Source organism: Rhodanobacter sp. DHB23 (assembly GCF_014842975.1).
Classification (GTDB): domain Bacteria; phylum Pseudomonadota; class Gammaproteobacteria; order Xanthomonadales; family Rhodanobacteraceae; genus Rhodanobacter_A.
Map to the genome: position 1 here is coordinate 1 of NZ_JACYXK010000018.1, position 108,180 is coordinate 108,180.

Annotated in this window: 102 protein-coding genes, 1 tRNA gene and 1 riboswitch; of the genes, 52 read left to right on the plus strand and 51 right to left on the minus strand. The window is 68.2% G+C overall.

What is annotated here, in order from left to right:
• Positions 1–240: 240 nt before the first annotated feature.
• The 7 genes from IHE47_RS01990 to gcvP form a co-directional block, all read right to left on the minus strand.
• Positions 241–1,125 carry an alpha/beta hydrolase gene (locus IHE47_RS01990; RefSeq protein ID WP_225561560.1) on the minus strand — a complete coding sequence of 295 codons (885 nt, stop codon included), beginning with the start codon at positions 1,123–1,125 and terminating at the stop codon, positions 241–243.
• Positions 1,126–1,223: 98 nt separating this feature from the next.
• A complete protein-coding gene (locus IHE47_RS01995; protein WP_192103707.1) occupies positions 1,224–1,721 on the minus strand; it encodes an SRPBCC family protein in 498 nt (165 codons plus the stop codon).
• Entirely contained in the window at positions 1,699–2,061 is a 363-nt protein-coding gene (locus IHE47_RS02000) for a metalloregulator ArsR/SmtB family transcription factor (RefSeq protein ID WP_192103709.1), read from the minus strand. Before IHE47_RS02000 ends, IHE47_RS01995 begins: the two co-directional genes overlap by 23 nt.
• Positions 2,062–2,263: 202 nt before the next feature.
• Positions 2,264–3,427 (minus strand): PatB family C-S lyase, encoded by a 1,164-nt coding sequence (locus IHE47_RS02005; protein ID WP_192103711.1) that lies wholly within the window; start codon positions 3,425–3,427, stop codon positions 2,264–2,266.
• A 283-nt stretch (positions 3,428–3,710) separates the two neighbouring features.
• Positions 3,711–5,858, minus strand: coding sequence for a 5-histidylcysteine sulfoxide synthase (ovoA, locus tag IHE47_RS02010; protein WP_225561561.1), 2,148 nt, complete (start codon positions 5,856–5,858; stop codon positions 3,711–3,713).
• Positions 5,859–6,202: 344 nt separating this feature from the next.
• Entirely contained in the window at positions 6,203–7,138 is a 936-nt protein-coding gene (locus tag IHE47_RS02015; RefSeq protein WP_343227422.1) for a virulence RhuM family protein, read from the minus strand.
• 294 nt (positions 7,139–7,432) lie between these two features.
• Positions 7,433–10,387 carry an aminomethyl-transferring glycine dehydrogenase gene (gene gcvP / locus IHE47_RS02020; protein ID WP_192103713.1) on the minus strand — a complete coding sequence of 985 codons (2,955 nt, stop codon included), beginning with the start codon at positions 10,385–10,387 and terminating at the stop codon, positions 7,433–7,435.
• 35 nt (positions 10,388–10,422) lie between these two features.
• Positions 10,423–10,516, minus strand: a riboswitch (glycine riboswitch).
• A gap of 165 nt (positions 10,517–10,681) precedes the next feature.
• On the opposite strand from gcvP, the gene IHE47_RS02025 reads away from it, so the two are divergent.
• Complete coding sequence (locus IHE47_RS02025; RefSeq protein WP_192103715.1) at positions 10,682–11,092, plus strand: VOC family protein; 411 nt, start codon at positions 10,682–10,684, stop codon at positions 11,090–11,092.
• Here IHE47_RS02025 and IHE47_RS02030 read toward each other — a convergent pair.
• Together IHE47_RS02030 and IHE47_RS02035 are read right to left on the minus strand one after the other, a co-directional pair.
• Entirely contained in the window at positions 11,089–11,706 is a 618-nt protein-coding gene (locus IHE47_RS02030) for an HAD-IA family hydrolase (RefSeq protein WP_225561562.1), read from the minus strand. The two genes, IHE47_RS02025 and IHE47_RS02030, sit on opposite strands and share 4 nt — an antisense overlap.
• A gap of 76 nt (positions 11,707–11,782) precedes the next feature.
• Positions 11,783–11,867 (minus strand) — tRNA-Leu (locus IHE47_RS02035).
• A 216-nt stretch (positions 11,868–12,083) separates the two neighbouring features.
• On the opposite strand from IHE47_RS02035, the gene rnr reads away from it, so the two are divergent.
• The 4 genes from rnr to IHE47_RS02055 are packed head-to-tail and all read left to right on the plus strand — an operon-like array spanning position 12,084 to position 16,103.
• The gene (rnr, locus tag IHE47_RS02040; protein ID WP_192103890.1) at positions 12,084–14,576 is read left to right on the plus strand and encodes a ribonuclease R; all 2,493 of its coding nucleotides are present in this window, start codon (positions 12,084–12,086) and stop codon (positions 14,574–14,576) included.
• On the plus strand, positions 14,573–15,319 hold the full coding sequence (rlmB, locus tag IHE47_RS02045; protein WP_192103718.1) for a 23S rRNA (guanosine(2251)-2'-O)-methyltransferase RlmB: 747 nt from the start codon (positions 14,573–14,575) through the stop codon (positions 15,317–15,319). Before rnr ends, rlmB begins: the two co-directional genes overlap by 4 nt.
• Positions 15,316–15,585 carry a hypothetical protein gene (locus IHE47_RS02050; protein ID WP_192103720.1) on the plus strand — a complete coding sequence of 90 codons (270 nt, stop codon included), beginning with the start codon at positions 15,316–15,318 and terminating at the stop codon, positions 15,583–15,585. The genes rlmB and IHE47_RS02050 overlap by 4 nt, the downstream gene beginning before the upstream one ends.
• Positions 15,585–16,103: a hypothetical protein gene (locus tag IHE47_RS02055; RefSeq protein ID WP_192103722.1), complete on the plus strand. Its 519-nt coding sequence runs from the start codon at positions 15,585–15,587 to the stop codon at positions 16,101–16,103. The genes IHE47_RS02050 and IHE47_RS02055 overlap by 1 nt, the downstream gene beginning before the upstream one ends.
• 109 nt (positions 16,104–16,212) lie before the next feature.
• Here the strand turns inward: IHE47_RS02055 and phoU are convergent, their stop codons facing one another.
• The 6 genes from phoU to rnt form a co-directional block, all read right to left on the minus strand.
• Positions 16,213–16,944, minus strand: a complete 732-nt coding sequence (gene phoU, locus IHE47_RS02060) for a phosphate signaling complex protein PhoU (RefSeq protein WP_192103724.1) — start codon at positions 16,942–16,944, stop codon at positions 16,213–16,215.
• 178 nt (positions 16,945–17,122) lie between these two features.
• Complete coding sequence (gene pstB, locus IHE47_RS02065; RefSeq protein WP_192103727.1) at positions 17,123–17,938, minus strand: phosphate ABC transporter ATP-binding protein PstB; 816 nt, start codon at positions 17,936–17,938, stop codon at positions 17,123–17,125.
• Entirely contained in the window at positions 17,931–18,803 is an 873-nt protein-coding gene (gene pstA / locus IHE47_RS02070) for a phosphate ABC transporter permease PstA (RefSeq protein WP_192103728.1), read from the minus strand. The genes pstB and pstA overlap by 8 nt, the downstream gene beginning before the upstream one ends.
• Positions 18,803–19,774: a phosphate ABC transporter permease subunit PstC gene (gene pstC / locus IHE47_RS02075; protein WP_192103730.1), complete on the minus strand. Its 972-nt coding sequence runs from the start codon at positions 19,772–19,774 to the stop codon at positions 18,803–18,805. Before pstC ends, pstA begins: the two co-directional genes overlap by 1 nt.
• A gap of 186 nt (positions 19,775–19,960) precedes the next feature.
• On the minus strand, positions 19,961–20,971 hold the full coding sequence (pstS, locus tag IHE47_RS02080) for a phosphate ABC transporter substrate-binding protein PstS (protein WP_192103892.1): 1,011 nt from the start codon (positions 20,969–20,971) through the stop codon (positions 19,961–19,963).
• Between the two features lie 387 nt (positions 20,972–21,358).
• Positions 21,359–22,024: a ribonuclease T gene (rnt, locus tag IHE47_RS02085; RefSeq protein ID WP_192103732.1), complete on the minus strand. Its 666-nt coding sequence runs from the start codon at positions 22,022–22,024 to the stop codon at positions 21,359–21,361.
• A gap of 187 nt (positions 22,025–22,211) precedes the next feature.
• Between rnt and IHE47_RS02090 the strand changes: the two genes are divergently transcribed.
• Positions 22,212–23,543, plus strand: coding sequence for a hypothetical protein (locus IHE47_RS02090; protein ID WP_192103734.1), 1,332 nt, complete (start codon positions 22,212–22,214; stop codon positions 23,541–23,543).
• A 472-nt stretch (positions 23,544–24,015) separates the two neighbouring features.
• Here the strand turns inward: IHE47_RS02090 and IHE47_RS02095 are convergent, their stop codons facing one another.
• The 6 genes from IHE47_RS02095 to IHE47_RS02120 form a co-directional block, all read right to left on the minus strand.
• Entirely contained in the window at positions 24,016–25,473 is a 1,458-nt protein-coding gene (locus IHE47_RS02095; protein WP_225561563.1) for an efflux transporter outer membrane subunit, read from the minus strand.
• Positions 25,460–26,638 (minus strand): efflux RND transporter periplasmic adaptor subunit, encoded by a 1,179-nt coding sequence (locus IHE47_RS02100; RefSeq protein ID WP_192103736.1) that lies wholly within the window; start codon positions 26,636–26,638, stop codon positions 25,460–25,462. Before IHE47_RS02100 ends, IHE47_RS02095 begins: the two co-directional genes overlap by 14 nt.
• Positions 26,628–29,867, minus strand: coding sequence for an efflux RND transporter permease subunit (locus IHE47_RS02105; protein WP_192103737.1), 3,240 nt, complete (start codon positions 29,865–29,867; stop codon positions 26,628–26,630). The genes IHE47_RS02100 and IHE47_RS02105 overlap by 11 nt, the downstream gene beginning before the upstream one ends.
• 278 nt (positions 29,868–30,145) lie before the next feature.
• Entirely contained in the window at positions 30,146–30,640 is a 495-nt protein-coding gene (locus IHE47_RS02110) for a GNAT family N-acetyltransferase (protein ID WP_192103739.1), read from the minus strand.
• Positions 30,637–30,903, minus strand: a complete 267-nt coding sequence (locus IHE47_RS02115) for a DUF1778 domain-containing protein (protein WP_192103741.1) — start codon at positions 30,901–30,903, stop codon at positions 30,637–30,639. The genes IHE47_RS02110 and IHE47_RS02115 overlap by 4 nt, the downstream gene beginning before the upstream one ends.
• A 98-nt stretch (positions 30,904–31,001) precedes the next feature.
• Positions 31,002–32,540, minus strand: a complete 1,539-nt coding sequence (locus IHE47_RS02120; protein WP_192103743.1) for an MDR family MFS transporter — start codon at positions 32,538–32,540, stop codon at positions 31,002–31,004.
• Positions 32,541–32,618: 78 nt separating this feature from the next.
• Between IHE47_RS02120 and IHE47_RS02125 the strand changes: the two genes are divergently transcribed.
• Positions 32,619–33,338 (plus strand): TetR/AcrR family transcriptional regulator, encoded by a 720-nt coding sequence (locus IHE47_RS02125; RefSeq protein WP_192103745.1) that lies wholly within the window; start codon positions 32,619–32,621, stop codon positions 33,336–33,338.
• A gap of 161 nt (positions 33,339–33,499) precedes the next feature.
• Here the strand turns inward: IHE47_RS02125 and IHE47_RS02130 are convergent, their stop codons facing one another.
• The 5 genes from IHE47_RS02130 to metG form a co-directional block, all read right to left on the minus strand.
• The gene (locus IHE47_RS02130) at positions 33,500–34,882 is read right to left on the minus strand and encodes an ATP-binding protein (protein WP_192103748.1); all 1,383 of its coding nucleotides are present in this window, start codon (positions 34,880–34,882) and stop codon (positions 33,500–33,502) included.
• Positions 34,883–34,892: 10 nt separating this feature from the next.
• On the minus strand, positions 34,893–35,558 hold the full coding sequence (locus IHE47_RS02135) for a response regulator (protein ID WP_192103750.1): 666 nt from the start codon (positions 35,556–35,558) through the stop codon (positions 34,893–34,895).
• A gap of 85 nt (positions 35,559–35,643) precedes the next feature.
• Positions 35,644–36,282 (minus strand): endonuclease III, encoded by a 639-nt coding sequence (gene nth, locus IHE47_RS02140; RefSeq protein ID WP_192103752.1) that lies wholly within the window; start codon positions 36,280–36,282, stop codon positions 35,644–35,646.
• On the minus strand, positions 36,279–36,884 hold the full coding sequence (locus IHE47_RS02145) for an RnfABCDGE type electron transport complex subunit B (protein ID WP_192103754.1): 606 nt from the start codon (positions 36,882–36,884) through the stop codon (positions 36,279–36,281). The genes nth and IHE47_RS02145 overlap by 4 nt, the downstream gene beginning before the upstream one ends.
• Positions 36,885–36,942: 58 nt before the next feature.
• Positions 36,943–39,036 (minus strand): methionine--tRNA ligase, encoded by a 2,094-nt coding sequence (metG, locus tag IHE47_RS02150; protein ID WP_192103761.1) that lies wholly within the window; start codon positions 39,034–39,036, stop codon positions 36,943–36,945.
• Between the two features lie 629 nt (positions 39,037–39,665).
• On the opposite strand from metG, the gene IHE47_RS02155 reads away from it, so the two are divergent.
• On the plus strand, positions 39,666–40,397 hold the full coding sequence (locus IHE47_RS02155) for a hypothetical protein (RefSeq protein WP_192103763.1): 732 nt from the start codon (positions 39,666–39,668) through the stop codon (positions 40,395–40,397).
• A 137-nt stretch (positions 40,398–40,534) separates the two neighbouring features.
• Here the strand turns inward: IHE47_RS02155 and IHE47_RS02160 are convergent, their stop codons facing one another.
• Complete coding sequence (locus IHE47_RS02160) at positions 40,535–41,005, minus strand: DUF2147 domain-containing protein (protein ID WP_192103765.1); 471 nt, start codon at positions 41,003–41,005, stop codon at positions 40,535–40,537.
• 150 nt (positions 41,006–41,155) lie between these two features.
• On the opposite strand from IHE47_RS02160, the gene apbC reads away from it, so the two are divergent.
• The 4 genes from apbC to IHE47_RS02180 all read left to right on the plus strand — a co-directional run bounded on the left by apbC (position 41,156) and on the right by IHE47_RS02180 (position 44,149).
• Positions 41,156–42,250, plus strand: coding sequence for an iron-sulfur cluster carrier protein ApbC (gene apbC / locus IHE47_RS02165; RefSeq protein ID WP_192103896.1), 1,095 nt, complete (start codon positions 41,156–41,158; stop codon positions 42,248–42,250).
• Positions 42,247–42,804 (plus strand): NADPH-dependent FMN reductase, encoded by a 558-nt coding sequence (locus IHE47_RS02170; protein WP_192103766.1) that lies wholly within the window; start codon positions 42,247–42,249, stop codon positions 42,802–42,804. The genes apbC and IHE47_RS02170 overlap by 4 nt, the downstream gene beginning before the upstream one ends.
• Positions 42,805–42,983: 179 nt before the next feature.
• Positions 42,984–43,553, plus strand: coding sequence for a dCTP deaminase (gene dcd / locus IHE47_RS02175; protein ID WP_192103769.1), 570 nt, complete (start codon positions 42,984–42,986; stop codon positions 43,551–43,553).
• Between the two features lie 86 nt (positions 43,554–43,639).
• Positions 43,640–44,149: a hypothetical protein gene (locus IHE47_RS02180; RefSeq protein ID WP_192103771.1), complete on the plus strand. Its 510-nt coding sequence runs from the start codon at positions 43,640–43,642 to the stop codon at positions 44,147–44,149.
• A gap of 187 nt (positions 44,150–44,336) precedes the next feature.
• Here the strand turns inward: IHE47_RS02180 and IHE47_RS02185 are convergent, their stop codons facing one another.
• Together IHE47_RS02185 and IHE47_RS02190 are read right to left on the minus strand one after the other, a co-directional pair.
• Positions 44,337–44,762: an HIT family protein gene (locus tag IHE47_RS02185; RefSeq protein ID WP_192103773.1), complete on the minus strand. Its 426-nt coding sequence runs from the start codon at positions 44,760–44,762 to the stop codon at positions 44,337–44,339.
• Positions 44,759–45,430, minus strand: coding sequence for a dienelactone hydrolase family protein (locus tag IHE47_RS02190; protein WP_192103775.1), 672 nt, complete (start codon positions 45,428–45,430; stop codon positions 44,759–44,761). Before IHE47_RS02190 ends, IHE47_RS02185 begins: the two co-directional genes overlap by 4 nt.
• A 253-nt stretch (positions 45,431–45,683) precedes the next feature.
• On the opposite strand from IHE47_RS02190, the gene rimO reads away from it, so the two are divergent.
• From rimO to IHE47_RS02205, 3 genes are all read left to right on the plus strand, one after another.
• Positions 45,684–47,021 (plus strand): 30S ribosomal protein S12 methylthiotransferase RimO, encoded by a 1,338-nt coding sequence (rimO, locus tag IHE47_RS02195; protein ID WP_192103777.1) that lies wholly within the window; start codon positions 45,684–45,686, stop codon positions 47,019–47,021.
• A gap of 150 nt (positions 47,022–47,171) precedes the next feature.
• Complete coding sequence (locus IHE47_RS02200; protein WP_192103779.1) at positions 47,172–47,996, plus strand: DUF3025 domain-containing protein; 825 nt, start codon at positions 47,172–47,174, stop codon at positions 47,994–47,996.
• Positions 47,997–48,159: 163 nt separating this feature from the next.
• Positions 48,160–49,188 carry an ADP-ribosylglycohydrolase family protein gene (locus IHE47_RS02205; RefSeq protein WP_225561565.1) on the plus strand — a complete coding sequence of 343 codons (1,029 nt, stop codon included), beginning with the start codon at positions 48,160–48,162 and terminating at the stop codon, positions 49,186–49,188.
• Positions 49,189–49,194: 6 nt separating this feature from the next.
• On the opposite strand, the gene greB is transcribed toward IHE47_RS02205, so the two are convergent.
• Genes greB through IHE47_RS02220 form a run of 3 tightly spaced genes read right to left on the minus strand, consistent with a single transcriptional unit; the run spans position 49,195 to position 51,547 of the window.
• A complete protein-coding gene (gene greB / locus IHE47_RS02210; RefSeq protein ID WP_192103782.1) occupies positions 49,195–49,698 on the minus strand; it encodes a transcription elongation factor GreB in 504 nt (167 codons plus the stop codon).
• Positions 49,695–50,303, minus strand: a complete 609-nt coding sequence (locus IHE47_RS02215) for a DUF998 domain-containing protein (RefSeq protein WP_343227423.1) — start codon at positions 50,301–50,303, stop codon at positions 49,695–49,697. The genes greB and IHE47_RS02215 overlap by 4 nt, the downstream gene beginning before the upstream one ends.
• Complete coding sequence (locus tag IHE47_RS02220) at positions 50,300–51,547, minus strand: hypothetical protein (RefSeq protein WP_192103784.1); 1,248 nt, start codon at positions 51,545–51,547, stop codon at positions 50,300–50,302. Before IHE47_RS02220 ends, IHE47_RS02215 begins: the two co-directional genes overlap by 4 nt.
• A gap of 201 nt (positions 51,548–51,748) precedes the next feature.
• On the opposite strand from IHE47_RS02220, the gene IHE47_RS02225 reads away from it, so the two are divergent.
• Entirely contained in the window at positions 51,749–53,221 is a 1,473-nt protein-coding gene (locus IHE47_RS02225; RefSeq protein ID WP_192103786.1) for a lytic transglycosylase domain-containing protein, read from the plus strand.
• 16 nt (positions 53,222–53,237) lie between these two features.
• On the opposite strand, the gene IHE47_RS02230 is transcribed toward IHE47_RS02225, so the two are convergent.
• A complete protein-coding gene (locus IHE47_RS02230) occupies positions 53,238–53,681 on the minus strand; it encodes a hypothetical protein (RefSeq protein ID WP_192103788.1) in 444 nt (147 codons plus the stop codon).
• A 103-nt stretch (positions 53,682–53,784) separates the two neighbouring features.
• Positions 53,785–54,630 carry an archaetidylserine decarboxylase gene (gene asd / locus IHE47_RS02235; RefSeq protein ID WP_192103790.1) on the minus strand — a complete coding sequence of 282 codons (846 nt, stop codon included), beginning with the start codon at positions 54,628–54,630 and terminating at the stop codon, positions 53,785–53,787.
• Positions 54,631–54,731: 101 nt separating this feature from the next.
• On the opposite strand from asd, the gene prmB reads away from it, so the two are divergent.
• The 10 genes from prmB to IHE47_RS02285 all read left to right on the plus strand — a co-directional run bounded on the left by prmB (position 54,732) and on the right by IHE47_RS02285 (position 64,836).
• On the plus strand, positions 54,732–55,652 hold the full coding sequence (prmB, locus tag IHE47_RS02240; protein WP_192103792.1) for a 50S ribosomal protein L3 N(5)-glutamine methyltransferase: 921 nt from the start codon (positions 54,732–54,734) through the stop codon (positions 55,650–55,652).
• Positions 55,627–56,211, plus strand: coding sequence for a GNAT family protein (locus tag IHE47_RS02245; RefSeq protein ID WP_225561566.1), 585 nt, complete (start codon positions 55,627–55,629; stop codon positions 56,209–56,211). The genes prmB and IHE47_RS02245 overlap by 26 nt, the downstream gene beginning before the upstream one ends.
• Before the next feature lie 34 nt (positions 56,212–56,245).
• Positions 56,246–57,334: a chorismate synthase gene (aroC, locus tag IHE47_RS02250; RefSeq protein ID WP_192103798.1), complete on the plus strand. Its 1,089-nt coding sequence runs from the start codon at positions 56,246–56,248 to the stop codon at positions 57,332–57,334.
• 23 nt (positions 57,335–57,357) lie between these two features.
• A complete protein-coding gene (locus IHE47_RS02255; RefSeq protein ID WP_192103800.1) occupies positions 57,358–58,395 on the plus strand; it encodes a D-glycerate dehydrogenase in 1,038 nt (345 codons plus the stop codon).
• Positions 58,392–59,420: an aspartate-semialdehyde dehydrogenase gene (locus IHE47_RS02260; protein ID WP_192103806.1), complete on the plus strand. Its 1,029-nt coding sequence runs from the start codon at positions 58,392–58,394 to the stop codon at positions 59,418–59,420. The genes IHE47_RS02255 and IHE47_RS02260 overlap by 4 nt, the downstream gene beginning before the upstream one ends.
• Complete coding sequence (locus IHE47_RS02265) at positions 59,417–59,701, plus strand: hypothetical protein (RefSeq protein WP_192103808.1); 285 nt, start codon at positions 59,417–59,419, stop codon at positions 59,699–59,701. Before IHE47_RS02260 ends, IHE47_RS02265 begins: the two co-directional genes overlap by 4 nt.
• Before the next feature lie 184 nt (positions 59,702–59,885).
• On the plus strand, positions 59,886–62,093 hold the full coding sequence (locus IHE47_RS02270) for a FimV/HubP family polar landmark protein (RefSeq protein WP_192103810.1): 2,208 nt from the start codon (positions 59,886–59,888) through the stop codon (positions 62,091–62,093).
• Positions 62,094–62,388: 295 nt separating this feature from the next.
• Positions 62,389–63,156: a tRNA pseudouridine(38-40) synthase TruA gene (gene truA, locus IHE47_RS02275; RefSeq protein WP_192103812.1), complete on the plus strand. Its 768-nt coding sequence runs from the start codon at positions 62,389–62,391 to the stop codon at positions 63,154–63,156.
• Positions 63,153–63,809 carry a phosphoribosylanthranilate isomerase gene (locus IHE47_RS02280; protein ID WP_192103814.1) on the plus strand — a complete coding sequence of 219 codons (657 nt, stop codon included), beginning with the start codon at positions 63,153–63,155 and terminating at the stop codon, positions 63,807–63,809. Before truA ends, IHE47_RS02280 begins: the two co-directional genes overlap by 4 nt.
• The gene (locus IHE47_RS02285) at positions 63,802–64,836 is read left to right on the plus strand and encodes a cupin-like domain-containing protein (protein WP_192103815.1); all 1,035 of its coding nucleotides are present in this window, start codon (positions 63,802–63,804) and stop codon (positions 64,834–64,836) included. The genes IHE47_RS02280 and IHE47_RS02285 overlap by 8 nt, the downstream gene beginning before the upstream one ends.
• 193 nt (positions 64,837–65,029) lie before the next feature.
• On the opposite strand, the gene IHE47_RS02290 is transcribed toward IHE47_RS02285, so the two are convergent.
• Entirely contained in the window at positions 65,030–65,923 is an 894-nt protein-coding gene (locus IHE47_RS02290) for a LysR family transcriptional regulator (RefSeq protein WP_192103816.1), read from the minus strand.
• A 104-nt stretch (positions 65,924–66,027) separates the two neighbouring features.
• Here IHE47_RS02290 and trpB point away from each other — a divergent pair, with 104 nt between their 5' ends.
• The 4 genes from trpB (at position 66,028) to IHE47_RS02310 (ending at position 69,556) form a co-directional block, all read left to right on the plus strand.
• Positions 66,028–67,239 carry a tryptophan synthase subunit beta gene (gene trpB / locus IHE47_RS02295; protein WP_192103817.1) on the plus strand — a complete coding sequence of 404 codons (1,212 nt, stop codon included), beginning with the start codon at positions 66,028–66,030 and terminating at the stop codon, positions 67,237–67,239.
• 112 nt (positions 67,240–67,351) lie between these two features.
• Positions 67,352–68,188, plus strand: a complete 837-nt coding sequence (trpA, locus tag IHE47_RS02300) for a tryptophan synthase subunit alpha (protein WP_192103819.1) — start codon at positions 67,352–67,354, stop codon at positions 68,186–68,188.
• A 131-nt stretch (positions 68,189–68,319) separates the two neighbouring features.
• Positions 68,320–69,189, plus strand: a complete 870-nt coding sequence (gene accD / locus IHE47_RS02305; protein ID WP_192103821.1) for an acetyl-CoA carboxylase, carboxyltransferase subunit beta — start codon at positions 68,320–68,322, stop codon at positions 69,187–69,189.
• Positions 69,190–69,193: 4 nt separating this feature from the next.
• Positions 69,194–69,556, plus strand: a complete 363-nt coding sequence (locus tag IHE47_RS02310) for a hypothetical protein (protein WP_192103823.1) — start codon at positions 69,194–69,196, stop codon at positions 69,554–69,556.
• Positions 69,557–69,824: 268 nt separating this feature from the next.
• On the opposite strand, the gene IHE47_RS02315 is transcribed toward IHE47_RS02310, so the two are convergent.
• The 3 genes from IHE47_RS02315 to IHE47_RS02325 form a co-directional block, all read right to left on the minus strand.
• On the minus strand, positions 69,825–70,382 hold the full coding sequence (locus IHE47_RS02315) for a phosphatase PAP2 family protein (protein WP_192103826.1): 558 nt from the start codon (positions 70,380–70,382) through the stop codon (positions 69,825–69,827).
• Positions 70,351–71,511 (minus strand): glycosyltransferase family 1 protein, encoded by a 1,161-nt coding sequence (locus IHE47_RS02320; RefSeq protein WP_192103827.1) that lies wholly within the window; start codon positions 71,509–71,511, stop codon positions 70,351–70,353. The genes IHE47_RS02315 and IHE47_RS02320 overlap by 32 nt, the downstream gene beginning before the upstream one ends.
• A 93-nt stretch (positions 71,512–71,604) precedes the next feature.
• A complete protein-coding gene (locus tag IHE47_RS02325) occupies positions 71,605–72,366 on the minus strand; it encodes a transporter (protein ID WP_192103829.1) in 762 nt (253 codons plus the stop codon).
• 28 nt (positions 72,367–72,394) lie between these two features.
• On the opposite strand from IHE47_RS02325, the gene gltX reads away from it, so the two are divergent.
• The 16 genes from gltX (at position 72,395) to hisIE (ending at position 85,059) form a co-directional block, all read left to right on the plus strand.
• Positions 72,395–73,795, plus strand: coding sequence for a glutamate--tRNA ligase (gene gltX, locus IHE47_RS02330; protein WP_192103831.1), 1,401 nt, complete (start codon positions 72,395–72,397; stop codon positions 73,793–73,795).
• A gap of 16 nt (positions 73,796–73,811) precedes the next feature.
• Positions 73,812–74,090: a hypothetical protein gene (locus IHE47_RS02335; RefSeq protein WP_192103832.1), complete on the plus strand. Its 279-nt coding sequence runs from the start codon at positions 73,812–73,814 to the stop codon at positions 74,088–74,090.
• 57 nt (positions 74,091–74,147) lie between these two features.
• Entirely contained in the window at positions 74,148–74,633 is a 486-nt protein-coding gene (locus tag IHE47_RS02340; RefSeq protein ID WP_192103833.1) for a transcriptional repressor, read from the plus strand.
• A 64-nt stretch (positions 74,634–74,697) separates the two neighbouring features.
• Positions 74,698–75,210 carry a MerC domain-containing protein gene (locus IHE47_RS02345; protein WP_192103834.1) on the plus strand — a complete coding sequence of 171 codons (513 nt, stop codon included), beginning with the start codon at positions 74,698–74,700 and terminating at the stop codon, positions 75,208–75,210.
• A gap of 20 nt (positions 75,211–75,230) precedes the next feature.
• Positions 75,231–75,929, plus strand: a complete 699-nt coding sequence (locus IHE47_RS02350) for an SDR family NAD(P)-dependent oxidoreductase (protein WP_192103835.1) — start codon at positions 75,231–75,233, stop codon at positions 75,927–75,929.
• Positions 75,930–75,991: 62 nt separating this feature from the next.
• Positions 75,992–76,954, plus strand: a complete 963-nt coding sequence (locus IHE47_RS02355) for a cation diffusion facilitator family transporter (protein ID WP_192103836.1) — start codon at positions 75,992–75,994, stop codon at positions 76,952–76,954.
• A gap of 79 nt (positions 76,955–77,033) precedes the next feature.
• Positions 77,034–77,195, plus strand: a complete 162-nt coding sequence (locus IHE47_RS02360; protein ID WP_192103837.1) for a 30S ribosomal protein THX — start codon at positions 77,034–77,036, stop codon at positions 77,193–77,195.
• 188 nt (positions 77,196–77,383) lie between these two features.
• On the plus strand, positions 77,384–77,719 hold the full coding sequence (locus IHE47_RS02365; RefSeq protein ID WP_192103839.1) for a YerC/YecD family TrpR-related protein: 336 nt from the start codon (positions 77,384–77,386) through the stop codon (positions 77,717–77,719).
• Positions 77,716–78,609: an ATP phosphoribosyltransferase gene (gene hisG, locus IHE47_RS02370; protein ID WP_192103841.1), complete on the plus strand. Its 894-nt coding sequence runs from the start codon at positions 77,716–77,718 to the stop codon at positions 78,607–78,609. The genes IHE47_RS02365 and hisG overlap by 4 nt, the downstream gene beginning before the upstream one ends.
• A gap of 13 nt (positions 78,610–78,622) precedes the next feature.
• Entirely contained in the window at positions 78,623–79,930 is a 1,308-nt protein-coding gene (gene hisD, locus IHE47_RS02375) for a histidinol dehydrogenase (protein ID WP_192103843.1), read from the plus strand.
• Entirely contained in the window at positions 79,927–81,057 is a 1,131-nt protein-coding gene (hisC, locus tag IHE47_RS02380) for a histidinol-phosphate transaminase (RefSeq protein WP_192103845.1), read from the plus strand. The genes hisD and hisC overlap by 4 nt, the downstream gene beginning before the upstream one ends.
• Positions 81,054–82,121 carry a bifunctional histidinol-phosphatase/imidazoleglycerol-phosphate dehydratase HisB gene (gene hisB, locus IHE47_RS02385; protein ID WP_192103847.1) on the plus strand — a complete coding sequence of 356 codons (1,068 nt, stop codon included), beginning with the start codon at positions 81,054–81,056 and terminating at the stop codon, positions 82,119–82,121. The genes hisC and hisB overlap by 4 nt, the downstream gene beginning before the upstream one ends.
• Positions 82,122–82,230: 109 nt before the next feature.
• Entirely contained in the window at positions 82,231–82,821 is a 591-nt protein-coding gene (hisH, locus tag IHE47_RS02390) for an imidazole glycerol phosphate synthase subunit HisH (RefSeq protein ID WP_192103849.1), read from the plus strand.
• Positions 82,818–83,546 carry a 1-(5-phosphoribosyl)-5-[(5-phosphoribosylamino)methylideneamino]imidazole-4-carboxamide isomerase gene (hisA, locus tag IHE47_RS02395; RefSeq protein WP_192103851.1) on the plus strand — a complete coding sequence of 243 codons (729 nt, stop codon included), beginning with the start codon at positions 82,818–82,820 and terminating at the stop codon, positions 83,544–83,546. The genes hisH and hisA overlap by 4 nt, the downstream gene beginning before the upstream one ends.
• A complete protein-coding gene (gene hisF, locus IHE47_RS02400; protein WP_192103853.1) occupies positions 83,540–84,313 on the plus strand; it encodes an imidazole glycerol phosphate synthase subunit HisF in 774 nt (257 codons plus the stop codon). Before hisA ends, hisF begins: the two co-directional genes overlap by 7 nt.
• A 122-nt stretch (positions 84,314–84,435) precedes the next feature.
• Entirely contained in the window at positions 84,436–85,059 is a 624-nt protein-coding gene (gene hisIE, locus IHE47_RS02405) for a bifunctional phosphoribosyl-AMP cyclohydrolase/phosphoribosyl-ATP diphosphatase HisIE (protein ID WP_192103855.1), read from the plus strand.
• A gap of 9 nt (positions 85,060–85,068) precedes the next feature.
• Here the strand turns inward: hisIE and IHE47_RS02410 are convergent, their stop codons facing one another.
• The 4 genes from IHE47_RS02410 to IHE47_RS02425 all read right to left on the minus strand — a co-directional run bounded on the left by IHE47_RS02410 (position 85,069) and on the right by IHE47_RS02425 (position 88,205).
• Positions 85,069–86,091, minus strand: a complete 1,023-nt coding sequence (locus IHE47_RS02410; protein WP_192103857.1) for a C13 family peptidase — start codon at positions 86,089–86,091, stop codon at positions 85,069–85,071.
• A gap of 18 nt (positions 86,092–86,109) precedes the next feature.
• Complete coding sequence (gene mtnC / locus IHE47_RS02415; protein ID WP_192103903.1) at positions 86,110–86,796, minus strand: acireductone synthase; 687 nt, start codon at positions 86,794–86,796, stop codon at positions 86,110–86,112.
• Positions 86,797–87,000: 204 nt separating this feature from the next.
• A complete protein-coding gene (locus IHE47_RS02420; RefSeq protein ID WP_192103859.1) occupies positions 87,001–87,561 on the minus strand; it encodes an acireductone dioxygenase in 561 nt (186 codons plus the stop codon).
• Positions 87,558–88,205, minus strand: coding sequence for a methylthioribulose 1-phosphate dehydratase (locus IHE47_RS02425; RefSeq protein WP_192103861.1), 648 nt, complete (start codon positions 88,203–88,205; stop codon positions 87,558–87,560). The genes IHE47_RS02420 and IHE47_RS02425 overlap by 4 nt, the downstream gene beginning before the upstream one ends.
• Before the next feature lie 178 nt (positions 88,206–88,383).
• Between IHE47_RS02425 and IHE47_RS02430 the strand changes: the two genes are divergently transcribed.
• Positions 88,384–88,716 carry a high-potential iron-sulfur protein gene (locus IHE47_RS02430; protein WP_192103862.1) on the plus strand — a complete coding sequence of 111 codons (333 nt, stop codon included), beginning with the start codon at positions 88,384–88,386 and terminating at the stop codon, positions 88,714–88,716.
• A 452-nt stretch (positions 88,717–89,168) separates the two neighbouring features.
• Here the strand turns inward: IHE47_RS02430 and IHE47_RS02435 are convergent, their stop codons facing one another.
• Both IHE47_RS02435 and IHE47_RS02440 read right to left on the minus strand, forming a co-directional pair.
• Positions 89,169–90,617, minus strand: coding sequence for an amino acid permease (locus IHE47_RS02435; RefSeq protein ID WP_192103864.1), 1,449 nt, complete (start codon positions 90,615–90,617; stop codon positions 89,169–89,171).
• A 69-nt stretch (positions 90,618–90,686) separates the two neighbouring features.
• Complete coding sequence (locus tag IHE47_RS02440) at positions 90,687–92,171, minus strand: amino acid permease (protein ID WP_192103865.1); 1,485 nt, start codon at positions 92,169–92,171, stop codon at positions 90,687–90,689.
• A gap of 162 nt (positions 92,172–92,333) precedes the next feature.
• On the opposite strand from IHE47_RS02440, the gene IHE47_RS02445 reads away from it, so the two are divergent.
• Positions 92,334–92,885, plus strand: a complete 552-nt coding sequence (locus IHE47_RS02445; RefSeq protein WP_192103867.1) for an NUDIX hydrolase — start codon at positions 92,334–92,336, stop codon at positions 92,883–92,885.
• Between the two features lie 71 nt (positions 92,886–92,956).
• On the opposite strand, the gene IHE47_RS02450 is transcribed toward IHE47_RS02445, so the two are convergent.
• The 6 genes from IHE47_RS02450 to IHE47_RS02475 form a co-directional block, all read right to left on the minus strand.
• On the minus strand, positions 92,957–93,478 hold the full coding sequence (locus IHE47_RS02450) for a 3-hydroxyanthranilate 3,4-dioxygenase (protein WP_192103869.1): 522 nt from the start codon (positions 93,476–93,478) through the stop codon (positions 92,957–92,959).
• Positions 93,479–93,553: 75 nt separating this feature from the next.
• The gene (locus IHE47_RS02455; protein WP_192103871.1) at positions 93,554–94,222 is read right to left on the minus strand and encodes a methyltransferase domain-containing protein; all 669 of its coding nucleotides are present in this window, start codon (positions 94,220–94,222) and stop codon (positions 93,554–93,556) included.
• 5 nt (positions 94,223–94,227) lie between these two features.
• Positions 94,228–96,117 (minus strand): DNA topoisomerase IV subunit B, encoded by a 1,890-nt coding sequence (parE, locus tag IHE47_RS02460; protein WP_192103873.1) that lies wholly within the window; start codon positions 96,115–96,117, stop codon positions 94,228–94,230.
• A gap of 73 nt (positions 96,118–96,190) precedes the next feature.
• On the minus strand, positions 96,191–97,408 hold the full coding sequence (locus IHE47_RS02465; RefSeq protein WP_225561567.1) for a CHASE2 domain-containing protein: 1,218 nt from the start codon (positions 97,406–97,408) through the stop codon (positions 96,191–96,193).
• A gap of 24 nt (positions 97,409–97,432) precedes the next feature.
• On the minus strand, positions 97,433–99,085 hold the full coding sequence (locus IHE47_RS02470) for a FecR domain-containing protein (protein WP_192103875.1): 1,653 nt from the start codon (positions 99,083–99,085) through the stop codon (positions 97,433–97,435).
• 152 nt (positions 99,086–99,237) lie between these two features.
• Entirely contained in the window at positions 99,238–101,655 is a 2,418-nt protein-coding gene (locus IHE47_RS02475; RefSeq protein ID WP_192103877.1) for an ATP-binding protein, read from the minus strand.
• A gap of 252 nt (positions 101,656–101,907) precedes the next feature.
• On the opposite strand from IHE47_RS02475, the gene IHE47_RS02480 reads away from it, so the two are divergent.
• Together IHE47_RS02480 and IHE47_RS02485 are read left to right on the plus strand one after the other, a co-directional pair.
• Positions 101,908–102,546 (plus strand): response regulator transcription factor, encoded by a 639-nt coding sequence (locus tag IHE47_RS02480; RefSeq protein ID WP_192103879.1) that lies wholly within the window; start codon positions 101,908–101,910, stop codon positions 102,544–102,546.
• A 411-nt stretch (positions 102,547–102,957) separates the two neighbouring features.
• Positions 102,958–103,512, plus strand: a complete 555-nt coding sequence (locus IHE47_RS02485) for an OmpA family protein (RefSeq protein ID WP_192103880.1) — start codon at positions 102,958–102,960, stop codon at positions 103,510–103,512.
• Positions 103,513–103,572: 60 nt separating this feature from the next.
• Here the strand turns inward: IHE47_RS02485 and IHE47_RS02490 are convergent, their stop codons facing one another.
• Entirely contained in the window at positions 103,573–105,372 is a 1,800-nt protein-coding gene (locus tag IHE47_RS02490) for an aminopeptidase P family protein (RefSeq protein ID WP_192103881.1), read from the minus strand.
• A 129-nt stretch (positions 105,373–105,501) separates the two neighbouring features.
• Here IHE47_RS02490 and IHE47_RS02495 point away from each other — a divergent pair, with 129 nt between their 5' ends.
• Together IHE47_RS02495 and kdsA are read left to right on the plus strand one after the other, a co-directional pair.
• Positions 105,502–107,172 (plus strand): CTP synthase, encoded by a 1,671-nt coding sequence (locus IHE47_RS02495; RefSeq protein ID WP_192103882.1) that lies wholly within the window; start codon positions 105,502–105,504, stop codon positions 107,170–107,172.
• Positions 107,169–108,002, plus strand: a complete 834-nt coding sequence (gene kdsA, locus IHE47_RS02500; RefSeq protein WP_192103884.1) for a 3-deoxy-8-phosphooctulonate synthase — start codon at positions 107,169–107,171, stop codon at positions 108,000–108,002. The genes IHE47_RS02495 and kdsA overlap by 4 nt, the downstream gene beginning before the upstream one ends.
• The last annotated feature ends 178 nt before the right edge of the window (positions 108,003–108,180 follow it).

Below are 108,180 nucleotides of genomic sequence, written 5' to 3' on the forward strand. Positions count from 1 at the left end.
TCGGCGAGTGGTGGAATCCCTCGCCGACCTGAGGAAACGTGCGTCCGGGGGGCGCCATTACCGGGGGTTTTCGATCAACAAAATCGATCGATCGGCTTGGCGATAGGGGTTTCTCAACAGCCTGCTAGAGCCAATGAATCCATTGTCTAGGTTGCTTGAACTGACGCGTAGGGCCGGGACACTTTTCGCCGCTAAGCCGGAGTTAGGAGTAAGGGGACGAAGGCAATTAAGGTATGGCCCCTAACTTACTGCCTTCAATGCAGCTCCAAGGAAGCGCCCGACGATCTCCGGCAGCATCGGATCGACTGGGATCGTGTAGTGGGTGGTGTTCGGCAGGATGGCGAGCTGGTTTGCGGGCCGCAGGGAGCCATCGATGCCGGCGTCGCGCTGGCCGCCTCCCAACGCCTTCCAGAACTCGACCATGTGTTCGGGCCGGATGGCATCGGCGTCGGCATAGACCAGCAGCGTGCGTGCCTGGAGCCTGGCGACCTCGGCGCTCCAGTCGAAGGGGCGTTTGGTCATGTCGCCGACCTTCCGGAAGAGCTTGGTCCAATCGACATCGGGATAGGCCTGCCCCAACGGTGATGCCTTGACGCCAGGGCCTAGCGTGGCCGCGTTGGCCTCCAGCTGTTTGAAGGCCGCCACTCCCTCCGGATAAAAGCCGTCCTGCCTCATGGCTTCGGACACGATCACGAGCCGATCGACCACGTCCGGATGGCGGATGGCGGTCTGCAGCGCGACGCTGGCGCCCAGCGAGTAGCCCATGACGTCAGCCTTGCCGAGTTTCAGATGGTCGATCAGGGCGGCAATGTCGTCACCCATCGTTTCGCAGCGCAGTGGCCTGTTGGTGTCTGGCGTGCGCCCATGTGCCTGGAGGTGCGGGGCGATCACCTGCCGGCCCTTGGCCAGTTCGGCCAGGTTGCTGCCGAAGCTGTCCGGGTCGATGCCGCCGTGGAGGAGAATGAGCGGCTTGCCGGCGCCGTGCACGCTGTAAAAGAGATGCTGGCCATCGACATCGGCAAAATGCCCGTTCGACATGGCGGGAGTCTTCCTGGCTTGAACGGGAGGGGCCGCAGCCAGCACGGCGGTCGCCATGGCGGTCTTCAGGAAATCGCGTCTGAGCATGTCGTCCTCACCTCACGTGGCGCCGGACTGGCCGGCGCGGCGATGATCGTGTGTTCCATCGGCATCGCTTCCATGCGTCGGTGCCCGCGACGTGGTCACTACCTGCCGGCGAGCAACTCGTCCAGCTGCGCGAACTGTTCGGGCAGGCCTTCCGCCGAGCCGGCGAGGGCTTCGTCGAGGGCCTCCGTGGTCGGGTAGAGTTCGTGGAAGGTGACCAGCGTCTTGCCGGCGTCTTCCTCGAACGTCACCGTGGTCACGGCGCCCTGGTCGCTTTCCTCGTTCGTCCAGACGATGCGCTTGTTCGGCGCGACTTCCCGGTACGTGCCGAAGAACGTCATCGGCTGATCGAAGGCCGGATGGCTGAAAACGAGGCGATACGTGCCACCGGTGCGGACATCCATGTCGCACGAGACCAGCGACATGCCCGCCGACTTCGGAATCCACCAGAGCTTGAACAGTTCGGGGTTGCTCCATGCTTCGAACACGATGTGCGCCGGGGCGTCGAACGTTCGCGTCACGACGAGTTCGTGGTCGGACTTGCGCTCCACGACGGTGCGGTGGGTGGCGGCGGAACTAGCTTCTTTTGCTTCGGGCATTTGCCTTCTCCTTGCGGTTCAAGTTTTCGACAATCTCGTCCAGTGCATCGAAACGCGCACTCCACAGTTGGCGGTGCTGCTCGATCCAGGCGGTCTCTTCTTCCAGCCGGCGCTGCCCGAGCCTGCAGGTTCGTACGCGCCCGATCTTCTCCGTGGTCACGAGCCCCGCCTGCTCCAGGATGCTGACGTGCTTCTTCATGCCCGTGAGGGTCATCTGGAACTTTTGGGCAAGGTCGGTGACCGAGGCGTCCGCACGCCCGAGCTGCTCCAGCACGCCACGTCGGGTGACATCGGAGAGCGCGGCAAACGTGGCGTCGAGGCGGGCTTGATAGTGAACCATGTGGTTCACTGTATGTCGCGCACAAGGGATTTGCAAGTGGATGACCACGGGCCAAATCGCACGTGGCTGCTCCGCCGCTCAGAGTCCCGGACTGCGCATGCCGGGCGAGGGCAAAGTTCCGACGGCGGCTTTGCGGCAACCAGCCCAAGACGCCGGGTAATTCCTCAGGGTCGGGAGCAGCTTTTGGCTTTGGCGGGAAGAATCAGGCCAGCGCCGCTTCGATGGCATCCAGCGCAGCCTCGACATTGCGTCGCGGCGTGCCGATGTTCATGCGCATGAAGCCGCTGCCGCCGGGGCCGAAGTCGATGCCGGGATTCAGGCCGAGCTTGCAACGACGGATGAAGAAATCGCGCAGCGCCGTGTCGTCCATGCCCAGCGCGCGGCAGTCCAGCCACAGCAGGTAGCCGGCTTCGGCCGGCGCCAGGCGGATCGAGGGGATGCGCGTGCGCGTGTGGTCGGCGACGAAGTCGCGTGTGCCGCCCAGGTAGAGCTTGAGCGCGTCCAGCCATGCATCGCCTTCGCGCCAGGCGGCTTCCGCCGCGGCGACGTCGAAGGGATTGGCGTCGGCCAGGTGCGCGGCGACGACCGTCCTGCGCAATGCGACGCGCAGGTCGTCGCGGCTGGCCACCAGCATGGACAGCCCCAGCCCTTGCAGGTTGAACGTCTTGCCGGGTGAGAGCAGGGCAATGACGCGGTCGTCCGCCTGCGTCAGGCTGCCCAGCGGGCAATAGCCGGCGCCGGGCAATGCGAGGTCGCCGTGCACTTCGTCGGCAATCACGGTGAGGCCGTGGCGGCGCGCGATGCGCAGCACTTCGCCGAGTTCGTCCGGCATCCACGCGCGCCCGACCGGGTTGTGCGGGTTGCACAGCAGCAGGGCGCGCGCGCCATCGCGGGCCTGCTGTTCGAGTTGCGCGAGGTCCATCGTGTAGCGGTCGCCGGTTTCGCGCAGCGGGTTGTGCAGCAGGCGTCGGCCGCTGTCTTCCACGGCGCGGAACAGGCCGGGGTAGACCGGCGGCTGCACGATCACCGCATCGCCAGCGGCAGTGCATGCCTGCACGGCGGCGGACAGGGCGGCCAGCACGCCGGAAGCAGGCACAAGCCAGTCGCGTTCGACGTGCCAGCGATAGCGGCGCATGCACCAGCCGATCAGCGCCTGCTGCAGGCTTTCGGGGTACTGCGTGTAGCCGTAGATTGGGTGTAGCGCGCGTTCCCGCAATGTCTCGACCACGCACGGCGGTGCGGCGAAATCCATGTCGGCCACCCATAGCGGGTTGACCTCGTCGCTGCCGAATTTCTGCCGGCGGCCGTCGAACTTCAGCGCGTGGCTGCCAAGGCGGTCGATGGGCTGGTCGAAGTCGAAGCTCATGAGCAGCCCCGCGAACGATGTCGGACAACCACGAAGCGGGATTCGAGTGTGCGCGAGCTTTGGCTGGTGAGTCCCTCTCCCTTCGGGAGAGGGTGCCCGAAGGGCGGGAGAGGGTTCGGGCGGAGCGATAGGTTGGTGGCTTGCGCAAGACGCCTGCAACGCGCTTCGACCGGACCCTCTACCCCAGCCCCTCTTCCTCGCTCCTCAGAGCAGGGGCATCCTGCCCCTTCCCCGCGTCCGGAGGGAGAGGGGAGAAGTGCCGGGATGAAGCGATCCAACCGACTCACGCGCGCCGCCGCCACAGCGTCACCTCGGACAAGGTGTGCTGGAACTTGCGCCGCGTCTCGCGTATCACGAACGGCACTTCGCGCGGTTCGCCCAGCCGTTCGAAGTGCACGCCGAGGATGGCGTCGAGCCCATCCAGCGTGGTGAAGCTTTCGCCGTCCTTCTTGAAGCCGCCGACCCAGTCCGCGCGCGGCGTGTGTTCGGCCAGCCAGGTGTAGGGCGAGGCGATCATCAGGATGCCGCCCGGGTTCAGCCGTTCGTGGATGGCTTCGAGGAATTGCGCCGGGTTGTACAGACGGTCGATCAGGTTGGCGGCGAGCACGAAGTCGTAGCCGCCGAATTGCGGCTTGAGGTTGCAGGCGTCGCCCTGGAAGAACTCCACCCTGGCCGCGGTGTCCGCCAGGCCCAGCTCGGCGAGGTTGCGCGACTTGTATTCGACCAGCTCGCCTTCGTCCTGCAGCAGGTAGCGCAGGCTGTCGCCGCGCGCCAGCGCCACGCCCTGGCCGATGAAGCGCGCGGAGAAATCCACGCCGGTGACGTGGCCGAAGTGGCGCGCCAGCTCGAAGCTGGCGCGGCCCGAGGCGCAGCCGAGATCAAGCGCCTTGCGCTTCGGCGAGCCGTCGAGCGCGCCCAGCGCCAGCTCGACCAGTGCCTTGGAGAAATTCGGCACGCCGAAGTAGCTGTCGCCGTAGTGGAACTCGGCGTATTCGCTGAGCAGCTTGTCGGTTTCGTAGTGCGAGGCAGGGGCGGGTTTCATGTGCTTGGACACCACGTAGCGGAAGCCTGCGTGCTGGAAGAAATGGCGGCGGAAGGCGTAGCGCGAAGCGGCCTCGGCCTCGTTGCCGGTGGCGATCCACGAGCCGCCCTTCATCAGGTTGTGGCGGCCATCGAAGGTGGGCGTGGTGAAGTCGTCGTAGATCGGATGCACCGCGAAACCTTCGAACGGATAGATCGGCGTTTCCGTCCACTGCCACGCGTTGCCGGCCACGTCGAAGAACTCACCCTGCGCGAAGCGGTCCACCGCGCAGGACGAGGCCCAGTGCGCGAGGTTGAGGTTCGCGCCCGGCGTTTCGCCGTGCGGCGCGCCGCGACGGCTTTCGGCGTACAGGCGATACCACTCGTCCTCGGTGGGCAGGCGCACCGGCTGGCTGCTGTGCGCGGATTTCCAGCGGCAGAACGCCCTGGCCTCGTGGTAGTTCGTCTCCACCGGCCAGTCCCACGGCATGGCCACTTCCTCGGTCATCAGGCGCAGCTTCCAGCCGTCCGCCGAGCGGCGCCAGAACGTGGGATGGCTGGCCTTGGCGAATTCGCGCCAGCCGTTGCCTTCCTCGTCCCACCAGCCGGCCTGGGCGTAGCCGCCGTCCTCCACGAAGGCGCGGAATTCACCGTTGCTCACGAGGAAGCGGCTGGCCTCGAAGGCGGCCACCTCGGCCTCGTGTTTGCCGTATTCGTTGTCCCAGCCGTAGGCCGCGCTGTCGATGGAGCGGCCCAGCGCGACGCTGCCTGCCGGCACCTTCACCAGCGTGTTCTCCGGCGCTGCGCCGCTCTCCGTGCATGGCCGCCAGGCGGGATGCGGCTTCACATAGGCGAGCTTGTGTTGGCGGATCAGCACCGACGAGGTTTCCAGGTGGATGCGCTCGTGTTCGATGCCCATCACGATGGCCCACCACGGGTTGTTCCAGCCGATCGGCAAGGTCAGCGGCGCTTCGTCGATCAGGCGCAGCACCAGCGCGCGCACCTTGTCGCGATACGCCTTCGCCTCGGCCACGCCGGGCCAGTCGTAATGGGTGTCGTCGAGGTCGTCCCAGCTCATCTCGTCCACGCCCACCGCGAACACGGATTCGAGGTGCGGATCGATGCGCTGCTCGATCATCCGTGCCAGCAGCAGCTTGTTGACGAAGAACGTCGCGGTGTGGCCGTAGTAGAAGATCAGCGGATGGCGCAGCGTGATCGGCGGCTCGTACCAGGCCGCGTCGGCGGCGAGCGTCTCGAACAGCGACTCGTAGCGGTCGAAGGTGCTGGTGAAGTAGTCGCGCAGCGTCTGGCGCATGCGCGCGGGATCGGCTTCGTGCAGGTTCGGCGTGCGCGGCAGCGGCGTGGTGGCGGCGGTGCGCTGGCTGGGTTCGGCAAGCGTGAAAGCGTTCAAGGCGATGACCTCTCGATCCCGGGGAATGGATGGGTGTCAGGCGCAGCGGGTTCCGTATTCTGGCACGTCGCCCGTCGTGAGCCTCACCGGGATTGCGCAACCCCTTGGGGTGACAACGTTCCATGATGCAATACATCCGGAGGCTCAGCCCGGATGGTCAACGGGTCGAAGCGCAAGCCAGTGTCGTTGCAACCATCCAGATCGGGCGATCCGGGCTGGGGAGCCAGTCCACGTCAATTTTTCCCGGACCGGCTCTCACTCTTGTCAGGACTGGCGATCCGCCTGATCGCCCGGTCGAAATCGCTCTCGAACAGGCGGTCCTGCACGATGCGGTATTTCTCGAACTAGCTTGCTGCGTGCGCCTTGGTCATTTCGGCGCTGATCCTGCCGGAGTCCTGCAGGATGTCGCGTTCGGTGAATTCGAGGAAGGCATCCAGTCGCCTGGCCCAGTCTTCCATCGTCATGGGAATCTTGTGCTGGGCGCGTTCCTCGGCCAGGTCGAGGTAGGCGTTGACGATGCGGCCAAGCGCCTCCAGTTCCTTGCGGCTCAGGTATTTCTTGGCGATGCCCACATCGGTCTTGAGGATCCTGCCCTCCGGGGCCTGCTCCCAACTGGTCAGCCCCATGTGCGGCTTGTCCGCATCCGCCCGTTGCACGATCAGTTCGGCGGCGGTGGAGCCGTGGATGGCGAAGTGCAGCTTGTTCTGCACCTTGGCGAAGAACGCCTGGGTGGTGGGCGCGTCGCGGTTGTAGTCCAGCGCCGTGGCGTAGATGTCGGTGATCTTCTGGTAGAACTTGCGTTCCGACAGGCGGATCTCGCGGATTTCCGCGAGCAGGCGCTCGAAGTAGTCTTCGCCCAGGAATCCGCCGTTTTCCAGCCGCTTCCTGTCCAGCACGAAGCCCTTGATGGCGAACTCGCGCAGCACGCCGGTGGCCCACTGACGAAACTGCGTGGCCCGCACCGAATTGACCCGGTAGCCCACCGAGATGATGGCGTCGAGGTTGTAGTGCAGGGTGGCGTAGGTCTTGCCGTCGGCAGCAGTTATCCGGAATTTCCGGATAACTGAGTCCTCCACCAATTCACCACTGGCGAAGATGTTCTTCAGGTGCTCGCTGACCGTACGCACGTCCACGGCAAACAGCTCGGCCATCAGCTTCTGCGAAAGCCAGATGGTTTCATCCTCGTAGCGCGCCTCGATGCTTTGCTCGCCCGCCTGACCGGTGAAGATCAGGAACTCGGCGGTGCTGTTGCGGATGAGTCTGGTGGGCTTGGATTTCACCGTTGCGCCTCCGGCAACATCTGTTCGAGCCGATCGATGGGGAGTTTGCTGCCCGGAATGGTCATGTCCGAGGACTCATCCAGCCAGCCTGGAAAGTTGTGGTTCGTTGCGCATGAACACGCACCATTGCGCCACCGCCGAAAGTTGCTCGGTGCCCCGCGCATGGCGGGGCTTTGATCTTGAGCCCTTCGCCCACTTGCGGGAGAGGGGGTGGGGAGAGGGTGTGTGCATCCTGCGAAAAGCTGCCCTCTCCCCCGGCCCCTCTCCCGCAAGCGGGAGAGGGGAGCAGGGCGATCACGCTTCGACGTCTTCCTTGTATGCATCCACCGGGATGCAGGCGCACATGATGTTCTTGTCGCCGTAGACGTTGTCCACGCGGGCCACCGGCGACCAGTACTTCTGCAACCTCAGCGAAGGCAGCGGGAAGGCGGCCAGTTCGCGCGGGTAGGCGTGCGTCCACTCGCTGGCGCTCACCGCGAACGCGGTGTGCGGGGCGTTGCGCAGCGGGTTGTCGTCACGGTCGAGGCGGCCGTCTTCCACCGCGCGGATCTCGTCGCGGATCTGGATCATGGCGTCGATGAAGCGGTCCAGTTCGTGCTGCGACTCGCTCTCGGTGGGCTCCACCATCAGCGTGCCGGCCACCGGGAAGGACAGCGTGGGCGCGTGGAAGCCGAAGTCGATCAGGCGCTTCGCCACGTCCTCCGCGCTGATGCCGGTGGCGTCCTTGATCGGGCGCAGGTCGAGGATGCACTCGTGCGCCACCAGCCCGTTGCGGCCGGTGTACAGCGTGGGGTAGTGCGCGGCGAGGCGCTTGGCGATGTAGTTGGCGTTGAGCAGTGCCACCTGGGTGGCCTTGCGCAAGCCTGCCGTGCCCATCAGCGTGATGTACATCCACGAGATCGGCAGGATCGACGCGCTGCCGTAGCTCGCGGCAGAAACCATCCCCACGGAGCGGCTGTTGTGAGGAGTGCGGCCATGGATGGCCGCTTCTTGACCTTCGCCGACATGGATGTCGGCATAGGTACAGGGCAGGAACGGCGCGAGGTGCGAACGCACCGCGCACGGGCCCACGCCCGGGCCGCCGCCGCCGTGCGGGATGCAGAAGGTCTTGTGCAGGTTGAGGTGGCTGACGTCCGAGCCCCACTTGCCGGGCTTGGCCACGCCGACCAGCGCGTTCATGTTGGCACCGTCGGTGTACACCTGTCCGCCGTGCTGGTGGACGATGTCGCAGATCGCCACCACGTCCTCCTCGAACACGCCGTGGGTGGACGGGTAGGTGAGCATGATCGCGGCGAGGTTGGCCGAATGCTTCTCGGCCTGCGCGCGGATGTCCGCCAGGTCCACGTTGCCGTTGGCGTCGCACTTGGTGACCACCACCTTCATGCCGCACATCTGCGCGGAAGCGGGATTGGTGCCGTGGGCGGACTCGGGGATCAGGCAGATGTCGCGGTGGCCTTCGCCGCGCGACTGGTGATAGGCGCGGATCGCCAGCAGGCCGGCGTATTCGCCTTGCGCGCCGGAGTTCGGCTGCAGGCTCACCGCGTCGTAGCCGGTGATTTCGACCAGCTGCGCTTCCAGCCCGGCGATCAGTTCCTGGTAGCCCTGCGTCTGCGCGGCGGGCGCGAACGGATGGATGTTGCCGAACTCCGGCCACGTCACCGGTATCATCTCGGCGGTGGCGTTGAGCTTCATGGTGCACGAGCCCAGCGGGATCATCGTGCGGTCCATCGCCAGGTCCTTGTCGGCCAGCGCGCGCAGGTAGCGCAGCAGTTCGTGCTCGCTGTGGTGGGTGTTGAACACCGGATGCGTGAGGAAGGCCGAGGTGCGCCGCAGCGCCGGCGGGATCAGCGACGGCGCGCTGGTATCCAGTTCGTCGATGCTGGGCAGCTTGGCGTCGTCGCCGCCGAAGATGCGCCACAGCAGTTCGATGTCGGCGCGCGTGGTGGTCTCGTCCAGCGAGATGCACAGGTACTCGCCCCAGGCCTTGCGCAGGTTGGCGCCCATCGTCAGTGCGCGCGCCGCGATGGCGTCGGTGCGCTCGCCGGTCTTCAGGCTGATCGTGTCGAACGCGGTGTCGTGGTGGGCGGCGGTGAAGCCCAGCTGCTGCAGGCCGGCCCTGAGGATGGCGGCGAGGCGCGCCACGCGCGTGGCGATGCGGGTGAGGCCTTCCGGGCCATGGTAGACGGCGTACATCGAGGCCATCACGGCCAGCAGCACCTGCGCGGTGCAGATGTTGCTGGTGGCCTTCTCACGGCGGATGTGCTGCTCGCGCGTCTGCAGGGTGAGGCGGTAGGCCTTGTTGCCTTCGGCGTCGATGGACACGCCGATCAGGCGGCCCGGCATCGAACGCTTGTAGGCGTCGCGGCAGGCCATGAAGGCGGCGTGCGGGCCGCCGAAGCCGAACGGCACGCCGAAGCGCTGCGAGTTGCCGATCACGATGTCCGCGCCCATCTCGCCCGGCGTCTTCAGCAGGGTCAGCGCCAGCAGGTCGGTGGCGAAGATCGCCAGCGCGCCCTTGGCGTGGATCTTCGCGACGTCGCCGCTCCAGTCCATCAGCCAGCCGCTGCTGGCCGGGTACTGGATCAGCGCGGCGAAGTAGTCGTCCGCGGCGATCGCGGCGTCCCATTCCTCGGCGGAGTTGGCCTGCTTGATCGTTAGCCCCAGCGGCTCGGCGCGCGTGTGCATCACCTCGAGCGTCTGCGGGTGCGCATCGCCGGACACCACGATCACGTTGCCCTTGGCCTTGGCCGAGCGCTTGGCCAGCGTCATCGCCTCGGCCGCCGCGGTGGCTTCGTCCAGCAGCGAGGCGTTGGCGATCTCCATGCCGGTGAGGTCGGCGCACATGGTCTGGAAGTTGATCAGCGCCTCCATGCGGCCCTGCGAGATCTCCGCCTGGTACGGCGTGTAGGCCGTGTACCAGGCCGGGTTCTCGAGGATGTTGCGCAGGATGACGTTGGGCGTGTGCGTGCCGTAGTAGCCCTGGCCGATGAAGCTGCGGAACACCTGGTTCTTGTCGGCGATGGCGCGGATCTTCGCCAGCGCCTCCACTTCGCTCATCGCGGTCGGCAGTGCCAGCGGCGCGGCGGACTTGATCTTCGCGGGCACGATGGCGTCGGTCATGGCCTCCAGCGAATCATGGCCGACGATGCGCAGCATGTGCGCGATCTCGGCATCGTTGGGGCCGATATGGCGCGCGATGAAGGCGTCGTGGTTTTCCAGCTCGCGCAGGGAGGGGGAGTTCTGGCTCATGAGGGGCGTCCGAAGTCTGCGTGCATGCCGCACGCGGGCGCCCCTCTGTCCTTTTGCCTGAGAGTTTGGAGGCGTGAGCCTCGTGCCCCTTCGGCGGCGGATCGAACCGCTCTCTCCAGAGTGCTGTTGCGCAGGATGGTATGGGGCCTGAGCGATTACGGGCGTTGCGCCTTCGGCAGCGGTGCGTTCCGGGGAACGGCCGCTTCTCCCACCTTGCGTTTTCAGCCGCCGATTATACAGGGGCGGGGTCGGCTGGGCGCTATGCTCCGCTCTCCGCCCGGCCCAGGTGTTTCCATGATCCGCATCGGCGAAATCGACCACGTCGTGCTGCGCGCCATCGACCTCGAGGCGATGCGGCGTTTCTATTGCGATGTGCTGGGTTGCCGCGAGGAACGCCGCCAGGACGGGATCGGGCTGGTGCAGCTGCGCGCAGGTACTTCGCTGATCGACCTGGTGGGCATGGACGGCAGGCTCGGCCGCGCGGGCGGCGCGGCGCCGGGCAGCGAGGGCCACAACATGGATCACCTCTGCCTGCGCGTGGAGGACTACGACGAGGCGGCGATCCTCGCCCACCTCGGGGCGCATGGCGTGCGCATCGGCGAGCTGGGTTCGCGCTACGGTGCGCACGGCGAAGGGCCGTCGATCTACTGCTACGACCCGCAGGGCAACATGGTCGAGCTGAAAGGGCCGGCGTCGGGCATCTAGCCGGCCGTGGTGCCCAGTGCCGCGGCCAAGGTGCCGCAGTCGGTGAAGTGCCAGTCGGCCAGGTCGGGCCACGGGTTCCGCGGCAGGCTCACCAGCACGGCCTGCGCGCCGGCGGCGCGGGCGCAGGCCAGGTCGTAGGCGTAGTCGCCGACCATGGCCAGGCGGGCCGGCTCGACCGCCCAATGCCCGGCCAGGCGGTGCAGGCCGGCGGGATCGGGTTTCGGCGGCGCGTCTTCGCGACCGAGCACGTCGGCCGGGTCGAAGCAGTCGGCCAGGCCGATCGCCTCCAGCGAAAGCAGGGCCAGCTCGCGCAGGTTGCGGGTGAGGATGCCAAGCCGGCAGCCGCGCGCGGCGAGCAAGCGCACCAGGTTCACTGCGCCGTCGGCGGGGCGCGAAGCCTGCGCAAGCGCGTGCTCGTGCCCGAGCAGCCAGGCGCGCTTGGCATCGGCCTCGTGCGCGGGCAGGGCGGCGATGTGGGCGAGGATGTCCTCGTCGGCGCGGATGCCCAGGGCCCGGCGGATCGCGGCGAAGTCGTGCACGGCGACGGTCAGCGTGCCATCGAGGTCGAACACCCAGTGGCGCCGGGCGGCGAGGACATGCGGCGAAGGCGTCATCGGCGGCTCACCCGTTGCGGCGCGTGCGTATCGCAGAAACGACGAAGCCCGCATCGCTGCGGGCTTCGTCTACAATTGGTGCCCAGGAGAGGACTCGAACCTCCACGGTTTTACCCGCTAGTACCTGAAACTAGTGCGTCTACCAATTCCGCCACCTGGGCAGGTGTCGCGCATGCCTTTCGGGCTGCGTGAGCCGCGTAGATTAGGGATCAGTCCGCGTCCTGTCAACACTTTGTTGACGCGTTCCATCTTTCGGCTGCGCCGTCTCCAAGGCGCAGCCATCCATACAAGGTAATTTCGTGACCAAGAAGAACAACAAGAACATGCAAGACCAGCGCGCGAGCGCGAAACCAGCAGCCGGCAAGCGCAAGGGCGCCATGCGCGATCCGCAGGCCGAACGCGAGGCGCAGCGCTACGAGCGCCCCATCCCCAGCCGCGAGGCCATCCTCGCCCTGTTGGAAGACCGCGGTGAACTGCTCACCGAAGCGCGCATCGCCGAAGCGCTGGCGCTGCACGAATCCGACGACCTGTTTGCGCTGCACAAGCGCCTCGGCGCGATGGTGCGCGACGGCCAGTTGTTGCTGGGCCGCCGCGGCGGCTACGCGCCGGCGAAGAAACTCGACCTGATCCCCGGCGTGGTGCTGGCGAATGCCGAAGGTTACGGTTTCCTGCGCCCCGACGAAGGCGGCGAGGACCTCTATCTTTCCCCGCAGCAGATGCGCAGCGTGCTGCACGGCGATCGCGTGCTGGCCAGTGTGGTGGGCGTGGACCGGCGCGGCCGTCGCCAGGGCGCGATCGCCGAGGTGCTGCAACGCCGTTCGCCGCGGCTGGTGGGCCGTGTGGTAGTCGAGAACGGCGTGACCCTGGTGGCGCCGGACGACCGCCGCCTGCATCAGGACGTGATGATCCCGCCCGGCGAGACGCAGGGCGCGCGCGCCGGGCAGATCGTGGTGGCCGAGATCACCGATCCGCCCACGCCGCACCGCGGCCCGCTGGGTGCGATCCGCGCCGTGCTGGGCGAACGCCTGCAGCCCTCGTTGCTGATCGAGATGGCGATCGCCAGCCACGACCTGCCGCACGACTGGCCGCCCGAAGTGCTGCGCGATGCGGCCGAGGTGGAACCCGAGGTCACCGCCGCCGAGCGCGAAGGCCGCGTCGACCTGCGCAAGCTGCCGCTGGTGACCATCGACGGCGCCGACGCGCGCGATTTCGACGACGCCGTGTACGCCGAGCCGAAGCGCGGCGGCGGCTGGCGGCTGGTGGTGGCGATCGCCGACGTGTCGCACTACGTGCCGGTGGGCAGCGCGCTGGACAAGGAGGCCTACGAGCGCAGCACGTCCACCTATTTCCCCGGCTTCGTGGTGCCGATGTTGCCGGAGACGCTGTCCAACGGCATCTGCTCGCTCAACCCGAAGGTGGAACGGCTGTGCATGGTCTGCGACATGGTGGTCGACGCCGACGGCGCGGTGGTGAAGTCGAAGTTCTACCCGGCGGTGATGCGCTCGCACGCGCGGCTCACCTACGACCAGGTGTGGCAGGCAGTGGGCTTGCGCGAAGCCGGCGCCCTCGACGCAGTGCGTGATGTGTTGCCACAGCTGGAGCACCTGCATGCGCTGTACAAGGCGATGGCCGCGCAACGCAAGCAGCGCGGCGCGATCGACTTCGAGACGCCAGAGGTGAAGTTCCGCCTCGACCAGCGTGGCGAGGTGGAGTCGGCAGGCGCCACGCAGCGCAACGACGCGCACAAGCTGATCGAGGAATGCATGATTGCCGCCAACGTGCAGGCGGCGCTGTTCCTGGAAAAGAAGAAGATCCCCGCACTATTCCGTGCGCACGAGCCGCCGCCGGCGGAGAAGTACGAGGACCTGCAGCAGTTCCTGCGCGAGTTCAAGCTGCGCATGCCGCCGGTGGAGGAGGTGACGCCTGCCGATTTCGCCGACGTGCTGCGGCTGGTGCAGGAGCGGCCCGAACGCGAGCTGATCCAGAGCGTGCTGCTGCGCGCGCAGAGCATGGCCGCGTACCAGCCGGACAACCGCGGCCACTTCGGCCTGGCACTGTCGGCCTACGCGCACTTCACCTCGCCGATCCGCCGCTATCCGGACCTGCTGGTGCATCGCGCGATCCGCTACGCGCTCACCGGCGGCAAGCCGGCCGGCTACGAGTACACGCCGGCGCAGATGGCCACGATGGCGGTGCACTGCTCCCAGCGCGAGCGCCGTGCCGAGGAGGCCGAGCGCGACGTCGACGAGCGCTACAAGTGCGCGTGGATGGCCAAGCATGTGGGCGAGGAATTCGCGGGCGTGGTCACCGGCGTCACCTCGTTCGGCCTGTTCGTGGAGCTGGACGAGTCCAAGGTATCCGGCCTGGTGCACATCAGCCAGCTCAGCAACGACTACTACCATTTCGACCCGCAGCGCCACCTGCTGAAGGGCGAACGTACCGGCGCGCAGTTCCGCCTCGGCGACCACGTGCGCGTGCAGGTGCTGCGCGCCAGCCTGGAGGATCGCAAGATCGACTTCCGCCTGGCCGCTCCGCGCGCTTCCGTCACACCGCCCACGCGCGTGACGCGGGCCTATGACTACGCCGCGACGGGCGAGCGCTATTCGCTGCCGGGCAACAAGGCGCCGGGCATGGTTGGCAAGGCGGCGCAGGCGATCGGTCGCATGTTCGGCCGGCGCGCGCAACCGGCATCCCCCGACGCGCCGCCATCGCGCGATAATCCGCCGCCCGCCGCCACGCGTTCGCGCAAGCCGGCAGGGCAGGCCGCCGTGGCGAAGGCCGCCGGCAAGTCGCCCAAGGGCGCGCAGAAAGCGCCGCGCGCCGCCGGGAAACCGGCCGCGCGACCACCGAAACCGAAAGGCAGGAAATGAACGAACACTGGATCGTCGGCATCAACCCGGTCGATGGCGCACTGAACAACGATGCGGCGCGCGTATGCGAACTGCTGGTCGAAAGCGGCCAGCGCAACCCGCGCGTGCATGAACTGGCCGAGCGCGCGAAAGCACTGAAGATCCCGGTGCACCATCGCCCGCGCGAGCAGCTCGACAAGCTCGCCGGCGAAGCGCGCCACCAGGGCGTGGCCGCGTTGTACGAAGCGCCTGCGATGGCGACAGAAGGCGACCTGCCGGAGTTGCTGGAGCAGGCGGGCAGCGCGGCGCTGGTACTGGTGCTGGATGGCGTCACCGACCCGCACAACCTCGGCGCCTGCCTGCGCAGCGCGGCGGCGGCCAATGCCACCGCGGTGATCGTGCCCAAGGATCGCGCCGTCGGCCTCACCCCGGTGGTGCGTCGCGCCTCGGCGGGCGGTGCGGACCGCGTGCCGCTGATCGCGGTGACCAACCTCGCGCGCACGCTGCGCGTACTGAAGGACGCCGGCGTGTGGATCACCGGCCTGGCCGGCGACACCGACCAGTCGATCTACGGCATCGACCTCAAGGGGCCGGTGGCGCTGGTGATGGGCAGCGAGGGCGAGGGCCTGCGCCGGCTCACCCGCGAGACCTGCGATTTCACGGCGAAGATCCCGATGCCGGGCGCGATGGAAAGCCTCAACGTTTCCGTGGCCACCGGCGTCGTGCTGTTCGAGGCCCTGCGGCAGCGGAGCGCACCGCGATGACCTTCCACTGGTACGACTGGGCCGGCTACGCCGGCGTGCTGCTGGTGCTGCTGGCGTACTTCCTGCTGCAGGCCCGCAAGCTGCACGGCAACAGGCTGGCCTACCAGCTGATGAACATCCTCGGCGCGTTCGGCGTGCTGTTGTCGCTGACGTTCGGCAGCTTCAACTGGTCGGCGTTCCTGCTCGAGGTGGCGTGGATCGCCATCGGCGTCTACGGCATCGCGCGCGGGGTGCAGTTGCGGCGAACAGGACAGGGAAACGATTGATGAAATCGTGGCGCTCCGCGATTGCGGTTCTGATCGCATCCGCCTTCGCGATACTTGTTCCGACGGTGCTGGTGGTTGGCTGGGATTTTCTGTCGGAGCCGCCTTCGGGTGATCCATATGCCTGGTTGCGCTTGCGCAACTTCACGATCCTGGTGGTGTATTTCACCTCCGCTCACGTCGTGCTACTGGGCGTTCCTTCCTTTCTTGTCATACGAACGTCCCGCCGCGTCATTACATGGATCAAATCAGCCGTGGCTGGATTCCTGATTGGCGCGATTCCCATCGGGCTATTCACCTTGCCGCTCCTGCGTTCTGCAAGGGAGCCATCAGGCCATCTGAAGGATGGAAGGATGGTGTACGAAACCACGGCCGACCTATGGCTGCATTGGATAGGCGCGACGGGGTTTATGGGTGCGTTTGGCGCACTCGGTGGCTTGTCATTCTGGTTGGCATGGCGTGGTTTCGCACGCTTGCCCAGCAGTTCGACTTTTCCGGATTCCCCGGACGAAACACCGTAAGGAGCGCACCCTGTGCGCGAATGCCTTTGGCTTCGATCAAGCACCAAGGCAGTCGCGCACAGGGTGCGCTCCTACAAACAATGCGGGCGGCGCGAAGCGTTGCCGGGCCTCAGTCCCCGCGATCGCCCAGCTTGGGCATCTCCGGGTTCGCCGTGAGGTCGCGCTTGTTGCGCTGGGCGGTGAGCGGTTCGCCGGTGACCTGGTACCACACGTTCTCGGCGATGTTGGTGGCGTGGTCGCCGATGCGCTCGATGTTCTTGGCCATGAACAGCAGGTGCGTGCACGGCGTGATGTTGCGCGGGTCTTCCATCATGTAGGTGAGCAGCTGGCGGAAGTAGCCGGTGTAGGCGTCGTCCAGTTCCACGTCGTCCTTCCACACCTGGTAGGCGCGCTCGGCGTCGCGGTCGCGGTAGGCCTGCAGCACTTCGCGCACTTCGGCGGCGGCGAGTTCGGCGAGGTGGGCGAGGCCGCTGGTGGGGTTGATCGGCGCGGCCATCGACAGCGGGATGGAGCGTTTGGCCACGTTCGCGGCGTAGTCGCCGATGCGCTCGATGTCGGCGGCGATGCGCAGCGCGGCGAACACGTTGCGCAGGTCGCCGGCCATCGGCGCGCGCAGCGCGAGCAGGCGCACCACGTCGTGGCTGATTTCCTGCTCCAGCTGGTCGATGGCGTCGTCGTTGCCGACCACGTGCTGGGCGGCGCGCTCGTCGCGGCGCTCCACCACGTCGATGGCGGCTTCCAGCTGGCTCACCGCCAGCTCGCCCATGCGCACCAGCTCGCCGGTGAGGCGTGCCAATTCGTCGTCGTAGCTCTTGATGATGTGTTCTTTGCCAGTGCTCATGGTTGCCTCGTGTCTTGTTCCCCTCTCCCGCTTGCGGGAGAGGGTGCCCGAAGGGCGGGAGAGGGAGCGGGCGGAGCGGAAAGCATGCCCTCTCCCCAACCCCTCTTCCTCGCTCCTCAGAGCAGGGCCATCCATGGCCCTTCTCCGCGTCCGCGAGCGGGAGAGGGGCTTCAGTGGATCAGCCGAACCGCCCGGTGATGTAGTCCTCGGTCTGCTTCTTCGAGGGCTTGGTGAAGATCTTCTCGGTGACGTCGAACTCGATCAGGTCGCCCATGTACATGAAGGCGGTGCGGTCGGAGACGCGCGCGGCCTGCTGCATGTTGTGGGTGACGATCACGATGGTGTAGTCGCGCTTGAGTTCCTCCACCAGCTGCTCGATGCGGCCGGTGGCGATGGGGTCGAGTGCCGAAGTGGGTTCGTCCAGCAGCAGTACCTCGGGCTTCAGCGCGATACCGCGCGCGATGCACAGGCGTTGCTGCTGGCCGCCGGAGAGGCCGAGCGCGCTCTTGTTGAGCTTGTCCTTCACCTCGTCCCACAGCGCGGCGCGGCGCAACGCCTGCTCCACGCGTTCGGCCATCTCGGCCTTGCCGAGCTTCTCGTGGTGGCGGATGCCGTAGGCCACGTTCTCGAAGATGGTCATCGGGAACGGCACCGGCTTCTGGAACACCATGCCGACCTTGCTGCGCAGGCGGTTCATCGAGTACTTCGGGTCGAGGATGTTCTCGCCGTCCAGCATCACCTCGCCCTTGGCTTCCAGCTTCGGGTAGATCGCGTAGATGCGGTTGAAGATGCGCAGCAGGGTGGACTTGCCGCAGCCGGAGGGGCCGATGATCGCGGTGACCTGCTTCTCCGGGATGTCCATCGCGATGCCCTTCAGCGCATGGGCACCGTTGTAGTAGAAGTGCAGGTCGCGCACCGCGATCTTGGTACGCGTGGCGGAAGCCGCGGCGGTGTTCGCCGTGGCGTTCGCGGCACTCGCGGCGAGGTCAGTCATAACGCACCTTGTGGCGGGAGAACAGCATTCGGGTCAGCAGGCTGAGCGCAAGCACGAACAGCGTGATCAGCAGCGCGCCGGCCCAGGCGATGGCGTGCAGGTCGGGGCTGGGGTCGTTGGTGTACTGGTAGATCGCCACCGGCAGGCTTTCCATCTTGTCCAGCGGATGCACGGTCATGAAGTTGTTGCCGAAGGCGGTGAACAGCAGCGGCGCGGTTTCGCCCGCCAGGCGCGCCAGCGCCAGCAGCACGCCGGTGACGATGCCGGAAGTGGCTGCGCGCATCAGCACCTGGATGGTCATCTTCCACTGCGGGATGCCCAGCGACAGCGTGGCCTCGCGCAACGTGCCCGGCACCAGTTGCAGCATCTCGTCGGTGGTGCGCACGATCACCGGCAGGCCGATCAGCGCCAGCGCCACCGAGCCGGCAAAGCCGGAGAACGACACCGAGCCGTTGGTAAGGCTGGACATCGGCAGCACCACGATCACGTAGACGAACAGGCCGAGCACGATCGACGGCGCCGACAGCAGGATGTCGTTGAGGAAGCGGATGGTGGCGCCGAGCCGGGTGCGGTTGGCGTATTCGGCGAGGAAGGTGCCGGCGAGCACGCCGATCGGTGCGCAGATCAGCAGCGCCATCACGTCCATGATCAGGCTGCCCACGATGGCGTTGGACAGGCCGCCCTGGTCGGCGTAGGCGGTGATCCGGGTGAACAGGTGCGGGGTGATCGCGCCGAGGCCGCTCTTCAGCGTGGTCCACAGGATCCACGCGAGGAACACCAGGCCGAGCAGGGTGGCGCAGGCGCTGGCCACCAGCGCCACCACGTTGACGATGCGACGACGCAGGTAGACGGAGGAGGCGGTCATCAGTTGCCCTCCTTGCGCGACAGGCGGCGCAGCATCAGGCGCGCGATCAGCAGCACGATGAAGGTCACCACGAACAGCAGGAAGCCCAGCGCGATCAGCGCCGAGCGGTGCGTGCCCACCGCCTCATTGAACTCGTTGGCGATGGAGGAGGAGATCGAGGTGCCCGGCATCAGCAGCGAGCCGCTGAGGTCGTAGGCGTTGCCGAGCACGAAGGTCACCGCCATCGTCTCGCCCAGCGCGCGGCCGAGGCCGAGGAAGATGCCGCCGATCACCGCCGAGCGCGTATACGGCAGCACGATGTCCCACACCACTTCCCAGGTGGTCGAACCCAGCGCGTAGGAGGATTCCTTGAGCCGCGTGGGCACGGTCTGGAACACCTCGCGCATCACCGAGCAGATGAAGGGCAGGATCATCACCGCCAGCACGATGCCCGCGGTGAGCAGGCCCAGGCCCATCGGCGGGCCCTGGAACAGGTTGCCGACCAGCGGCAGCTTGCCCAGCGTGTCGCTGAGCGCCGGTTCGATGCTGGCCATGAACGGCACGAACACGAACAGGCCCCACATGCCGTAGATGATCGACGGGATGCTGGCCAGCAGTTCGATGGCGGTGGCGACCGGGCCGCGCAACCAGTTGGGCGCGATCTCGGTGAGGAACAGGGCGATGCCGAAACTCACCGGCACCGCCAGCACCAGCGCGATCAGCGAGGTGACCAGGGTGCCGAAGATCGGCGCCAGCGCGCCGTAGTCGTCGGTGACCGGGTTCCAGCTGTCGCTGGTGAGGAAATGGAAGCCATCCTTGAACAACACCTCGCGCCCGCCCCACAGCGTGGACAGCGCGGCGCCGAGCAGGGTCGCCAGCACCAGCAGGGCGCAGCACTTCAGCAGCGTGCGGAACCAGGCGTCGTGGCGCGCGTCGCGGCGGCTGCGCTGCTCGGCGTCGGTGGCGAGGTTGGTGATGGGAGTCGATGGCATGAAGTATTCGCGGCGAGGCGGCTGCTCTTTCCCTTCTCCCTTCGGGAGAAGGTGGCCCGAAGGGCCGGATGAGGGTTCGGTCGAAGTACGGGGTGGAATGCTTGCGGTCGGATCCAGTGACACGCTTCGCCCGAGCCCTCTCCCCAACCCCTCTCCCGCAGGCGGGAGAGGGGCTTCAAGCGTGCGTTACTTGATCTCGGTCGTCCAGTAGCTCTCGATCTGGCTGACCAGGTTGGCGGGCAGCGGCACGTAGTCCAGCGAGCGGGCGGCGTCCTGGCCGTTCGCGTAGGACCACTTGAAGAAGTCGAGGATGACCTTGCCGTTGGCGGCGTTCTTCGGCTGCTTGTACACGATCACCCACGAGGTGGCGGTGATCGGCCACGCCTCGGCGCCCGGCGCGTTGGTCATCAGCAGGTTGAAGTCCTTCGCGCTGGCCCAGTCGGCGGTGGCGGCGGCGGCCTGGAAGCTGGCCGTGTTCGGCTTCACCACCTTGCCGGCGGCGTTCTTCATCACCGCGTAGCCGATGTTGTTCTTCAGCGCGTAGGCGTATTCCACGTAGCCGATCGAGTTGGGGATCTGGCGGATGTAGGCCGAGACACCCTCGTTGCCCTTGCCGCCGATGCCGGTCGGCCAGTTCACCGCGGTGCCTTCGCCGACCTTGGTCTTCCAGGTGGCGTCGACCTTGGACAGGTAGTCACTGAAGTTGAAGGTGGTGCCCGAACCGTCCGAGCGGTGCACCACGGTGATCTTCGCGTCGGGCAGCTTCACGCCCGGGTTCAGCGCGGCGATCGCCGGGTCGTTCCACTTGCTGACGGTGCCGAGGAAGATCCCCGCCAGCGTCTTGCCGTCCAGCACCAGCTTGCCGGGGGCGACGCCGGTGACGTTGAACGCCGGCACGATGCCGCCGATCACGTCGGGGAACTGGGCCAGGCCGAACTGGCCCAGCGTGGTCTCGTCCAGCGGCATGTCGCTGGCGCCGAAGTCCACCGTGCCGGCCTTGATCTGGGCGATGCCGCCGCCCGAGCCGATCGACTGGTAGTTGACGCGGTTGCCGGTCTTCTCGGCGTAGGCGGCCGACCACTTCGAGATCACCGGGTACACGAAGCTGGAGCCGGCGCCGGTGATGTCGGTGGCTTGCGCGGACAGGCTGCCCAGCGCACAGGCGGCGGCGAAGGCGATGGCGCCGAGGCGGAACATGGAACGGGAGGAGGTGAACACGTTGAGGCTCCTTGGTGCACGGGGCGGATGCCCGGTTGCCCGCCATTGCAGCGTCGGCGTGTTGCAATGAAATGAGATGAATGTTGCAGCCGGATGACAATCCGGCCCGGAAGGCGTCCGGACCTGTCCAAAGCTTCCCCTTGGCCCGCGCCGGGAGCCGTCTGCGCGCAGGCCAGGGAAGGGCGAGGGCACGCGGGGCGAGTCCATGGATGGACCCGGTTTCGAGGAGCTGGGAAGGGCGCCTTGCCATGGCCGGCATGCGGCAGCCCGTGGCTCGACCTACTGCCGGGCAGGCCTTGTACCTCGCACGGCCACCTGACGGCCACGGCAAGCAACGCGAGTTGCGGGGGGACTTTGGGCAGGCGCTCAGGCCAGGTCCATGCCGGCCTGCTCGCGCTCCAGCGTTTCCAGCCGGCGCCAGCGGTTGACGATGTCGCAGAACAGCGTGGCGGTGGTCTCGGCGTCGTAGATCGCCGAATGCGCCTCGCGCGTGTCGAAGCTGCGGCCCGAGGCCGAGACCGCCTTGCCCAGCACGGTCTGGCCGTAGGCGAGGCCGCCCAGCGTGGCGGTGTCGAAGCAGCTGAAGGGATGGAACGGATTGCGCTTGTTGCCGGTGCGGCGCACCGCGGCGTTGACGAAGCCCAGGTCGAACGCGGCGTTGTGGCCGACCAGGATCGCGCGCTGGCAGTCGGCGTCGCGCACCGCGGCACGCACCGCCTTGAATACGTGTTCCAGCGCCAGTTGCTCGTCCAGCGCGCCGCGCAGCGGGTTGCCCGGGTCGATGCCGGTGACTTCCAGCGCGCGCGGGTCGAGGTTGGCGCCGGGGAAGGGGTGCACGTGGGCATGCACGGCGGGCATCGGATGCACGAAGCCCTGCGCGTCCATGCCTACGGCAACCGCGGCGATTTCCAGCAGGGCGTCGCGTTCGGCGTCGAAACCGCCGGTTTCCACGTCCACGACCACCGGGAGGAAGCCGCGGAAACGCTCGGCCATGCGGTCCGCGCTGGATGAGGATCGGAGTGGCGTGGGCATCCGCACATCATAACCAATGCGTCCCTTCCGTTGCTCCGGGCACGCGCCCTGTCATTGTTCCGTCACATAAATGACGAAGAGCTGCAACAGGGCTCGCCCAAGCTGGCGGCCGATCGCAAAAGACGATCCGGCGTGCACCATGCAGGTTGTGCCGCCGGCCAACCACAAACACAGGCGGAGCTCACCCATGCGCAATACCCTCATCGTCCTCGCCGTCGCCGGCGTGCTCGGCACCCTGAGCACTGGCGCGCACGCCCAGGATGCCCTCAGCGACATCTTCTCGCAGGGCACGGTCAACGGCGAACTGCGCGTCTACGACTTCAACCGCAGCTACGACTACGAGACGGCGGCGAAGCCGAGCGCGCATGCCTTCGGCGGCTCGATCCTGCTCAACGCGCAGACCGGTTCGCTGGACGGCTTCAGCGCCGGCGTGTCGCTGATCAGCGCGAACTCGCTGGGTTCGCTGTCGAACAACCCGAAGCGGGTCGACACCACCCTGATGGGCGCGAGCGACTCGCTGACCGCGCTGGGCCAGGCCTACCTGCAGTACAAGAACGACTGGGTCACGCTGCGCGCCGGCGACCAGTACCTCAACACGCCGTGGATGGGCAACAGCGACGGCCGCCTGCTGCCGAACTCCTATGAGGCGCTGACCGTCGACCTGACGCCGGTGAAGGGCTGGGACATCATCGGCATCCGCGAACTGAGCTACAAGAGCCGCACCTCCAGCGACTACTTCGACGACAACAACTACTACCCGAACAACTACCAAGGCGACACCCTGTACGGCGGCAACCAGGGCCTGCCGCTCACCGCGAAGCAGACCAGCGGCACGTGGGTGCTGGGCACCACCTATGCCAGCGGCGGCCTGAAGGTGCAGGGCTGGTACTACGACTTCCTCGACTTCACCAACATGGCCTATGCCGACGGCAGCTACGTCTTTAAGACCGGCACCGGCTTCGACCCGGTGATCGGCCTGCAGGGCCTGACCGAGAACGGCGGTGGCTCGGACAACGTGCTGGTGGCGAACCAGCTCAAGATCAACGGCGTCGCCGGCCATAACGTGCGCAGCGACGTGTGGGGCGCCGACCTCGGCGTGATCATCCCGAACGGCCGCTTCGACGTGTACTACAACAAGGTCGACCAGCAGAACGGCTCGGTGGGCGACGGCAGCATCATCTCGCCGTTCACCGCCAGCTACGCCACCGACCCGCTGTACACCTCCTCGATGATCCGCGGCCTGGTGGAAGCCGGCCCGGGTTCCGCGTGGAAGGCCAAGATGACCTACGGCTTCTTCGACAACAAGCTGCAGCTGGTGGGCTCGTACGCGCGCTACACCACCGACCTGAACGGTGACTTCCACGACACCTACTTCGACGTCATCTACAACTTCGACGGCTACCTCAAGGGCCTGCAGATCCGCGACCGCTGGGAAAAGTCCGTGGGCGGCCTGAACAACCTCAACCCGGGCAACAAGCCGTTCACCTACAACCGCGTGATGCTGACGTACAAGTTCTGACGGTTATCGCAAGGGAGTTCGACCCATGGACGGAAAACGGCGGGCATGATGCCCGCCGTTTGCTTTTTTGCTGTCGGGAGTTTCAATGCGGTTTCGAGCCGCTGCCGCGGCCCGAGTTACTTTTCTCTGCGTGGCCAGAGAAAAGTAACCACACGCGCGTCAGGAACGCGCGTGAACGGCAAAGCCGGCTCGAAGAGCGGAAGGCAGGATGCCTGGAGTAAAAGAGAGGCCACCCCGATGCAGCGCTCTCCGGGCATCCTGCCCTCCGAGTCCGTGAGGCGCGGCCGGGCTTTTCGGCCGGGCTCCTGCCCGGTCGAAAAGGCGTTGCCTTCCATGGCAACGCCCGCTGCGCGGCCTGATCGTCCACGCCTCACCGCCGCATAGGGGCCCCGAAGGGCAGCGCACTCCCAGCGCACAGAAGCAACAGGCAAAGCAAAGCGCCTTGCTCCCGACAGCGTAAGAAGGCGAAGCATCACTTCACGGGTGGCTTCTTCAGCATGGCCGTATCCCAGCCGCCACCGAGCGCGCGCACCAGCGCGACGCTGGCCTGCAAGCGCCGCGTGCGCACCTGTTGCGCGGCGCGTTCGGCGGTGAGGTAGGCGGTCTGCGCGGTGACCACGTCGAGGTAGTTGATGATGCCCTCGGTGTAGCGGTTGGTGGCGATCTGCTGGGCGGCCTGGGCCGAGCTGGCGGCGGCGTCCTCGTCGCGCGCCTCGTGGGTGAGGCGGGTGAACAGCGCGAGGTTGTCCTCCACCTGCTCGAAGGCATCCAGCACGGTCAGGCGGTATTGCGCGGAAGCCTCATCGAACTCGGCATGGGCCTGGCGTGCGCGTGCGCGGCGCAGGCCGCCGTCGAACAGCGGCAGGGAGACGAACGGGCCCAGCGCCCAGGTGCGGTTGCCGAAGGAGAGCAGGTTGCCTTCGCCGGTGTCCTGCCAGCCGTACATGCCCGAGATGCCGACGTCGGGGAAGAACGCCGCGCGCGCCACGCCGATGCCGGCGTTGGCGGCGAAGGTGCGCCGCTCGGCGGCGGCGATGTCGGGGCGGCGCTGCAACAGGGTGGAGGGCACCGAGGCGGGAATGGTCGGCGCGCGTATCTTCTGCTGCGAGGCGGGCAGCGCGAAGCTGGATGCGGGCACGCCGACCAGGGTGGCGATGGCGTGCTCGGTCAGCGCGCGCTGGGCGGCCACCTCGTCGATCTGGGCATGCGCGTCGGACAACTGGTTCTGCGCGCGCGCCACCGACAGGCCGGAGGCGATGCCGCCTTCCATGCGGTTCCGGGTGAGGGTCAGGCCCTGCTGGTAGGCCTGCAGCGAGCTGTCGAGGATCTGTTCCTGGTAGTCGTAGCCGCGCAGCTGGATGTATTCGTTGGCGAGCTGCGCCTCCAGGCTGAGCCTGGCCGAGGCCAGGTCCGCCTGCGCAGCCTGCGCCTGCGCGTGGCCGGCGGCGACTTCGTTGCGGATGCGGCCCCACAGGTCGAATTCGTAGCCGGCGCCGAATTGCGCGCTGTCGTCGTCGTATTCGTTCGGCTGGTTGGAGCCGCGCAGCGGGCGGTTGTCCGACTGGCGGTCGTCGCTTGCGCTGCCGCCGACACCGAGGTGCGGGAACAACCCCGCGCGCGCCTCGTCCTCGAACGCACTGGCGCGTTCGTAACGGGCCAGCGCGATGGCGAGCGACGGGCTGTTCGCATCGAGCGACTGTTCGAGCTTGTCCAGTTCCGGGTCGTGGAACATCGTCCACCAGTCGCCGCGCGGGCCGATGTCCGCGGGCGCGGCGTGCGTCCACAGGCCGGTGCCTTCCTTGTAGGCGGCGGGCACCGGTACCGCCGGCGCCTTGTAGACGGGGGCCAGCGAACAGCCGGCCAGCAGGCCGGCGAACGCCAGCGCCAGCGCCGCCGGTCGCATGCGGCGCAGGGCTTCATTCGTCGCCATGCGACGACTCCTTGCCGGATGCCACGCGCACGGTGTCGCCGGCGGCCAGCGAATCGGGCGGGTTGTCGATGATGCGGTCGCCGGGCTGCAGGCCGCGGTCGATTTCCAGCACGCCGCCCAGGTCCATCGCGATGTGCACATCGCGCAGCACCACCTTGTCGCCGGGTCCGAGCACGGCGATCTGCGGGCCCTGCGCACGGAAGATCAGCACGGTGGAAGGCACGCTGGTGATGGCCTGGCTGGCGGTCAGCGGCAGCTGCACGTCGGCGTAGTCGCCGGGCAGCAGGGTGCCGTTGTCGTTGGCCACCTCGAACTGCGCCAGCAGCGAACCGGAGGCCTGGCTCACCGCATCGGACGAGCCGATCAGGGTGCCCTGGTAGATCTTGCCCGGGTGGTCCGGCACGGTCAGCGAGACGGTCATGCCGGGACGGATGGAGGACGCGTAGCGCTGCGGCACCGCCACGTACAGGCGCATCCGGCGCGTGTCGGCGACGGTGAACAGCGGCAGCGCGGACTGGTTGTCGGCGGTGACCAGGTCGCCGATGTCGGTGTTGCGCGCGGTGACCGTGCCGGCGAACGGCGCGGTGACGTTGCGGAACGCCTCCTGCGCGGCGAGGCGGTCCACGTCTGCCTTGGCGGACAGCACGTTGGCCTCGGCCACCGCCGCCTCGCTGGCCTTCTCGTCGGTCTCCTGCTTGGACACCGAGTTGGAGGCGAGCAGGTGCTGCCAGCGCTGGCTGGTCACCCTGGCGAGTTGCGCGTTGGCCTGCGCACGCGCCAGCACGGCCTTGGCCTGCTCGTACTGCTGGTCGAGCTCGGGCGTGTCGATCACCGCCAGCGTTTCGCCGGCCTCGACGTGGCTGCCGATGTCCTTGCTCCAGCTTTTCACGTAGCCGGAGACCTGCGCGTGGATGGGCGAGTCGATCCACGCGTCGATGTGGCCGGGCAGGGTCATCGTGTGCTTGCCGACTGCGCCGAGCGGGGCGGCCAGCGCCACGGTGGGGATCGCCTCGGCATCGGTCTGCGCGACCAGCTGGTGGTAGCCGTGCGCGCGCACCAGCAGGCCGATCGCGGCGGCAATGGCGGCGACCACCAGCAGGCCGGTCACCGCCGGGCGCAGGCGCAGCGTGCGCGGGTTCGCCGGCGGGGCGTGTTCATGCGACATGGGAAGCTTCTCCGAACTGCGGAACGGCGGAGGGCGCGTGCTGATCACGCCCGTGGACGATGCTGAAGATCACCGGGACGAACACCAGCGTGGAACAGGTGGCGAACATCAGGCCGCCGATCGCGGCGATGCCCAGCGGCGAGTTCTGTTCGTGGCCCAGCGACATCGGCAGGAAGCCGATGACCATCGCCAGCGCGGTCATGCAGACCGGGCGGAAGCGGGTGAAGCCCGCTTCCAGCGCGGCCTTCAACGCGTCGCCGTGTTCGGCCAGGCGCTCGCGGCAGAAGCTCACCACCAGGATGGAGTTGGCGGTGGCCACGCCCATGCACAGGATGGCGCCGGTCAGCGCGGGCACCGACAGCGTGGTGTGGGTAACGAACAGGATCCACACGATGCCGGCCAGCGCGGAGGGCAGGGCGGTGATGATGACGAACGGGTCGAGCCAGGACTGGAAGTTCACCACGATCAGCAGGTAGATCATCACGATCGCGCCGAGCAGGCCGAACAGCAGGCCGCCGAACGCCGTGTCCATCGTCTGCACCTGGCCGCGCAGCGTGACCAGCGTGCCCTTGGGGCGGCTGCCGGCGAACTGGTCGAGCACCTTCTGCACGTCGCCGGCGACGCCGCCGAGGTCGCGGCCCTGCACCGAGGCGTAGATGTCGAAGGTGGGCAGGATGTTGTAGTGCGACACCACCGCCGCGCTGGGGCCGCGGGTGAGCATGGCGATGTTGCTCAGCACCTGGCTGCCCTTGCCGGCGGTGGCGGTCACCGGCAGGCGCAGCAGGTCGGCCATCGAGTCCATCTTGTACTGCGGCGTGGAGGCGACCACCGCGTAGGACACGCCGTTGTGCGGGTCGAGCCAGAACACCGGCGCCACCTGGCTGGAGCCGGCCAGCGAGGCGACCATGCTGTTGGTGACGTCGCGTTCGGTGATGCCCAGCGTGTCGGCGCGGGTACGGTTCACGTCGACGTTGATCTGCGGGTAGCTGGTGCTCTGCTGCACGCGCACGTCGGCGATGCCCGGGATGTCGCGCAGCTTGCGCATGATGCGGGTCGCATAGGCCTCGTTCGCGGCGCTGTCGCGGCCGGTGACGGTGATGTCCAGCGGGGCCGGCGCGCCGAAGTTGAGGATCTGGCTGGTCATGTCCGCCGGCAGGAAGGAGAACGTGGTGCCGGGGAACTCCTGCGGCAGCAGCCTGCGCAGTTTCGCCACGTAGTCGTCGGTGGGCGCGTGGTTCCCGCCGAGCACGATCTGGATGTCGCCGTCCTGTGGGCCGATCGAGCCGGTGTTGCTGTAGATCAGGTTGGTGTTGGACAGCGGCAGGCCGATGTTGTCGATCATCGTCTTCAGCTGGTCCGGCGGGATGACCTTGCGGATCGCGGCCTCGATGTGGTCGAACTCGGCGGCGGTCTCCTCGATGCGCGTGCCCATCGGCGCGCGCACGTGCAGCGCGATGGCGCCCGCGTCCACCGCGGGGAAGAAGTCGCGGCCGAGGAACGGCACCAGCGCGAACGAGGCCAGCACGAAGGCCAGGAAGCCGCCCACGAACACCCAGCGCAGTTTCAGCGCCGTCGCCAGCAGCGCGTAGTAGAGGTCGCGCACGCGGGTGAAGCCGTGCTCGAACTTCTGCTGGAACGTCACCAGCCTGCGCACCAGCGCGCCGTGGCCGCGCTGGCGGTGCTGGTCGCCCTCGTGGTGGTTGATGTACGGGTCTTCGGGGTGGTCGCCGATGCCGTGTTCGGTGTGGTACGACTTCAGCAGGTACATCGCCAGCGTCGGCACCAGGGTGCGCGACAGCACGAACGACGACGCCATCGCGAAGATCACCGCCAGCGCCATCGGCCGGAACAGGAAGCCGGCGATGCCGTCGAGCATGAACATCGGCACGAACACGATGCAGATGCACAGCAGCGAGACGAAGGCGGGCGTGACGATCTGCTTCGCGCCGTCCATGATCGCGGTGCGCACGTCCTTGCCCTGTTCCAGGTGCCAGTTGATGTTCTCGATGGTCACCGTGGCGTCGTCCACCAGGATGCCCACCGCCAGCGCAAGGCCGCCCAGCGTCATCACGTTGAGCGTCTGCCCGGTGGCCGACAGCAGGGCGATCGCCGACAGCACCGCCAGCGGGATCGACACCGCGATGATCACCGTGGAGCGCCAGCTGCCGAGGAACACCAGGATCATCACCGAGGTCAGCAGCGCCGCGATGATGCCCTCGCGCGCCACCGAGGCGACCGCGTCCTTCACGAACACCGACTGGTCGGCTAGCTGGGAGATCTTCAGCGACTTCGGCATCGTCTCCCTGATCAGCGGCATCAGCTTCTTGACGCCGGCCACCACCGCCAGCGTGGAGGCGCTGCCGGTCTTCAGGATCGGCATCAGCACCGCGCGGCCGCCGTCCACGCGCACGATGTTGTTCTGCGGCGGCGAGCCGTCGCGCACGTGCGCCACGTCGCCGATGGTGATGGTGGCGCCGTTGACCGTGCGGATCGGCAGCCGGTTGAGCGCGTCGATCGCGGTCGGGCTGTTGTTGAGCTGCACGTGGTATTCGTAGGTGCCGATCTTGGCGGTGCCGACCGGGATGATCTGGTTCTGCGCCGCCAGCGCGTTCGCCACGTCCTGCGCCGACAGGCCCTTGGCGGCCAGCGCCTGCGGGTCGAGGTCGATGGTCACCTGGCGCTGCTTGCCGCCGTAGGGCGTGGGGATCGCCACGCCGTTCACCGACACCAGGGTCGGGCGCACCTCGTTCTGCGCGATGTCGCGGATCTTCGCCTCGGACAGCCCCTTGCCGGAGAACGCCATCTGCAGCACCGGCACGGTGGAGGCGTTGTAGTTGATGATGGTGGGCGGCGTGATGCCCGGCGGCATCTGCTTCACCACCGTCTGCGAGATCGAGGTGACCTGGGCGGTGGCGGTGCGGATGTCCGTGCCCGGCTGGAAGAAGATCTTCACGATGCCGGCGCCGGGCAGCGACTGCGACTCGATGTGCTCGATGTTGTTGACCGCGGTGGTGAGCTGGCGCTCGTAGTAGTAGATCACGCGGCCGGACATCTGGTCGGGCGGCAGGCCGTTGTACGACCACACCACGCCGATCACCGGGATGCCGATGTTGGGGAAGATGTCCGTGGGCGTGCGCATGGCCGCCAGCGGGCCGATGATCAGGATCACGATGGCCAGCACGATGAACGTGAGCGGGCGCGCGAGTGCGGTGCGGACTAGGCCTAGCATGTCGTGTTCCGTGGGAGGCGGACGGCGGCCCGGGTGTTCCGGGCCATGCGACATGCTGGCAGGGCATCCTTATGCGAACCTTTTGGCTACCTTCGTGGCGGCGAAGCGTTCATCCTGGGTGGGCATGTGTTCGTGTTTTTGCTCGTCATTCCGGTGCAGGCCGGAGGCGCTTCGCAACAGCGAAGCTGGTCATCCAGCGACCATGTGATTTCAACCGTAGCTGAGCCGGATCCGCTTTTTCCCGTGCGGTAGGGCGCGCATCAGCCTGCTCTGGAGCATCAACCACCCGGGGCATCCAGGCGCAGCATCAGGGTCAAAGGATCGACTGGCGAGACGCGGACCCCGTAGTGCTCGTAGAACGACCTGGCGCGCTCATGCAATGCGTGCACGAGCAGTGCGCGCACGTCTGCGTTGCGCGCCATGACGGCAGTGCGTTCGACGGCATCGCGCAGCAGTGCGCCGCCGAGTTTGTTGCCTTGGGTGCCGTGGTCGATGGCCAGTCGCGCCAGGACCATCACGGGTATCGGATCCGGCATGTTCCGGCGCACATTGCCCGTGGCGAGCTGGTGCGCCACGGCACCAGTCGCCAGGGCGGAGTAGCCGTAAACGCGACCATTGCCATCCGCAACGACAAAGGTTCGGCTTGCTCCGCTGGCCTGGTTGACCAGTGCCCGGCGCTTCAACCATTCGTCGAGTACGGCTTCCCCGCAACTGAAATCGTCGAGGCGGTGCGCTGTCGTGAGCGGTTGCGGCGGCGCGAGGCCGAGCTTCATGCCTTGTCCCAGGGGGCCTTCAGGGCGAACAGGCGTTCAAGGCCGGGATTGGGTGCCAGCGGTGCATCCAGCAGTTCGACGAACTGCTTGAACCTGTCGTTGTCGAGGGCGAAGTGGACCTGGTCGAGCAACACCAGTTGCGCCCGCTCGCAGGCGGCTTCGAGCATGAAGTCGGAGCGATTCTTGCCCGGCACGCTGGCGGCATGGTCGATCAGGTCACGCTGCTCGGGCAGCGCGCGCAGGTTGATGGCGGCGGCGCGCATGGCGGATTCCTCAGGGTGTGTATCCAATGGATATACATTGGTGGGATTGTGTGTGGCTGTTGTCAATACGTCTGGGCGGCACACTTACCGGCCTGAACTCACCCCGCATGCTTCTTCCGCAGCGGCACGTCCTTGAGCAGCCAGGTCAGCGCGAACGCCAGCACGATCACGCAGGCCGCCGTCGCGTAGACGCCGTGCAACGCACCGCCAAACGCCTGCAGATAGGTGCCGCGCACGGCGTCCGGCAGCTGGTGCACGCCTTGCGGACCCATCGAGTGCGGCAGCACCGTGCCGGGCGGCAGCGTGTCGGCCAGTCGCGCATGCAGTGCATTGGTGAACATCGCGCCGAACGCGGCCACGCCGATCGAGCCGCCGATCGAGCGGAACAGCGTGGCGCCGGAGGTCGCCACGCCGATGTGCCTGAAGTGCACGGTGTTCTGCACCGCCAGCACCAGTACCTGCATCACCATGCCCAGGCCCGTGCCGAGCAGGAAGATGTATGCGTACAGGTACGCCACCGGCGTGTCGTTCTTCAGCGTGCTCAGCAGCGCCATGGCGATCGAGGCGGCCAGCGTGCCCATGATCGGGAAGATGCGGTAGCGGCCGATGCGGCTGATGGCGCGGCCGCTGACGATCGAGCTGGCGGTGAGGCCGCACATCATCGGCAGCAGCTGCATGCCGGCTTGCGACGGCGTGGAGTCCTTCACCACCTGCAGGTACAGCGGCAGGAAGGTCATGGCGCCGAACATCGACATGCCGATCACGAAGCCGACCAGGCAGCACAACAGGAAGGTGCGTTCCTTGAACAGGTGCAGCGGCATGATCGGTTCGGCGGCGTGCATTTCCTCGTAGATGAAACCCGCCAGCGCGATCAGGCCGAATGCCAGCGTGACCCACAGCTGCGACGACGACCACGGCAGCGTCACGCCGCCCTGCGTGGTGAACAGCACGATGCAGGTGAGCGTGATCGCCATGAACAGCGCGCCCATGTAGTCGATCTGGTGCTTGATGTGCGCGGTGTGCGGCTTGAACACCGCGCTGATGACCGACAGCGCGAGGATGCCCAGCGGCAGGTTGATGTAGAAGATCCAGCGCCAGCTGAGATGTTCCACCAGGAAGCCGCCGATCAGCGGGCCGATCACCGTCGCCAATCCGAAGATGCCGCCGAACATGCCCTGGTAACGGCCGCGCTCGGCCGGCGGGATCACGTCGCCGATCACCGCCATCGTCACCACCAGCAGGCCGCCGCCACCCAGGCCCTGCAGGGCGCGCATCAGGATCAGTTGCACCATGTCCTGCGCCAGTCCGCACAGCACGGAGCCGAGCAGGAACAGCGCGATGGCGGCCTGCAGCACGATCTTCCGCCCGTACAGGTCGCCGAGCTTGCCGTACAGCGGCACCACGATGGTCGAGGTCAGCAGGTAGGCGGTGACCACCCACGACAGGTTCTCCAGCCCGCCCAGTTCGCCGACGATGGTGGGCAGGGCGGTGGAGACGATGGTCTGGTCCAGCGCGGCCAGCAGCATCACCAGCAGCAGCGCGGAGAACAGCAGGCGTATCGGCGGGTGTTCGCGGGTGTCCACCGGCGCGTGCCCGGCGACCGGGGCTTCGGAGAGTGCGGGTGCGTCGGCGCTCATGGCGTCCCGTTGAAATTAATTAACGATACAGTTAATATATATTGAACCACCGAGTTCAGTCAACGAGTCCACACCACGATGGCAGCGCCACGTACCGGCAAGCCGGCCGCCGGCAAATCCAGGAAAGTTGCGGGCCATGCGCCGCGTCGGCCCGGGCGGCCGTCCGGCGCCGTGAGCGGGCAGGAACGACGCACGCACCTGCTGGACACCGCGCTGAAGCTGTTCGCCCGGCACGGCATCGTGGAAACCCCGCTGGCGGCCATTGCGCGCGCAGCCGGCGTCACGCCGGCGATGCTGCATTACTACTTCCAGACCCGCGACCAGCTGCTTGACGTGCTGATCGAGGAACGCATCCAGCCGCGTCGCATCGCCATCGGCAAGGCCTTCGACATCAAGGCGGGCGACCCGGTCACCGTGATCACGCGGCTGGCCGAGGAGTTCATGGAAAATGCGACGGCGCACCCGTGGTTTCCACCCTTGTGGATGCGCGAAGTGTTCAGCGACAACGGCGTGCTGCGGCAGCGTATCCAGCAGCGCTACGGCTCGCTGCACCAGCAGGCGGTGGTGGACTGCATCGCGCACTGGCAGGCCGAAGGCCGCCTCAACCCCGACATCGAGCCCGCGCTCGTGATCATGACGATCCAGGGCCTGACCATCATGCCGCTGATCGCCAGCAAGGCCTGGCAGGGCGATCCGGTGCGCGCCAGATTGCAGCCGGCCGACATCGCGCGGCACGCGGTGGCCATCCTTGCGCACGGCATCAGCCCGACGGGCCGGCTTCGAAAGCAGGCTATCTGAAACCCCTCTCCCTTCGGGAGAGGGGTTGGGGGGCGAGGATTCGGGCGTAGCGTGTTGTTGAAGTTGGTTGCTAGATTTGTCCACGCGCTTCGCCCGAACCCTCATCCGACCCTTCGGGCCACCTTCTCCCAGCGGGAGAAGGGAAAGGCGGGCCGCGTGGCTCAGCGCGTATCTTCCAGCCTGAACTCCACTCGCACGCGCAGGCCATGCCCGAACGGCGAGTCGAGCAGGTCGATGCGGGCGTCGTGCAACTGGGCGGCGCGGCGCACGATGTTGAGGCCGACGCCATAGCCACCCGCGGCGTCGTGGGTTTCGCGGCGGAAGCGTTCGAATACCGCCTCGCGGTGTTCGGCCGGGATGCCGGGGCCGTCGTCGCTGATGTCGACGATGGCGGTGTCCGCGGTGCGGCCCAGCGCCACTTCCACCTGGCCGCCCTGTGGCACGTAGCGCATGGCGTTTTCGACCAGGTTGCGCAGCATTGCGGTCAGCGCCACCTCGTGCCCTGGTACGCGCAGTGGCGTGTCGTCGTGCAGCAGGCTGAGGGTGATGTCCTTGTCGGCGATCAGTGGCGCCAGCTCCTCGATCACCCCGGTGACGATGGCGGCCAGGTCCTGCGGCGAGCGTTCGGTGGCGGCGGCGCCGGCTTCCAGCTGTGCCATCGACAGGATCTGTTCGATGCGCCGCGCCAGGCGGGAGGCGCCCTGCCGCGCATGGGACAGCGCGGCGCGCGCGTCGTCGGGGCGGGTGGCGATGGCGGCGCTGTCCAGTTGCAGCATGGTGGCGGCCAGTGGCGTGCGCAGTTCGTGCGCCACGTCGGCGGTCATGCGGCGCTCGCGTTCGATGGCATCCTCCAGCCGTTCGAGCTGGTGGTTGAGCGTGGTGATCAGCGGGCGGATTTCCTCGGGCGCCAGTTCGATCGCCACCGGCTGGCGGCTGCCGGGCGTGCGCCCGGCCAGTTGCCCGGTGAGTTCGTCGAGCGGGCGCAGGCCGCGGCGTACCGCCCACAGCGCCAGCAGGGCGAGCAGCGGCAGGCCGATCAGCAGCGGCAGGCCGTGTTCCAGCATCAGGCCGCGGTCGATGTCCAGGCGGTTGTCGTAGCGTTCGCCGATGCGGATCAGCAGGCCGGCGCGGTTCCGCAGGATGAAGGTGCGCCAGAGGTAGCCGTCCAGCGTGATCCTGCCGAAGCCGGCCTGCTCGGGGCGCGGTGCCGGCAGGCTGGCGAAGTTGGCGGTGCTGACCACCGGCTTGCCCTGGCGGTCGTAGACCTGGAAGCCCACGTCGGGTTCGTAGTTGTGGCGGTGCACGGCGACGATCAGGGCATGGCCGATGTCGGCGTCGGCGGCGATGGCGGCGTGGTTGTCGGCGTCGCTGTTCTCGATCAGCACGCCCAGCGTGCGCCCGGCCTCCGCGAGGCGGCCGTCGAGCAGCTCGTTCATCTCGCGCCGCTCGCGCTGGTAGCTGATGATGCCCAGCGGGATGAGCACCGCCACCATCACCGCGATGATCAGCCAGGTGAGGCGATGGCGCAGGCTGACCGGTTTCATGCGGCGGCGCTCACCTGGGCTCGCGCGGCAGCATGTAGCCGATGCCGCGCACGGTGCGGATGGTGTCCGCGCTGAGTTTGCGCCGGAGCCAATGCACCTGCACCTCCAGCGCGTTGCCTTCCACCGGGTTGTCGATGCCGTACACCGAGTTCTCCAGCGTTTCGCGGTGCACGATGCGGCCGGCGCGCTCCATCAGCGCGCGCAGCAGGGCGAACTCGCGCCGCGTCAGCGTGACCGCGGTGCCGCGGAACGTCACTTCGCCGGAGGCGAGGTTCATGCGCAGGTCGCCGGCCTCGATGAGGTTGTCGGCGAGGCCGCGGGTGCGACGGACCAGCGAGCGGATGCGCGCCGACAGCTCCTCCAGGTGGAACGGCTTGACCAGGTAGTCGTCGGCACCGAGGTCGAGGCCGCGCACGCGGGCTTCGAGGCCGTCGCGCGCGGTCATCACCAGGATCGGCGTGCGGATGCCCTTGCGGCGCGCCTCGGCCAGCACGTCGAAGCCGTCACGGTCCGGCAGGCCGAGGTCGAGCAGCACCAGGTCGGCGCTCCGGTCATCCAGCCCCAGCATGGCCTCGCGGCCGTTGCGCAGCCAGGTCACCGCGCAGGATTGCTGCACGAGGGCGTGGCGGATGGCCTCGCCCAGCTCGGCATCGTCCTCGACCAGCATGATGTGCATGGGCTTGCCTGTGGTGGTTGCGGGGCCATTGTCGACGCATCTTGCCGATGGAGGCTTACACCAACCTTAAGGAACCCGGGAGGCCTCAGCCCGCCGGCGTCTTGTCCTTGTAGCGGCACAGGTCGCGGATCACGCAATCGGGGCAATCCGGCTTGCGCGCCTTGCACACGTAGCGGCCGTGCAGGATCAGCCAGTGGTGGGCATCCTGCTTGAACTCGGCGGGCACCACCTTTTCCAGCTTGTCCTCCACCGCGCGCACGTCCTTGCCGGGGGCGAGGCCGGTGCGGTTGGCGACGCGGAAGATGTGCGTGTCCACCGCGATGGTCGGTTCTCCAAACGCGGTGTTGAGCACCACGTTGGCGGTCTTGCGGCCCACGCCGGGCAGCGCTTCCAGCGCTTCGCGCGTGCGCGGCACCTCGCCGCCGTGCTGCTCGACCAGGATGCCGCACAGCGCGATCACGTTCTTCGCCTTGGCGTTGAACAGGCCGATGGTGCTGATGTACTTCTTCAGCTTTTCCTCGCCAAGCTCGAGGATGGCCTGTGGCGTGTTAGCCACGGGGTAGAGCTTCTTCGTCGCCTTGTTCACGCCCACGTCGGTGGCCTGCGCGGACAGCACCACGGCCACCAGCAGCTCGAACGGCGTGTTGTAGTCCAGCTCGGTGGTGGGCTGCGGATTCAGCTCGCGCAGGCGGGTGAACAGCTCGATCACGTCGGCGCGTTTCATGGCGTCTTGCCCTGTTTGGCGCGGGCGCGCGCCAGCGCGGCCAGTACCGGGTTGGCGGATGTGCTGGTATCCACGGCGGCCTTGCGCGCGGCCAGTTCCGTTTCGCGCTCGGCGGCTTCGCGCGCCAGCCGTGCTCCGCGCTGCCGGAAATGTTCGCGCGCCGCGTCAGCATGCACCTGGTCGATCTGCGCCGGCGGCATGGGCTCCAGCACGATGCAGTCCACCGGACAGGCCGGTACGCACAGTTCGCAGCCAGTGCAGTCGTCGGCGAGCACGCTGTGCATCAGCTTGGCCGCGCCGACGATCGCATCCACCGGGCAGGCCTGGATGCACTTGGTGCAGCCAATGCATTCGTCCTCGATCACGCGGGCCAGCATGCGTGGCTTCTCCACGCCGTTGGCGGGGTTCAGCGGCAGCGCCGGCCGATCCAGCAGCGCCGCCAGCTTCGCGATGCCAGCTGTGCCGCCGGGCGGGCATTGGTTGATCTCTGCCTCGCCGCGCGCGATTGCTTCCGCATAGGGCCGGCAGCCGTGGTAGCCGCATTGTTCGCATTGCGTCTGTGGCAGGAGGGCGTCGATGCGGTCGGCGAGTTGATGCGTCATGGCGAGTGTTGCCTCCTCACCCCAGCCCTCTCCCGGAAGGGAGAGGAGGTTGGAGTGGTCAGCGCACCGTGGCGCCCGGCTTGGCGCCTTGGTCGGCGTCAAGCAGGAACAGGTCGCTGCCGCCGTCGCCGGCGGAGAGGATCATGCCTTCGGACAGGCCGAAGCGCATCTTGCGCGGGGCGAGGTTTGCGATGAACACCACGTTGCGGCCGATCAGTTCTTCCGGTTCGCCGTAGGCGGCGCGGATGCCGGAGAAGATCTGGCGCTTGCCCAGCGCGCCGGCGTCCAATTCGAAGCGCAGCAGCTTGTCCGAGCCTTCCACGAATTCGCAGGCCAGCACCTTGCCCACGCGCAGGTCGAGTTTCGCGAAATCCTCGATGGCAATGATGGCGGGCGCGTCGGTGGATGCAGGGGCGGCGGCAGGCTTGGCGGTGTCGTTCATCGGCTTTTTCTTGGGCGGTTCGGCGGCGGGTGCAGGTGCGCCCAGCGATTCCCTGGAGGCTTCGACCATCGCTTCGACCAGCTTGGGGTCGAGGCGCGCGAGCAGCGGTTCGAAGGCGTGGATGGCGTGGCCGTGCAGCGCGCTGCGCGCACCGGCGAACGTGGTGATGGGCGCGGCGAGGAACGCTTCGGCGGCCGCCACGGTGGCCGGCACGATGGGCTTGAGCATGCCGGCGAGCAGGCGGAACGCGGCCAGCGCGAACGAGCATACTTGGTGCAGCTCGGCGCGTCGCGCGTCGTCCTTGGCCATCGTCCACGGCGCCTTCTCGGCGATGTGGCCGTTGACCAGGTCGGCCATCAGCACGAAGCGTCGGGTGAGTTCGGCGAATTCGCCGCCCTCGTACAACGCCTCGATGCCTTCGTAGTGCGCGAGCAGGTCCCGCCACAGCGCGGCATGCCCCGCGTCGAAGCTGTCCGCCAGCTTGCCGTCGAAGAATTTGTGCACGAAGCCCGCGGTGCGGCTGGCGATGTTCACCCACTTGCCGACCAGGTGCGAGTTGACGCGCTCCTCGAACGCCTTGAGGTCGAGGTCGACGTCCACCGGCGTGTCGTTGAGCAGGCTGGCGAAGTAGTAGCGCAGGTATTCGGGGTTGAGCCCGCTGTCGAGGTAGGTGCGTGCCTGGATGAAGGTGCCGCGCGACTTGGACATCTTCGCGCCGTTCACCGTGAGGTAGCCGTTGACGTGCAGCGCGGTGGGCGTGCGGAAATCCGCGCCGTGCAGCATCGCCGGCCAGAACAGGCCGTGGAAGTTGATGATGTCCTTGCCGATGAAGTGGTGCATCTCGGCGGTGCTGTCCGTGCCGAGGTAGTCGTCGAACTTCAGGCCGGTCCGGTCGCACAGCGCCTTGAAGCTGGCGAGGTAGCCCACCGGCGCGTCCAGCCACACGTAGAAGAACTTGCCCGGCGCGTCGGGGATGGGGAAGCCGAAGTAGGGGGCGTCGCGCGAGATGTCCCAGTCCCTCAGGCCGCCGTCCAGCCACTCGCGCAGCTTGGCTGCCACGCCCGCGTTCGCCACTGGCCGGCCGTTGGAATACTTGCCGGCGAACCAGTCGCGCAGCAGACCCTCGAACTTGCCCAGCTCGAAGAAGTAGTGCTCCGAGTCCTTCAGCACCGGCGTGGCGCCGGACATCACCGAGTACGGGTTGATCAGGTCGGTGGGCGCGTAGGTGGCGCCGCAGTTCTCGCAGTTGTCGCCGTACTGGTCGGGCGCGCCGCATTTCGGGCAGGTGCCCTTGATGTAGCGGTCCGGCAGGAACATCTGCTTCTCGGGATCGAACAGCTGCTGGATGTCGCGGCGGGCGATGCAGCCCGCATCGCGCAGCCGCGTGTAGATCAGCGAGGACAGCTCTCGGTTCTCTTCGGAATGCGTGGAGTGGTAATGGTCGAAGGCCACGCCGAAGGCGGCGAAGTCGGCCTCGTGGCCCACGCGGATGCCGGCGATGAAGTCTTCCGGGGTCATGCCGGCCTTTTCCGCGGCCAGCATGATCGGCGTGCCGTGCGCGTCGTCGGCGCACACGTAGGCCACGTCGTTGCCCATCATGCGCTGCGCCCGCACCCAGATGTCGGCCTGGATATAGCCCAGCAGATGGCCCATGTGCAGCGGGCCGTTGGCGTAGGGCAGGGCGTTGGTGACGAGCAGGCGGCGGGACATGGCGTCTCGTGTAGGCGGGCGGGTCCGCGATTATGGCATGCGGGGTCGCCCGCCCACCCCGGCAGCCGGCCGCATCGTCGCCAGCGTTTTCCCGGCCGGCGGGCGAGGAGCCGCCGGCGACTCCGCGCGGACGATCCATTTCGACGATGGACGCCGCGCAACGCCGATGCCGCGGCCGCGCCGGGCTTGCATGCGATGCGGATCAACCATGCATGGTGTGGCATCCGGCCGTACCGTCCTTCCGCCGAGACGTTGCAGAAGCGCCGCGCGGCGCCGTGACGCGGGCTGCACACCTGGCGTGGCATCGTCATGAAACCGGCGTGCGCGCCGGAATGCCGGCGGCTCCCGTCGACGCATGGTGCCGCTCCGTCGCGGCCAGGCAGGCGATCCATCGTCGCCACGACCGCCCGGGCATGCTGTAAATCCGCGTCGCGCATGGCATTACGCTTCTTTACACGGCATCGCCACGCGCGGCGGCCGGTCTTGGTCAACAACTTGCTTGGAGACTGCCTTGCGTGAGCTCCCACCGGGGCGTCTGCGTCACTCGCCGCATGGATGAGGCTTGGTGTGATGAAAGCCACCGGGTCCGGCGGCTTGATCGACAGTCCAACTTCGCACGAGAACCCTCCATGACGATCAATTCCATTTCAGGCAACAACCCCTGGCTGACCCAGCTCAGCCAGTCCGCCAGCACCAGCGCGGCCAGCGGCGGCGCCGGCACGACGGGGTACGCGCCACCGCCGGGCGGCCTGTTCGGCTCGGTCTTCCAGGCCTTGTCCTCGCTCGGCGTGGGCGGCGGCACCAGCGCTTCGGGCGCCGGCACGACGACGGGCAGCAGCACGGCCAGCTCGTCCTCGACGCAGGACCCGCAGCAGGCCATGTCGGCCTTCATGCAGGCCCTGATGGGCGCGCTGCAGGCGCAAGGCGGCCAGACCGCCAGCACGCCTTCCGGCACGGACGGCACGCCCGCCGCCGGTGCGGCAGCGGGCGCGTCGGCCACGGCCGCGGCCGCCCCGGCGGCCAGCGGCACCGAGGGTGCCGAGCAGGGGGGCTGGCATCGCGGCGGGCACCACCACCATGGCGGCGGCAGTGGCCAGATGCAGAGCGACCTGCAGAACCTGATCAGCCAGCTCGACTCGGCCAGCGACGGTTCCTCCGCGAACTCGTCCACGGCGTCGGCGGCGTCGACCGCCGGGAGTTCCGGCAGCGTGCTGGGCTCGCTGGAGCAGAGCTTCCAGAACCTGGTCGGCTCGCTGGGCGGTGCGGCCAGCGGCGCCACGCTGGGCAATTTCCTGCAGACGCTTTCCAGCGACCTGGGCGGTGCGTCCGCCTCCGGCACGATGGTCAGCACCCAGGCCTGATCCCCGCGGACCCGGACTGGCCTTGCCTGCCCAGGGCCGGCTGGGCGCCACCGGCGGATCGGTGGTACGAAAACGCGGGCCATGGGCCCGCGTTTTCCGTATTCATCGCATCGACGCAAACCGCGTCGGCGCGGCGATTATTGCTGCCGGTCCCACGTCTGGCTGCGCCCCAGCAGCGCGAAGCCGATGTAGCCGTGCACGTCGAGTTTCCGGCCGGCGTCCTTCAGCGTGAGCTTGACCTTGTAGGTCTTGCCGCTCTTGGGGTCGAGGATCCGGCCGCCGTCCCACACGTCGCCGTCCTTGCTCACGCCCCACATGATGGTCATGCCGATGATGGGCTGGTCCTTGCGCGCGCCATCGCACTGGGTGCACTTCGGCGGGTTGCCGTCGCGCGCGACGTCTTCCGGCGTGGCGTTCATCACCTGCAGCACCCTGGCCTGCAGTTCGCCGTTGGATTCGGTGATCTGCAGGATCGAGGTCGGCTTGCCGGTGACGTCGTCCACCTGTTTCCACGTGCCGACCGGCGTGCTGGTGTCGTCGGCGGCGGAAACGGCGCCGGCGCCCAGCAGCAGGCCGAGGGCGAGGGCGAGACGGACAGCGTGTTTCATGGCGGCACTCCCCGTGCGTGACAGTATGGATCGAGCCTGACGATGCCGGCCGGAGTCGTCAAGCTGCATCGCGCCAAGCTGACCTGCATCAGGTGGCGCCAGCGCCACGACTGGCATAATGCATGGCTCCCCACCGCATCCAGACACGACATGACGCAGGCGAACGAAGCCTTGGTGCGCCGATTGCTCGGCGAACTCACCGATCCCCACACCGGCGCGCCGCTGGCCGAGGCCGTGCGCGCGGTGGGCGTGGACGGGGCGCGGGTATCGGTGGACCTGCTGCTCGGCTATCCCGCCGCGGGCGCCGCCGAGGCCCTGGCCGCACAGGCGAAGCAGGTGCTGGAGGCCGATCCCGCCATCGAATCGGCCGTCGTGTCCGTCACCTGCCGCATCCAGCCGCACAAGGTGCAGGGCGCGCTGGCGCCGCTGCCCAACGTGAAGAACATCATCGTGGTGGCCTCGGGCAAGGGCGGCGTGGGCAAGTCCACGGTGTCGGCCAACCTCGCGCTGGCCTTGCAGGCCGAGGGCGCGAAGGTGGGCGTGCTCGACGCCGACATCTACGGTCCCAGCCAGCCGCGCATGCTCGGCATCGCCGGCCGGCCGGAGTCGCCCGACGGCAAGAGCATCACGCCGATGCAGGCGCACGGCCTGCAGGCCATGTCGATCGGTTTCCTGGTGGACGAGGAGACGCCAATGATCTGGCGCGGCCCGATGGTGACCCAGGCGATGATGCAACTGCTTACCGACTCGCGCTGGGACATGCTGGACTACCTGGTGATCGACCTGCCGCCCGGCACCGGCGACATCCAGCTCACGCTGTCGCAGAAGGTGCCGGTGGCCGGCGCGGTGATCGTCACCACGCCGCAGGACATCGCCCTGCTGGATGCGCGCAAGGCGCTCAGGATGTTCGAGAAGGTGGAAGTGCCGGTGCTCGGCATCGTGGAGAACATGGCGACCCACGTCTGCTCGAACTGCGGCCACGAGGAGCACATCTTCGGCGAGGGCGGTGGCGCGCGGATGGCGGAGCAGTACGGCGTGCCGTACCTGGGTTCGCTGCCGCTGGACATCCGCATCCGCGAGCAGGCCGACGGCGGCACGCCCACCGTCGTGGCGATGCCCGATTCCGACCTCGCGGCGCGCTACCGCGGGATCGCCCGCAACGCGGCGGGCCGGCTGTCGCGCCAGCCGCGCAACAAGTCGCTGGGGCTGGGCAAGATCGTGGTGCAGGGCGCACCCGCCACATGAGTTCTCGGCGGCGCGTGCTGTGCCTGTGCGGCAGCCTGCGCCGGGTTTCGTCCAACCGCGCCGCGCTGGAAGCCGCGCGGCAACTGGCGCCCGCATCGCTGGAGCTGGTTCCGTACGACGGCCTGGCCGCGTTGCCGCTGTTCAATCCCGACGACGAATGCGATCCCCTGCCTGACTCCGTGCTGGCCTTGCGCGCGGCGGTGGGGCAGGCCGATGCGCTGCTGGTCGCCTGTCCCGAATACGCCCATGGCGTGCCCGGCGCGTTCAAGAACCTGCTGGACTGGCTGGTCGGCAGCCTGGAATTCCCCGGCAAGCCGGTGCTGCTGCTCAATGCCTCGGCGCGCGGCTCGCACCACGCGCAGGAGGCGCTGGCCGAGATCCTGCGCACCATGTCGGCCGAGCTGCTGGGCACGCAACCGTCTCCGGTGGCGCTGCCGGGTGCGGGCTGCACGGTGGAGCAGGTGCTGGCCAGCGCGGAGCGCTGCGCGGAAGTGCGCGCGGCGTTGCGCCTATTGATCCCCTCTCCCCCAACGCATGTTGGGGGAGAGGGATAGGGAGAGGGGGGCTTTTCGGTGTGCGGGAAAACTCATAGAGCGCCCTCTCCCCCGACCCCTCTCCCGCAAGCGGGCGAGGGGAGTAAAGGGCAGCCGGCTGGCGTCACGCCGCCCCGACCATGTATTTTTGCCGCTTTGCGCCCGGGACTTCCGGGCGCCACGCCGACTGCGGAGCGCACGTGAGCATCAAGTCCGACAAGTGGATCCGCCGCATGGCCGAGGGCCACGGCATGATCGAGCCGTTCGAGCCGGGCCAGGTGAAGCAGGGCGCGGATGGCAACCGCGCGGTGTCCTGGGGCACCTCCAGCTACGGCTACGATGTGCGCTGCGCGCGCGAGTTCAAGGTGTTCACCAACATCAACTCCACCATCGTCGACCCCAAGGCGTTCGACCCGAACAGCTTCGTCGACGTGACCTCGGACGTGTGCATCATCCCGCCCAACTCCTTCGCGCTGGCGCGCACCGTGGAGTACTTCCGCATCCCGCGCGACGTGCTGGTGGTGTGCCTGGGCAAGAGCACCTACGCGCGCTGCGGCATCATCGTCAACGTGACGCCGCTGGAGCCGGAGTGGGAGGGCCACGTGACGCTGGAGTTCTCCAACACCACGCCGCTGCCCGCCAAGATCTACGCCAACGAAGGCGTGGCGCAGATGCTGTTCTTCGAATCCGACGAGCCCTGCGAAACCAGCTACCGCGACCGCGGCGGCAAGTACCAGGGCCAGCAGGGCGTGACCCTGCCGCGTACCTGAACAGGCACGCCAGGCCTGCGCGCCGGCGCCGCCGCGCGCACTAAACTCGCAAAGCCACACGACCGCATTTTTTGCAGGAGAACCCGATGACCCGTCTTTCCACCCTCCTGGCCCGTGCCGCCGCCGCGCTGGTGCTCGGCAGCGTGCTCGCGCTCACCGGCTGCCACAGGTACAGCGTCAAGCAGCAACAGGCCGACGCGGCCCAGTGGAAGGGCAAGTTCGACGCCACCATCGAGGCCTACAAGGAAGGCCAGTTCCTGATCGACGGCGCCGTGCTGTCGGCGGTCGATGCCGGCAGCCACTTCGCCTACCTCAAGGACACCCACAAGCTGCCCAAGACCGTCCTGCTGATGCCCAGCGACGACTCCAAGGTGCGCAAGGTGCATCTGCAGTACATGGCGCGCATGGCCATCGACTACGGTTTCACCGTGTACTACGACAAGGATGGCCAGCTCACCGAGATCAACGCGATCAACACCAAGGCGCGCGAGCTCGAAGACCACCACGCGCCGGTGAAGATCGACGACGGCCAGCAGTGCAAGACCGCGGCCGGCTGCGACTCCGTGGACCAGGCTGCGCAGCAGCAGGGCCACTGATCCGGCGGTTCACGAGAAAGCCCGCGGAGCGATCCGCGGGCTTTGTTTTTGCGATCATCCCTGATCGCGAGAATCAAACGGGCGGCCATTCATGGCCGCACTTTAATCTTGGTCTTTGCGATCATCCCTGATCGCGAGAATCAAATGGGCGGCCATCCATGGCCGCACTCTTCAGAAAGGCTTGCGATCAACCTTGGTCGCGTTCGAGCTCCTGCCGCAACGCATCCAGCCGCGTGGCCAGCGCGTCGGTCGCATACGGCACGGCTGCACCACTGCTCCACACCGGGCCCGGCCAGGCTGCGTCGCCCTGCGTGCGCGCCACCACGTGCAGGTGCAGCTGGCGCACGATGTTGCCCAGTGCGCCGAGATTGAGCTTGTCGCAGGGCGCCACGGCGCGCAGCGCGGCGGCACACCGGTTGCTTTCCTGCCACAGCTGCAGCTGTTCGTCGTCGGCAAGGTCGGCCACTTCCACCATGCCGGCGCGGCGCGGCACCAGCACCAGCCACGCGAAGCGCGCGTCGTCCATCAGGCGCAGCTCGCACAGCGGCAAGGTGGCGACGTGGCGGGTGTCGGCTTCCAGGCGCGGGTCGAGCGCGAACGTCGTTGCGCTCATGCGCCGGCCAGTTGCTGGTCGAAGAAGGCCAGCGTGCGCTGCCAGGCCAGCTTCGCGCTGGGTTCGTGGTAGTGCGGGTCGGCGTCGCGGTTGAAGGCGTGGCCCGCGCCGGGATAGACGAAGGTTTCCATCCGCGGCAGCAGCTCGCGGTGCTGCGCCACTGCCTCGGGCGGGATCGAAGGATCGTTCTCGCCGAAGTGGAACATCACCGGCGCCTTCGGCTGTTCCACCAGGAAGGGCACGTTGCGCGCGCCGTAGTAGCTCACCGCGGGCAGGCCCAGCCGCAGCGCGGAAAGCAGGGCGATCGTGCCGCCCCAGCAAAAGCCCACCACGCCGACCTTGCCGGACGAGGCGATGGATTCGGCGGCGCTGGCCACGTCCTCCAGTGGGCGGTCCAGCCCCAGCTCGTAGACCAGCGCCTTGCCGCGTGCCATGCCCGTCTCGTCGTAGTCCAGTTCCAGCCAGGATTCGAGGTGGTCGAAGAAGGCCGGGGCGATCGCGGTGTAGCCGGCTGCGGCGAAGCGGTCGGCCACGCCGCGGATGTGCGCGGTGACGCCGAAGATCTCCTGCACCACCACGATGCCGCCCTTAGGCTTGCCTTCGGGCTGGGCGAGGTAGCCGCCGATGCATTGCGTGCGCGAGGTGGGGATGTGGATGTGCTGACCCATGGCGACGTCTCCGTGGCGTGGATGCGGTGATTCTAGCCGGCCGCGGGCGGTGAGTCCCTCTCCCCCCGGGAGAGGGTGCCCGACAGGGCGGGTGAGGGTTCGGGCGGAGCGCGCGGTTGAATCTGGTCGCAAGGTTTCATCCATGCGCGCTGCCCGCACCCTCTCCCCCAGCCCCTCTCCCAAAGGGAGAGGGGAGAAGGGCGGCATGGCCGTATAATTGACAGTTTCCCCATTCCCCACGGTTGCCGCCGCCATGTCGCAGGCCACGCAGAAAATCGGTTTCGTCAGCCTCGGCTGTCCCAAGGCGCTGGTGGATTCCGAGCGCATCCTCACCCAGCTCAAGGTCGAGGGCTACGAGATCGTGCCCAGCTACGGCGAGGCCGACGCCGTGGTGGTGAACACCTGCGGCTTCATCGACGCCGCGGTGCAGGAGTCGCTGGACTCCATCGGCACCGCCTTGCACGAGAACGGCAAGGTGATCGTCACCGGCTGCCTCGGCAAGCGCGCCGAGCTGATCCGCGAAGCCTACCCCGACGTGCTCTCGATCAGCGGCCCGCAGGACTACGCCAGCGTGATGCATGCGGTGCACGAGGCGCTGCCGCCGGTGCGCAACAAGTTCCTCGACATCGTGCCGGACACCGGCGTCAAGCTGACCCCCAAGCACTACGCGTACCTGAAGATTTCCGAAGGCTGCAACCACCGCTGCAGCTTCTGCATCATCCCGTCCATGCGTGGCGACCTCGTCTCGCGCCCGGTGGACCAGGTGCTGCTGGAGGCTGAGAAGCTGGTGAAGGGCGGCGTGAAGGAGCTGCTGGTGATCTCGCAGGACACCAGCGCCTACGGCGTCGACCTCAAGTACGCCGAGCGCGAATGGCGCGGCAAGGCGTACCGCACGCGCATGACCGAGCTGTGCGAAGGCCTGGCCGAACTCGGCGTGTGGACCCGCCTGCATTACGTCTACCCGTACCCGCACGTGGACGAGGTGATGCCGCTGATGGCCGAGGGCAGGATCCTCCCGTACCTGGATATTCCGTTCCAGCACGCCAGCCCGCGCATCCTCAAGCTGATGAAGCGCCCCGGCAACATCGACAAGACGCTGGAGCGCATCCGCAACTGGCGCAGGCTGGTGCCCGACCTCACCATCCGCAGCACCTTCATCGTCGGCTTCCCCGGCGAGACGGATGCGGAGTTCGAGGAACTGCTGGACTTCCTGCGCGAAGCCGAGCTGGACCGCGTGGGCGCCTTCGCCTACTCGCCGGTGGACGGCGCCAAGGCCAACGAGCTGCCCGGCGCCGTGTCCGAGGAGCTGAAGGAAGACCGCCTCGAACAGTTCATGGCGGTGCAGGCGGAAATCTCCGCCGCCAAGCTGCAGCGCAAGATCGGCCGCACGCTCAGGGTGCTGGTGGACGAGGCGAACGCCGAAGGCGCTGTGGCGCGCTCCGCCGCCGACGCGCCGGAGATCGATGGCAGCGTGCTGATCGCCGATGGCCAGCATCTCAAGCCCGGCCAGTTCGTCGACGTGGTGGTGGAGACCGCCAGCGAGCACGACTTGCATGCGCGCCTGGCACATCCGGCGCTCAAGGTGGTCTGAAAGCACGGCCGGGGAGGAGGGCATGGCATGCAGGCGAAGCAACATCAAAGCCGCTCTTTGCTCGCCATTCCCGCTTGACCAGCCTTCGGCTGTTGAAGCGCGCCTCGCTCGAGTGACGGCGGCAAGGTTTTCGAGGTGTCTGGCAGGCGCATGAAGAAAACCCGCTACATCGCACCCGTCCGCGATGCGGTTGATCCGCAGGTATTCGGGCAACTGCCATTGGCGGCATGGCGCGAATACGCCGACCTGATCGAGGGCCACGCCTGGCCATCCATCGAATCGCTCAACGTGCGCTGGCCTGCCGATGCGCGCGAGCACTTCGCGGCGCAAACCCGCGAACTGCTCGCCGACGGCCTGCACTACGAACAGCGCATCGCCGAGCGCGGCGAAATCGCCACCCGCGAAAACAACTGGCACGACCTGTTCAACGCCCTCATCTGGCTGCGCCATCCGGCCCTGAAGCGCGCACTCAATGCGCGGCAGATGACCGAGATCGCCCACATGGGGCCCAGGCAGCGCTCAAGGGCTCAGTACGCGCTCACCCACTTCGACGAAGCCGGCGTGGTGGTCGCGCTGCGCGATCCGGCGCTGCTCGCGCTGTGGGACGCGCATGACTGGCATGGCCTGTTTTGGCGCGAGCGCAAGGCATGGCTGGATGGTCGCATACAGGTGGAGTTGTTCGGTCATGCCCTGCTCGAGCACGCGCTGACGCCGGGGCAGTTGCTGGTTGGAAAGGCTTTGGTGGTGGCGGACCCTGACGCATCGCTGGCGGCGGCCACCGGCGCCTGTGCGCGGGCGATTGGAGCAGGCAAGGTGCTGTGCGATCCACTGGAGCTGCGGCCCTTGCCGCTGGCCGGCGTGCCTGGCTGGCATGTGGATAATGGGCGGGAGGCGTTCTTTCGTGAGGCGGCGTGTTTCCAGCCGGTCAGGGCGGAGCGGCGCTACCCGGCAGCGATTGGATCGAGGGGCGGTTGAGTGGCGGCATGCGGGGCATGGGAGGCCATGCTTCGGTGGAGCGTCGGGCGCGCGGGATTTATCGTGGCGTAGGATGTCTTCTTTGTCGCCACGTCGCAGGCCTTTCGAAATGCCGCAAACCCCATCCCGTGTTTCGCGGAGAAGCCGCATCCAGGGCGCCGTGATGGGCGCCTTCATCGGCGACGCATTGGCTCTGGGCCCGCACTGGTACTACGACCTCGATGCACTGAGGCGCGACTACGGCGAGTGGGTCGGCGACTACACGGCACCGAAGCCGGGGCGCTACCACGCGGGCTTGCCGGCGGGCGCTTCGTCGCAGGCGGGATTCATCCTGGCGTTGACGCTGCGTTCGCTGGTCGAGCGCAAGGGTTACGACGAAGCGGACTTCTGCGCGCGGATGGACCGCGAACTGTTCCCGCTGCTGGACGGCACGCCGATGGCCGGGCCGGGCGGCTACACCAGCCAGTCGGTCCGCGAGGCGTGGCGCAAGCGCCATGCCGGCCTGCCGTGGGGACAGGTGGCGGGGCTGGCGGATACCACCGAGGCGGCGGAGCGGGTGCTGGCGATCGCGTTGCGCTACGCGGGCGAGCCGGCGCTGCTGGCGCAGCACGTGAGCAGCAACGTGGCGCTCACCCAGCGCGATCCCACGGTGGCGGCGATGACGCTGGCGTTTGCCGCGGTGCTGGGGCAACTGGCGGACGGCGTGCCGCTGGACGCGGACTTGTCCGGCCGGTTGATGGGCCTGGTGAAGTCCGGCGAGCTGCCGTTCCACAGCGTGACCAGCGGAGGGCTGGGCGTGCCGCAAGGTGCCGAAGCGCCCTTGCAGGCGGGGCAGTTCGCGTCGCCCGATGCCTTGCTCACGGTGTCGTCCATCGCCTTGGCGGCGCACGATCCGGGCGTCGTCATCGAGCCGGCGTCGAAGGTGGGCCTGGTCTACGGCCTGCCGTGCGCGGTGTACCACCAGTTCCCCGCGGCCTACTACCTCGCGGCGCGCTTCCAGGGCGACGTGGAGCAGGGCGTGCTCAGTGCGGTGAACGCGGGCGGGCAGAACCAGGCGCGTGCCATGCTCGCCGGCGCGCTGTGCGGCGCCATCGGCGGGCTGGAGGCGATCCCCGAGCGTTTCATCGCGGGGCTGGAAAGGAGCGAGGAATACCTGGCACTGGCGAAGGCGCTGGCGGAGCAGGCCGGGTAAGGCGTTTCAGGTTGCGTAGCGCACTTCCACGATCAGGAACCGCGTGCGCCCCCCGGGCAACTCCGCCTCGAATTCGTCGTCCAGCCGCTTCTTCAATACCGCGCGCGCCAGCGGCGAGTCGATGCTGATCCAGCCCAGCCTGGCGTCGGTTTCGTCGGGGCCGACGATGCGGTAGACGACCTCTTCGCCGCTGCCTAGGTTTTCCAGCGCGATGCTGGCGCCGAAGAACACCGCCTCGCGATCCGCGGGCGCGCCTTCGGCCACCTTGAGCGCGGGGATGCGCTTGCTGAGGTAACGCACGCGGCGGTCGATCTCGCCGAGCTGCTTCTTGCGGTAGGTGTACTCGGCGTTTTCCGAGCGGTCGCCTTCCGCGGCGGCGGCGGCCAGGGCCTTCACCACTTCGGGGCGCAGCGTGTGCCACAGGTGGTCGAGTTCGGCCTTGAGTTTCTCGAAGCCGGCCCGGGTGATGATGGCCGTGGAGCCGGGTGAGGGCGGGCGCCAGCGGCTCATGCGCTCGCCTCCCCGTGGCGCAGCAGTTGCCACGCGGCGGCGACCAGCCAGCCCAGCATCAACAGGATCAACGCTTTCTGGCTGAGGCCGCGGGGCAGCGCGCGCCAGAAGGCCTGCACCCACAGCAGCACGAAACACATTGCGGCGTAGCCGAACGCGGGGCGGAACCAGTGGCGCCAGCGCATGTCGCCGCGCAGTCGCCAGCTTTGCAGCAGCATCGCGGCGGCGGTGCATAGGAAGGCGGTTTGCGCCGCGATGCCGTGCACGTAGCCGTGCAGCGTGGGCGGATGGTTCCAGGTGTCGGTGGTTTCGATGGCGGTGAGCGCCAGCGCTGCCCCGCCTGCGACGAACAACAGCAACGGCGCCGCGCTGCGTGCCGCGGGCGCCAGCGTGCGATAGGCGCTCGCGCCGAACAGCGCCAGGCCCAGCGCCAGCGCGTAATAGCCGGCGCGCACCATGCTGCCCCACGGGCCGATCAGGTAGAAGCTGTTGGGCACGCGCATCCAGTCGAGGTCGGGGCGCAGGCATTGCGCGGCGATGCCGGTGGTGAGGAAGGCGAGCATGCCGGCGAGCGCGAGGGCGGCCGCGGGTTTGCCGATGCTCACGCGGCACCCGCCAGTTGCCGTTGCAAGGCGGCGATGTCGTTGCGCAGCGGGTGCTCGGGCCAGGCGTTGGCGAGCTTTTGCAGCAGCACGATGGCTTCGGTGCGGCGCTCGGCCTGCGCGCCCAGCAGGCGCGCGACGAGCAGGCCGTAGTGCGGTGCGCGTTCGTCGCGCGGCCAGTGCGCGAGGTAGCCGCGGCCGAGCTGGATGGCGAGGCGCTCCATGCCGATGCGCGCGGCGAGGTCGGCCAGTTCGCCGCAGGTGCGCGGGTCGTCGGGGACGAAGGCGGGGTCGATGGTGCAGCATTCCTGCAGTACGCCCAGTGCGCGGCGCGCCTCATCCTGCGCGATCAGCGCGGCAATCCAGATCTGGCCGTGCACCAGCAGGTCGTCGCGCAGGTCCTTGCGGCGCAACAGCTCGCGGTAGAGCTGGTGTACCGGCGCCGGTGCGGTGCGCTGGCGCAGGCGTTCGGCCAACTGCTGCAACGCTGCGACGGGATCGCTGTCGGCCAGCGTGCGTGCTTCATCGACGAGGCGACTGTCCGCGTCCTGGCCGATGGCCTTGGCGAGCTTCGGCGCCTCGGGTTCCAGCCCGAAGCGTTCGTGGCGCTGGTGGATCAGGACGCCCATCAGGTGGAAGGCCAGCACGATCAGGTACGTATAGGCGAAGCCGAACAGCGGCAGCGCGAGGAAGTGCGGCAACAGGCTGGAAGTGAGCGTGGCCAGCGCGATCAGCGCGCCCAGCAGGAGGTTGATCGCCACCGGCACGAAGTAGGCGCCGCCGAAGCCGTGCGCGATGCGCGCCCAGGTGGTCGGGTTGAGCGCGTGCAGCACATTGCCTTCGAAGGCCAGCGACATGTCGATGGCCGGCAACGCCAGTACCAGCACGGGAACCAGCAGCCACAGCGTGGCCGGGGCCAGCATGCCGCAGGCGATGAACAGCGCACCGGCCACCAGATGGATCAGGGTGAGTGCCCAGCCGGCCGTGCCGGCCTCGTCCACGCCGACGTCGGGCGGATTGGCGTAGCCGTTCGCGGTGTGCTGCATGCAGTCGGCGGCGTAGCGCCAGGTGGCGGCCCACACCAACAGGTTGGCCAGCATGCCGATGGCAGGCAGGTAGCTCGCGTAATGCGTCAGCGCCAGCGCGGTGCAGGTGGCCAGGCCGGCGCCGCGCAACGGATAGCCGAAGCCTGCGGCGAGGCGTTCGCCGAACGGGGTATTGGCGGATACCACTTCGATGCGCGGCATCGTGGGAACCTCAGTGCCTGTCGCGGCGCGAATCGCGCAGGGTGCCGGCGCGTTCGTCGCGGCCGGGCTGGATGTCGGTCATGGGCATTCCATTGTTCCGGGTCGAAGCGGGATTGTAGCCACGGCATGCGCGGCTCCGGTTCATTGAGTATGCCGATCCCGCCGGCTATGGTGTCCGTCTTTCGTCGGATGGTTCTTGTCATGCGGTCTGCTCGTCTTGTTCGATCCCTGCGCCTTGTTCCGCTGGCGGCTTCACTGGCCTTGCTGGCCGCCTGCGCGAATCCGGGATCGGTCAGGCCGACGGCGACGGTGACGGCGTTGTATGCCCAGCTCGACCAGGCCACGCAGGGTTACGAAACGGCGCTGCAGCAGGTGCGTGCCGGCAACGACGCGGCGGGGCAGCAGACGCTGGACCGGGCGCTGGATACGGTGAAGAACGCCTCCGTGCGTTGCGGCGGTACCGCAGGCTGCGATCCGCAGCGCTTCTTCTCCGCTTACGACCGCATGCTGCGCCTGAAGGACGGCAGTTCCATCGGCGACGAGAACGACGACGGCGACCCGCAGACCGGCATGGCGCTGGACCAGCGCGGCCCGGCCGCGCTGCCGGAGGCGCAGCGCAGCGTGACCCTGCTGCACGGCCAGAAGCTGTCCGAGCTGATCGCGATGAACGGTGCGGTGAAGGCCGCGTTGCAGATGTGGCTGACGCAGTGGCGGCCGAACCTGGTCGACGCGTGGATCAGCTACCAGTACCTGCGCAGCGAAATGTGGCCGGCGTACCAGCAGGCCGACCTGCCCGAGGCGCTGCTGTTCGGCATCATGGCCAAGGAATCCGGCGGCAAGGTGCATGCGGTGTCGCGCTCCGGCGCGGCCGGCCCGCTGCAGTTCATGTACGCCACCGGCATGCGCTTCGGCCTCACCACCGACGACGGCTTCGACCTGCGCTTCGACCCGGCCGCCTCGGCGCGCGCGAACGCCGAGTACATGGACGAGCAGCTCAAGGTGTTCAACGACAACCTCGAGCTGACCATCGCCGCCTACAACGCCGGCGAGGGACGCATGAGCCGGCTGGTTGGCGACGACACCAGGGTGAGCTTCTACGATCCGCGCATCTACAACCAGCTGTCGCAGGAGACCCGCGACTACGTGCCCTCGGTGCTGGCGGCGGCGTGGCTGTTCCTGCACCCGGACAGTTACAACCTGCGCTTCCCGAAGATCGACGGCGAGCCCGGCCGCGTCACGCTGAAGCGGCCGGCTTCGCTGAGCGAACTCACCGTGTGCCTGGGTTCGGCCGGCGGCATGGAGGAAGGCTGGTTCCGCACGCTGCGCAACCTCAATCCGCGCCTCGATCCGCAGCAGGAGCAGCCGGCCGGCGCGGTGTTGCAGGTGCCGAAGCTGCTGGAGCAGCCGTATGCCGCGCGTTGCGTGGACGGCCCGTGGCCCATCCTTGCCGCGGACCTGCATTCCGCCGCCGCGCCGGTGGTGGCCGATCCTCCCGCGCCGGAGCGTTCCGGCCCGGTCAGGACGCGAAGCTACAAGGTGCGCCATGGCGACACCCTTGTCGGCATCGTGCGCAAGCTGCGCTGTTCCAGCGTGCAGGAGGTTGCCGAAATGAACCATCTGCGCCACCAGCACATTGCGGTGGGGCAACTGCTGACCGTGCCGGAGTGCCGCTGAGGACTTGCTGCGGCGGTCAGGCGGTGGCGCCGGCGGCGCCTGCCCAGTTCCTGGCCGGGTTCGCCACCGGGCGATGCAGGCGCTTCAGCTCGTTCAGCAGTTGCAGCACCTGGCGGTGCTGCGGCAGCAGGCGGTCCTGCGGCGAATGCTTGGTTTCGTGGTAGGCCACGGCCAGCCACAGCGCGATGCCGCGCAGCGCCACCTCGGGATTGTCCGAGCGCGCCCGTTCGTAGCCCGCGCCGGTGCCCTGGCCCCAGGGCAGGTAGCGCGCTTCCGGCGCGGTGCCGTAGAGGTGCGGGAATTCGCTGCGCGAAGCCTGGCCGATCTCGCGCAGGGTCAGCACGCTCAGCCGGGTGCGGTTGCGTTGGGGCAGGGCGCGCACGCAGCGTTCTATCTCACGCAATTGGCGGGCGAGCTGGTGCGCGCGGAAGAGCGCAATGGCCGGGCTGAGCAGTCGCATGGAATTTCCGTCCCCTCACGCCGCAGGCTCGCGGCCGACCGGGCGAGGATAACGATACGGCGGGCCTGGATGCGCCCAATGCGTCACAAATCGACGCGCCGCGTCAGCTTTCGGGTGCAACGCCCAGCCGCTGCCCCACCCGCACCGCCTGCTGCGGCGCCAGCGCGTCCAGCTCGGCCATGCCCTCGGGCAGCAGCAGGATCACGGTGGAGCCCATGTTGAAGCGCGCCATCTCGGCGAAGCGCTCCAGCGTGATGTGCTGGCCGGCGAACGACTTGCGCCGGATCGACGACGCGTAGGGCGGGATCACCAGTCCGTCCCACACCGTGGCCACCGACGAGACCAGGATCGCGCCCACCATCACCACCGCGAACGGGCCGCGCGGGCCGTCGAAATGGCAGACCAGACGTTCGTTGCGCGCGAACAGCCGCGGGATCGCCTCCACCGCGAACGGCGCCACGCTGAAGATGCGTCCCGGCACGTGCACCGTCTCGCGCAGCGTGCCGGCCAGAGGCATGTGCACGCGGTGGTAGTCGCGCGGCGACAGGTACACGGTGACGAAGCGACCGTTGCGGTATGGCACCGCGGAAGCCTCGTCGCCCAGCAATTCCGCAGCAGTGTATTCCTGCCCCTTGGCCTGGAAGATGCGCCCGCCCACGATCCTGCCGGCCTGGCTGATGCGCCCGTCGGCGGGCGAGAGCAGGGCGCCGGGATCGGCATCCGCCTGGCGTGCGCCGGGCCGCAGCTTGCGGGTGAAGAAGGCATTGAAGTGCTGGTAGGCCAGCGGATCGGGCTGCGCCGCCTCGGCCATGTCCACGTGGTAGTTGCGCACGATGGTGGCGATCAGCCAGTTCTTCCACGGCGCAAACGTCCAGCGCGTGCCCCAGTAGACCAGGCGCGACAGGAAGCGGTGGGGAAGGGCGTATTGGAGGAATACCTTGAAAGTCATCCGGCCAGTATACGGGCGCCGATGCCCTCCATCGCGGATGCCCGCTCCAGGCGGGAGTGGGGCTTATAATCGCCGGCCGATTTGCCGCATTCCGGATTGCCGTGACCGCCGAACTCGCCACCATCATCGACTTCATCCGCTACGGCGCCAGCCGCTTCTCGGCCGCCGGGCTGACTTTCGGCCACAGCCACGACAACCCGATTGACGAGGCCACCCACCTGGTGCTGGCCAGCCTGCACCTGCCGCCGGACATCCCGCCGGCCTACGGCGCGGGCCGCCTCACTGCAGAAGAGCGCGCGAACGTGCTGGCGTTGATCGAGCGCCGCGTCAGCGAGCGCCTGCCGGTGGCCTACCTGGTCGGCGAAACCTGGTTCGCCGGGCTGAAGTTCAAGAGCGACCGTCGCGCCCTGGTGCCGCGCTCGCCGATCGCCGAGCTGATCGAATCGGGCTTCGCGCCCTGGCTGGACGAACGCCACGTGGAGCGCGCGCTGGACCTGTGCACGGGCTCGGGCTGCATCGGTATCGCGATGGCCGAGTACAACCCGGACTGGCAGGTGGACATCGTCGACATCAGCGACGACGCCTTGGCTCTGGCGCGCGAGAACATCGTGTTCCAGCACGTCGAGTCGCGCGTCGAGGCGGTGAAGTCCGACTTGTTCGAAGGCGTGCGCGGGCGCAAGTACGACCTGATCGTCTCCAACCCGCCCTACGTCACCGAGGACGAATACGCTGCACTGCCCGGCGAGTACGTGCACGAGCCCAAGCTCGGCCTCACCTCCGGCGAGGACGGCCTGGACATCTGCCTGCGCATCCTCGACGAGGCGGCCGACCTGCTGGCCGACGACGGCCTGCTGATCGTCGAAGTGGGCGAGAGCGAGCACGCACTGGCCGCGCTGTTGCCGGAAGTGCCGTTCGTGTGGATCGAGTTCAAGGTGGGGCAGATGGGCGTGTTCGCGCTGGAGCGGCGCGACCTGGTCGAGCACAAGGCGGCGATCCATGCCGCCGCTGCCGCACGACGCTGAGCCGATGGAGCTGGAAACGGCGCGTCTGCGGCTGGATGCCCTGCGTGCCGAGGACGCGGTGGCGCTGTTCACCTACCGCGGCGATCCGGCGGTGAGTCGTTATCAAGGCTGGCGTCCGGCTGCGCAGGCCGATGCCGAGCGTTTCATCGGCAGCCAGTCGGCCATGGCCGCGCCGGTGCCATGCCAGTGGTTCCAGCGCGCCATCCGCAATCGCGAGGATGGCGCGCTGATCGGCGACGTTGGTTTCTGCGTTGCCGACGCACAGGCCGAATTCGGCATCACGCTGGCGCCCGCCGCGCAAGGCCATGGCTACGCCCGCGAGACCTTGCATGCGTTGTTCGACTGGCTGTTCGGCCGGCTGGACGTCCATCGCGTGTACGCCTCGGTCGATCCGCGCAACGCGCCGAGCATGGCGTTGCTGCAGGCGATGGGCATGTGCAAGGAAGCCCATTTCCGGGAGAGCCTGCGGTTCCATGGGGAGTGGGTCGATGATGTCGTCTTCGGGCTGCTGGCCAGCGAATGGCCCGGCAAGGGCGCAAGAATTGCTGCGCCGCGGTAAGCTGTAAGGGTTTCCCGCATACAGTGCGAATCCCGTGTCCAGCAACTCCTTCGGCAAGCTCTTCACCGTCACCACCTTCGGCGAAAGCCACGGTCCGGCCATCGGCTGCGTGATCGACGGCTGCCCTCCCGGCCTGGCGATCAGCGAGGAAGAGTTTCGCCAGGACCTCGACCGTCGCGCCACCGGCAAGAGCCGGCACACCTCGCAGCGGCGCGAGGCGGACGAGGTGGAGATCCTCTCCGGCGTGTACGAGGGCCGCACCACCGGCACGCCGATCGCGCTGCTGATCCGCAACACCGACCAGCGCAGCAAGGATTACGGCGACATCGCGTCGACGTTCCGTCCGGGCCATGCCGACTACACCTACTGGCAGAAGTACGGCATCCGCGATCCGCGTGGCGGCGGGCGATCGTCGGCGCGCGAGACCACCATGCGCGTGGCCGCCGCCGTGGTCGCGAAGAAGTGGCTGGCCGAGCGCCACGGCGTGCGCGTGCGCGGCTACCTCGCACAGCTGGGCGACATCGCGCCGAGCGGTTTCGACTGGGAGGCGGTGGAACAGAATCCATTCTTCTGGCCTTGCGCCGAACAGGTGCCGGCGCTTGAAAAGACCATGGACGCGCTGCGCAAGTCCGGCGACTCGGTCGGCGCCCGCGTCACCGTGGTGGCCGACGGCGTGCCGCCGGGCTGGGGCGAGCCGATTTACGGCAAGCTGGACGGCGACCTCGCCAGTGCGCTGATGTCGATCAACGCGGTGAAGGGCGTGGAGATCGGCGACGGTTTCGCCGCGGTTTCGCAGCATGGCAGCGAGCATCGCGACGAAATGCGTTTGGACGGCTTTACGTCCAATCATGCCGGTGGCATCCTTGGTGGCATCAGCACGGGGCAGGCGGTGATCGCCTCGATCGCGCTGAAGCCCACCTCCAGCATCCTGATCCCCGGTCGCAGCGTGAACCTGGCCGGCGAGCCGGTGGACGTGGTCACCAAGGGTCGCCACGATCCCTGCGTCGGCATCCGTGCCACGCCCATCGCCGAGGCGATGATGGCGCTGGTGCTGATGGACCACGCCTTGCGCCATCGTGCGCAATGCGGCGACGTGGGCACCGTTGCGCCGCGCATTCCCTGAGAGGGCGGCACGCTGGAGTGGACATGGCAGGCAACAAACCGGTCGTCTGGGTTTCGCGCCCCACCTTCGAGAGCGAGATCGCGCGGCTGTGGCCGCATTTCGAGGTGCACGAGGAAGCGCAGGAGGTGAAGTTCACCGCCGCCGAGCTGGCGACGAGACTGGCCGCCTGCGACGCCGCCATCGTGGGCCTGAAGGAACGCATCGGCGCGGCCGAGCTGGCCGGTGCGAAACGGTTGCGCATCGTCGCCAACCTCGGCGTGGGCTACGACAACCTCGACCTGGCCGCGCTCACCGCCGCCGGCATCGCCGCCAGCAATACCGCCGACGTGCTCAACGAGAGCGTGGCCGATTTCGCCTGGGCGCTGCTGCTGGGCGCCGCGCGACGGGTCGGCGCCGCCGAACGCTGGCTGCGTGCCGGACAGTGGCGGGCCACCGAATTCAGGGGCTGGCTGGGCACCGACGTGCGCGGCCGTACGCTGGGCATCCTCGGCATGGGCCGCATCGGCCAGGCCATCGCGCGGCGTGCGCAGGGCTTCGGCATGCCGGTGCTCTACCACAACCGTTCGCGCCTGCCCGCGGCCACCGAGCGCGAGTGCCGCGCCCGCCTGGTGGACAAGGCCACGCTGCTGCGCGAATCCGATTTCCTGGTGCTGGTGCTGCCGCTGACGGCCGAAACCCGCCACGCCATCGGCGCCGCCGAGCTGGCGCGGATGAAGCCGGCCGCGGTGCTGGTGAACGTGGCGCGCGGCGGCATCGTGGACGACGCGGCGCTGGCCGCGGCGTTGCGCGAAGGGCGGCTCGCTGCCGCCGGCCTGGACGTGTTCGAGGGCGAGCCGCGCGTGCATCCGGACCTGCTCGCGCTCGACAACGTGCTGCTCAGCCCGCATATCGCCAGCGCCACGACCGATACCCGCCGCGCCATGACCGCGGTGGCCGTGGACAATGTGCTGGCCTTGTTCGGCCACGGTCCGCACGCGGGGCATCCGCCGAACCTGCTGAATCCCGAAGCGCTGGCCGCGGCCCGCGCCCCTTTCCCCACCCGTGAAGAATCCACCCGATGAGCAAGAAGAGCAGTTACAAGGTTGCGATGGTCGGTGCCACCGGCGCCGTGGGCGAGACCCTGCTCGCGATCCTCGCCGAGCGCAATTTCCCGGTCAGCGAGCTGGTGCCGCTGGCCAGCGAGCGTTCGGCCGGCGGCAAGGTGGAGTTTGCCGGCAAACAGGTGACGGTGAAGAACCTCGCCGACTACGACTTCGACGGCGTGGACATCGCGTTCTTCTCGGCGGGCGGCTCGGTCAGCAAGGTGCACGCGCCGCGCGCGGCGGCGGCCGGTGCAGTGGTGATCGACAACACCTCCGAGTTCCGCTACCAGGATGACATCCCGCTGGTGGTGAGCGAGGTGAACCCGCACGCCATCGCGCAGTACACCACGCGCGGCATCATCGCCAATCCGAACTGCTCGACCATGGGCATGCTGGTGGCGCTGGCGCCGATCCATCGCGCCGTCGGCATCGAGCGCATCAACGTGGCCACCTACCAGTCGGTCTCCGGCGCGGGCCGCTCGGGCATGGAGGAGCTGGGCAAGCAGACCGCCGCGCTGCTCAGCTTCCAGGACGTGGAGAAGGGCAAGTTCCCCAAGCAGATCGCCTTCAACGTGATCCCGCACATCGACGACTTCCAGCCCAACGGCTACACCAAGGAAGAGATGAAGATGGTGTGGGAGACGCGCAAGATCCTCGAGGACGAGTCCATCGCCGTGAACCCCACCGCGGTGCGCGTGCCGGTGTTCTACGGCCATTCCGAGGCGGTGCATATCGAGACCCGCGACAAGATCACCGCCGGACAGGCGCGCGAACTGCTGGAGCAGGCCGCGGGCGTGATGGTGATGGACGAGCGCAAGGCCGGCGGCTACCCCACCCCGGTGGGCGACGTGGCCGGCAAGGATCCGGTGTTCGTGGGGCGCATCCGCGAGGACATCTCGCACGAGCACGGTCTCGACCTGTGGATCGTTTCCGACAACATCCGCAAGGGCGCGGCGCTGAACGCGGTGCAGATCGCCGAACTGCTGATCGAGGGCTACCTGTGAGGCCTGGCGCACGCGGGCCGGCGCTGGCCGGCCTGCTGGCGGTCGCGCTGTCGTCGTGCCTGCAGGTCGCCGCCGGGGCGCAGGCGCCCGGGGCCGCGCGCAACGGCGTGGCCAGACAGCGCGCCGAGGTGCAGCGACTGCAGCAGGCCGTGGCCGCGAAGGAGTCCGACAGCCAGGCGGCGGCGGAAAAGCTCAAGCGGCAGGATGCGGAAATCGCCGAACTGCGGCGGCAGCTGCAGGCGGCGCAGCAGGCCGGGCCGGCGGCCGGCAAGGGGCATTGAGCGTCCGGGAACGTGCCCCGGCGCTCCCGCGATTTCTGGAATACGCAGTAGCAATGCGTCGCAAGTCTGCGATCCGCCTATTGTTGATCCGCCTCCATCTAACTAAAGTGGCGCATCGTCCGGCCGAAGTGCCGCCATTGTGGCGGCTTCCCCGGGCATTGCGGTTTGTTCGGGGGAGCACGTGATGAATCGTTCGTTGAAACTGCCCTTGCTGGTGGCCCTGGCCCTTGGCAGCGGCCATGCATTGGCGATGGACCTGGGGCAGATCCAGGTCAAATCGGCGCTGGGCCAGCCCTTGCTGGCGGAAATCCCGGTGCAGCAGGCCACGCCGGCCGAGTTGCAGCAGCTCAACGTGCAGTTGGCCTCGGGCGATGCCTCCGGCGGGATTCCCCTGCATTTCGCCGTGGTCGATGGCAGCAACGGCCGCAAGGTGATCCGCATCACCAGCGAAACGGCCGTCAACGATCCCTTCCTCGACCTGCTCGTCGAAATCCACGGCAGCAGCGGCAAGAGCGTGCGCGAGTTCACCATCCTGCTCGATCCGCCGGGCAGCACCCCTGCGCCGTCGCCGACCCAGGTCGCACGCGCGGCGAAGCCCGCAGCGGCGCCGCGGCCGGCGAGCAGTGTCGGGATCGCGGCGCCCGCGCAAGCGGCCAACGGCCGCTGGACGGTGGAACGCGGCCAGACCCTGTCCACGGTGGCCCACCAGACGGCGCCGTCCGGCGTCGACGTCAACCAGATGCTGCTGGCGCTCAAGCAGGCCAACCCCGACGCGTTCTACCGCGACAACATCAACGCGCTGAAGGCCGGCGCGGTGCTGCGCATTCCCGCCAAGGCCGAGGCCGAGGCGATCGCGATCGCCACCGCCGCCGCGGAAGTGCGCCGCCAGAACGGCGACTGGCGCAGCGGCACGGTGGGCAATGCGCCGACCAGCGTGGCCGACGCGGGCATGCGCGCCGGCGCCTCCAGTTCGCCCACGGCAAACGGCGCCACCGGCGACCGCCTGGCGCTGGTGCCGGCGAAGCAGGGCAGCAAGTCGGCCACCGACAACAGCGAGGCCCTGCGCCAGGACCTGCAGCGCAGCAAGGAGACGCTCGCCAACCTGCAGCAGCAGGGCGACGACCTGAAGTCGCGGCTGAAGGATCTCAGCGACATCAACAACAAGAACCAGCGCCTGCTCGCGCTCAAGGACAGCGAGATCGCCGAGCTGCAGCAGAAGCTGGCGGCGGCGCGCAAGACGGCCAGCGCGCCCGTCGAACCGGCGCATGCGGCTACGGCCGCAACGGCGATGGCGGTTGCCACGCCGAAGCCGGTCGCCGCGGCCAGCGCGGCACCGGCCTTGCCGGCGTCAGCCAGTAGCAGCGCGAGCGCGGGCAAGCAGGCGGCGACGCCGGCCAATGCCGCGACGGCGCCCGCGGTGGGCAAGCCCGAACCGACCGCCACACCGGCCAAGGCCGAGCCCGCCAAGGCCACGCCGGCCAAGCCGGTCGCCGCCAGGCCGGCGCCGGCCGGCGACGAGCCGTGGTACTCGCAGCTCTGGGTCCAGGTGCTGGGTGGCGTCGCCGTCCTGTTGCTGCTGGTCTGGGCCTTGCTCGGCCGCCGCAAGGCGAAGCCTGCCGCCTCGCTGCCGAAGGTAACGCCGTCGCTGGCCGATCGCTTCGGCGCCGAGCCTTCGCACGGCGACGAGGACGATGTCGACCAGAACCTGCTGCTCGACCAGCTGGCCGAGCATCCCGACGATGTCGGCCTGCACCTGGAACTGGTCAGCCTGTACTACGGCCGTCGCGACATCGACCACTTCGAAGCCGCCGCCGAAGCCATGTACGCCCATGTCTCCGACCCGCAGCAGGAGGAATGGCAGCAGGTGGTGCGCATGGGCGAGGACCTCGTGCCTGGCCATCCGCTGTTCGCCCGCCACGATGCGGCGTCGACGGAAGAGCAGGAGGCCCGCCACGGCTTCGACATCGACCGTTATGCGGCCGAGCCGGTCGCGGCGCCGGCACCGGCCGGCCCGCCGCCGATGCCGGCGAACCCGGTGAAGGTGAGCGAGTACAACTTCAACTTTGACCTCACGCCCGCGCACGAACCGGCGGCCAAGCACGCCGACGAGGCCGAGCCGGCCGCGGAACCGCCGCATGTGGCGGACGAGGACGCGACGGTGGTGAAGTCGTGGCAGTTCGACGAGCCGGAAACGGAATTGCAGCCGGCCGGCCACGACATCGAGTCACGCGAATTCAGCGACGACCCGGTGGACACCAAGCTCGACCTGGCCCGCGCCTACCTCGACATGGGCGACCCCGAAGGTGCCCGAGCCATGCTCGAGGAAGTGATCCACGAAGGCAGCCAGATGCAGCGTGACGTGGCCAGGCGCCTGCTCGACGATCTGCATTGAGGGTCGGGATTCGGGATTCGGGACGACAACGCAAACGGGCCGGCCATGCCGGCCCGTTTGCGTTTGAAGAGGGCGGCCATGGGGGGGCGCCCATTTGATTTCGCGATCGCGGACGATCGCAAGTTTTGAAGAGTGTGACCATGGGTGGCCGCCCATTTGGCTTTCGCAATCAAGGACGATCGCAAGTTTTGAAAAGTGCGGCCATGGATGGCCGCCCGTTTGATCTTCGCGATCAAGGACGATCGCAAGGAGCATGCCTGTTACGCTCACCACCTTTGAATCGACAGCACGATCCATGCGCATCGCCCTGGGCATCGAATACGACGGCACCGACTTCCTCGGCTGGCAGCGCCTTACCCACGGCAACACGGTGCAGGGCGCGCTGGAGGCGGCCTTGTCGAAGGTCGCCGCGCAGCCGGTCGAGGTGACCTGCGCGGGGCGTACCGATGCCGGCGTGCATGGCCGCTGCCAGGTGGTGCATTTCGATGCGCCGGTGGAGCGGGAAATGCGCGGTTGGCTACTGGGTGCCACCTCCAACCTGCCGGCCGGCGTGGCGGTGTTGTGGGCGCAGCCGGTGGCGGGGGATTTCCACGCGCGCTTTTCCGCGCGCAGCCGGCGCTACTGCTACACCATCCTCAACCGGCCGGTGCGCGCGGCGCTGGACGCGCGCTACGTCACCTGGGAGCGCCAGCCGCTGGACGCCGCGCGCATGCACGATGCCGCGCAGGCCCTGGTTGGCGAGCACGACTTCTCCGCGTTCCGCGCGGTGTCCTGCCAGGCTGCGCATCCTCGCCGCTGCGTGCTGGCGGTGGGCGTGCGGCGCAAGGGCGGCCAGGTGATCGTGGAGATCGAGGCGAACGCCTTCCTGCACCACATGGTGCGCAACATCGTCGGTTCGCTGTTGCCGGTGGGGCGTGGCGAGCAGCCGGTCGAATGGATCGCCGGATTGCTGGCCGGCCGCAACCGCGAGGTGGCCGGGCCGACCGCGCCATCGTCGGGGCTGACCTTCATCGGGCCGCGCTACGAGGCGCACTGGGGCCTGCCGGCCGAGGTTTCGCAATGACCCGCATCAAATGCTGCGGCATGACCCGCGTCGAGGATGCGCTGCTGGCCGCGCGACTGGGTGCGGACGCGATCGGCCTGGTGTTCACCGCGCGCAGCAAGCGGCGGGTGGCGCTGGAACAGGCGCGGGCGATCCGTCGCGCCTTGCCGCCGTTCGTGGACGCGGTGGCCCTGTTCATGGACGACGCGGCTGCCTTGGTCGAGGAAGTCATCGAAGCGGTGCAGCCGGACCTGCTGCAATTCCACGGCGACGAAACCGACGGCTGGTGCGCGCGGTTCGGACGTCCGTACCTCAAGGCCATCGCGATGGGCGAAGGTGCCGCGGCCTTGCCGCGCCTGCGGGATTACCCGCGCGCCGCGGCGCTGCTGCTGGATGGCCACGCCGCCGGCGAGGCCGGCGGCAGCGGCAAGGCGTTCGATTGGTCGCTGCTGCCGCATGATTCCGCACAGCCGCTGATCCTGGCCGGTGGCCTGCATGCGGGCAACGTGGGCGCGGCGATCCGCGCGGCGCGGCCGTGGGCGGTGGACGTGGCCAGTGGCGTGGAGTCGGCGCCGGGCATCAAGGACGCCGGCAAGCTGCATGATTTCATCGCGGCGGTGCGCGCTGCGGACGAGGGCGCGACGCAGACGAAGGGGACGACAAGCCATGAGTGAAGGTTCCGGCACGGTGCCCGTACCGGCCGCGATGGAAGAGTGCCGGGTCGATGCAGACCATCCGTTCGACCCGCGCATCCTGGTCGACCGCGACCGCCCGCTGGTGATCCGCGGCCTGGTGCGCGAGTGGCCGATCGTGAAGCTCGCGCTGCAGTCGGCCACCGCCTTTGCGCAGCGGCTGGCCGAGCTGGACAACGGCACCGACGTCAGCACCCTGATGGTGGCGCCGGAGGCCGACGGCATCGTCGGCTACTCGCCGGACCTGGGCGAGATGAACTACCAGCACTTCAAGGTGCCGGTGACCATGGGCCTGCAACGGCTGGCCAGCTACAGCCGGCGCGAGAACGCGCCGGCGCTGGTGATCCAGAGCGCGCGCGTGCGCGAATGCCTGCCGGGGCTGCTGGCGGACCACCAGTTGCCATTCCTCGATCCCGCGGTGGAGCCGCGGCTGTGGGTGGGCAACAAGGCCACCACGCCCACCCATTTCGACTCGATGCGCAACATCGCCTGCGTATTGTGCGGCGCGCGGCGCTTCACCCTGTTCCCGCCCGAACAGTTGCCCAACCTCTACATCGGCCCGCTGGATTTCGCACCCACCGGTGCGGCGATCAGCCTGGCGCGACTGGACCGGCCCGACGACCCGCGCTACCCGCGCTTGAAGCAGGCGCTGGCCGCCGCGCAGGTGGCCGAGCTGCATCCCGGCGACGCGATCTACATGCCGCCGCTGTGGTGGCACAACGTGGAATCGCTGCAGCAGCTCAACGCGCTGATGAACTACTGGTGGAGCCCGGTGGACACGCCCGGCTACAACTCCGGCTACGCGCGCGCGGCGCTGTTCCACTGCCTGCTGGCCTTCCGCGAACTGCCGGCGGCGGAGCGCGAGCAATGGCGCAGGCTGCTGGACTACTACGTGTTCGACGGCGAAGAGGCCGTGGCGCATATCCCGGAGCAGCGCCGTGGCGTGCTGGGACCGCAGACCCCCGAGGTCGTGGAGAAGTTGAAGGAAGGCGCGCGGCAGAATCTCTGAGCGCCCGCGGAGAATCCGCGGGCGCGAATCGAGACATAAGGAGCGCACCCTGTGCGCGAATGCCTTTGGCTCCGGTCGAGCGTCAAGGCATTCGCGCACAGGGTGCGCTCCGCGCGGGCCGTGCGTCCGGTGCTGATGGAGTTTTGTCTTCGGGCACGACGCCGGGGCCATTTGACTGGATCGCCGGCAGCTTTCATGCCTCCGCCAGCTCACGACGCAGCCATTGCGCCAATGCCGCCAGCCGCGTATCGCCGCCACGCCGCGTCGAAACCAGCGCCCAGCGCGCGGAAGTTTCGCGGAATCCCCATGGCGCCAGCAGGCGACCGCTGGCGAGGTCGTCGGCCACCAGCGGCTGCGGTGCGATGGCCACGCCTAGGCCTGCCGCGGCGGCTTCCAGCAAAAAGTACAGATGGGGCAGGGCCTGGGTCTGTTGCAGCGATTCGGGCGGCAGGTCCATCGCGTGCGCCCATTCCGGCCAGGCCTGCGGACGCGAGGCGGTGTGCAGCAACGGTTCGTCGCACAGCGCGCTGGCTGGCAGTTCGCGCAGGCGGTCGGCGCCGGGATAGCGCGGGCTGAGCACGGGGCCGATGCGTTCCGGTGCCAGTTCATGCACCTGCCAGCCACTGGGCCAGGGCGGTGCGGCCAGCAGCAGGGAGGCATCGACGTTGGCCAGGTGATCGACCACGGGTTCTTCCTGCACGGCCAGGTGCAGGGTCAGCGCGGGCAGTTCGTGGCGCAGGCGTTCCAGCCGCGGGATCACCCAGCGCGCCAGCACGCTGCCGGAACAGCCAAGCACGCAGGCCGCCGTGGCGTGCGCATTGCGCAATTGCAGCCAGCCCTCCCGCAGTTGCCCGAACGCGGTGCTGCACTGCTCGCGCAACTGCTGGCCGGTCGCGGTGAGCGCGACGCCGCGTCCCTGGCGGACGAACAGTGGTTGGCCCAGCGCTTCTTCCAGTGCGCGCACCTGCCGGCTCACCGCGCCGTGGGTCACGTGCAGTTCCTGCGCGGCGAGGCTCATGCTGCCCAGTCGCGCGGCGGCCTCGAAGGCGCGCAGGGCATTCAGCGAGGGCAGGTCGCGGTCCGGCATGCTGTGAGTCTAGCTCAAGTATCGACGCGATCTTTTCGCTTTTTCACAGGATGCCAAGGCGCTAAGGTGTGAGCCTGTTGCCGTTGCTTCCCGTTGGAGTCGTCATGCCCGAGATCCGGGATTTCCACGCTTTCCCCGACGCCCAGGGCCGGTTCGGCCGGTTCGGCGGCAGCTACGTCGCCGAGACCCTGATGGCGCCGCTGGCCGAACTGACCGAGGCCTACCTGCGCCTGCGCCAGGATCCGGCCTTCATCGCCGAACTCGACCGCGACCTCACGCATTACGTGGGCCGGCCCAGCCCGGTGTATTTCGCCGAGCGGCTGACCAGGCACGTGGGCGGCGCGCGCATCCTGCTCAAGCGCGAGGACCTGAACCACACCGGCGCGCACAAGATCAACAACACCGTGGGCCAGGCGCTGGTGGCGCGGCACATGGGCAAGACCCGCATCATCGCCGAGACCGGCGCGGGCCAGCACGGCGTGGCCAGCGCCACGGTGGCGGCGCGGCTGGGGCTCAAGTGCGTGGTCTACATGGGCGCCACCGACATCGAGCGGCAGAAGATCAACGTCTACCGCATGAAGCTGCTGGGCGCCGAGGTGGTGCCGGTGACGTCCGGCTCGAAGACCTTGAAGGACGCCTTGAACGAGGCGATGCGCGACTGGGTCACCAACGTGGCCGACACCTTCTACATCATCGGCACCGTGGCCGGGCCGCACCCGTACCCGCTGATGGTGCGCGACTTCAACGCCATCGTCGGCCGCGAGGCGCGTGCGCAGTTGCTGGAGCAGTACGGCCGCCTGCCGGACGTGCTCACTGCCTGCGTGGGCGGCGGATCGAATGCGATCGGCCTGTTCCATGCCTTCCTCAACGATCGCGACGTACGCATCGTCGGCGCCGAGGCGGCGGGCGAGGGCATCGCCACGGGCCATCATGCGGCCTCGCTGGCGGCCGGCCGGCCCGGCGTGCTGCACGGCAACCGTACCTACGTGCTGTGCGATGACAACGGGCAGATCACCGAGACGCATTCGATCTCGGCGGGCCTCGACTATCCCGGCGTCGGCCCCGAGCACGCCTTCCTCAAGGACGCGGGGCGTGCCGAATACGTCGGCGTCACCGACGACGAGGCGATGGAGGCATTCCACCTGCTGGCGCGCACCGAGGGCATCCTCGCCGCGCTGGAATCCAGCCATGCGGTGGCGCAGGCGATCAAGCTGGCGCGTGAATATCCGAAGGACGGCATCGTGCTGTGCAATCTCTCCGGCCGTGGCGACAAGGACGTGCACACGATCGCCGCACGCGAAGGAGTGCAGGTATGAAGGCGGGATTCGGGATTGGGGATTCGGGATTCGGCAAAAGCGCGCCGCGCCAATCGGCCGTTCCTCTGCCATCGACCAACCACTGCTTCGCCACCTTCGAGTAATCGCCGTCATGCCGAATCCCGAATCCCCAATCCCGAATCCCGGCTTCTCACGCATCGACCGCCGTTTCGCCGCACTGAAGGCCGCCGGCCGCACCGGCCTGATTCCCTTCGTCACTGCGGGCGATCCCTCGCCCGAGCATGCGGTGGCGCTGATGCATGCGCTGGTCGAGGCCGGCGCCGACCTGATCGAACTCGGTGTGCCGTTCTCCGACCCGATGGCCGACGGCCCGGTGATACAGCACGCCAGCGAGCGTGCCATCGCCAGGGGCGTTGGCCTGGGCGACGTGCTGGGCTGGGTCGCCGAGTTCCGCCGTCGCGATGCCGATACGCCGGTGGTGCTGATGGGCTATTTGAACCCCATCGAGATCCATGGCTACGAGCGCTTCGCGGCGGAAGCCGTGCAGGCCGGCGTCGACGGCGTGCTGCTGGTGGACTGTCCGCTGGAAGAGTCCGAAGTGCTGGCGCCGCTGCGCGCGGCCGGCCTCCAGCAGATCCTGCTCGCCGCGCCCACCACGGCACCGGAGCGCCTGTCGAAACTGTGCGCGGCGGCCGAGGGTTTCCTCTACTACGTGTCGTTCGCCGGCATCACCGGCGCGGCGCAGTTGAGCACCGCGAATATCGCCGCCCGCGTGGCGGACGTGCGTGCGCATGCGAAGGCACCGGTGGCGGTGGGCTTCGGCGTGCGCGACGCGGCAAGCGCGAAGGCCATCGCCGGTTTCGCCGACGCGGTGGTGATCGGCAGCGCGCTGGTGGAGCGGCTGGCGGGAGCGGCTTCGGCGGGCGAGATTGCCGAACGCGCGGGCGCTTTCCTGGAGCCGATCCGTACGGCGCTCGACGCTCGTTGAATCGCCCCTGGCCTTGCCCGCCATTCCGGCACGCGCCGGGACGGCGGGTGCGGAGACTTCACCACCACACGCAACCGTCCGGTGCTTCCGGCGATCTCGGCTAGAATGCGCGCTTCACCAGAGGCGTCGCTATGAACTGGCTGCAGAAAATCATGACACCGCGTGCGCACACGCAAGGCGCCAACGCGGGCAAGGGCAAGGTGCCCGAGGGCGTGTGGGAGAAGTGCGCGGGCTGCGGTTCGGTGCTGTACAAGCCGGAGCTGGAGCGCAACCTGATGGTCTGCCCCAAGTGCAGCCATCACCACGGCATCCGTGCCCGCACGCGGCTGCTTGCGCTGCTCGACGAAGGTTCGACGCAGGAGCTGTGGCCCAGCATGGAGGCTACCGACCCGCTGAAGTTCCGCGACTCCAAGAAGTACCGCGACCGCATCGTCGCCTCGCAGAAGTCCAGCGGCGAGAAGGACGCGCTGGTCGCGATGGGCGGCCGCCTGAAGGGCCGTCCGCTGGTCGCCACCGCGTTCGAGTTCGGCTTCGTCGGCGGCTCGATGGGTTCGGTGGGCGGCGAGAAGTTCGCCCGCGCGGGCGAGCGCGCGCTGGCCGAGAAGAGTGCGCTGGTGTGCTTCGCCGCCAGCGGCGGCATGCGCATGCAGGAAGGCCTGTTCTCGCTGATGCAGATGGCCAAGACCTCGGCGGTGCTGGCCAGGATGCGCGATGCCGGCGTGCCCTACATCAGCGTGCTGACCAACCCGTCCACCGGCGGCGTCTCCGCCAGCATGGGCATGCTGGGCGACATCAACATCGGCGAGCCGAAGGCATTGATCGGCTTCGCCGGCCCGCGCGTGATCGAGCAGACCGTGCGCGAGACCTTGCCGGAAGGCTTCCAGCGTTCCGAGTTTTTGCTGGAGCACGGCGCCATCGACATGATCGTCGACCGCCGCGAGATGCGCGACAAACTGGCCGACCTGCTCAACCTGTTGGAAAAGGCGCCGCGCGCGGCGTGATGCCTTGCTCAGGAACCTGATCCCGAAGATCTTCTACGACTGTCTTCAAGATGGGTTGGAGTTCTTCGTCGAAGGCCTCGGGTTCGAGATCCTCCATCAGGACGGCTGCATGGCAGTCGTCGCCCGTGATGGCGCGAAGGCCTACATCGTCGAGAGTCCCGAATACGCCGCGAAGGATCGCCCGGAGCTTGCGGTGGAGACGGACAGGATCGACGAGATTTTCAGGGAAATGTGCTCCCGCGCACCGCAGTTGCTGCATCCCAACTCGCGTACTGTTTCCCTGAAGCCGTGGGGCGCGCGCGAGTTCGCCATGCTGGACAGGACGACGGTCTGCGTGATTTTTCGGGAATGGCCGGACACTGACTGACACGCGAAGCACGATGCCGCCCATGGGCGGCATCGTCGTTTTGGGCTGGCTGGTTTTCCACAGCCGGTGTGGATGCCTGCCGAACAAAGCTGTGGACAAGCCGCGTTCACCGCTTTGGCGACAGGCACTTGGCACGCGTTGACGAATTTCTGCGCAGCGCGCTGCGCGTTTTCCACAGCAAGTGTGGACGCGCATGGGAACAGCCTGTGGATAGGTGTCGCAAGTGCTTGAGCGCACAACGGTGCGCGACGCGCTGCGCAGACTTTGCTCAGGCGAGCAGGGTCGCGGCATGCACCAGCCACAGCGACAGCGCGCCCAGCGCGCCGCCGATGCCGATCGCGGCGAGCACGTCGCTGGGATAGTGCAGGCCGAGGACCACCCGCGACGTGGCGACCAGCGTGGTGAAGGTCAGCAGCACCGGCGCCAGCAGTGGATACCAGGCCAGCGCCACCACGGTGAAGCCCACCGCCTGCAGGGTATGGCCGGACGGGAAGCTGAATTCGTCCAGCGGCGGCACGTGCGCGATCACGCCGGGGCAGGCGCGGAACGGACGCGGCCGGCGCGTGTACCGTTTCAGCAGGCGATAGAGCAGCAGGGCGGCCAGCCCGGTGGCGGCCATGTGCGCGGCGGCGAACAATCCGCGCCGGCCCTCCATGGCGGCCAGTGCAAACATCAGCGCGTACCAGAACATGCCGTCGCCGAGCCGGCTGACGGTGCCGAAGAACACCCCTACCGCGCGGCGCGTGCCCCAGCGGTTTGCCGCCACGCAGACGCGACGATCGAGGGCGATGGTTCTAGGCATGGACGGCGACGGCATCGTGTTCATGGCGTTGCTCCTCGGCCAGTTCGCGCAGCAGGGATTCGAATTCGCGGACCACCTGTTCCGGCGACAGGCGCGCCATGCTTTCGTGCGCGCGGCGACCCATGTGGCGGATCAGGCCCGGGTTGCCGGCCAGCGTGGACGTCGCCGCGATGAACGTTTCCGCATCGCCGGGCGCGATGCAGTAGCCGTTGTAGCCATCGCTCAGGTGTTCGCGCGCGGCGCCTTCGCGATAGGCGATCACCGGCACGCCGCAGGCCAGCGCCTCCAGGATCACGTTGCCGAAGGTTTCGCTGAGGCTGGGGAAGGGAAACAGGTCCGTGCTGGCGATGTGCCGCGCCAGTGCCTCGCCGCGTTGCGTGCCGGCGAAGATGAAGTCCGGGTTCGCCGCCTGCAGCGCGGCGCGCGCGGGGCCGTCGCCCACCCACACGAAGCGCATGGCGGGCAGTCGCTGCTGCGCGGCGCGGAAGGCGCGTATCGCCAGTTCGAGGTTCTTCTCCGCGGCGATGCGGCCCACGTACAGCATCACCGGCGTGCCGGCGTCGGCGTTCCATTGCGCGCGCAGCGAGGGATCGCGCTGGCCGGGATGGAACAGTTGCGTGTCCACGGCACGGCGCAGCAGGCGCGCATTGTCCACGCCGAGCGCGGTGAGTTCCTGCGCCAGCGCATCGGTGGGCACGAGGGTGGCGGCGGCGCGACGGTGGAAGCGGCGCAGGTGGTTGCGCACCAGCGGCGTGAGCCAGCGCAGGCCGTAGTGGCTGGCGTAGCTGTCGAAACGCGTGTGGAAGCCGCTGGCCACCGGAATGCGCAGGGCATTCGCCGCGCGCAACGCGGAACCGCCCAGCGGACCTTCGGTGGCGACGTAGATCGCGTCGGGACGCTCCTGCGACCAGCGCTCGCGCAGGGAGCGCCCGGCAGGCAGGCCGAAGCGCAGGCCCGGGTAGCGGGGCAGCGCCGCGCCATGCGTGAACACGGTTTCGAAATGCGGATCGGCCGCGCTCGGGTATGCCTGGCGCGGCCGCACCACTTCGACCGTGTGGCCCCGCGCCACAAGTCCGGCGGCGAGGCCATACACGGTGAGCGCAACGCCATTGATCTCCGGTAGCCAGGTTTCGCTGACGATGCCGATGCGCATGACGCTTGCTCTCGCGGGACCTGCGCGCAGTTTCGCGTCGCGGCTTTGCGCAAGGGTGGCGAATGTGTGACGGGTGGATGACGGCCGCGGCTTTCAGCGGCCGAAGTACACCGATACGCCGAGGCCGGCTTCCCACGCGGGCGCCGCGCCATCGAGGCGATGGCGCATGCTGGCGTCCAGTTGCACGCGTGGCGTGGGCATCCATGCCAGGCCGGCGCCGGCGCGGCTGCCGTGGCCGGCGCCGGCCACGTCCATCACGCCGAATTCGACATAGCCGCTGAATGCCGGCGTGAAGGCGTAGCCTTCGTTGAGGGCGAGCTGGCGGCTGTCATGGCCGCCGCTGCGCACGTTTTCCAGGTACAGCGCGAAACCGTTGCGTTCGTCCCATTGCCAATTGAATGCGGCACCCAGCAGGTACTGGCGGCGCGGGTTGCGGAAGGCGTCTGTGCCGTCGGTGAATTCGATGCTGCCCAGCAATCCCCAGCTGAAATCGCCGCGCGCGGGCGGGGCGAATTTCAGTGCCAGGGAGCTGTCGCCGCGGCCGTAGTCGATCGCGCAGCCCTGGCCGAGGCGGTTGTACGAGCTGCCGAACTGCAGTTCCAGCGACCGGCCGATGCCCAGCCGCAGCAGGCTGTCGGCCGTGTATTGCGCGCTGCTGCCGCTGCCGTCGCGGACGAGGCTCCAGTCCGGCAGGCCCTGTTCCAGCGTGATGTCGCCGGCGCCCAGCACGGCCGGCGTGAAGCCGAGGCCGGGGCGGTCGTAGCCGGGGTTGTCCAGCGCCGATGCCGTCGTGGCGAACCCGGCAAGCAACACGGCCGCCATGCCGAGCCGGCCGTGGTATCGGCTAAAATCCATGGTTCCCCCGCGCATTTCCAGACACTCCATGACCGTCCGCACCCGTTTCGCTCCCAGTCCCACCGGTTTCCTGCATATCGGCGGCGCACGCACCGCCCTGTACTGCTGGCTGGAGGCGCGCCGGCGCGGCGGCGAGTTCCTGTTGCGCATCGAGGATACCGACCGCGAGCGCTCCACCGACGAGGCCGTGCAGGCGATCCTCGACGCGATGGCCTGGCTGGACCTTTCCGCCGACGCGGCGCCGGTCTACCAGACCCATCGCCTGGCCCGCTACAGGGAAGTGGCCGAGCGCCTTCTCGCCGAGGGCAAGGCCTACTACGCCTACGAAAGCAAGGAGGAGATCGAGGCGATGCGCGAGGCCGCGATGGCCAAGGGCGAGAAGCCCCGCTACAACGGCTACTACCGCGACCGCAACGAGCCGTACCGCGAGGACCCGAACCGCGTGATCCGCTTCCGGAATCCGCTCGAGGGATCGGTGGTGTTCGACGACAAGGTGAAGGGCCGCGTGGAGTGGGCCAACACCGAGCTCGACGACCTCGTCATCTTCCGCTCCGACGGCTGGCCCACCTACAACTTCGCCGTGGTGGTGGACGACATCGACATGGGTATCACCGAGGTGATCCGTGGTGACGACCACGTCAACAACACGCCGCGCCAGATCAACATCTACCACGCGCTGGGCGCGCCGGTGCCGGAATTCGCGCACCTGCCGATGATCCTGGACAAGGAGGGCAAGAAGCTCTCCAAGCGCACCAACTCGGTGAGCGTGATGGAGTACCGCGAGGAGGGCTACCTGCCGCACGCCATCCTCAACTACCTGGTGCGCCTCGGCTGGTCGCACGGCGACCAGGAGATCTTCTCGCGCGAGGAGATGGTCCGGCTGTTCGATGCCGCCGACGTCAACAAGGCCGCCTCGCGCTTCGACACCGAGAAGCTCAACTGGCTCAACCAGCACTACCTCAAGACCGACGATCCCGCGGCGCTGGCACCCGAGTTCGCCTGGCACCTGGCGCGCGCCGGCATCGACGCGGAGCATGGCCCGCGGCCCGCCGACGTGATCGTGGCGCTGCGCGACCGCGTGCACACGCTGAAGGAAATGGCCGAGCGCGCGAAGATCTGGTACGGCCCCATCGCCGAATGGGACGACAAGGCCGTCGCCAAGCACCTGAAGAACGACACCGCCGCCGTGGTGCTCGAAGCGACCAGGGCCCTGCTGGCCGGCGTGGAATGGAAGCCCGAGCCCATCCATGGGGTCATCGAGCAGGTGGCCGCGAAGCTGGAACTGGGCATGGGCAAGATCGCCCAGCCGCTGCGCGTGGCGATCACCGGCACGCAGGTGTCGCCATCCATCGACCACACCATCTACCTGTGCGGCCGCGACGAGGCGCTGCGACGCATCGACCACGCGCTGGCGCTGGCCCGCGGCTGAGCCGGCGGGCAGGGCGGTGGACGAACTGCTGGCCCGTGCGACACAGGGCGTCGACCCGGATTCGCCAGGTGCGTTCTGGCACGTGTTCCTCAACCTGTGGGCGATGGTGCCGTGGGCGGCGCTGTTCTGGTGGAACCTGCTGTTCGTGGCGGTGGGCGCGCTGCTGGGCTGGTGGCGCGGGCGCCTGTGGGAGGGCGTCGCCTGGGCCTGGGTGCTGGGGCCGGTCGGCTGGCTGGTGATCTGCTTCCGCCCGCGCGCCAGACCGCGCGCCGCGCCGCCGCCGCTGCGGCGCTGATCCATTGCATCTGTCGCCTGTCGGGCGCATGTATGATCCCCGGCGAGGAGAGTCCCTTTGGCCCACGATGCCGCCAGCAAACCGCACGCCCATCATTCGCATCCGCATGACGCGAAGGGTTTCGTGCGCGAAGTGGCGCATGTCAGCGAGGAGCGTGGCCTGCGCCTCACCCCGCTGCGCATGGAGGTGCTGGAGCTGGTCGCCGCCGCCGACAAGCCGGTGAAGGCCTACGACCTGCTCGACCAGTTGCGCGAGAAGCACGGCAATGCGGCACCGCCCACGGTGTACCGCGCGCTGGACTTCCTGCTGGAGCAGGGCTTCATCCACAAGCTGTCCTCGATCAATGCCTACGTCTCCTGCCATCACCCGGCCGAGGCGCACCAGGTACCGTTCCTGATCTGCGATGTCTGCTCGGGTGCCGAGGAGGTCTGCGATCCGCGCGTGGCCGAGCTGATCGAGGTGCAGGCCAGGGCGCTGGGGTTCCGTGCCCAGGCGCAGACGCTGGAAGTGCACGGCGTCTGCAAGCGTTGCCGCAAATCCTGACCCGCGCCCTGTTCGCGGCGGACTCACTTGTGCGAGGTAAGTGTTACAAAGTAACATTTCCGGCATGGACAGGACCGGAAGCTCCGCCAATGCCGACAGCGTGCTGCTGCAACCCGTGACCACGGGTGCGGTCGTCGTGGGTGAGGCGGCGGAATCCTCGCGTTGGTGGCACCTGGCCGATCGCGTGGGGGCCACGGCTTCGTTCCTGTGTGCGATCCACTGCGCGCTGCTGCCGTTCGTGTTGACCGTGCTGCCGCTGCTCGGGCTGGAGTTCCTGGCGGGCTACCGTTTCGAGCGCGACTTCGTGCTGTTTGCGGCGACGTTGGCCCTGTTCGCCCTGGTCGGCGGCTACCGCCGGCATCGTCAGCCACTGCCGCTGCGGCTTGCGCTGCCGGGGTTGCTGTTGCTGGTGCTCGGCGTCGTCTGGGTGTCGGAACACCAGCACATCGTCGTGCACAGCGTGATGGTGACCTGCGGTGGCCTGCTGGTGGCCTCGGCGCATTTCGTGAACCTCTACGTCGACCGCCGCCATGCGCATGCCGTGACGCACGTGCACGGCCCGCAGTGCGCGCATTGAGTTCCGCGAGGCGGCCGCCCATGCCATCCGCCGCCACCATCCTCATCGTTGGTGCATCGCGCGGCCTTGGTGCCGCGATGGCTGCCGGGTTCCTGGGCCGGGGCTGGAATGTCATCGGCACGGTCAGGGCCGGTTCCTGCACCGTGCTGCATGAACTGGCGGAAAAACACCCGGGCCGCGTGGAGATCGAGACGCTCGACATCGATGCACCGGACCAGATCGCCACGTTGCGCCAGCGTCTCGCGGGCAAGGTGCTCGAAATCCTGTTCGTTAACGCAGGAACCACCACGCACGACCAGCATGCACGCATCGGCGACGTGGCCACGGAAGAGTTCGTCCGCGTGATGGTGACGAATGCGCTCGGCCCCATGCGCGTCATCGAGGCGCTGCAGGATCTCGTGCCGGCGGACGGGTTGATCGGCGCGATGTCGTCCGGGCAGGGCAGCATCGCGAACAACGAGACCGGGATGCGCGAGGTCTACCGCGGCAGCAAGGCCGCGTTGAACATGTTCATGCGCAGCTTCGCGGCGCGCGAGGCCGCGCATCCGCGCGCCATGCTGGTGCTTGCGCCGGGCTGGATCCGCACCGACCTGGGCGGCCCGGACGCGCCTTTCACGATCGAGGAGAGCGTGCCGTTGCTGGTCGACCTGCTGATCGCCAAGCGTGGCGTGCCCGGCCTGCAGTATCTCGACCGTTTCGGCCAGGTCGTCCCGTGGTGAGCTGGTGTTGGAGGCATGCGCGGTGATTGTGTAACGCCGACTGCGTTTCCTAGCATTCGAACATGAGCAACCTGCCTTCCTGCCAGCACGACCACCCGCATTCGCACGCCGCTGCGCACGATCACGGCCATGACCATTCGGCGCACGCCGGTTCGCGTGGCCGCAAGCTCCTGCTCGCCTTCGCGCTGACCACCGTCACGATGCTGGCCGAGGTGGTCGGCGGCCTGTGGTCGGGCTCGCTGGCGCTGCTCACCGATGGCGGCCACATGATGGTGGACGCGCTGGCGCTGCTGATGGCCTACGTCGGCGCGCGCCTCGCGCTGCGGCCGGCCGATGCGCGGCGCAGCTACGGCTACGGGCGCATGGAGGTGCTGGTCGGCTTCGTCAACGCCATCAGCCAGTTCGTGCTGGTGGGCTGGGTGGCGTGGGAGGCGGTGCAGCGGCTGCTGCACCCGGGCGAGATCCTGTCGGGCATGATGCTGGTGGTGGCCATCGTCGGCCTGCTGGTGAACGTGCTGGTGCTGCGCAGCCTGCACGGGCACTCGCACGACGACGTGAACCTGGCCAGCGCCAGCCTGCACGTGCTGGGCGACCTGCTCGGCTCGGTGGCGGCGGTGCTGGCGGCGCTGGTGGTGCGCTGGCTGGGTTGGCTGTGGGCCGATCCGGTGCTGTCGCTGCTGGTGGCCGTGCTGATCCTCGGCAGCGCCTGGCAGTTGCTGCGCCGTTCCGCGCACATCCTGCTGGAAGGCGTGCCGGACGGCATGGACTGGGCCGAGCTGGAAGCCGCACTGAACGGGGTGGATCCGGCGATCCGCGGCGTCCATCACCTGCACGTGTGGCAGCTGGCCTCCGGCTCGCGCATGGCCACCTTGCATGCCGAGTTGCACGACCCGGCCGATGCCGCGCAGGCGCTGCGCGCGATCAACCGGCTGCTGCAGGAGCGCTTCGGCATCCAGCACGTCACCGTGCAGATCGACCCCGAGGATTGCCTGGACCGGTCGCAGGGTTGTGCCGGCCACGGCTGAACCTGGCCCGGGCCGGCTATGGCGCCGTCGCCGGCGCTGCTATCATGGCAGGCCATCATGCATTCCTGAGGAGATTCCCATGGGCAAGGGCGATCGCAAGACGCGTCGTGGCAAGACCTACCGCAGCAGCTACGGCAACAGCCGCGCGCACGGCGCCCAGCCGGCGGTGGTTGGCGCCAAGCCGACCGTGACCAAGCCGGCTGCCGCGAAGAAGGCTGCGCCGAAGAAGAAGTCGGCCTGAGCCGCTTCCGTCGCGCGTCACGAAGAACCCCGCCTGGTGCGGGGTTTTTTGTGGGCGCGTTTCCGGCCCGGGGTCCGTGGCGCGGCCGGGTGATGATGCCGCGCTGAACGGGATGCGGCGCAGACGGCTTGCACCGGGCGTTCCCGTTCCCTACAATGTGATCCAATGTACTAATGCGTTAATACATTATGAAGCGTCGATCACTGGATCCCGAGACACCCGTCGAATCGGCCGAGCTCAGCCTGTGCCAGGCGCTGCTTTCGCTGAAGGACGCGGACGAGATGAATGCCTTCCTGCGCGACCTGTGCACGCCGGCCGAACTCGAGGTGCTGGTGGACCGCTGGCGCGTGGTGCCGTTCCTGCTGGACGGGGTGGCGTACCGCGAGATCCACGAGCGCACCGCGGTGAGCATCACCACCATCGGCCGCGTGGCGCGTTTCCTCAACCAGGGCAATGGCGGCTATCTCGCCGCCGCGGCGCGGGCCACGCGCCGTCGCGCCACCACCAAGAAGGAACGTGCATGAAACCCCGCGACCGCCTGCGCATCGCGATGCAGAAATCCGGCCGGCTCACCGAGCCGGCGCTGGAACTGCTCAAGCGTTGCGGCCTCACGTTCCGGCAAAGCCGCGACAAGCTGTTCTGCTTCGGCGAAGGCGAGCCGGTGGATCTGCTGCTGGTGCGCGACGACGACATCCCCGGCCTGATCGCACAGGGCGTGTGCGAGCTGGGCATCGTCGGCCGCAACGTGCTCGACGAGTTCCGCCTCACCGCCGGTCGCGAGAGCGAACCGCTGGCCGAGCTGCGTCCGTTGGGTTTCGGCCGCTGCCGGCTTTCCATTGCGGTGCCGCAGGAGATGGACTACAGCGAACCGGCGCAACTGGCCGGGCGGCGCATCGCCACCTCGTATCCGGGCCTGCTGGGTGCGTGGCTGCGCGAGCGCGGCGTCGAGGCTGGCGTGGTGACCCTGGCCGGTTCGGTGGAAATCGCGCCGAAGCTGGGTACCGCGGATGCGATCTGCGACCTGGTGCAGAGCGGTGGCACCCTGGTGGCGAACCAGTTGCGCGAGGCCGATGTGCTGCTGGAAAGCGAGGCGGTGCTGGCCGGGCCGCAAAGCCTGCCGGCGGACGAGCGCGGCGACCTGGTCGAACTGCTGCTGAAGCGGCTGGACGGCGTGATCCAGGTGCGCGAATCGCGCCTGCTGCTGCTGCAGACCCCGCGCACTGCGCTGGATGCGGTGATCCGGTTGCTGCCCGGCGGTCCGCAGCCGACTTTGTTGCCGGTGGCCGGCCAGCCCGACCAGCTGATGCTGCAGGCGTTGTGCGCAGGCGAGGTGAGTTGGCGCGAACTGGAAGAGATCAAGAAGGCCGGCGCGCGCGAGATGTTCGTCCTTCCCGTAGAGAAGATGCTTGCATGAAAGGCCGGCCCGCATGAACTGGATCGACTGGGATTTGCTTGACGAGCCGGGCCGCTGCGCGGCATTGGCGCGGCCGGCGCAATCGCGCGCGGCGGAGCTGCGCGAAGGCACGGGCCGCATCATCGCGGACGTCCGCGCCCGCGGCGACGCCGCCTTGCGCGAGTTGAGCGTGAAATACGACCGTTGCGCACTGACGGAGCTCGCGGTCGCCGAGGCCGAGTTCGCCGAGGCCGAAGCGTCGCTGGCGCCCGCCTTGAAAGCGGCGATCCGCGAGGCCGCGGAGCGCATCGAGGCCTTCCATCGCGCCGCCGCGCCGCAAGCGGTGGGCGTGGATACCGCGCCCGGCGTGCGCGTGGAGCGCATGCTGCGCCCGATCCAGCGCGTGGGCCTGTACGTGCCGGCGGGCAGTGCGCCGCTGCCTTCCACGGCCTTGATGCTGGGCGTGCCCGCGCGCATCGCCGGCTGCCGCGAGGTGGTGCTGTGTTCGCCCGCGCGCGCCGACGGCCGTTGCGATGCCGCGGTGCTGTATGCCGCGCGCCTCACCGGCGTGCACAAGGTGTTCAAGCTGGGCGGCGCGCAGGCGATCGCCGCGATGGCCTATGGCACGGCGTCCGTGCCGAAGTGCGACAAGCTGTTCGGCCCGGGCAACGCCTGGGTGACCGAGGCCAAGCTGCAGGTGTCGTCCGAGCCGGACGGCGCGGCGATCGACATGCCGGCCGGCCCGTCCGAGGTGCTGGTGATCGCCGACGCGGAAGCCAACCCGGTTTTCGTCGCCGCCGACCTGCTGTCGCAGGCCGAGCACGGACCGGATTCGCAGGTGATCCTGGTCAGCGAGTCCGCCTCGCTGCTGGACCGCGTCGAGGCGGAAGTCGCACGGCAATGCGCCGAACTGCCGCGCGCGGAAATCGCCCGGCAGGCGCTGGCGCAGAGCCGCCTGATCTCGGTATCGTCGCTGGCGCGGGCGGTGGAAGTGAGCAACCGTTACGCGCCCGAGCACCTGATCCTGCAGGTGGCCGCGCCGCGCGCACTGCTGGCCGGCGTCGAGAGCGCCGGCTCGGTGTTCCTCGGCGCCTGGACGCCCGAATCGGTGGGCGACTACTGCAGCGGCAGCAACCACGTGCTGCCCACCTACGGCCATGCACGCAGCTACAGCGGCGTGTCGGTGGCCAGCTATCAGAAACAGATCACCGTGCAGGAGCTTTCGGCTGACGGGCTGCGCAACATCGGCCCATGCACCGCCATGCTGGCGTCTGCCGAGCAGCTTGAGGCGCACCGCCGTGCGGTGACCTTGCGATTGGCCGAACTGGAGGCGACGAAATGAGTGTGCTCGATCTTGCGCGGGCGGAAATCCGTGCCCTGCAGCCGTATTCCTCGGCGCGCATGGAAGCCAGCGGCGGGCAATTGCTGCTCAACGCGAACGAATCGGCGTGGGCTCCTACCGGTGATACCGGCACGGGCTGCAACCGCTATCCGCAGCCGCAGCCGGCCGCGCTGGTGGACGTGCTCGCGCGCCTGTACCAGGTGCGCCACGAACAGTTGCTGGTGGGCCGCGGCAGCGACGAAGCCATCGACCTGCTGGTGCGGGCCTTCTGCCGCGCGGGGCGTGACGCGATCCTGATCCAGCCGCCGACCTTCGGCATGTACGCGGTGAGCGCGCGCATCCAGGATGCCGGCGTGGTCGAGGTGCCGCTGCGCGGCGACTTCACGCTGGACGTGGATGCCGTGCTGGCCGCCGTCACCGACACAGTGAAGCTGGTGTTCGTCTGCACGCCCAACAATCCCGCGGGCAGCGTGGTACCGCGCGCCGGGATCGAGCGGCTGGCGCGTGCGCTGGACGGTCGCGCCGTGCTGGTGGTGGACGAGGCTTACGTCGAGTTCGCCGACGAGGGCAGCGTGGCCGACCTGCTGGACCGCTACGACAACCTCGCGGTGCTGCGCACGTTGTCCAAGGCCTGGGCGCTGGCCGGCGCGCGCATCGGCTGCCTGCTGGCGCATCCCGACGTGATCGCGTTGCTGCGCCGGATCATGCCGCCGTACCCGTTGCCGTTGCCCAGCGTTGACGCGGCGCTGCTCGCGCTGTCCGGCTGGGGGCAGGCGAACGCCCGAGCGCACATCGACGTGGTGCGCGGCGAACGTGCGCGCATGCGCGCGGCGTTGGCCGGCCTGCCGGGCGTGCGGGACGTGCTGCCCTCGCAGGCGAACTTCCTTACCGTGCGTTTCGACGACGCCGAGGCCGCGTATCGCCGCTTGTTCGAGGCCGGCATCGTGGTGCGCGACGTGCGCCGCTATCCCGGCTTGGGCGATGCGCTGCGCATCACCGTCGGCGCGCCGGTGGACAACGTGCAGGTGCTGGCCGTGCTGGCTTCCCGCGAGGCCGTCGCCGACGAAGCGGCTTCCCTGGGGAGTCCGGCCCTGGATGGCCGCGATGCTGCCAAGGGGGCGGCATGAGCACACGCAAGATCCTCTTCGTCGATCGCGACGGTTGCCTGATCGAGGAGCCGGCCGACGAGCAGATCGACAGCTATGAGAAGCTCGCGTTGCTGCCGGGCGTGGTGGCCGCGCTGCAACGCTTCGTCGCCACCGGCTACGAGCTGGTGATGGTGAGCAACCAGGACGGCCTCGGCACGGCGAGTTTCCCCGAAGCCGATTTCCATGGCCCGCACGACTTGCTGATGCGCATCCTGTCCTCGCAGGGCATCCGCTTCCGCGAGGTGCTGATCGACCGCAGCTTCGCGCACGAGGGCCTGGACACGCGCAAGCCCAACACCGGCCTGATGCGCGGCTGGCTGGCCGACGACAGCTGGAGCCGCGCGGCTTCCGCGATGGTGGGCGACCGCGAGACCGACCTGAAGTTTGCCGCGAACATCGGCGTGCGCGGACTGCGCGTGGGGCCGCAGGGCATGGCGTGGAGCGAGGTGGCGCACCAGGTGCTGGATGCCCCGCGCATCGCCGAAGCGGTGCGCAACACCAGGGAAACGCGCATCATCGTGCGCGTCGACCTGGACAAGGTGGCCGAGCCGAAGGTGCATACCGGGCTGGGTTTTTTCGACCACATGCTGGAGCAGATCGGCAAGCACGGCGGCTTCGCGCTGGAGCTTTCCTGCGATGGCGACATCCACATCGACGAACACCACACCATCGAGGATTGCGCGCTGGCGCTGGGGCAGGCCCTGAAGCAGGCGCTGGGCGACAAGCGCGGCATCGCCCGCTACGGCTTCTGCCTGCCGATGGACGAGAGCGCGGCGGAGGCGCGGCTGGACCTTTCCGGCCGCCCGTACTTCGTGTTCGAAGGCGACTTCCCGCGCGAGCGCGTGGGCGAGCTGGCGGTGGAGATGGTGCCGCACTTCTTCCGCTCGCTGTGCGAGACGCTGGGTGCGAACCTGCACCTGTCGGTGCGCGGCGACAACGCGCACCACATGGTGGAAGCCTGCTTCAAGGTGGTGGCGCGCACGTTGCGCCAGGCGATCCGCCGCGAAGGCGACGAGCTGCCCAGCACCAAGGGGAGCCTGTAATGCCGCAATCCACGAGCCTGGATGCAGGAGCGCACCCTGTGCGCGATTGCTCTTCGTCAGATGACGGAAAGCATCGCGCACAGGGTGCGCTCCTGCGCGCGAGGTACCTATGACGGTCGTGCTGGTCGATGCCGGCGGCACCAACATCGGCTCGGTGCGTTACGCGCTGCAACGCCTCGGCGTGGATGCGGCGCTGACCTCCGATGCCGCGGCGATCCGCGCCGCCTGCAAGGTGATCCTGCCCGGCGTGGGCGCGGCGGGGCCGGGCATGGCGCGATTGCGCGAGTTGGGCCTGGTCGAGCTGATGCGTTCGCTGACCCAGCCGGTGCTTGGCGTATGCCTCGGCATGCAGCTGCTCTGCACGCATTCGGAAGAGGGCGATACCGAATGCCTCGGCCTGATCCCGGCCACGGTGCGCCGCTTCGCGGAGCAGCCCGGTTTGCGCGTGCCGCACATGGGCTGGAACGGTTTGGCTCCACAACGCGAACATCCCTTGCTGCGCGGCTTGTCCGACGGCGAGCAGGCGTATTTCGTGCACAGCTACGCGGTGCCGACGAACGAGTGGACGCTGGCTTCCACGAACTACGGCGAGCCGTTCTCCGCCGTGGTCGCGCGCGGCAACTTCCACGGCATGCAATTCCACCCCGAGCGATCCGCCGCCGTCGGCGCGAAGCTCCTCAAGAATTTCCTGGAACTATGACGTTCACTGTCATTCCCGCCATCGACTTGCGCGGCGGCTGCGTGGTGCGCCTGAAGCAGGGCGACTATGCGCAGCAGACCACCTATTCGGACGACCCGCGTGCCGTGGCGCAGCGTTACGCCGAAGCCGGCGCGCACTGGTTGCATCTGGTCGATCTAGATGGCGCGCGCTCGGGCAACCTCGACAATCTTGCGGTGATCGAAGCCATCGCCCGCGACGGCATGCAGGTGCAGGCCGGCGGCGGCGTGCGCGAGGAAGCCGACTTGCAGCGCCTGTTCGACGCCGGCGTGACGCGCGTAGTGATGGGCAGCGTGGCGATCCGCGATCCTGGGCGCGTTGCCGGCTGGCTGCAGAAACACGGCGCAGAACGGCTCACCCTGGCGCTCGACACCCGCCGCATCGAGGGACGCTGGACCCTGCCCAGCGCAGGTTGGGTCGAAACGGAAGCGCGCACGCTGGACGAACTGGCGCCATGGTATGCCGCGCACGGCGCGCGCCACCTGCTGTGCACCGACATAGCCCGCGACGGCATGCTGGCGGGCTTCAACCTCGACCTGTATCGCCACCTTGCCGGCAGCGTGCCACAGCTGGCCGTGCAGGCATCCGGCGGCGTGCGCTCGCTGGACGACATCCGCGCGGCGCGCGAGGCCGGCGCGCGCGGCGTGATCCTCGGGCGCGCCCTGCTGGAAGGCCGTTTCACCGTGGCGGAGGCCTTGGCATGTTGAGCCGGCGCATCATCCCCTGCCTCGACGTGCGCGATGGCCAGGTGGTCAAGGGCGTGCGCTTCCGCGACCACGTGGCGATGGGCGGCATCGTGGACCTCGCGCTGCGCTACCGCGACGAAGGCGCCGACGAACTGGTCTTCTACGACATCACCGCCAGTCCGGAAGGGCGCAGCGTGGACCGCGGCTGGGTGGAGAAGGTGGCGCGGGTGATCGACATCCCGTTCTGCGTGGCCGGCGGCATCCGCTCGGTGGACGACGCGCGCGCCGTGCTGCATGCCGGCGCGGACAAGGTGTCGGTGAACTCGCCGGCGCTGGAGCGGCCAGCGCTGGTGGCCGAACTGGCCGCCGCGTTCGGCGTGCAATGCGTGGTGGTGGGCGTGGATTCGCTGCGCGACGCCGACGGCGAATGGCGCGTGCGCCAGTACACCGGCGACCCGTCGAAAACACGCGCCCTGGCGCGTCGCACGCTGGACTGGGTGGCCGAGGCGCAGCGCCTGGGTGCGGGCGAGATCGTGCTCAACTGCATGGGCAGCGATGGCGTGCGGCAGGGCTATGACCTGGAACAACTTGAGGCAACACGCACGTTGTGCCAGGTGCCGTTGATCGCCTCGGGTGGTGCGGGCACGATGGAGCACTTCCGCGACGCCTTCGTCGAAGCCGACGTGGATGGTGCGCTGGCCGCGAGCGTGTTCCATTCCGGTGCAATCGCGATTCCCGAACTCAAGCATTACCTGCAAGGGCAGGGCGTGGCAGTGCGCATTCCCTAGCCTGTCGTTCAAGCGGAAGCTGGAGCCTGGTGCTTTCAGCCCGTCATTCCGGCTTTCGCCGGAATGACGGCAGAACCGAATTTCACCGCAAGTCCCGGCACACGCCGGCCACAGGTATCCCGATGACCGATTCCAACACCGACCTCTCCCGCCTCGACTGGCCCAAGGGCGATGGCCTCCTGCCGGCCATCGTGCAGCACTGGCTGAGCGGCGAAGTGCTGATGCTGGGCTACATGAATGCGGAAGCGCTTGCCGAGACGCAGCGCAGCGGCCACGTCACGTTCTGGAGCCGCAGCAAGCAGCGCCTGTGGACGAAGGGCGAAAGCTCGGGCCACGTGCTGGCGCTGAAATCCATCCGCGTCGATTGCGATGCCGACACCTTGCTGGTGCAGGCCGAACCGCACGGGCCGACCTGCCACAACGGCACGTCCAGTTGCTTCGGCGACGACGTGCGCCCGGCGCTGGGTTTCCTCGCCGAACTGGACGCGTTGGTGGCGCAGCGCCATGAGCAGCGCCCGCAAGGCAGCTACACGACCCGGCTGTTCGAAGGCGGCATCCGCCGCATCGCACAGAAGGTGGGCGAGGAGGGCGTGGAAAGCGCACTCGCTGCGGTGGCACAGGGCGACGAGGAATTGCTGGGCGAGGCGGCGGACCTGCTGTTCCACCTCACCGTGCTGCTGCGTGCGCGCGGGCTGTCGCTGGCCGATGTCGCGGACGTGCTGGCGCGGCGCCACGCCGTGCGTTGATGCAAGCCCTCAGGGTGTCGCGGCCGTGGAAGCGGGCGCCGGCGGTGCCGGCATGAACCGCACGGCGGGCCCCGGCGTGATGCCCTTGCGCCATGCATCCAACTGCGCCTCGATGCCGTCGCCGACGTAGCTCTGCGGTTCCGAAGGCGTGAGCTTGTCGCGCTGCTCCCATTGCGCGATCTCGGTCTTGGCCTGGCCGAAGGCGTCGATGAAGTCGTCGGTGCGGTTCAGCGCGTCGACCAGCCACGCGTGGCCGAAGTAGGTGAGGTCCGACTCGCTGCCGCAGCCGAACGAGCTGCGGTCGGTGCGCGCGGCGGTGAGCACCAGCGTGCCCGCGGTGGACAGCGGCGGGATGAAGCCGCCGGAATAGCAGGCGTTGACCACCACCACCTTCCACTTGAACGGATGCTCCTTGAGGATCTCGGCGAGGTCCTGCGCGCCGATCTGGTCCAGCGGCAGCGGGTCCATGTCCACCAGCAGCTCGTGATCGTCGCTGCCGTGGGTGGTGATGTAGAGCATCAGAATGTCGTCGGGCTGCATCACCCTGGAGAGCCCGGCCAGCGCGGCCTCGAGGTTGTTCCAGCCGGCGATGGGATGCGTGGAGAGCGAGGCCGGGTTGTTCTCCAGCACCAGCGTGTGGGTGCTGGCGCCGAAACGCTGGCGGAACATCCTGGCGGCGTATTCGGCCTCGTTGCGGAACACGTCCTGGCTGCCGTCGCCGGCGAAGGCGACCAGGTAGAGGTTGGGCTTGCCGGGCACGCGCGGGCCCAGCTTCGCCAGCTCGTCCTGCAGCATCTTCGGCTGGGCGTACAGCACCTGCTCGGGCGTGGGGCCCTGCTGCGGCCAGTTGGCGTCGCCTTCGCTGTCCTCGCCGTCATCGGCGGTCGAGCTGGCTGCGGCGACGCTGCCAGCCGTCGTGGCGGCGATGGCAGTGCCGGAGGATGGCGGCATGGCGTGGCCGTGGCCGGGCAGCCACAGCATCAGCAGTGCACCAGCGACGAAAGCGAGCAGGGCGGTGAGGGCGATGCGCATGCGTGGGCTCGGTGATCGTCAGGGGGCGATGGCGTCGAAATCGGCGTAGGCGGGATGGCGCGGCTCGGCCGGCATGGCCTGCGGCGGACGCAGCAGCCAGCCGGTGCGGAAGCCGGCGGCGCGCGCGGCGTCCAGTTCCTCGGCAATGTCGGAGAGGAACAGCAGGTGTTGCGGCTGCTCGCCGATGGCCTCGGCGATCTTCGCGTAGGAAGCCTGTTCGCGCTTGGGGCCGGTCTCGGTGTCGAAGTAGCCGGCGAACAGCGGCGTGAGGTCGCCGGCCTCGCTGTAGCCGAAGAACAGCTTCTGCGCCGGCACCGAACCGGAGGAATACACGTACAGGCGCAGCCCTTGCGCACGCCAGGCGCGCAGCCGTGCCGCCACTTCGGGGTAGAGGTGGGCGCGGTAGTCTCCGGCCTCGTAGCCTTCCTGCCAGATCATGCCCTGCAGCGCCTTCAGTGCGGTGGACTTGCGGTCCTCGTCGATCCAGCGCAGCAGCAGGTCGACCACTTCGTGCCGGCTGGCCTCGATGTAGCCAGCTTCCTTGGCTGCCTCGTGCAGCCAGTGCCGTACTTCCGGGCGATCGGCGTGGGTTTCGACGAAGGCGGGCAGGCGCTTGTGTGCATAGGGAAACAGCACGTCCTTGACGAAGCTGATCGAACTGGTAGTGCCTTCGATGTCGGTGACGATGGCGCGGATTTCGGGCATGGCCATGGGGGCAGGTGACGGGATGGTCAGTTTACCTTGCCTTGGATTCATCCCCTCTCCCTGTGGGAGAGGGTGCCCGCAGGGCGGGAGGGTACGGGCGACGCGTGACTTTCCGGTTCCGCCGGACCTCACCCCAACTCCTCTTCCTCGCTCCTCAAAGCGCGGCCATCCATGGCCGCTCCCCGCGTCCGGCGGGAGTGGGGTTCAGTGCGCGGCGGGGAGCGGCTCCATGCGCGGGAACCTCAGTGCGATGTCGCTGCCGGTGTAGTTCGCCACCCAGCCTTCCTTGTTGGTGAACAGGCGGATCGCCACGAAATACGGCGCCTCGCTCATGTCGAACCAGTGGCGGGTGCCGTCGGGCACGCCGATCAGGTCACCCTGCTCGCACAGCACGTCGTAGACCTTGCCATCGATGTGCAGGGTGAACTGGCCGGCGCCGGCGACGAAGAAGCGCACCTCGTCCTCGCTGTGGGTGTGCTCGCTGAGGAATTTCTGGCGCAACGCGGCACGATCCGGGTGGTCGGATTGAAGGCTGATCACGTCCACCGACCGGTAGCCCTCCTCGCGCATCAACCGGTCGATGTCGCTGCGGTAGGCGGCGATCACCGCGTCCTGGCTGGCGCCGGGGGCGATGGGCTGGTTGGCCGCCCATTGCTCGAAGCGCACGCCGACCTTGCCCAGCTCATGGGTGATGGCCGCATGCCCGGTATGCGTGGACAGCGGCGCCCCGGGGCGGTGTTCGTCGAAGATGCGCAGACGGCTCATGCGGAAAGCCTCCTAAGGTCGAGTTCGCAGCCCAGCAGGAATTCCAGCGCCTCCAGATGGCGGCGCGCCTCGGCCATGTCGCGGCCCCAGGTATAGATGCCGTGGCCATCGATCAGGTAGGCGGCGAGCGGCTTGCCGGCGTCCAGCCAGGCGTCGACGCGCGCCTCCAACTCGGGCATGTGCTGGGTGTTGGGGAACACCGGGATTTCCAGCACGCTTTCGTGCGTGGTGTGGCCGGCGATGGCTTTCTGCAGCTCCCAGCCTTCCAGCCGGACCACGCCATCGCGGGCGAACAGCCGCGAGGCCACGCTCTGCGTGCGCGAATGGGTGTGCAGCACGGCGTTCGCCTCGGGAAAGCGGCGGTAGGCCTGGATGTGCAGTCCGGTTTCCGCGCTGGGGCGGGCGTCGGTGCCCACGGCCTTGCCCTGCATGTCCACCAGCATGATGTCGTCGCGGCCCAGCTTGCCCTTGTCGCGGCCGGAGATGGTGATCGCGGCGTGCCGCGCATCGATGCGCATCGAGAAGTTGCTGCTGGTGGCCGGCGTCCAGCCGGCCAGCGCCAGCTCGCGCGCGGCATCGGCGATCGCGTCGGCGCGTGCGGCGAACAGGTCGGGCGGAATCGGGTCGGGTAGTTGCTGGCTCATGCAAATGGACGTCCAAACGAGTGCGAAACTATACCATGCGCGATGCGGTCGCCCTGCGGCAACGTGCCCGTACCGAATGCGATCCATTCGCGCCTCGGGTGAGGCGGCGGGCGTAACATGCCCGGCGTTTCCACGCATCACACGCGTGTGGATTCCTGGCCCATGACGGAGGTTTCCGATGTCCCATGACGAAAGCAACGAATCGCGTCGCCGTTTCCTGAAGCTGGCTGCCGGCACCACCGCGGCCGTGGTGGCCATGGGTGGCCTGCCGCGCCTTGCGCGTGCCGCCGACCTGCCGCACGTGGACGATTCCGACCCGACCGCCAAGGCGCTGGGTTACGTGGAGGATGCCGGCAAGAGCAGCAACCCCAAGCACAAGGCCGGCGACACCTGCGCCAATTGCCAGTTCTACTCCGGTGGCCCGACCGGCTACGGTCCGTGCGCGCTGTTCCCCGGCAAGGCCGTCAACGCGAAGGGATGGTGCGTGTCGCATTCGCCGAAGGCGAAGTGACCGAACCGTTCGTCCCAGCGGGTTTGCACGAAAGGCCGGCACGCGTTGCCGGCCTTTTCTTTTGTGCGTTCTCTTCCGCGTGTTTCGCGCACGGCCTCGCCGCGAACGGCGGTGCGGGTGCGCGTGGCGAGATGCGGGGATTGCGGCGGGAAAAGTGCTGCCCGGCGCGTCAGGCTTGAGGAGCTACCCACCTGACGCGCCGGGCGGCGATCCGGGGCCCACTGCCAAGTGATCAACCCTCGGACTTGGGATCATACCCCCGGCCGGGGTCAATGGGCTGTGGATAGTCGAGACTCTTTCGGAAATATTCCGTTAAGTCATTCAAGGAAAAGGATTTGTTTTTGGTTTTCAGGGGCGAATCAGGCATCGCTCCGCATCGATGCCTGATTTGCGATCTTCTGTGCGTTTTGCTGAATATGGGCGATATTCGGTGTGATTTGGCGGCTTTTGGCTCAAATGCCGCTTGTGGCGCGGCGCAGTTTGCTGTGCCGGTAGCCGTAGCCGAAGTAGATCGCCAGGCCGATTGCGGTCCAGCTGATCATCAGCAGCCAGTTGAACCAGGACATGAAGCTCAGCAGCGCCAGGCAGCTCAGCACGCCGGCGGGGCAGATCACCCATGCCCACGGCACGCGGAAGCCGCGATGCAGTTGCGGCGCGGTGTAGCGCAGGATCAGCACGCCCGCGCACACCGCGACGAAGGCGATCAGCGTGCCCATCGAGGTGAGGTCGGCCAGCAGGTCGAGCGGGAACACCGCGGCGAGGATCGCGATGCCGACGCCGGTGATCACCGTGTTGATGTGCGGCGTGCGGTGGCGCGGATGGATGCGCTCGAGCACCGGCGGCAGCAGGCCGTCGCGCGCCATGATCATGAAGATGCGCGGCTGCGCGATGATCATCACCAGGATCACCGAGGAGAGGCCGATCAGGGCGCCGATCTCCACGATCCAGCGCAGCCATCCCAGCTGCGGGATGTTCTTGATGGCGGTGACCACCGGTTCGGGCGTGTCCAGCTTGGTGTAGGAAATCAGGCCGGTCAGCACGGCCGCCATCGCCAGGTAGAGCACCGTGCAGATCACCAGCGACACCAGCGTGCCGAATGGCAGGTCGCGCTGCGGGTTCTTGCACTCCTGCGCGGCGGTGGAGGTGGCCTCGAAGCCGATGTAGGCGAAGAACACCATCGCCGCGCCGCGCATGATGCCCGACCAGCCGTACTTGCCGGGCGCCTCGTTGGCGGGAATGAAGGGGTGCCAGTTGGCCGGGTCGATGTAGCGATAGCCGGCCACCACCACGATGATGATCAGGCCCACCTTCAGCGCCACCATCAGCACGTTGAGCCCGGACGACTCCTTGATGCCGACGTAGCACAGCGCCGTCAGCGCCATCACGATGGCTACCGCGGGCAGGTTCATCAGGTGGCCGGTCGCCACCAGGTGGCCATCGGTGAAGGCCAGCGGCGCGTCGGTCAGCGCCACCGGCAGGTGGATGCCGATGTTGTCGAGCAGGCTGGTGAAGTAGCCGGTCCAGCTGGCCGCGACGGCGGACGCGGAGATGCCGTACTCCAGCACCATGTTCCAGCCGATGAACCAGGCCATCAGCTCGCCCAGCGTGGCGTAGGCGTATGAGTAGGAGCTGCCCGAGATCGGGATCAGCGTGGCGAACTCGGCATAGCACAGCGCGGTGAAGCCGCTGCAGATCGCCGCGAGGACGAAGGAGATCAGTACCGCCGGGCCGGCATGCTCGGCCGCCGCCTGGCCGGTGACCACGAAGATGCCGGTGCCGATGACCGCGCCGATGCCCAGCGCGGTGATGCCCCAGGGACCGAGCGTGCGCCGCAGCGCGATGCCGTGCGAGTCGTCAGCGCCGGAAAAATCGGTCTTGCGGGCGAGCAGTTGCTTGAACATGAGGCTTCCGGAAATGAGACCGGCACGACGGGGTCGTGCCGGTGACGTGACGAACGATGTGCGCGTGAATCAGTCCGCTTCGACGCCGCGGGCCAGGTGGCTCTTGCGGTAGCCGTACAGGTAGTACACCACCAGGCCGAGCGCACCCCACACGAAGAAGGTGATCTTGGCTTCGTTCGACAGGTTGAGGAACAGCAGCAGGCAGCCGATCACCGCCAGCGGGCAGACCAGCCACGGCATCGGGGTGCGGAACGGGCGCGGGCGGTCGGGCTGGGTGCGGCGCAGGATCAGCACGCCGATGGCCACCATGATGAAGGCGAACAGCGTGCCCGAGTTGGTGATGTCGGCGAGGATGCCCACCGGGAACAGCGCGCCGAACAGCGAGACGAAGGTGCCGGTGATCAGGGTGATCACGTGCGGCGTGTGGAAGCGCGGATGGATCTTGGCCAGCGAGTGCGGCAACAGGCCGTCGCGCGACATGGTGAAGAAGATGCGGGTCTGGCCGTAGGTCATCGTCAGGATCACCGATGGCAGCGCGATGCCGGCGGCGAAGGCGATGAACGCGGCGACGGTGTTGTGGTTGAGCAGGCGCACCACGTGGGCCAGCGCCTCCTTGCTGCAGACCAGCGCCTGCGAACCGTCGCAGGCCGCGGCAAACGCCGGCGTGCCCGGCTCGAGCGCCAGGCCGTTCGGCCCCAGCATGGGCTGCGCGCCCACCGAGCCCACGGCGGCGTAGCTCACCAGCAGGTAGTAGATGGTGCATACGCCCAGCGAGGCGATCAGGGCGATCGGGATGTTGCGGTTCGGGTTCTTGGTTTCCTCGGCCGCCGTGGAGATGGCGTCGAAGCCGATGTAGGCGAACACGATGGAAGCCGCCGCGCCCAGCACGCCGATACCGCCCATCGGGCTGCCCCAGCCGTTCGGCACGAAGGGCGTGAAGTTCTGGTCCTTCACCGCCGGCAGCGCGACGAAGATGAAGGCGGTGAGGGCGGCGATCTTGATCAGCACCAGCACGGTGTTGACCTTGGCGGACTTCGAGGTGCCGATCACCAGCAGGCCGGTGATCGCCAGGCCGATCAGGCAGGCCAGCAGGTTGAAGCTGCCGCCGTCCATCGGGCCCGCCTGCAGGAAGTGCGGCAAACCGAATCCGGCGTGCGCGAGCAGGCCGTTGACGTAGCCGGCCCAGCCCACGCAGACCGTGCTGGCGGCGATGGTGTATTCCAGCACCAGCGCCCAGCCCACGATCCAGGCGACGCCCTCGCCGAGCACGCCATACGTATAGGTATAGGCCGAACCGGCCACCGGCACCATGGCGGCGAGTTCCGCATAGGCCAGCGCGGCGAACGCGCAGACCACCGCGGCGATCACGAACGCGATCATCATGCCGGGGCCGGCCTTCTGCCCCGCCTCGGCGGTGAGCACGAAGATGCCGGTGCCGATGATCGCGCCGATGCCGAGCATGGTGAGCTGGAAGGCGCCGAGCTGGCGGGTGAGGCTCTTCTTCTCCGCCGTGGCGATGATCTGGTCGATCGGCTTGATGCGCTTGAACAGCATGCGTTGCTCCCCGGAAAACTGCGGCGTCACGCTCGAACGGATACGCGACGATAAAGAGGCGCGACGAGCCGACGGACATCCAACCATAGCCGAGCGGTTGGAGGGGGACAAGACGCGATGCAGCTAGAATGCGCTTTGTTTTTCCTGCCTCTGCCACAAGTCATGCCACTCCATTTTCCGCGTATCGCTGCCGCTCTGGACGACTATCTCGCGCGTCATCCCGAGGAGGGCGAGGCCGTCGCCGATTTCGAGGTGTTCCTCGCTTCCCACAAGGCGGTATTCGAACGCGGCCACGCCGCCGGCCACTTCACCGGATCCGCCTGGCTGACGAGTGCGGATGGCGAACGCGTACTGCTCACCCATCACGCCAAGCTGCGGCGCTGGCTGCAGCTCGGCGGTCATGCCGACGGCGACAGCGAGCTGGCGCGCGTGGCGTTGCGCGAGGCGGAGGAAGAATCCGGCCTGGACGAGCTGACGGTGGAGCGGGAGATCTTCGACATCGACCGCCATCGCATCCCGGCGCGCGCCGGCGAGCCGGAGCATTGGCATTACGACGTGCGCTACGTGGTGCGCGCCACCGGCAGCGAGGATTTCGTGGTCAATGCGGAGTCGCTGGCGCTGGCGTGGAAGCCGGTGCGCGAGATCGCGCGCGATCCGCAGGCCGACGACTCGCTGCGGCGCATGGCAGGCAAGTGGCTGGGCCGCTCGCCGTAGGCGCACCCTGTGCGCGATTGCCGCGTGCTTCGATCGAGGCGTCGGAGCAAGCAATCGCGCACAGGGTGCGCCTACCCGTAGCGCTCGGGCGCCGGGTTGAGGTGTCCGCAGTCCTGGCAGGTGCGCGCCTCGCGCGAGCGGTAGAAGCGCTCGAACACGGGCGGAAAATCGTGCTCGATGCTGTCGAGGATGAAGTACTCCTCGTACAGCTTGTGGTTGCAGCGCTGGCAGAACCACAGCAGGCCGTCCTTCTCGTGCGGCAGGCGGCGGCGCTCGATCACCAGTCCGACGGAGTCGGCCATGCGCTGCGGCGAATGCGGCACGCGCGGCGGCAGGTAGAAGACCTCGCCCGCGCGGATCGGGATGTCGCGCGCCACGCCCTCGTCCTGCACCTTCAGCACCATCTCGCCTTCGAGCTGGTAGAAGAACTCCGGACCCTCGTCATGGTGGTAGTCGGTGCGCGCGTTGGGGCCACCCACGATCATGACGATGAAGTCGCCGTCCACGATGCACTTGTTGCCCACCGGCGGCTTGAGCAGGTGGCGGTGCGCATCTATCCAGCGCTGCAGGTCGAAGGGAGGCGTGAGGGCCATGCGTCATGTACACCGGGTGGGAGTGGCTACCTTAGCGCCCGTGGCCATGGCGGGAAAGCGGATGGCCGCATTGCCTCAGGCGACGGGTTTCACTGCCCGCAACTCCCACAGCAGGTAGGCCCTGGGGGGCTTGCGTGTGGATGGATCGGGCTTGCCGCGCAGCCAGCGTGAAAGGCGGCGGACTTGCCGGGCAAACTGCTTGAGTGGTGGGCGCGACCTGCGATGGCGGGAATTTTCAGGCGAACCGGGAATCGCGCTGTACGCGTCCTCGACATGCACCCAGTCTATGCGCAGTGCTTCGAAGCGGCCGTTGAAGCCGTACATGCGTGCCAAGGGCCGTACGCCGCAGAAATATTCGTGCGTGCGCTCGGTGATGATGTTGACGTGCGTGGGGTCGGTGAATGCCTCTGCATGCGGCCAGGCCGGTGTCAGCGCGTAGAAGCGGCCGTCGGGCGCGAGCACGCGCCATATCTCATCCATCAGCCGCACGAACGGAAAGAACGTACTCCGGCCATCCGCTGTGGCCAGCAGGCGCGGCACATGCTCGATGAAATCGTAGGCCGAGACCGAGCCGAAGCTGTCGTCGGGATGGGGAATGGGGTCCAGTGACAGATTGGCTATGCGGTAATCGAAGTCGAGTCCGCTCAGCGGGCGGATGTCCACGCCGCACAGCTCGGCGCGGCCGTAGGGATTGCGCGGAAACTTGCCGCAACCGAGGTCGAGATGGCGGCTCTCTGCGGTCATCGGGGTCAGACTTCCAGGGTGGCCAGGTCGCCTTTTTCCTCCAGCCACGCCTTGCGGTCGCTGGCGCGCTTCTTGGCGAGAAGCAGATCCATCAGCTTCGCGGTGCCGTCGTCGCCCTCCACGGTGAGCTGGACGAGGCGGCGGGTGTCGGGATGGATGGTGGATTCGCGCAGCTGCGGCGGGTTCATCTCGCCCAGGCCCTTGAAGCGGGTGACGCTGACCGCGCCCTTCATCTTCTCGCGCTCGATCTTCTGCAGCATCGCCTGCTTCTCGTTCTCGTCGAGGCAGTAGAACACCTGCTTGCCCACGTCCACGCGGAACAGCGGCGGCATCGCCACGAACACGTGGCCCTCGCTGACCAGGTGCGGGAAGTGCCTGAGGAACAGCGCGCTGAGCAGGGTGGCGATGTGCAGGCCGTCGGAGTCGGCGTCGGCGAGTATCACGATCTTGCCGTAGCGCAGGCCGGCCAGGTCGTCCTTGCCGGGGTCGCAGCCGATCGCCACGGCGAGGTTGTGCACTTCCTCGGAAGCCAGCACCGAGGTCGATTCCACTTCCCAGGTGTTGAGGATCTTGCCGCGCAGCGGCAGGATCGCCTGGAACTCCTTGTCGCGTGCCTGCTTGGCGCTGCCGCCGGCGGAGTCGCCTTCGACCAGGAACAGCTCGGTGCGCGAGAGGTCGGTGGAGGTGCAGTCGGCCAGCTTGCCGGGCAGGGCGGGGCCCTGCACGATCTTCTTGCGCACCACCTGCTTGGCGGCCTTGAGCCGCGCGCTGGCGCGCTCGATGGCGAGCTGGGCGATGCGCTCGCCGGTGTCCACGTTCTGGTTCAGCCACAGGCTGAAGGCATCGTGGATCACGTTCTCGACCATGCCGGCGGCTTGGCGCGAGGACAGACGCTCCTTGGTCTGGCCGGCGAACTGCGGGTCGAGCAGCTTGGCGCTGAGCACGAAGGCCAGCCGCTCCCAGACGTCCTCAGGCGCCAGCTTCACGCCGCGTGGCAGCAGGTTGCGGATGTCGCAGAACTCGCGGATCGCGTTGGTGAGGCCGGAGCGCAGGCCGTTGACGTGGGTGCCGCCCTGCGCGGTGGGGATCAGGTTGACGTAGCTCTCCTGCACCAGCTCGCCTTCCGGCAGCCAGGCCAGCGCCACGTCCATGCCCTCGGTGTCGCGCGCGACGTGGTGCACGAAGAGATCCGCCGGCAGCAGCTCGCTGCCGCCCAGCTCGCCGCGCAGGTAGTCGCGCAGGCCGTCCTCGTAGAACCATTCGCTGGTTTCGCCGCTGGCCTCGTCGGTGAGCTTCACCGAGAGGCCGGCGCACAGTACGGCCTTGGCGCGCAGCAGGTGCTTGAGCCTGGACAGCGAGATGCGCGGGGAGTCGAAGTACTTCGGGTCGGGCCAGAAGTGCACGGTGGTGCCGGTCTTCTTCTTCGGCACCGTGCCGACGATCTCCAGCTCGCTGACGCGGTCGCCGCTCTCGAAGGCCATGCGGTATTCGTTGCCGTCGCGGCGGATGGTCACTTCCACGCGCAGCGACAGCGCGTTCACCACCGACACGCCCACTCCATGTAGGCCGCCGGAGAAGTTGTAGTTCTTGCCGCTGAACTTGCCGCCCGCGTGCAGGCGGGTGAGGATCAGCTCGACGCCCGGGATGCCTTCCTCGGGATGGATGTCCACCGGCATGCCGCGGCCGTCGTCGGTGACTTCCACCGAACCGTCCGCGTGCAGCACCACCTCGATGGTTTTCGCGTGTCCGGCCAGCGCCTCGTCCACCGAGTTGTCGATCACCTCCTGCGCCATGTGGTTGGGGCGGGTGGTGTCGGTGTACATGCCCGGACGGCGCTTGACCGGGTCCAGGCCGGAGAGGACTTCAATGTCGGCGGCGTTGTAGCGACTGCTCATGCGTGGGGGATTCTGGCGAAACGAGGCGGGCAGGATGCGGGCGGCGCCGTGCGCGGTCAAGCGAGCAGGAGGATCAGGCGCCGTGGCTGGCGACCACGTGGCGCCTGCGCGAGTATCGCCGCAGCAGCAGGTCCAGCCGGTTCGCCAGTTCCCACAGCATGGCGCCGGCGAGCATGAGCACGAGGCAGGCCCCCGGTGGCCACCACAGGCCGGCAAGGCGCAGCAGCAACGCGCTGAGCAGCAGGCCGGCGAGCACGGACACGCCAGCGACGCGCCACGCACGCTGCAGGCCGGGCAGGCCGTACAGGACCAGCGGCAACATCAGCAGCCCCATGCCAAGCAGGCATTGCCCGGCAAGGTTCAACGGCAGGATGGCGAGGCCACGGTGCAGCGATTCCAGCAGGTTGGCCTGGTATTCCACGCCGGGCATGACGCCATCCGGCGTGTCGATGGTGTCGCGCATGCCGTCGGCGGTGGCGCCGACCAGTACCAGCTTCCCTTTCAGCAGGGAGGGCGGCACCTGGCCATTCAGCACGTCGACGTACGACACCCTGCCGAAGCTGCCGTCCGGGCCAGCGTAATGCAGCAGTACCAGGTTGTCGCGCTCCCACAGGTAAGGCGAGCGCGGACTGCTGCCGTTGTCGCGCAGGCCGGGCAGCGGCGAGGCCGCGGCCGGCTGGTCGATCCGCAGCAGCGCCAGCCCCAGCGCGGGCCAGTATGGATTGCCTAGGCCGGCCATGAGGTAGGACTCGCGCGCCACCTGGTCCTCGTCCATCGGCACGTCGACCTGCCCCAGCGCGGCCGCGGCCTCCGCCACCGCGGGTATCGGCTCGATCTCCTGCGACATGCCGCCGAGTTCCCCTGCCTCGGCGAACATCGGCAGCACTACGCGGCCATTGCGTGCGACGGCGGCGGCGAGTGCCGCGTCGTTCTGCGGATGCGCGGCATCCGGTTCGGATACGGTCACGTCCATGCCGATGCCGCGCACGCCCTCGGCGCCGAGGCGGTCGAGCAGCCGCGCATGCACGGCGCGTGGCCACGGCCAGCGGCCCAGCGCGGCAAGGCTCTGCAGGTCGATCGCCACGATCACCACGCCGTCCCCCGGAGCGTACGACCAGTGGCGCATGTGCCAGTCGTACAGCGCATGGTCCAGCCGGGTGGTGCGGCCGCTGGCGAGCAACAGCACGAGCAGGGCTGCACCCATTGCCCACACCACGCCGCGCACCAGCCATGCAAACGGATCGAGGTAGCGCGTGGCTGCCTGGCGGTCCGTGGTAGCGGCTGCGCGCATGCGGTCAGCCTTCCGTCTCGCGCATCACAGCAGCAGCCAGAGCACCGCCGCACCGCCGCCGGCCAGCGCGACGCGGCAGGCGATGCAGGGCAGCTTCACCTTCTGCGTCGGGCTCCACGGGCCGGCGTAGCCGTCGGTGTCGATGGTCTGTACGCGCAGGAACCAGGTGCCATGGGCCGGCTTGGGAACCTGCAGCGATGGCTGCGCCACCGTTTCGTCCAGCGTGGTGTGGGCGAAGCCGATGTCGCGGGACATCTGCACGCGGTAATGCTGGCCGGGCAGGCCGGCCTGCCAGCCGAAGTCCATGTCCTTGCCGGAATGCCTGGGTGCGCCCATCGCCGGTGCCGGCGGTTCGGCCACCAGGTCGAACGGCATCGGGTCGCTGTATGGCCCCAGCTTGCCGTTGCGGTCGCGGCTGGCGATGCGCCACCAGTAGCGGCCGTAGGGCAGTTCACTGGGGGCGCGCACGTCGTCGCCGGTGAGCGTGGATTGTTCGCCCAGCACCTGGTGGAAATCCGCGTCGCCGGCCAGTTGCCAGGCGTAGGAGGCCGCCTCGGTGCTTTCGGCCCAGTGGAAGCGCGGGCGCGTGCCGTGCACCTTGCCGCCCGGTTGCGGCTCCAGCACCAGCGGGGGCTGCGGGTGGGCGCTGACCGTGATGCTGCACACGGCATCCAGGCCTTCCAGTTGCTGCGCGTCGATGCCGTGCACCCGTATCGCGTAACGACCGTCGGGCAGGTCGGGCAGGTTGACGGCCGGCGAGCCGGCCACGCGATCCATCAGCAGGGCCTCGAAGCGCTCGTCGGGCGCGACCTGGACGCGATAATGCCCGGCGCCGGGCAGCGCGCTCCACCTGAGCGCATAGGCGACGCGGGTGACCGGTTGCCGCGGGCAATCCAGCGCCGGAGCCGCCAGCAGCGCCTGCGGCCGCCCGGGCCCCTGACCGGACACCAGCACGCCCTTGCCGGTGCCGGCCAGCACATGCCGCCGGTTGCCGCCGACGTCCACGCTGCCGCCCAGCACCTCGGTCTGGGACCGCGTGCCGCCATCGGTCGCCACGCGGAAATGCGTGCCGCGCACGCTGGAGATCGAGTCCGGCGTCTGCACGCTGAAGTGCGCCACGCCGTCGACGTGGGTCACGTCGTTGACCAGCCGGCCGTGCTGCAGGCGCAGGCGGGTATCGGCCATGCCGGTGCGGCCGTAGGCACTCAGCCGGTCCAGATCCAGTTCGCTGCCGGCCTGCATCAGCACGCGCGATCCGTCGGCGAACTGCAGGGTGAGGCTGGCGCCGGCGTCGGTGGTGAGGCGCGCGCCCATGCCGAGCTCCATGCCGGCGCTGGCGCTTACCGCCTGCCCCTGGGCATCCTGCTGCACGTGGGCGTTGCCGCTCACCGAGACCACGGTGGCCTTGGCCGGCTGCACGCGCAACCACGCGACGGGAACGCGCAGCCGCATGCCGGGCGGCAGGTGGTAAGGATCGGCGACGTGGTTGTAGTCGCGCAGCTGCTGCCACGACACGCCGGGCTTGAGGTAGCGCAGCGAGAGGTCCCAGATGCTGTCGGTGGGGCGCACGCTGTAGGTCCAGTCGGCGGCTCGTGCACACGGCACCAGGCAGGCGGCCAGCACGGCGGATGCGGCCAGCATACGGATCGGTGTCCCGAACCCGGTCAGACGCTTCATGAATATTCCTTGCCCGGGCGTCCCCTTCGTCCGGGTATGAAGAGCAGACCGGCCCGCACTCTCCGATGGCGAGGCCGTACTGCGACAAGGTGCATTCTGCGAGATGGCGCGTGGAATTTCCACGGCGGATGCCGGGCTGGAGCCCGGGTCGTCTACAGCCGTTCCAGCAACTGGTGCAATTCGCCAAGGTACGGTGGAAGGTCGGCCAGCACCGCGGTTTCGCCGCTGCGCAGGCGCTCCATACGACGGCGGCCGTGCTCCAGCAGCGGATCGTCGGTGACCAGCGGCAGCACGCCGAGGATGCGATGCAGCCGTTGTGCGGCCGTTTCGGTGTCGCCCCGGCCGACCGCCGCTGACAGTTCGTCCAGGTCGGTGCGGGTGGTGGTGACCAGCAGCGGCAGCAATTGCCGCCGCCACGCCCCGGCATCGTCGGGGGGCATAGCGGGGGCGGCACTGCTGGCGGCGTCGCCGGCGTGGTCGAGCCATTGTCCGAGCTTGTGCTCCAGTGGCTGCAGCTGCAGCGGTTTGCTGAGACAGTCGTCCATGCCCGCTTCGCGGCAACGCGCCAGTTCGCCGGCGAGTGCGTTGGCGGTGGTCGCGATGATGGGAAGGCGCAAGGGCGTGGCGCTTTCGCGTTCGTGACGACGCCATGCGGCGGCCAGTTCATAGCCGCTCATCTGCGGCATGTTGCAGTCGGTGAGCAGCAGGGCGTAGCCGCCGCGTTGCAGGGCGGCCAGCGCATCGCGGCCGTTGTCGACCAGTTCGCAGGGCCAGCCGAGCTGTTCCAGTTGGCGCTGCATCAGCTGCCGGCTCACCGGGTGGTCCTCGGCGACAAGGATGCGTTGCGTGCGCCGTCGCTGCATATCCGCGGTCCTGCCCGTCGCCGGCGTTGCCGCCGGTGTGGATGCCGTCGCGCGGCGCGGTGCCAGCGCCAGCGTGCATGCGCGCAGCAGCGCCTGCCATCGCAACGGGTTGGCGCCCAGCAGGATGCGTTCGTCGGCGGCGAGGGCCGGCGCGGGATCGTCGTGGAGGGTAAGCGCCACCACGCGGGCGGGAATGGCCTGGCCGCTGTCATGGTCGTCCTCGTCCAGGAACAGCAGGTCGGCAGCCATGCCGTCGCGCAAGGGAAGGGCCGGCTCGACGCGCTCGACGGTCAGACCCAGCGCGGCGAGATGCTCCGCCAGGGTGGCTGCGGGTGCCGCTTCGCGCAGGCGCACGACCGCATGCCGCGATGCGATGGCGGGCGGCCGCTCGGGTTCGCGGCGCGCTATCGGCAGGCGCAGCTGCAAGGCGACGGTGGTGCCTTCGCCCGGCCGGCTGCCGAGCGTGATCTCGCCGTCCATCAGCTGTACCAGATGGCGGCAGATCGCCAGACCAAGCCCGGTGCCGCCATAGCGGCGCGACGTCCAGTCCTCGGCCTGGTTGAACGGGGTGAACAGTGCCGCCTGCTTCTCTTCGGGGATGCCGATGCCGGTGTCGCTGACGCTGATGCGTAGTCGCTGGGTGTCGTCGTCCTCGCCGAGGACGCGCCAGGCCACCGCGATGCGCCCGTGCTCGGTGAACTTCGCCGCATTGCCCAGCAGGTTCAGCAGGATCTGCCGGATGCGCACGCCGTCGCCCAGCAGCAGCCCTGCGGTGGTGGCATCGACTGTCACGTCGACGCGCAGCCCCTTGCGCCGCATCGCGGGAGCCATCATGCCCACCACGTTGTCCAGCAGGATGCGTGGGTCGAACGGCTCGCGGTCCAGCCGCAGGCTGCCGGCCTCCAGCTTGGAAAAATCCAGCACGTCGTTGAGGATCTGCAGCAGCACGCCTGCCGAGTCTTCCACCGCATGCAGCAGTTCGCCCTGCGCGGCGTCGAGCGGTGTCTGCCCCAGCAGTTCGAGCATGCCGATCACGCCGTTCATCGGCGTGCGGATCTCGTGGCTCATGGTGGCGAGGAAGTCCGCCCTGGCCTTCGCTGCGCGCTCCGCCGCGTCGCGCGCCGCGCGCAGCGCTTCGCTGTGCGCGCGGGTGCGCGAGGTGTCGAACAGGCAGCCGATCCACTGCGCGCCGCCGCCCGCCAATGCCTGTGGCGCGAGCGAAATGTGCAGCCAGCGCATGCCTTCCGGCGCGTGCATGCGGAAGTCCGTGGCGCGTGCCTGCGGTTCCCGGCCCGTCTGCTGTGGCAGCTCCAGCAGTTGCGACAACGAGGGCAGATCGCCGGGATGGACGTGCTCGCGGAACGCTGGCGCCAGCAGGGGGTTTTCGCCGGGCGGCAGCGTGGCCTGCAGGCCGGCCACGGTGGACAGGTCGCCCACCAGCGGGACGAATCCCGGCACGTCGCCCGGTGTCGTGCGCAACATGAAGACCGCCAGCGATACCTGCGAGGAAACGCCACGCAGGTCCTGCTCGACGGCGAGGTAGTGGCGTGCACGGTGCAGTTTCCGGCGCTGTTCGCGGATGTGCCACAGCAGCGCCAGCGCCAGCAAGGCCATCAGCGCCAGCAAGGCGGCCAGCAGCAGGGTCGGCGCCTGCCAGGGGCCGGAAGCCGCATGCAGCCAATCGGGTGTGGCGGCGTTGGTGCTCATGTGCTGGCGGTCCGCGACCTGCAGGTGGCCGGCGTCCGGAACCAGGGGGATACCGGCTGGCGGCTTCCCGGATGTGCCCTGCGCGTGGCGGCGTGCGTGGCTGGCTTCTGCATGGGGCATAGCCTTGCAGGCGGGGCGGGGCGGCGACAAGCGCCCCGTTCAGGCGACCGGCTGGCGCTCGTCGCGCCGGGACGGGTATGTTTGGCTCGACGACGGCATGGATACGGCCGCGCGGAGGGAGTAGCCAGCAACATGCGCATCGTGATCTGCGACGACCACCCGGTGGTGGTCATGGGCGTCAAGGCCATCCTGCAGGAAAATGGCTTCCAGGTGGTGGGCGAGGCGCATGGCGGCCAGCAGTTGCTGGATCTGCTCGAGACCCTGTCGTGCGATCTGGTGGTCACCGATTTCTCGATGCCCAGCGACAGCCACCGGGATGATGGCCTGCCCATGCTGCGCCGGCTGCGCGAAGCCTGGCCCGAGCTGCCCGTCATCGTGCTCACGATGATCAACAACACGGCGTTGCTGCACGGCATGCTGAAGCTGGGCGTGCGCGGCGTCGTGGACAAGACTGGCATGACGACCGAGCTGCTGCGCGCTATCCGCGCCGTTTCCGCAGGGCGCAGTTTCGTCAGCGCCGGCACCCATGGTGTGAACGTCCAGGTGCCGGAGGTCGTCGACGGTTCCACGGCAATGGCGGCGCTCTCCGTGCGCGAGGCGGAGGTGGCACGCCTGTATGCCCGTGGCCTCAGCGTCACCCAGATCGCCGGGGCGGTGCAGCGCAGCGTGAAGACGGTCAGCAAGCAGAAGAACGATGCCATGCGCAAGCTGGGGCTGGAGAGCAATCGCGAGCTGTACGACTTCGCCCGCGCCAACGGGCTGCTTTCCTGAGACGTGGTGCATTCCGCCGTTTTCCGGCCATTGCCGGCGGCTGCAATTTAAGAATCGTCTGATTCAAATGGCGCCTGTGTCGACCACAGAATCCCCGGCATGAAGCGGGGTGCGCATCGTTGCGCGGCAAGTTGCTTGCCGCGGTCCATTGCGGGACTTCCCTTCACCGATCCCCGCATGCCAACGGATTGGCATGTGTCGACCCCTGTGTCGGCGGCAGGTAACCCCTATCCCCTGGGGAGTTGCTTGTCGGGTTCTGATTCTGCCGCGTGCCTGAGGCCGGGATAGGGAGGCGGCCGGAAACGCACACAGTCGCCACTGTGGTTTCGGAGGTCAGGGTGGCCGGCAGGGGCATCATGGTCGAAGGGGTTGGGGAGCGTGGGCATGAGGTTCATTTCCGGAAGGTCAGTGATGCTCGCCCTCGTTACGCTGGTCGCGCTCGCTGGTTGCGCCGTCAACGAGGGCAGGCACGCCGCCAGGGGCGGCGAGGGCACGAACGCACTGGTGCGGCCGCCGATTGCCGCCGCCCTGATGCAACCTCCCGCGATGCACCCGCCGGCTATCCATCCCCCGGCGACGGAGCAGCGCTACAGCCTGTCCGCCGATGCCTTGTTCCCGTTCGACAAGTCGTCGATCGACGACATCGCACCGCAGGGGCGCACCCAGCTGGACGAGCTGGCGCAGCAGATCGAGGCGAATGGCCGCAGGCCGGGCATGGTGCATGTCATCGGCTATTCCGACCGCCTGGGCAGCGCGGATCACAACGACGACCTGTCGCGCCATCGCGCCTATGCGGTGATGGGCTACCTGATGTGGCGCGGCGTACCGTCCAGCGCGATCGTGGCCGAGGGGCGCGGCGCCGTGGTGTCGATGGCCACCGACTGCGACGACGCGGGCAATCGCACCGCGCTGATTGCCTGCCTGGCGCCGGATCGGCGCGTCGAGGTGATCGTGGTCAGGCGGTGAACTTGCCTCGCCTGATGCATCGCGTGATCCAGCCGGTCGACGTCTGGCACTGCAGCAGCCTCACAGTGGGGTGCAATGCCACTCCAGCCACGCCAGGTCGGCACCTTCCAGCAATGACGCCAGCGCCGCGCGCACGGTGGCATGGTAATCGTCCAGCCAGGCCCGTTCCTCGGGGCCGAGCAGGCTGGGCTCCAGCGCGCGGCGGTCGAACGGGCACAGCGTGAGCGTCTCGAAGGCGTAGTAGTCGCCGAACTCGGTGTGTTCGGCTTCGGTCACCACGGCGAGGTTTTCGTGGCGGATGCCGTGGCGGCCAGGCTTGTACAGGCCCGGCTCGATGGACGAGATCATGCCCGGCTCCAGCGCCACCAGCGCGCCGCCCGGAACAGGCGGCCGGATGGATTGCGGGCCTTCGTGCACGTTGAGGAAGTAGCCCACGCCGTGGCCGGTGCCATGGCCGTAGTCGCAGCCGGCTGCCCACAGCGGCGCGCGCGCCAGCGCATCGAGCTGCGGGCCGCTGGCACCCTTCGGGAAGCGCGCGCGGGACAGCGCGATCATGCCCTTCAGCACCAGCGTCGCGTCGCGGCGCTGCTCGGCCGTGGTTTCGCCCAGCGCGAGCACGCGGGTGATGTCGGTGGTGCCGCCGAGGTACTGGCCGCCGGAGTCGATCAGCAGCAGACCCCTGGCATGCAGGGCGCTGTGCGATGCCTGCGTGGCGCGGTAATGCGGCAGCGCGCCGTTGGCCTGGTAGCCGGCGATGGTGGCGAAGCTTTCGCCGATGAACTCCGGCTGCGCGGCGCGGGCGGCATGCACGAGTCGGTGCACGTCGAGTTCGGTGAGCGGCTTGCCCTGCGCGAGCTGGTGCTCGATCTCGCGGAACGCGCCGGCCAGCGCCGCGCCGTCGCGGCGCATCACCTCACGCACGTGGTCCAGTTCGGCCGGCGTCTTCAGCGCCTTGAACGTCGTGCTGGGGTTGGCGGCCTCGATGCGCCGGGCGGCGGCGGGGATCGCATTGCTGGTCGTGCAGACCACGCGGCTGGCGTCGAACAGCAGCGTATCGGCCTTGCCCAGTTCGGCCAGCGCGCCGGTGATGCCGTCGTAGGCCGCGATGGCGATGCCGTCGGCGGCGAGCTGCGCCACCAGTGCGTCGTCGAACTTGCCGCGTTCGGCGAACAGCGTGGCCTTGCCCTCGGCCGCCACCAGCAGGTGGGCGAGGAACACCGGGTTGCACTCCACGTCGCTGCCGCGCAGGTTGGTGAGCCAGGCGATGTCGTCGAGGCTGGAGAGCAGGTGGTGCGTGGCGCCCTGCTTGCGCATGGCGCTGCGCAGGCGTGCGAGCTTGTCCGCGCGCGTGGTGCAGGCCCAGGCGATGGGGTGCTCGACGATGCGCGCATGCGGCAGGGCAGGACGGTCGTTCCAGATCGCGCCGGGCAGGTCGAGGTCGGTGCGCACGCGCACGCCATGCTCGGCCAGCCTGCCTTCCATCGCGCGCAGTCCGGCCAGCGACACGCTGTCGCCGGCTACGGCGAACGTGTCGCCTTGGTGCAGGTGCGAAGCCAGCCAGTCGAGGTGTTCGGCCGTGTGCGCCAAGCGCAGCTTCATCAAGGTGACGCCCGTGCCAGCCAACTGCTGCTCGGCCTGCGAGAAGTAGCGCGAGTCGGTCCACAGGCCCGCGTGCTCGCGCGTGACGATCAGCGTGCCGGCCGAGCCGTCGAAGCCGGACAACCAGGCGCGCGCCTGCCAGCGTGCGGGCAGGTATTCGGACAGGTGGGGGTCGGCGCTGGGGACGATCACGGCGGCGACGCCGTGCTGCTGCATGGCCGCGCGCAGCGCGGCGATCCGGGCGGGGATGGGTGTGTTCATGCGCGGCACTTTAACAGGCACGGTCGCGCGGCCCGCCAAATCGCACCAGGGATGAATCCGGTGGCCCGGATATCTCGCAGCGAAGGCCGTCTGCCGCTAGAATGCGTATTTCCAGCACGGCTGCATCCCATGACCCCCCTGATTTTCGTCACCGGCGGTGTGGTGTCCTCGCTAGGCAAGGGCATCGCCGCGGCGTCGCTGGCCTCCATCCTGGAAGCGCGTGGCCTCTCGGTCACCATGATGAAGCTCGATCCCTACATCAATGTGGATCCGGGCACCATGAGCCCGTTCCAGCATGGCGAGGTCTATGTCACCGACGACGGCGCCGAGACCGACCTCGACCTCGGCCACTACGAGCGCTTCGTCCATACCCGGCTCACCGGCAAGAACTCGATCACCACCGGCAAGATCTACGAGAGCGTGATCCGCAAGGAGCGTCGCGGCGACTACCTGGGCGCCACCGTGCAGGTGATCCCGCACATCACCGACGAGATCAAGCACTGCATCCACGAGGCCACCCGCGGCTACGACGTGGCGCTGGTGGAGATCGGCGGCACGGTGGGCGACATCGAATCGCTGCCGTTCCTCGAGGCGATCCGCCAGTTGCGCAGCGAACACGGCCCGGAGAAGTGCCTGTTCATGCACCTCACCCTGGTGCCGTACATCAAGGCCGCCGGCGAGATCAAGACCAAGCCCACCCAGCACTCGGTGAAGGAGCTGCGCTCGATCGGCATCCAGCCGGACATCCTGCTGTGCCGCAGCGAGCAGCCCCTGCCTGAAGGCGAGCGCCGCAAGATCGCCCTGTTCACCAACGTGCCCGAGAACGCCGTGATCAGCGCGGTGGACGTGGACGTGATCTACAAGACCCCGCTGTGGCTGCACCAGCAGGGCCTGGACGAGATCGTGGTGAAGCGGCTGGGCCTCGACGCCAAGCCGGCCGACCTTTCCGGCTGGCAGCGCACGGTGGATGCCGTGGTGCACCCGAAGGACGAGGTCACCGTGGCCATCGTCGGCAAGTACGTGGAGCACAAGGACGCCTACAAGTCGTTGGGCGAGGCACTGCGCCATGGCGGCATCAAGCAGCAGACCCGCGTGAACCTGCAGTGGATCGACTCCGAGCAGGTCGAGGCCGAGGGGGCCGCCAAGGTGCTCGGCGGCATGGACGCGATCCTGGTACCGGGCGGCTTCGGCAAGCGCGGCTTCGAGGGCAAGATCATGGCTGCCAGGTACGCACGCGAGCACGGCGTGCCGTATTTCGGCATCTGCTACGGCATGCATGCGGCGGTGGTCGATTTTGCCCGCCACGTGGCCGGGCTGGCCGACGCCGACTCCAGCGAGAACGATCGCAACACGCCGAACCCGGTGATCGCCCTGATCACCGAGTGGACCACGGCTGCCGGCGAAGTCGAGCAGCGCAGCGAGCGCTCGGACCTCGGCGGCACCATGCGCCTCGGTGCGCAGGAATGCCGCCTCAAGGCCGGCACGCTGGCGCGCGAGATGTACGGCCAGGACGTGGTGCGCGAGCGCCATCGCCATCGCTACGAATTCAACAACCGCTACCGCCAGTCGTTCGAGGACCTGGGCCTGGTGATCTCCGGCAAGTCGATGGACGACCTGCTGGTGGAGATCGTCGAGCTGCCGCGGCAGGAGCACCCGTGGTTCCTCGGTTGCCAGGCGCATCCGGAATTCACCTCCACGCCGCGCGACGGCCACCCGCTGTTCATCGGCTTCGTGCACGCCGCACGCGAGTTCAAGGCCGTGCGTGACGGGCAGAAGCTGGCGCAGGGAGCCGTGGCATGAAGTTGTGCGGATTCGAAGTCGGCCTCGACAAGCCGCTGTTCCTGATCGCCGGCCCCTGCGTGGTCGAGTCCGAGCAGTTGCAGCTGGACACCGCCGGCACGCTCAAGGAAATCACCGCCAGGCTCGGCATCAACTTCATCTTCAAGTCCAGCTTCGACAAGGCCAACCGCTCCTCCGGCACCAGCTTCCGCGGCCCGGGCATGGAGGAAGGACTGCGCATCCTTGGCGAAGTGAAGCGACAGATCGGTGTGCCGGTGCTCACCGACGTGCACGAATACACCCCGTTCGGCGAAGTCGCCGCGGTGGTGGACGTGCTGCAGACGCCCGCCTTCCTGTGCCGGCAGACCGACTTCATCCAGAGCGTGGCCCGCGCCGGCAAGCCGGTGAACATCAAGAAGGGCCAGTTCCTGGCTCCGTGGGACATGAAGAACGTGGTCGACAAGGCCAAGGCCGCCGGCAACGACGCGATCATGGTCTGCGAGCGCGGCGCCAGCTTCGGCTACAACAACCTCGTTTCCGACATGCGCAGCCTCAGCGCGATGCGTGAGACCGGCTGCCCGGTGGTGTTCGACGCCACCCACTCGGTGCAGTTGCCGGGCGGGCAGGGCACCAGCTCCGGCGGCCAGCGCGAATTCGTGCCGGTGCTGGCGCGCGCCGCGGTGGCCGCGGGCGTGGCCGGGCTGTTCACCGAGACGCATCCCGATCCTTCCAGGGCGCTCAGCGACGGTCCCAACGCATGGCCGCTGGGCAAGATGGAAGCGCTGCTGGAAACCCTGCTGGAACTGGATGCCGTGACCAAGCGCCACGGCTTCCTCGAACAGGACCTGTAGGGTCGCACCCTGTGCGCGAATGCTTTGATGGTCGATCCGGAACAAAAGCATTCGCGCACAGGGTGCGCTTGTGTCTGCCCAAATCCGTAAAGTGGAAGCGGAGAGCGATGTGCGGCACGCCGAAGGCGCGCAGTGTTGGAAGCACGAGTAGGAGCCCGAGCGGCCGCACATCGACCTC

Bases quoted from the DNA above. Each gene is read 5' to 3' on its own strand.
- IHE47_RS02185 (WP_192103773.1), bottom strand. From the start codon at position 44,762: ATGAGCGCAACGACGTTCGCGCTCGACCCGCGCCTGGAAGCCGACACC.
- rlmB (WP_192103718.1), top strand. From the start codon at position 14,573: ATGAACGAACACTGGATCGTCGGCATCAACCCGGTCGATGGCGCACTG.
- IHE47_RS02255 (WP_192103800.1), top strand. From the start codon at position 57,358: ATGGCAGGCAACAAACCGGTCGTCTGGGTTTCGCGCCCCACCTTCGAG.
- IHE47_RS02485 (WP_192103880.1), top strand. From the start codon at position 102,958: ATGCTCGCCCTCGTTACGCTGGTCGCGCTCGCTGGTTGCGCCGTCAAC.
- hisG (WP_192103841.1), top strand. From the start codon at position 77,716: ATGAAACCCCGCGACCGCCTGCGCATCGCGATGCAGAAATCCGGCCGG.
- IHE47_RS02320 (WP_192103827.1), bottom strand. From the start codon at position 71,511: ATGCGCATCGGCATCGTCAGCGAAACCTGGCTACCGGAGATCAATGGC.
- parE (WP_192103873.1), bottom strand. From the start codon at position 96,117: ATGAGCAGTCGCTACAACGCCGCCGACATTGAAGTCCTCTCCGGCCTG.
- rimO (WP_192103777.1), top strand. From the start codon at position 45,684: ATGTCGCAGGCCACGCAGAAAATCGGTTTCGTCAGCCTCGGCTGTCCC.
- rnt (WP_192103732.1), bottom strand. From the start codon at position 22,024: ATGCCCACGCCACTCCGATCCTCATCCAGCGCGGACCGCATGGCCGAG.
- IHE47_RS02425 (WP_192103861.1), bottom strand. From the start codon at position 88,205: ATGAGCCAGCAACTACCCGACCCGATTCCGCCCGACCTGTTCGCCGCA.
- IHE47_RS02225 (WP_192103786.1), top strand. From the start codon at position 51,749: ATGCGGTCTGCTCGTCTTGTTCGATCCCTGCGCCTTGTTCCGCTGGCG.
- metG (WP_192103761.1), bottom strand. From the start codon at position 39,036: ATGTCCCGCCGCCTGCTCGTCACCAACGCCCTGCCCTACGCCAACGGC.
- IHE47_RS02315 (WP_192103826.1), bottom strand. From the start codon at position 70,382: ATGAACACGATGCCGTCGCCGTCCATGCCTAGAACCATCGCCCTCGAT.
- IHE47_RS02480 (WP_192103879.1), top strand. From the start codon at position 101,908: ATGCGCATCGTGATCTGCGACGACCACCCGGTGGTGGTCATGGGCGTC.
- hisF (WP_192103853.1), top strand. From the start codon at position 83,540: ATGTTGAGCCGGCGCATCATCCCCTGCCTCGACGTGCGCGATGGCCAG.
- IHE47_RS02030 (WP_225561562.1), bottom strand. From the start codon at position 11,706: ATGACGCCTTCGCCGCATGTCCTCGCCGCCCGGCGCCACTGGGTGTTC.
- IHE47_RS02495 (WP_192103882.1), top strand. From the start codon at position 105,502: ATGACCCCCCTGATTTTCGTCACCGGCGGTGTGGTGTCCTCGCTAGGC.
- IHE47_RS02365 (WP_192103839.1), top strand. From the start codon at position 77,384: ATGAAGCGTCGATCACTGGATCCCGAGACACCCGTCGAATCGGCCGAG.
- pstA (WP_192103728.1), bottom strand. From the start codon at position 18,803: ATGACCGCCTCCTCCGTCTACCTGCGTCGTCGCATCGTCAACGTGGTG.
- IHE47_RS01995 (WP_192103707.1), bottom strand. From the start codon at position 1,721: ATGCCCGAAGCAAAAGAAGCTAGTTCCGCCGCCACCCACCGCACCGTC.
- IHE47_RS02190 (WP_192103775.1), bottom strand. From the start codon at position 45,430: ATGGGTCAGCACATCCACATCCCCACCTCGCGCACGCAATGCATCGGC.
- IHE47_RS02055 (WP_192103722.1), top strand. From the start codon at position 15,585: ATGAAATCGTGGCGCTCCGCGATTGCGGTTCTGATCGCATCCGCCTTC.
- IHE47_RS02245 (WP_225561566.1), top strand. From the start codon at position 55,627: ATGCCGCCGCTGCCGCACGACGCTGAGCCGATGGAGCTGGAAACGGCG.
- hisIE (WP_192103855.1), top strand. From the start codon at position 84,436: ATGACCGATTCCAACACCGACCTCTCCCGCCTCGACTGGCCCAAGGGC.
- IHE47_RS02125 (WP_192103745.1), top strand. From the start codon at position 32,619: ATGGCAGCGCCACGTACCGGCAAGCCGGCCGCCGGCAAATCCAGGAAA.
- mtnC (WP_192103903.1), bottom strand. From the start codon at position 86,796: ATGCCCGAAATCCGCGCCATCGTCACCGACATCGAAGGCACTACCAGT.
- IHE47_RS02155 (WP_192103763.1), top strand. From the start codon at position 39,666: ATGACGATCAATTCCATTTCAGGCAACAACCCCTGGCTGACCCAGCTC.
- IHE47_RS02360 (WP_192103837.1), top strand. From the start codon at position 77,034: ATGGGCAAGGGCGATCGCAAGACGCGTCGTGGCAAGACCTACCGCAGC.
- IHE47_RS02355 (WP_192103836.1), top strand. From the start codon at position 75,992: ATGAGCAACCTGCCTTCCTGCCAGCACGACCACCCGCATTCGCACGCC.
- IHE47_RS02490 (WP_192103881.1), bottom strand. From the start codon at position 105,372: ATGAACACACCCATCCCCGCCCGGATCGCCGCGCTGCGCGCGGCCATG.
- IHE47_RS02145 (WP_192103754.1), bottom strand. From the start codon at position 36,884: ATGACGCATCAACTCGCCGACCGCATCGACGCCCTCCTGCCACAGACG.
- IHE47_RS02470 (WP_192103875.1), bottom strand. From the start codon at position 99,085: ATGAAGCGTCTGACCGGGTTCGGGACACCGATCCGTATGCTGGCCGCA.
- IHE47_RS01990 (WP_225561560.1), bottom strand. From the start codon at position 1,125: ATGCTCAGACGCGATTTCCTGAAGACCGCCATGGCGACCGCCGTGCTG.
- IHE47_RS02410 (WP_192103857.1), bottom strand. From the start codon at position 86,091: ATGCGCATCGCCCTCACCGCCCTGCTCGCTTTCGTCGCTGGTGCACTG.
- pstS (WP_192103892.1), bottom strand. From the start codon at position 20,971: ATGTTCCGCCTCGGCGCCATCGCCTTCGCCGCCGCCTGTGCGCTGGGC.
- trpB (WP_192103817.1), top strand. From the start codon at position 66,028: ATGCCCGAGATCCGGGATTTCCACGCTTTCCCCGACGCCCAGGGCCGG.
- rnr (WP_192103890.1), top strand. From the start codon at position 12,084: ATGCGCGATCCGCAGGCCGAACGCGAGGCGCAGCGCTACGAGCGCCCC.
- IHE47_RS02280 (WP_192103814.1), top strand. From the start codon at position 63,153: ATGACCCGCATCAAATGCTGCGGCATGACCCGCGTCGAGGATGCGCTG.
- hisD (WP_192103843.1), top strand. From the start codon at position 78,623: ATGAACTGGATCGACTGGGATTTGCTTGACGAGCCGGGCCGCTGCGCG.
- IHE47_RS02090 (WP_192103734.1), top strand. From the start codon at position 22,212: ATGCGCAATACCCTCATCGTCCTCGCCGTCGCCGGCGTGCTCGGCACC.
- phoU (WP_192103724.1), bottom strand. From the start codon at position 16,944: ATGAGCACTGGCAAAGAACACATCATCAAGAGCTACGACGACGAATTG.
- IHE47_RS02180 (WP_192103771.1), top strand. From the start codon at position 43,640: ATGACCCGTCTTTCCACCCTCCTGGCCCGTGCCGCCGCCGCGCTGGTG.
- apbC (WP_192103896.1), top strand. From the start codon at position 41,156: ATGACGCAGGCGAACGAAGCCTTGGTGCGCCGATTGCTCGGCGAACTC.
- kdsA (WP_192103884.1), top strand. From the start codon at position 107,169: ATGAAGTTGTGCGGATTCGAAGTCGGCCTCGACAAGCCGCTGTTCCTG.
- IHE47_RS02100 (WP_192103736.1), bottom strand. From the start codon at position 26,638: ATGTCGCATGAACACGCCCCGCCGGCGAACCCGCGCACGCTGCGCCTG.
- IHE47_RS02290 (WP_192103816.1), bottom strand. From the start codon at position 65,923: ATGCCGGACCGCGACCTGCCCTCGCTGAATGCCCTGCGCGCCTTCGAG.
- IHE47_RS02095 (WP_225561563.1), bottom strand. From the start codon at position 25,473: ATGGCGACGAATGAAGCCCTGCGCCGCATGCGACCGGCGGCGCTGGCG.
- IHE47_RS02110 (WP_192103739.1), bottom strand. From the start codon at position 30,640: ATGAAGCTCGGCCTCGCGCCGCCGCAACCGCTCACGACAGCGCACCGC.
- IHE47_RS02440 (WP_192103865.1), bottom strand. From the start codon at position 92,171: ATGCTGTTCAAGCGCATCAAGCCGATCGACCAGATCATCGCCACGGCG.
- IHE47_RS02115 (WP_192103741.1), bottom strand. From the start codon at position 30,903: ATGCGCGCCGCCGCCATCAACCTGCGCGCGCTGCCCGAGCAGCGTGAC.
- IHE47_RS02450 (WP_192103869.1), bottom strand. From the start codon at position 93,478: ATGGCCCTCACGCCTCCCTTCGACCTGCAGCGCTGGATAGATGCGCAC.
- IHE47_RS02435 (WP_192103864.1), bottom strand. From the start codon at position 90,617: ATGTTCAAGCAACTGCTCGCCCGCAAGACCGATTTTTCCGGCGCTGAC.
- hisA (WP_192103851.1), top strand. From the start codon at position 82,818: ATGACGTTCACTGTCATTCCCGCCATCGACTTGCGCGGCGGCTGCGTG.
- IHE47_RS02325 (WP_192103829.1), bottom strand. From the start codon at position 72,366: ATGGATTTTAGCCGATACCACGGCCGGCTCGGCATGGCGGCCGTGTTG.
- nth (WP_192103752.1), bottom strand. From the start codon at position 36,282: ATGAAACGCGCCGACGTGATCGAGCTGTTCACCCGCCTGCGCGAGCTG.
- IHE47_RS02220 (WP_192103784.1), bottom strand. From the start codon at position 51,547: ATGCCGCGCATCGAAGTGGTATCCGCCAATACCCCGTTCGGCGAACGC.
- IHE47_RS02270 (WP_192103810.1), top strand. From the start codon at position 59,886: ATGAATCGTTCGTTGAAACTGCCCTTGCTGGTGGCCCTGGCCCTTGGC.
- IHE47_RS02260 (WP_192103806.1), top strand. From the start codon at position 58,392: ATGAGCAAGAAGAGCAGTTACAAGGTTGCGATGGTCGGTGCCACCGGC.
- IHE47_RS02130 (WP_192103748.1), bottom strand. From the start codon at position 34,882: ATGAAACCGGTCAGCCTGCGCCATCGCCTCACCTGGCTGATCATCGCG.
- IHE47_RS02230 (WP_192103788.1), bottom strand. From the start codon at position 53,681: ATGCGACTGCTCAGCCCGGCCATTGCGCTCTTCCGCGCGCACCAGCTC.
- pstC (WP_192103730.1), bottom strand. From the start codon at position 19,774: ATGCCATCGACTCCCATCACCAACCTCGCCACCGACGCCGAGCAGCGC.
- IHE47_RS02455 (WP_192103871.1), bottom strand. From the start codon at position 94,222: ATGACCGCAGAGAGCCGCCATCTCGACCTCGGTTGCGGCAAGTTTCCG.
- IHE47_RS02420 (WP_192103859.1), bottom strand. From the start codon at position 87,561: ATGAGCCGTCTGCGCATCTTCGACGAACACCGCCCCGGGGCGCCGCTG.
- IHE47_RS02345 (WP_192103834.1), top strand. From the start codon at position 74,698: ATGGACAGGACCGGAAGCTCCGCCAATGCCGACAGCGTGCTGCTGCAA.
- IHE47_RS02430 (WP_192103862.1), top strand. From the start codon at position 88,384: ATGTCCCATGACGAAAGCAACGAATCGCGTCGCCGTTTCCTGAAGCTG.
- accD (WP_192103821.1), top strand. From the start codon at position 68,320: ATGAACTGGCTGCAGAAAATCATGACACCGCGTGCGCACACGCAAGGC.
- hisH (WP_192103849.1), top strand. From the start codon at position 82,231: ATGACGGTCGTGCTGGTCGATGCCGGCGGCACCAACATCGGCTCGGTG.
- IHE47_RS02160 (WP_192103765.1), bottom strand. From the start codon at position 41,005: ATGAAACACGCTGTCCGTCTCGCCCTCGCCCTCGGCCTGCTGCTGGGC.
- IHE47_RS02445 (WP_192103867.1), top strand. From the start codon at position 92,334: ATGCCACTCCATTTTCCGCGTATCGCTGCCGCTCTGGACGACTATCTC.
- pstB (WP_192103727.1), bottom strand. From the start codon at position 17,938: ATGACTGACCTCGCCGCGAGTGCCGCGAACGCCACGGCGAACACCGCC.
- hisB (WP_192103847.1), top strand. From the start codon at position 81,054: ATGAGCACACGCAAGATCCTCTTCGTCGATCGCGACGGTTGCCTGATC.
- IHE47_RS02350 (WP_192103835.1), top strand. From the start codon at position 75,231: ATGCCATCCGCCGCCACCATCCTCATCGTTGGTGCATCGCGCGGCCTT.
- hisC (WP_192103845.1), top strand. From the start codon at position 79,927: ATGAGTGTGCTCGATCTTGCGCGGGCGGAAATCCGTGCCCTGCAGCCG.
- IHE47_RS02135 (WP_192103750.1), bottom strand. From the start codon at position 35,558: ATGCACATCATGCTGGTCGAGGACGATGCCGAGCTGGGCGAGGCCATC.
- gcvP (WP_192103713.1), bottom strand. From the start codon at position 10,387: ATGAGCCAGAACTCCCCCTCCCTGCGCGAGCTGGAAAACCACGACGCC.
- IHE47_RS02050 (WP_192103720.1), top strand. From the start codon at position 15,316: ATGACCTTCCACTGGTACGACTGGGCCGGCTACGCCGGCGTGCTGCTG.
- IHE47_RS02120 (WP_192103743.1), bottom strand. From the start codon at position 32,540: ATGAGCGCCGACGCACCCGCACTCTCCGAAGCCCCGGTCGCCGGGCAC.
- IHE47_RS02000 (WP_192103709.1), bottom strand. From the start codon at position 2,061: ATGGTTCACTATCAAGCCCGCCTCGACGCCACGTTTGCCGCGCTCTCC.
- asd (WP_192103790.1), bottom strand. From the start codon at position 54,630: ATGACTTTCAAGGTATTCCTCCAATACGCCCTTCCCCACCGCTTCCTG.
- truA (WP_192103812.1), top strand. From the start codon at position 62,389: ATGCGCATCGCCCTGGGCATCGAATACGACGGCACCGACTTCCTCGGC.
- IHE47_RS02025 (WP_192103715.1), top strand. From the start codon at position 10,682: ATGATCCGCATCGGCGAAATCGACCACGTCGTGCTGCGCGCCATCGAC.
- gltX (WP_192103831.1), top strand. From the start codon at position 72,395: ATGACCGTCCGCACCCGTTTCGCTCCCAGTCCCACCGGTTTCCTGCAT.
- IHE47_RS02105 (WP_192103737.1), bottom strand. From the start codon at position 29,867: ATGCTAGGCCTAGTCCGCACCGCACTCGCGCGCCCGCTCACGTTCATC.
- IHE47_RS02465 (WP_225561567.1), bottom strand. From the start codon at position 97,408: ATGCGCGCAGCCGCTACCACGGACCGCCAGGCAGCCACGCGCTACCTC.
- IHE47_RS02205 (WP_225561565.1), top strand. From the start codon at position 48,160: ATGGGCGCCTTCATCGGCGACGCATTGGCTCTGGGCCCGCACTGGTAC.
- IHE47_RS02005 (WP_192103711.1), bottom strand. From the start codon at position 3,427: ATGAGCTTCGACTTCGACCAGCCCATCGACCGCCTTGGCAGCCACGCG.
- IHE47_RS02285 (WP_192103815.1), top strand. From the start codon at position 63,802: ATGAGTGAAGGTTCCGGCACGGTGCCCGTACCGGCCGCGATGGAAGAG.
- IHE47_RS02475 (WP_192103877.1), bottom strand. From the start codon at position 101,655: ATGAGCACCAACGCCGCCACACCCGATTGGCTGCATGCGGCTTCCGGC.
- trpA (WP_192103819.1), top strand. From the start codon at position 67,352: ATGCCGAATCCCGAATCCCCAATCCCGAATCCCGGCTTCTCACGCATC.
- greB (WP_192103782.1), bottom strand. From the start codon at position 49,698: ATGAGCCGCTGGCGCCCGCCCTCACCCGGCTCCACGGCCATCATCACC.
- IHE47_RS02170 (WP_192103766.1), top strand. From the start codon at position 42,247: ATGAGTTCTCGGCGGCGCGTGCTGTGCCTGTGCGGCAGCCTGCGCCGG.
- IHE47_RS02200 (WP_192103779.1), top strand. From the start codon at position 47,172: ATGAAGAAAACCCGCTACATCGCACCCGTCCGCGATGCGGTTGATCCG.